Raw genomic sequence first — 115343 nt, 5'->3', positions numbered from 1 at the left:
TCGCCGAGTTCGAGCGGGCCTCCCATTCGGCCCTGCATCCGGGCCGTTCCGCACGTGTGCTGCTCGATGGCAGCGAAATCGGTTTCATCGGCGAACTGCACCCGATCTGGGTTCAGCGCTATGAACTAGGTACGGCGCCGGTGGCCTTCGAGATCGAACTCGACGCTCTGCTCGGTACGGTGACGCCGGCCTACAAGGAACTCTCCCGCTTCCCGGCGGTGACCCGTGACCTGGCCCTGGTCGTCGAGCAGAGCGTGGCGGCGGCAAGTTTGTTGAAGGGCCTTCAGCAGGTGGCGCCGGCCATTGTGCAGCGCATCGAACTGTTCGACCAGTACCAGGGCAAGGGTATCGAGCCGAACCGGAAAAGCCTTGCTTTCCGCGTAGTTATGCAAGAAACTCAGCGGACTCTGGAGGACGCTGAAGTGGATGCCGCGATGACTGCCCTGACCCGCCATGCCGAAGAAAATCTCGGCGCGAAGTTGAGGGCCTGAGTCAACATGGGTATGACACTTACCAAGGCGGAACTCGCCGATATGCTGTTTGAGCAGGTGGGACTCAACAAGCGCGAAGCCAAGGATATGGTCGAGTGCTTCTTCGAGGAGATTCGCCTGGCGCTGGAGCGCGGGGATTGCGTCAAGCTCTCCGGCTTCGGCAACTTCCAGCTTCGTGAGAAACCGCAGCGTCCAGGTCGAAACCCCAAGACTGGCGAAGAGATCCCCATCACCGCCCGGCGTGTGGTGACTTTCCACGCCAGCCAAAAGCTCAAGGCCAATGTGGAGCAACTGAGCGATGTCGCAAAGTGAAGTTCCGGCGATAGCCGAATTGCCGCCGATTCCCGCCAAGCGTTACTTCACCATCGGTGAGGTCAGCGATCTGTGCGGGGTCAAGCCTCATGTGCTGCGTTACTGGGAGCAGGAGTTCACCCAGTTGCGGCCGGTCAAGCGGGGCGGCAATCGGCGCTATTATCAGCATCATGAAGTGCTGCTGATTCGCCGGATTCGCGAACTGTTGTACCGGGACGGCTTCACCATTTCCGGCGCACGCAATCAACTTGGCGAGTTGGGGGTGCGCAAGCTTGAGGATGTGGAAGAGGCCGCCGGTTTGCGCGGGCAGTTGAGCGACATCCGCGCCGAGATCAAGTCCATTCTCGACGATCTGCGTCGCTGACGCGACGGCGCGTTACACAGCTTCCAAAACAGCTTCCAAACTCTCCCGGCGGTCCGTCATCCGGACCGCCTTTTTCTTGGGACTTTCCCCATGACTTATTGTGTCAGCATGCTGCTCGATGCGGGTATGGTTTTCCTGTCGGATTCCCGTACCAACGCGGGCGTCGACCACATCAATACCTTCCGCAAAATGTCCATCTTTCAGCGCCCCGGTGAGCGGGTGATGGTCCTGATGAGCTCGGGCAACCTGGCGATCACCCAGCAGCTGGTGTCGATGCTGCGCGAAGCGATGGCGGCCCAGGACGGGCGGGAAAACCTGTGGTCGATGCCGAACATGTTCGAGGCGGCCCGGCACGTGGGCGACACGCTGCGCGAGGTGCATCGGCGCGATGCGGACGCGCTGCAGAGCTTCGGCATCGATTTCACCGCGGCGCTGATTCTTGGCGGGCAGATCGGCAATGAAGCGCCGCGCCTGTTCCACATCTACGCGGCCGGCAACTTCATCGAAGCCACGCCGGATACGCCGTACTTCCAGATCGGCGAGTCCAAGTACGGCAAGCCGATCATCGACCGAGTCGTGAAGAGCCAGACCAGCCTGGACGAGGCAGCCAAACTGGCATTGATCTCCATGGATTCGACGATCCGCTCGAACCTGTCGGTGGGCGTGCCCTTGGATCTGGCCATTCTCAAGACCGATGAGCTCAAGATTTCGTCCCACGTCAGCATCGACGCGAAGAACGAATACTTCGCGATGATTCGCAACCGCTGGAGCGAAGCCCTCGGTCACGCCTTCGACGAGTTGCCCAACCCGGATTGGCTCAGTGGCGAAGCGGCCCCGAAAGGCAACGCTTAAGCTCGGTTCTCACCATCCCTGGGCCATGCGCCGGCCCTGTTCGCACTCGGTGCGGAACTGCAGGAACTGGCGCAGGCGGCGGGGATCGATCTTGCCGTTGTCCGCGGCCTCGCGTAGCGCGCAGCCCGGCTCGGCGTCGTGGCGGCAGTCGCGGAAGCGGCATTCGCCGCGGTAGGGGCGAAACTCGCGGAAACTGTCTTCGAGCTCTTCGGCGCTGAGATGCACCAGGCCGAAAGTCTGCATGCCCGGGCTGTCGATGATGCCGCCGCCTTCCGGCAGCGTATAAAGACGGGCGAAGGTGGTGGTGTGCTTGCCGGTATCCAGCACTTCGGAGATCTCGCGAGTCTCGGCCCGTGCCTCGGGGATCAGGGCATTGGTCAATGTGGATTTGCCCATGCCGGATTGCCCCACCAGCAGGCTCGTCTCGCCGATCAGGCGGGCGCGCAGCAACTCCACATCACTCAATGCGGATAGTTCCAGCACCGGGTAGCCCAGGGTGACGAAGGGCGCCAGCTGGGCGCGGGCCGCTTCAAGGTTGGCGCTCAGATCGGTCTTGTTCAGTACGATCAGTACCTTGAGATGCTGGCTTTCCGCCGCGCAGAGGCAGCGTGAGAGGAACTCGTCCGAGAAGCTGGGCTCCGTCGCCACCACCAGTGCGACCTGGGTCGCGTTGGCGGCGATCAGCTTCTGGCGCCAGGCGTCCGAACGATAGAGCAGGCTGCTGCGCTCGATGAGCTTCTCGATGACGCCCTGGCCGGGGCCGGTAGTCGCGTAATGGACCCGGTCGCCGCAAGCGAACAGGCTCTTCTTGCCTCGCGGTACGCACAGCAGGATCTCGCCCGATTCGGAGCGGACTTCGTACTGCCGCCCGAAAGCGGCCACCAGGGTGCCGACGGCCTTCATCGCGCAGCCCCTTGCAGACGGGCGATGCGGATTGCCGCCGGCGGGTGGGAGTCATAGACGCTGGAGTAGAGCGGGTCCGGCGTGAGGGTCGAGGCATTGTCCCGGTACAGTTTGACCAAGGCGCTGACCAGTTCGGTGGCCGGTGCCTGGCTGGCCGCGTAGGCGTCGGCTTGGAATTCATGGTGCCGCGACCACATGCTCATCAGCGGAGTCAGCGGGAAGGTGAAGATCGGCAGCACCAGCGCGAACAGCACCAGCGTCGTTGCAGTGCCGCTTTCCTGCACGCCCAGCCCGTTGAAGAACCAGTCCTGGCCGGCGAGATGGCCCAGCAGTCCAAAGAACATCAGGCTGCCGGCGCCGATGACGGCCAAGCGTTTCCACAGATGGTGGTGGTGATAATGGCCGAGCTCGTGGGCCAGTACCGCTTCCACTTCGGTGGGGGCGAGTTTTTCCAGCAGCGTGTCGAAGAAGACGATGCGCTTGGCGGCGCCAAAGCCGGTGAAGTAAGCGTTGCCATGGGCCGAGCGCTTGGAGCCGTCCATCACGAACAGCCCGGACAGGCGGAAGCCGCAGCGTTCCATCAGGCCTTCGATCCGGGCCTTCAGTGGGCCGTCTTCCAGGGGCTGGAACTTGTTGAACAGGGGGGCGATGAAGGTCGGGTAGACCAGCAGCACGAGCAGGTTGAAGCCCAGCCAGAAGGCCCACACGTACAGCCACCACAGCGGGCCCATGGCCGCCATCAACCACAGCACGAAGCTGATCAGCGGCAGGCCGATGACGGCGGACAGCACGATGCCCTTCAGCGTGTCGGCCACGAACAGCGCAGGGGGCAACCGGTTGAAGCCGAAGCGGGCTTCCAGCCCGAAGCTGCGATAGACGGTGAGCGGCAGGTCTACCAGCCAGGAGACCGATGCCACCAACGCGATGAAGGCGACACCGTGCTGCAGCGTACCGGGTGTGAATACGGCGGCGCTCAGTGCGAACAGCGCCTGCAGGCCGCCGCCGACGGTCAGGCCCAGCAGCAGGGCGGCAGAGATCAGCAGGTCGATGATGCCCAGCCTGACCCGGGCCACCGTGTAGTCCGCTGCTTTCTGATGGGCGTCGAGGGCGATGCTCGCCGCGAAGGCGATCGGTACCGCGGCCCGATGGCCGGCCACGTGGCGGATCTGCCGCTGGGCCAGCCACAGACGGGTGAGCAGGCCGGCGCCAAGGGCGACGAGGAACAGGGCGGTGAAGCTGCTGGAGGTCATCGGTCGGGAAAAGACACCGGGGGAAAGCGCTGGAAGGCGTGACGGGAATCGGCAAGCGCGTAAAATCGCGCCTTTACCGAAAAGCGAGCCGATTATGGCACAGGACCAGAATCACCTCATCTGGCTGGATATGGAAATGACCGGCCTGAATCCCGACAGCGACCGCATCATCGAGATGGCGATGGTCGTCACCAACAGCAATCTCGACGTGGTGGCGGAAGGCCCAGTCATCGCAGTTCATCAGCCGGACGCCGTGCTCGACGGCATGGACGAGTGGAACAAGAACACCCACGGCCGTTCCGGCCTGATTGACCGGGTTAAGGCATCCACTGTCGGCGAAGCGGAAGCCGAGGCGATCTACCTGGAGTTCATGAAGCAGTACATCCCGTCGCGCACCTCGCCGATGTGTGGCAACTCCATCGGCCAGGATCGCCGCTTCATGGCGCGCTACATGCCCAAGCTGGAAGACTGGTTCCATTACCGCAACCTGGACGTGTCCACCCTCAAGGAGCTGGTCCGCCGTTGGCGTCCGGATGTCTACAAGGGTCTAGAGAAGAAGGGCGCCCACCAGGCCCTGGCCGACATCCACGAGTCGATCGCCGAACTGCGCTACTACCGGGAACACTTCCTGAAAGTGTGAGCGCCATGCTCCGAGCTCTCGCCGACTGGTGGCACCGCAACAGGCGGCGTGTCCTCGGGTTGCTGCTGCTGTGCGCGTTCTTCTTTGCGCTCGGCTATTTCACTCCGCGGGTGGCCTCGCCGCTGATGTGCAAGGTTTACGGCTGACGGAATACCCGCGGTCGTGGCCGCGGGAAATTCCATTCATCCCATTTGCTGCAGGCCCTTGCCGATCAAGGCCAGGCCGGAGGCGATCAGGAACAGGTTAAGCAGCCTGGCAAAACCCGCTCCGCTCAGGCGCTGGTCCACATGCCGACCCAGCGCCAGGCCCAGATAGGCGGCTGGAAGCAGCACCAGTGCGGTGAGGAGCAGGCGTCCGTCGATGAGGCCGGCGGCCACGCACAAGGCGATCCGCCAGCCGGTGGACAGGGCGATCATGACCGCCTGGGTGGCTCGATAGGCTTCCCGTTCGGGCAGATGGGCCTGCAGGTAAGTGGCATAGACGAAGCCGCCGCTGCCGAACAGCCCGCCCAATACTCCTCCGAACCCTCCGTACAGCCAGGCGGCTGCTTGTCCAGGCGCCGCAGATCCGCGACGCCCGCGCAGTTCCCGCAGGCCGTAGCCGGCCACGAAGACACCGAGCAGCATCGCCAGGATGCCCAGCGGCAGATGGGCCAGCAGGCTCACGCCGACCAACTGGCCGCCCAGCATGCCGGGCACCAGGCGCCCCAGGCTGCTCCGGTCTATGAGGTGGCGGGCCTGGTAGCCCCGCTGCAGCGAGCCCGCTGCGTCGAGCAGGGCCAACAGGGGCACGATGCGGCTGACTGGCATCACCCAGGCCAGCGGAGTGCTGGCGATGAGCGCGGAGCCGAAGCCGAGCAGCGCGAAGATGGCGTAGGCGACGACCAGAATCGCAAAGGCTGCTGCCAGGGCGGAAATATCGGTGGTGCTGAAGAGCAGGGTGGGCATCCAGTTTTCCATGATCGGTGTGTGCGGAGTCGACGTGCATGGAATTCTGGAATTGGCCGAGGTATAACGCCAATATCAGTTTTTTACTCAAGCCATGACTTTCTGGAATGCTTAGCCTGCGTCAGATCCGCTACTTCCTGGCCGTTGCCGAAACCGGCAATCTGTCCCAGGCCGCCGCCGGGCTCTTCGTCGCGCAACCGGCGCTCAGCCGGCAGATCGCGCTTATGGAGGAAGAGCTGGGTTTCCCGCTGTTCGTCCGCGAGGCACGTGGTGTAAGCCTCACGCCGGCTGGCACGCTGTTCCGCGAGCGTATCGGGGAGATCGCCCAGGCCATCGACGAAGCCGCGGAGGATGCGCGCTGCCTGGCCCGCGGGGAGTCGGGCGTGCTGCGGCTGCTGCATTCGAGCTCGATCCCCATCGGCGGTCCGCTGCTGGCCAGCCTGCAGGCGTTTGCGGAGGCGGCGCCGGCGGCGCGGGTGGATCTGGACAGGGTGTCGTCGGAGGTGCAGGTGGCCGAGATCGCCGCCGGCCGGGCCGACCTGGGGGTGGCGCGGATGCCGGTGCTGCGCAGGGATCCGGCCGTGCAGTTCGTTCCGCTGGCGAGGGAGCGGTTGGTCGTTGCGATCCCGGCCGTGCATCCCCTTGCAGATCGGCAGAGCCTTCGGCTCGCCGATCTGGCCGAAGTGCCCTTTGTGTCGGCGGTGCACCGGGAGCGCGGGGGGCTGGCCCGGCGAATGACGGACCTGTGCCTGCAGCGGGGCTTCGTGCCGCGGATGGGAAATGTCATTTCCCGCAAGACCTCGATGCTGAGCCTGGTGGCGGCCGGCTTCGGCATCGCGGTGATCCCGGAGTGCATGGCCGCCCTGGCGCCCGCCGGAGCCCGGGTGCGGCCGCTCGACGACAGCGATGCGACCGCCGATGCGGCGATCCTGCTGCCGCAGGTGCCGTCACCGCTCGCCCGGCGCTTTGCGGCCTTGTGCGAGGAGCGCTGGCGGTGGGCCCTGGCCTCGCCGGGATAGCTGCTCAGCTACCGCGCAGCCATTTGCGGCTGGTCTGGCTTTCGAGCAGGTCCTGCGGTGCGTTGAGTCCCTGGGCCTTGGCGCGGGCCAGCGCCACCTGGTGGAGCTGGGCCACGGCGAGAGCCTCCAGCACCGCGTCGTGGCGGTCCAGCCGTTCGATGCCGAAGGCGCCGAGCCAGGCATCCATGCTGGCCTGGCCGGCGATCCGTTCGGGGTACAGGCTGGGCATGATCACCATCAGGTCCAGCCATTCCATTGCCGGTACGTTGCCCAGGTTCTGTTCGAAACCTCGCTCGAGAATGCCCTGGTTGAATGGCGCGTTGTAGACCACCAGCGGTGCCTTCGCGATGAAGTGCAGCAGCCCCAGCAGGGCGTCGGCCGGTGCGCTGGCCAGTTCGGCCCGGAAGCTCTCGGCCGGGTGCAGCAGCCCGCGGTTGATCGCCACTGCGCCGACGCCGATGAGGCGCTGGCCGCCGCCATCCATCGGCCGGCTTTCCGCATTGACGATCACGTAGCGCGTCTCGAAATGGCTGCGGCCCAGATCGGGGCCGGGGTGACGTGTGATCGCCGCTAGACTGGCCTGCTGTTCGGGACTGAGGTCCGGTCCGCTGCCGGGCAGGAGTCGTGAGAGCCAGCTCATATCTGATAGTCCAGCTTGAGTCGCAGTTGGATCTTGCGGGCCTGGCGAAAGGCTTCTTTGAGGATGCGCCGATCCAGTTCGTTGAGGTCGTCCGGCTTCACCCGATTGTCGCCCGGTGCACCGTGGTCGGTGTCGAGGTGCTGGTGGCGCAGGCGCAGCAACTGGATGAAATGGAAGCCGTCGGCCATCGCGGCGAGCTCTTCTGCCGGCATGCCGATCCGGCCGCCGCCCTGGCGCAGGCGCTGCACGGTGCTGGTGGCCTCGACGCCGGTGCGCAGGGCCAGCACGCGGGCGGCGTCGACGAACAGGCGGGCGCCGAACTTCTTCAGGTCGATGGTGCCCGGGTACTTGGGGTCATCGTCGATGACGAAGTCGCGGATCTTGCCCAGCGGCGGCGACACGTCCAGCGCGTTGGTGGCCATCGCCTTCAGGAAGGCCGGGTTGCCACCGGTCATCGACAGCAGCCAGTGGCGCAGCTTGTAGGCCAGCTTCTCGTCGCCGAACAGCACGCGGAAGTCGAAGAAAATGGTGGCGTTGAGCAAGGCTTCGGGGTGGGGTTCGCGGATCCAGGTGCCGAAGCGCTCCCGCCATTCGTCGATGGTCAGGCACAGGTCCGGGTTGCTGGCCATGATGTTGCCGGTGCACAGCGGGAAGCCGCAGCTCGCCAGGTCGTTATTGACGTCGCGGGCGAACTCCAGCAGGCGCAGCTTGAGGGGTTCCTTGTCGGCCCATTCGGGCAGCACGTAGATGATCCCGTTGTCCTGGTCTGTCGATAGGGTTTGCTCATGACGGCCTTCGGATCCAAAGGCCAGCCACGCGTACTCCACGCCGTAAAGGTCGTGGCGGTCCAGGTTGAGTTCGATGATGCGGCGTGTCAGCGCATCGTTGAGGGCCGAGATGAACTGGGTCAGCTGCTCGGCGCCGATGCCCTGGGCCAGCAGGTTGAGGGCCAGCTGACGGATGTCCTGGCTGGCCCGCTGCAAGGCCTGTACATCAGCTGCGCTCTCTATGCTGGAACGGATCTGGCGCAGGCCGATGCGTTGCAGCGCGAACAGGTCGCGCTCGGAGATGACGCCCTTCAGCTTGTCTTCCGCATCCACAACCAGGATGTGGCGCACGCCGTGGGTGGCCATTTCGAGGGCGGCGTCGTAGGCGCTGGCATTGCTGCCCAGGGTGTGGGGCGGGGCGGTCATCACGTCGGCGATCGGCCGGGCCAGGTCGAAGCCGGGCAGCACGATGCGCTTCAGGATGTCGCTCTGGGTCAGCACGCCGACGGGCTTGTCGTCGTCTCCGGCGACGGCCATGCAGCCGACGCCGGCTTCCACCATTTTCTCCAGCGCGGTGCGCGTACTGAGCCCCGGCGGTACGAAGACCGGAGCCTTCTTGACCAGGCTGGACAGCGACGTGGTCATCGTCTGCTGCTCGGCGGCCCGCTGGGAGAACTGGATTTGCAGCTGCTCCCGCGACTGGTTGAGCAGGCTGGCGATGTAGCGCGTGCAGAACAGCTGGAAACTCGGGCTGATCTCCTGTAGGTGCAGGAAGTCGGCGGCCGGCAGCTGGAAACAGTAAGTGTCTTCCACCGCGAGGTAGCCGTTGGTGGATGGCCGTCCGGCGGAAATGGCGCCGATCGGGAAGCCTTCGCCGGGCCCCAGGGTCAGCGTGGCATATTCGGTGACCGCAACGCCCCCGACCTGACGGGCCTGCACCTTGCCGCGATACACGATGTAGAAGAAGCTCGGCGGGCCGTCTTCCGGCATCAGGATTTCCGAATCCGCCGGGTAGAAGGCGGTGGCTAGGCGTTCCCCCAGAAAATGCAGGGCTTCGGCCTCCATCCGGTCAAAGGGCGGATGGCGGCGCAGGAAGTCGAGATTGGTGCGGATCAGGGTATCGGGAGCGGTAGTGACCATAAGCGGGACGCAAGGCACGGATCAAGCCCGTGAATCTACCTTGCCCTTGCCCCCCGGTGATGATCTTGCGCAATAAATCGTTACTTTTGCACAGGTGGCGGCACCGGGCCGCCGGACGGCGGGCTGGGTGCCGGCCCGGCTACAATCGAGCCCGATTCGAGCCCGACTCCAAGGAGATGCCATGACTGTTCCGCTCTTGCCCGCCGTCGAGATCACGACGGCTCCCGAACCGACCCACGCGGTGATCTGGCTGCATGGCCTCGGTGCCGACGGCCACGACTTCGAGCCGGTGGTGGACGAGCTCGACGCCGACCGCCTGCCGCCGACCCGCTTCGTCTTCCCGCACGCACCGGAGCGCGCGGTGACGATCAACGCCGGCTACATCATGCGGGCCTGGTACGACATCGTGTCGATGGACTTTTCCGAGCGACGGGAAGATCCGGCCGGCGTGCTGGAGTCCGCCGCCCAGGTGGAGGCCTTGATCGCCCGCGAGAACGCCCGCGGCATCCCCGACGAGCGCATCGTGCTGGCTGGCTTCTCCCAGGGCGGCGCCATCGCGCTGCATACCGGCTTGCGCCATCCGCGGCGTCTGGCAGGCATCCTGGCGCTGTCTACGTATGTGCCGCTGGCCGATACGCTGACGGCGGAGGTGGCCGAAGCCAACCGGGACGTGCCGATCTTCATGGCCCATGGGCAGCATGATCCAGTGATTCCCTATGCTTTCGGCAAGAAGTCCGGCGACCTGCTGATGGCGGCTGGTTATCCGCTCGATTGGCATGGCTACCGCATGGAGCACAGCCTGTGCCTCGACGAGATCAGGGATATCGAAAGCTGGCTCGCCACCGTGCTGATGGGCTGACGGGCCTACCGCGCGCAAGGGCTCAGGGCGGCGGCGCCCAGGCGATTTTCGTGGTGTCTGTGATCCTGCCTGAGGGCGTCGATGGCACCAGCACTTCCTCGCAGACTGCCAGCCACGCGCGCGCGGCGTGGGACAGGTAGCGGCGGGGCTTCCAGATCAGCGCCACGTCCCAGTCGATGCCGGGGGCGGCGAGGGGGCGCACCGCCAGTTCGTCACCCACATTGAGGCGGGCCAGCAGCGGGGCGGGCAGGAAGGTGGTGCCGAGGCCGGCCGCGGCCATCGCGACGAGAAAATCCCATTGCCCGCTCTGGGCAGCAATGCGCGGCGTCAGGCGGGCCTCGTCGAAGGCGGCGCGCAGGCGGCGGGTCAGCGAGAAATCGTCGGGCAGCAGCACCAGCGGCTCGTCCTGCAACGCCGCGATGCGAACTTCAGCGCTCTGCGCCCAGCGGGCATGGCGCGGCCCGACGACCAGGATTGGGTAGCGCCCGTAATGGCGGCTGTCCAGCTCCAGCCCCGGGTCGGCCGGCAGGATGGTGACGCCGACTTCCAGCTCGCCGCTCGCCACCTGCTGTTCGATTACCTGGCCGCCGTTTTCCTGCAGGGTCAGGCGCAGGCCGGGATAGCGCTCGCAAAACGCTTTCACCACCGGCGAGAACAGCAGGTTGATCATCGGCGGCATGCCGACGGTAAGTTCGCCGCGGGTGAGGGCGGTCAGGTCGGCCACTTCCCGTGACAGTTCCTGCATCACGCCAAGGGCTTCCTGGCCGCGGGCGAACAGGATGCGTCCTACATCGGTGAGGCGCAACTGCCGCCCTTCGCGGCTGAGCAGCGGCTGGCCGATCTCGTCTTCCAACTGGCGGATCATCTTGCTGACCGTCGATTGGGTGACGTGGAGCTTTTCGGCGGCCAGCGTGAAGCTGTTCTGGCGGACGGTTTCGATGAAATAGCGGAGCGCGCGCAGGTCCATGAATCATGAAAAAAGCGACTTGTTTCAAGTAGTTTAAGTCATCCAGTGACTTATTTCCGACTTCTATACTTCCACGCGAACTTGCCCGTCGAGGCGAGCCCAACAAGATTAGAAGGATCGGAGAAATAAGTATGTCCATGGACCGTATTCGCCTGCAGCGCCTGCGAGAGCGCATCATGTCGCCGGAAGAGGCCGCCCTGTTGTTCAAGGACGGCATGACCGTCGGCATGAGCGGCTTCACCCGCGCCGGTGACTGCAAGGCGGTGCCCTTTGCGCTGGCCGAGCGGGCCACCCGTGAGCCGCTGAAAATCACCCTGATGACCGGTGCGTCCCTGGGCAACGATATCGACAAGGTGCTGACCGAGACCAATGTCATCGCCCGCCGCATCCCCTTCCAGTCCGATCCGACCTTGCGCCGCAAGATCAACGCCGGCGAGGTCGCCTTCATCGACCAGCACCTGTCCGAGACTGTCGAGCAACTGCGCTCCGGCCAGATCGCGCCGGTGGACATCGCCGTCGTCGAAGCGACCGCGATCACCGAGAACGGCGGCATCGTGCCGACCACCTCGGTAGGCAATTCCGCCAGCTTCGCAGTGCTGGCCAAGAAGATCATCGTCGAGATCAATGTGAAGATGCCGGAGGGCCTCGAGGGCCTGCACGACATCTACATCCCGACTTACCGTCCGCACCGCCTGCCGATCCCGCTGATCTCGCCGGAGCAGCGCATCGGCCTGCCGTACATCCCGGTCGACCCTGAGAAGATCGTCGCCATCGTGCTGACCGAGAAGGCCGACAGCCCGTCCAACGTGCTGCCGCCTGATAACGAGACCAACGCCATCGCCGGCCATCTGAACGAGTTCCTGTACCACGAGGTGAAGGCCGGCCGCCTGTCGCCGTCCCTGCAGCCGCTGCAGGCTGGTATCGGCACCATCGCCAACGCGGTGCTGCACGGCATGCTGGATTCCCCGTTCCGCGACCTCAAGATGTACTCCGAAGTGCTGCAGGACAGCACCGTCGAACTCCTTGACGACGGCCGCCTGACCTTCGCGTCGGCGTCCAGCATCACCTTGTCGAAGAGTGCCTACGAGCGCGTGCTGGGCGACATCGAGCGCTACAAGCAGCGCCTGGTGCTGCGTCCGCAGGAGATCAGCAACCATCCGGAAGTCATCCGCCGCCTGGGCCTGATCACCATCAACACGGCGCTGGAGTGTGACATCTACGGCAACGTGAACTCCACCCACGTGGGCGGCACGCACATGATGAACGGCATCGGCGGCTCCGGCGACTTTGCCCGCAACGCGCACCTGTCGGTGTTCGTCACCAAATCCATCGCTAAGGACGGCAAGATCTCCAGCATCGTGCCGATGGTGTCCCACGTGGATCACACCGAGCACGACACCGACATCATCGTCACCGAGCACGGTCTGGCCGACCTGCGTGGCCTGGCGCCCCGCGAGCGGGCCCGCCAGGTGATCGACAACTGCACCGATCCTCTGTACCGGGACGCGCTGCGCGACTATTTCCTGCGTGCCACCAAGCGCGGCGGCCACACTCCGCACCTGCTGCAGGAAGCCTTCGCCTGGCACCTTCGCTACGAGCAGAGCGGTTCTATGCTCGACAAGCAGCCGGAACCGGCTTTCGCCTGATCGTCTTACCCCAAACCGGAGCGCGCGCAGGCCGCGCTCCCGGCTCCTTCGGCCGTCGATAATGCCCTTCGATCCGAAGTCCAGGTAGTAACGCCTGCATCTCCCCCAAGGCCAGCCCGCATTCCGCGTCCCTCTCCCCGCGGAATGCGGTGTTGGTTTTTTTATGTCCACTCGGTTGTCTTGATCATAAGGATCCTTGGTGGCGTGATCCGAGAGTGGCTTCCGTGAAATTCTGCGCAGTCGGGCACGTGCAAATCGCTGCCGGGCGGAATTTGTTTCTTAAGAATTTTTTAGGGTGGTCGTTATACACAGGGAAGAAGCACTGGAGCTTTAAAAAGGTGAGGGGGCAGCGATGCTGCACTCAGCCATTCGCAAGCCAATGTGCGCATGACAAACAACCCTAAGGGGAACGATCGTGGTTTCAACCGTAACGGGCATGACGACTGCGCAGATTGGTGCGCTGACGACCATTCAAATTGTGGCGTTGACGACGGCCGACATACAGGCCTTGACGACCACTCAGGTCGCAGCGTTTACGACTGTTCAGATTCCTGCGTTTGAAACGCGGGACATCGCCGTATTGTCCACGACCCAGATCTCACAGGGGATGACGACGGATCAGGTTGTAGCCCTGACGACTTCGCAGGTGCAGGCGCTGACGACGGCGGGTGTGGCGTCGCTGACGACGACGCAGGTCGCGGCGATGGAAACTACAGATGTCGCCGCCCTCAAGACCAGCCAGATGGCAGCCCTGACGACGGCCCAAGTGCAGAGCGGCCTGACGACGGCGCAAGTGGCGGTGCTGACCTCGGCCCAAGTGGCGGCGCTGACGACGGCGCAGGTGCAGAGCGGCCTGACGACGGCGCAAGTGGTGGCGCTGACGACTTCGCAGGTGCAGGCGCTGACGACGGCGGGCGTGGCGGCGCTGACGACCACGCAGGTTGCGGCGATGGAAACCACGGACGTGGCCGCCCTTAAGACCAACCAAGTGGCGGCGCTGACGACGGCGCAGGTGCAGAGTGGTCTGACGACAGCGCAAGTAGTGGCGCTGACGACGGCGCAGGTGCAGGCACTGACGACGGCGGGTGTGGCGGCGCTGACGACCACGCAGGTTGCGGCGATGGAAACCACGGATGTGGCGGCCCTCAAGACCAGCCAGGTGGCAGTCCTGACGACGGCCCAAGTCCAAAGTGGTCTGACGACCGCTCAAGTGGCGGCCCTGACCTCGGTCCAAGTGGCGGCCCTGACGACGGCCCAGGTGCAAAGCGGCCTGACGACGGCGCAAGTGGTAGCGCTGACCACGGCGCAGGTGCAGGCGCTGACGACGGCCGGCGTGGCGGCGCTGACGACCACGCAGGTCGCGGCGATGGAGACCACAGATGTCGCCGCCCTCAAGACCAGCCAGGTGGCGGCCCTGACGACAGCGCAAGTGCAGAGCGGTCTGACGACGGCGCAAGTAGTGGCGCTGACGACCGCGCAGGTGCAGGCGCTGACGACAGCGGGCGTGGTCGCACTGACGACCACGCAGGTCGCGGCGATGGAAACCACGGACGTGGCAGCGCTCAGGACCAGCCAGGTGGCAGCCCTGACGACGGCCCAGGTGCAGAGCGGTCTGACGACGGCGCAAGTGGCGGTGCTGACCTCGGCTCAAGTGGCGGCCCTGACGACGGCCCAAGTGCAGAGCGGCCTGACGACGGCGCAAGTGGTGGCACTGACGACTTCGCAGGTACAGGCGCTGACGACGGCGGGTGTGGCGGCACTGACGACGACGCAGGTCGCGGCGATGGAAACCACGGACGTCGCCGCCCTCAAGACCAACCAAGTGGCAGCCCTGACGACGGCGCAGGTGCAGAGCGGCCTGACGACCGCGCAAGTGGCGGTGCTGACCTCGGCCCAAGTGGCGGCCCTGACGACGGCGCAGGTGCAGAGCGGCCTGACGACGGCCCAAGTGGTGGCCCTGACGACGGCGCAGGTGCAGGCGCTGACGACGGCGGGTGTGGCGGCGCTGACGACGACGCAGGTCGCGGCGATGGAAACCACGGACGTGGCGGCGCTCAAGACCAACCAAGTGGCGGCGCTGACGACGGCCCAGGTGCAGAGCGGTCTGACGACGGCTGAAGTGGTGGCCCTGACCACGGCGCAGGTGCAGGCGTTGACGACCGCGGGCGTGGTGGCGCTGACGACCACGCAGGTCGCGGCGATGGAAACCACGGACGTCGCCGCCCTCAGGACCAGCCAGGTGGCAGCCCTGACGACGGCCCAGGTGCAGAGCGGCCTGACGACGGCCCAAGTGGCGGTGCTGACCTCGGCTCAAGTGGCGGCGCTGACGACGGCGCAGGTGCAGAGCGGCCTGACGACGGCGCAAGTGGTGGCCCTGACGACGGCGCAGGTGCAGGCGTTGACGACGGCGGGTGTGGCGGCGCTGACGACGACGCAGGTCGCGGCGATGGAAACCACGGATGTGGCGGCCCTCAAGACCAGCCAGGTGGCCGCCCTGACGACGGCCCAGGTGCAGAGCGGCCTGACGACAGCTGAAGTGGTGGCCCTGACGACTGCGCAGGTGCAGGCGCTGACGACGGCGGGCGTGGCGGCGCTGACGACGACGCAGGTCGCGGCGATGGAAACCACGGACGTCGCCGCCCTCAGGACCAGCCAGGTGGCAGCCCTGACGACCGCCCAGGTGCAGAGCGGCCTGACGACGGCGCAAGTGGCGGCCCTGACTTCGGTCCAAGTGGCGGCGCTGACGACCGCCCAAGTGCAAAGTGGCCTGACGACGGCCCAAGTAGTGGCACTGACGACGGCGCAGGTGCAGGCGCTGACGACGGCGGGCGTGGCGGCGCTGACGACGACGCAGGTCGCGGCGATGGAAACCACGGATGTGGCGGCCCTCAGGACCAGCCAGGTGGCGGCCCTGACGACGGCCCAGGTGCAAAGCGGCCTGACGACGGCCCAAGTGGTGGCCCTGACCACGGCGCAGGTGCAGGCGCTGACGACGGCCGGCGTGGTGGCGCTGACGACGACGCAGGTCGCGGCGATGGAAACCACGGACGTGGCGGCCCTCAGGACCAGCCAGGTGGCGGCCCTGACGACGGCCCAGGTGCAGAGCGGTTTGACGACGGCGCAAGTGGCTGCCCTGACCTCGGTTCAAGTGGCGGCGCTGACGACGGCCCAAGTGCAGAGCGGCCTGACGACGGCTCAAGTGGTGGCCCTGACGACTTCGCAGGTGCAGGCGCTGACGACGGCCGCTGTGGTGGCGCTGACGACCACGCAGGTTGCGGCAATGGAAACCACGGATGTCGCGGCTCTCAGGACCAGCCAGGTGGCAGCCCTGACGACGGCGCAGGTGCAGAGCGGCCTGACGACGGCGCAAGTGGCGGTGCTGACCTCGGCCCAAGTGGCGGCCCTGACGACGGCGCAGGTGCAGAGCGGCCTGACGACGGCCCAAGTGGTGGCGCTGACGACTTTGCAGGTGCAGGCGCTGACGACGGCGGCTGTGGCGGCGCTGACGACCACGCAGGTTGCGGCGATGGAAACCACGGACGTCGCGGCCCTCAGGACCAGCCAGGTGGCAGCCCTGACGACAGCCCAAGTGCAGAGTGGCCTGACGACGGCTGAAGTGGTGGCCTTGACGACCGCGCAGGTGCAGGCGCTGACGACAGCGGGCGTGGTCGCACTGACGACCACGCAGGTCGCGGCGATGGAAACCACGGACGTGGCGGCGCTCAGGACCAGCCAGGTGGCAGCCCTGACGACCGCCCAGGTGCAGAGCGGTCTGACGACGGCGCAAGTGGCGGTGCTGACCTCGGCTCAAGTGGCGGCCCTGACGACGGCCCAAGTGCAGAGCGGCCTGACGACGGCCCAAGTGGTGGCACTGACGACTTCGCAGGTACAGGCGCTGACGACGGCGGGTGTGGCGGCGCTGACGACGACGCAGGTCGCGGCGATGGAAACCACGGACGTCGCCGCCCTCAAGACCAACCAAGTGGCAGCCCTGACGACGGCGCAGGTGCAGAGCGGCCTGACGACCGCGCAAGTGGCGGTGCTGACCTCGGCCCAAGTGGCGGCGCTGACGACGGCGCAGGTGCAGAGCGGCCTGACGACGGCCCAAGTGGTGGCCCTGACGACTGCGCAGGTGCAGGCGCTGACGACGGCGGCTGTGGCGGCGCTGACGACCACGCAGGTTGCGGCGATGGAAACCACGGACGTCGCGGCCCTCAGGACCAGCCAGGTGGCAGCCCTGACGACAGCCCAGGTGCAGAGTGGCCTGACGACGGCTGAAGTGGTGGCCTTGACGACCGCGCAGGTACAGGCGTTGACGACAGCGGGCGTGGTGGCGCTGACGACCACGCAGGTCGCGGCGATGGAAACCACGGACGTCGCCGCCCTCAGGACCAGCCAGGTGGCAGCCCTGACGACGGCGCAGGTGCAGAGCGGCCTGACGACGGCGCAAGTGGCGGTGCTGACCTCGGCTCAAGTGGCGGCGCTGACGACGGCGCAGGTGCAGAGCGGCCTGACGACGGCGCAAGTGGTGGCCCTGACGACGGCGCAGGTGCAGGCGCTGACGACGGCGGGTGTGGCGGCGCTGACGACGACGCAGGTCGCGGCGATGGAAACCACGGACGTCGCGGCCCTCAAGACCAGCCAGGTGGCAGCCCTGACGACGGCCCAGGTGCAGAGCGGCCTGACGACAGCTGAAGTGGTGGCGCTGACGACTGCGCAGGTGCAGGCGCTGACGACAGCGGGCGTGGCGGCGCTGACGACCACGCAGGTTGCGGCGATGGAAACCACGGACGTCGCCGCCCTCAGGACCAGCCAGGTGGCAGCCCTGACGACTTCGCAGGTGCAGAGCGGTCTGACGACCGCCCAAGTGGCGGCCCTGACCTCGGTCCAAGTGGCGGCCCTGACGACCGCCCAAGTGCAAAGCGGCCTGACGACGGCGCAAGTAGTGGCACTGACGACGGCGCAGGTGCAGGCGCTGACGACGGCGGGTGTGGCGTCGCTGACGACGACGCAGGTCGCGGCGATGGAGACCACGGATGTGGCGGCCCTCAAGACCAGCCAGGTGGCAGCCCTGACGACGGCCCAAGTGCAGAGCGGCCTGACGACGGCGCAAGTGGCGGTGCTGACTTCGGCCCAAGTGGCGGCCCTGACGACGGCGCAGGTGCAGAGCGGCCTGACGACGGCCCAAGTGGTGGCGCTGACGACGGCGCAGGTGCAGGCGCTGACGACGGCGGGTGTGGCGGCGCTGACGACCACGCAGGTCGCGGCGATGGAAACCACGGACGTGGCCGCCCTCAAGACCAACCAAGTGGCGGCCCTGACGACCGCCCAAGTGCAGAGCGGCCTGACGACGGCCCAAGTGGTGGCGCTGACGACGGCGCAGGTGCAGGCGCTGACGACGGCAGGCGTGGTGGCACTGACGACCACGCAGGTCGCGGCGATGGAAACCACGGACGTCGCCGCCCTCAAGACCAGCCAGGTGGCAGCCCTGACGACGGCCCAGGTGCAGAGTGGTCTGACGACCGCCCAAGTGGCGGTGCTGACCTCGGTCCAAGTGGCGGCGCTGACGACCACCCAGGTGCAGAGCGGCCTGACGACGGCGCAAGTGGTGGCCCTGACGACTGCGCAAGTGCAGGCGCTGACGACGGCGGGGCTGGCGGCGCTGACGACGACGCAGGTCGCGGCGATGGAAACCACAGATGTGGCTGCCCTCAAGACCAGCCAAGTGGCGGCGCTGACGACGGCCCAGGTGCAGAGCGGCCTGACGACGGCCCAAGTGGTGGCGCTGACGACCGCGCAGGTGCAGGCGCTGACGACGGCAGGGCTGGCGGCGCTGACGACCAGTCAGGTCGCGGCAATGGAGACCACGGACGTCGCCGCCCTCAAGACCAGCCAGGTGGCTGCCCTGACGACGGCGCAAGTGCAGAGTGGCCTGACGACCGCCCAAGTGGTGGCACTGACGACTTCGCAGGTACAGGCGCTGACGACCGCAAGTGTGGCGGCATTCACCACTGCTCAGCTTGTCGTCCTGGAAACGACGGATCTGGTTGCGCTGAAAACCAGCCAGATTGTCGCCCTGACGACGGCGCAGGTGCAGGGTGGTCTGACGACGACCCAGGTCGCTGCACTGACGACCACGCAGGTTGAAGCGCTGACAAGTACTCAGGTCGCGGCCTTGACCACGACTCAGATCTCCCATTTGAAGCTGGGAACGCCCTTGGTCCTTGACTTGAATGGTGATGGCGTCACGACGCAGAGCATTTCGTCCGGTGTTTCTTTCGATCTCTTCGCGACCGGCCAAAAGGTCCAGACCGGTTGGGTTGCAGGTGAAGATGGTCTGCTCGTTCTCGATCGCAATCATGACAACGTTGTCAATGATGGCAGTGAGCTTTTCGGTAGTGCGACGAAACTGGCGGACGGCAGTACTGCGGCAAACGGCTATGCAGCACTTGCGGCTCTGGATACGAATGGCGACGGATCGATCTCCAGTGCCGATACCGGCTTCTCGGATCTGAAGGTATGGGTCGATGGGAATTCGGACGGCATCAGTCAGGCGGATGAACTGCACAGTCTGGATTCGCTCGGTATCGTCAAGTTGAATCTGGATGCGACGGCCTCCTCCGACAAGAACAACGGGAACATCGTTGGTTTGATCTCCAGCTATGAAACGTCTGCCGGCGTCACTCGCGAGATGGCTGACGTCTGGTTTGTCGCTGACAAGAACGGGGTCGCTTCCAGTTCCGGAACGACCGCAGAACCTTCAACGGGCAACGATCTGCAGTCGAAGGTGGGTGGTCTGGTTGGTGCGATTGCGTCCTTCAATGCCGCGCAGGCTGGTGGGCAAAATGCCGAGTCGGGTGGTTTGGGCTTCGCGTCTGGCACGACAGCAAGTTCTGTGAGTGGAGTCGTGACCGTCTTGAACCAGTTCGATGCAAATGGGCGGCCGCTGGCCGGTCAGCCGGGAGTCCAGGGCGTGGCAACAAAGCTCGGCACTTCCGAGTTGGTTGGCGCCGGCCAGAATTCGAATGGAATTCTGACGAACGGCAAGTGATTTAACTCAAGCCAATCCGGGGCGACAAGGTCGGAAGGCCGTGTCGCCCCTTTTTTCTGTTTGGAAAATATTTCGCCGATAGCTCGGCGTGGATACCATTACAGATCAAGTCTAATTTGATGGTGAGACCCATGGTGTCAGAGTCCGGCATTCACGACGAACTGCTAAGCTTGATTTCCACTGCGCTTGAGCTTCAAAGGCAGGGCGTGCTCGACAAGGCTGAGGCTGCTTTCAGAGAGGTCTTGCGAGTCAAGCCGGATGAACCCGTTTCCCTCTATTCCCTGGGGGTGATTCTGTACGGCAGGGGGGAGTTGAAGGGAGCTCTCGAGCTGTTCGGCCGTTGCGCCAGCACTTCTCCCGGATTTGCTGACGGCTGGTTCGGCTATGCCAATGCCTTGCAATCGTCCGGTGAGCGCGAACAGGCGCTGGCCGCATATGACAAAGCAATCGAGGTGCGGCCTGAATATATCGGGGCGTTGATCAATAGCGGCGTGCTGCTGCGTGACATGCACAGGCACCGTGATGCCCTGAGCCGCTTCAACCGGGCACTGGAAATTGAGCCTGACAACCCGAGTGCTCTGGGTAACAGTGCTATTTTATTGACCGAATTTCGGGAGAGTGCTCGAGCCATTTCCCAACTCGAGCGTCTGGTGGCACACCATCCGGACTACGATTATGCTTTCGGGCTGCTCGCCTACGAACGGCTGCATATCGGTGACTGGACTGATTTCGAGAGCCTGCGCCAGCGCATTCTCGTGGGTGTCCGGGAAGGAAAGCGGGTCTGCAAATCCCTGGCCTTCATGGCTCTCTCCGATTCGGCCAAGGATCAATTCGACTGTACGAAGATCTTTGCCAGTCACTTCTGCCAGCCAGCACAACAGCCGTTATGGAACGGAGAGGACTACAAGCACAAGAAATTGCGCATTGCTTATGTGTCCCCTGACCTCCGTGAGCATCCCGTCGGGCATTTGATGTGCGGGATTTTCGAATGCCATGACAAGACACGGGTCGAGACCATCGCCATTTCCTTGGGGGTGGATGACGGGAGCAGCCTGCGTGCGCGAATGCTGAATGCGTTCGATCATTTCATCGATGCACGGGCAATGTCCTCTCGAAAGATCGCAGAGAAGATGCGCGAGATGGAGGTCGATATCGCCATCGACCTGGCGGGCTATACGTCGGATTCGCGCATCGATATTTTCTCGTGGAGACCGGCGCCGGTTCATATCAATTTCCTCGGCTATCCGGGGACCCTGGCCGTCGACTACATGGACTACATCTTGGCGGATCGGCATGTGATCCCACAGGAGAATCAACAGTTCTTCAGCGAAAAGGTACTTTATCTCCCCGACTCTTATCTGCCGACCGACCGCAACCTGAAAGTCGCCGAGGCAACGCCCAGTCGTGAATCCTGTGGCCTGCCGCCCGAGGGCGTTGTCTATTGCTCCTTCAGTCATGATTACAAGATCTCGCCGCCCTTGTGGAAGGTCTGGATGTCCTTGCTGCAGAAGACGCCGGGAAGTGTCTTGTGGCTTGTCGCCCGTAATGAACTGACTCGAGCCAATTTCCGCCGTTCTGCCCAGGAGTTCGGGATTGAACCGGAGCGCTTGGTGTTCGCCGAGCGTGTGCCGCGTATCGAAGACCATCTTGCGCGTTATCGGCTTGCAGACCTGTTCCTCGATACATGGCCTTATAACGCACACACGACCGCGGCGGATGCTTTGTATGCCGGCCTGCCTGTGATCACCTATATGGGAGATGCGTTCCCGTCGCGGGTTGCTGGCAGCCTGTTGCATGCCATCGGTCTGCCCGAACTGGTGACGGAGTCGTGGGAAGACTATGAAGCCCTGGCGCTGAAACTCGTTTCGGACCGCGAATTGCTCTCCGGGTTGAAGGTGCGCCTGCTCGCCAACAAGGCGACTCATCCACTTTTCGATACTGAAGGCTTTTGCCGAAATCTTGAATCAACCCTGTTTTCCGTCGCACGCACCAGCATCCTCAGCGAACAGGACGAAGCTGCGCATGATGCCTGCGCCTCGTATTCCGAGCATTCCGTCAGCCGTCTGCTGCAGGACTTTGCCGGGCAGCATGTCGCCCCGCTGGAGGCCCGACTGGCCCGCAGGGAGCGCACGCTGGAGGAAATTGCACGTGTGCTTTGTGCCGACAATGTTGCGGACGACGGTCCCGCGGGCCGTGTCGCACAGCTGTTGCGCAGAGAAGGGCTCCTGCCGGGCAAGGATGCGGCTCCGACGGCCGTCGAGCGCTTGTATACGGCGCACGTGGACTTCGATCGCGTGAACACGCAAAACGAGAAGGAGTTTGAACTCTTCCAGCGCACCGATATCGTCGGGTGGTGGAGAATGAAGCGCTTTCTCGAGCCCGTATTCAAGTGTCTTTCCCATACCAAGAAGGATCGTTGGATGACGGTTGGCGATCCTTTCGGAGCAGATGCGTACCATATGACTCGAGAAGGGTTCGAGTCTGTGCTGCCGACGAGCATCGGCGATCATTTGCTGAAGCAGGCCAAGCAACGGGGGCTCATTGCCGACTACCGGGTCGAAAACGCCGAGGCCTTGACGCTTGCTGACAATTCTGTCGATTACGTGCTCTGCAAAGAGGCATACCATCACTTCCCGCGTCCAATGTTGGCTTTATATGAAATGCTGCGGGTGGCGCGTAAGGGGGTGGTGCTGATCGAGCCGCAGGATCCCGTAATCGACAGTCCGATTCATGTGGGCGATCTGCCGGCTGGCTATGAGGCTTCGGGCAATTACGTGTATACCCTGTCTCGCCGGGAACTGCACAAGGTCGCCTTGGGGCTGGATTTGCCGGCCGTCGCAACGCGAGGCCTGTACGACATGTGGTATGAAGGTGTCAGTGAAATCGCGGCCCAGGAAGACAATCCTGGTTTCGTCGAGTACCGACGGCAGGTCGAGGATGCCGAACTCCTTTGCTCCCGGCAGCAGCAGAAATATAATTATCTGCTCGCGATCGTCTATAAAGAGCGGCCGGATATCGATCTGGCGCAATTCCCGGAAGGCTGGTCGATCACTTCCTTTCCCGGCAATCCGTATATTTCAAGAAAATGATCATGAGCATACAGTCTTTTTTTCATGCTCGGAGGGGCGCGCATGACACGGTCGCTTGATCTGGGGTGTGGTCCTCAGCCGAAGAATCCATTCAATGCCGACGAGCTGTATGGGATCGACGTACTCGAGGACCTCGAATCCAACATCCGTTGTGCAGATCTCGTCGTCGAGCCAATCCCGTTCGAGGACGAGTTCTTCGAGTATGTGACTGCTCATGACTTCATCGAGCATGTGCCGCGCTTGATCTATGCGCCGGCGCGCAGAAACTCCTTCATCGAGCTGATGAATGAGGTCTATCGTGTCTTGAAGGTCGGTGGGATGTTCCTTTCGCTAACCCCTGCCTACCCGAATGGCGTGGCCTTCAGGGACCCGACTCACGTGAATATCATCACGGACGAGACTTTCCCTCTTTATTTCGACGACGTGAACCGTTGGGCTGCGACCTACGGCTTCAAGGGGGCGTTCAACATCCGTATCCAGGAGTGGAGAGGTCCGCATTTGCTGACGGTCATGCAGAAAGTGCCTCTTCCGCCTGCAGCCTGAATTTCCAGCGCATAGGCGGAGCGGACATGCTCAATTTCCGGGAGGGCGATCATGGTGAACGATGACTCATTCGTAATTCGCAAGGCCCTGAGGGTCATAGGCAAGAGCCTTGCCTTTCGGAATGCTGCCGTTGGAGATGCGGAGTTCATCCTTTCTCTGCGTACCGATGAGGACAGATCCCGGTACTTGAGCTATACGTCCCCGGATCTGCGCGCTCAGCAGGACTGGCTGGCAAAGTATGCGGAGGCGTCCGATCAGGCGTATTTCATCATCGAGAGCCTGGAAGGCGAGCCCTTTGGGACCGTAAGACTGTACGATCCCAAAGGCGACAGCTTTTGCTGGGGGAGCTGGATTCTCAAGCGTGATCGGCCTTCATGGGCGGCCATGGAGTCGGCCTTGATGGTGTACTCATATGCTGTCGATCATCTCGGCTTCCATCGTTCCCACTTCGATGTCCGCAAGGGAAACGAGAAGGTCTGGACGTTCCATGAACGCTTTGGCGCGGTTCGGGTTGCCGAGAACGAATTGGACTACTTTTACGAGCTGGGCCTGGATGCCATCCGGACTTCGCTGGCGAAGTATCGCAAGTATCTGCCTGAGTCGGTGAGCGTGGAGTGGCTGAATACCGTTTCAAATTGAGAGATTCCTCTCGCCGAAGATGGAGTTCATATGCCTTTGAATGACTGCCGGATCCTGGAGTTGCCCAAGATCCACGACCCGCGGGGTAACCTCACTTTCATCGAGGGAGATATCCACGTTCCCTTCGGTATTCAGCGGGTTTACTATCTGTACGACGTTCCGGGTGGTGCCGATCGGGGGGCACATGCTCATCGGAATCTTCATCAGTTCATCGTGGCCATGTCGGGTAGCTTCGACGTCGTGCTTGACGACGGGGTGGATCAGCGCCGCTTTCACTTGAATCGTTCGTATTTTGGACTTTATGTTTGCCCGATGATGTGGAGGTATCTGGATAATTTCTCATCCGGCGCCGTTTGCATGGTGCTTGCCTCGTCGAGGTACAGCGAGGCTGATTACATCCGGGATTACGATGAATTCATGGCTGCGGCGAAGGTGCTGCGTTCATGATTCCGTTTCTGGATCTGCAGGGACTCAACGAGTCCCTGTCAGCCGAGTTCCAGGCCGGCCTGGCGCGGGTACTGAGTTCCGGTCAGTTCATTCTCGGCCCGGAAGTGGAGGCTTTCGAATCCGAGTTCGCTACCTATTGCCAGGCCAGGTATTGTGTCGGCGTCGCGAATGGCCTGGATGCATTGCATCTGATCCTGAGGGCTTACGATATCGGGCCTGGTGACGAGGTCATCATTCCGGCCAACACCTTCATTGCGACTTGGTTGGCGGTTTCCTATTCAGGTGCGCGTCTGGTGCCGGTGGATGTCGTGGCCACGACCGGCAATATCGATCCCGCTGCCGTGGAGGCTGCAATAACCCCCCGCACGCGTGCCATCATGCCGGTCCATTTGTATGGGCAAACGGCCGAGATGGATCGGCTGATGGCCATTGCGGAGCGCCAGGGGCTGAAAGTCATCGAGGATGCGGCGCAGGCGCATGGTGCTGTCCATCATGGACGCAGGGCAGGGGCCTTGGGGCACGCCGCGGGCTTCAGCTTTTATCCCGGAAAGAATCTCGGGGCGCTGGGGGACGGTGGTGCCATTACGACGTCTGATCCCGCATTGGCGGAGCGTTTGCGTGTGCTGCGCAATTACGGGGCGCAGCGTAAGTACCACAATGAGCTCCAGGGGTTCAATTCCCGTCTGGATGAGTTGCAGGCCGCCTTCCTGCGCGTGAAGCTGGCTCGCTTGGACGAGTGGAATGCGTCGCGGGCGCATGTGGCTGAACGATATTCGGCCGGGCTTGGGGATGCGGACGTCGTGCTACCCACGGTCTTGTCCGGCAATGTGTCCAGCTGGCATCTCTTTGTTGTACGTAGTGAGCGCCGGGATCTCCTTCAGTCCAGCCTTGCCGAGGCGGGGGTGCAGACGGGCATTCATTACCCGGTTCCGCCCCATTTGCAACCGGCTTATGCTGAATTGGGATATGCCGCCGGCAGTTTTCCCGTGACCGAGATGTTGCATCGACAGGTATTGAGTCTGCCCATGGGGCCGAACCTCGGCGATGAGCAGGTGAATCGGGTCATTTCGGCGGTGTGTGCTGTCCACAATTGATGCGTTGATCCGATGACTACGTCCAAGAATCCCCACGAGCTGATCGCTGAACTGGCGGCGCTGAACAAAAGCATCCATGAAATCCTTCAGGATTCTTACTTTGACTCTTTTGCATTGCTCAAGCGTGGTCAGGTCGAGGAGAAGATTGCCGGTGGCCTGTTCGGTGATTTGAAGCGCATTTATCTCGGCGGGCATTTGAAGAAATGTCAGCCATTGGTGGCGGGGCGCGAGTACATTCCGCTGCCTCAAGACTTTCTCTCCAGCCCAGACCTGAAGTTTCCGGCCGGCAGCCTGCTGTTCCTGACGAACAATGATGTCGGGACCGACCTTGCCCGCTACATGGATTTCTATAATCGCAATCCGGACGTGCTGACAGTGATCTGGGATTGGGATTCCCAGCACTGGATCCAGATGAGTGCGATGCTGGCGATGAGTTGCGACTTTTACATACCGGCTTCGTCCGAGAATGTGTTCCTGTTGTCGCATTTCAATCCGTGCTCGATCGGGCCGGTTTTCGTCGGCGTTCACCAGTGGTCCAGGCGGTTTCTCGTCGACAACTTCGACACGCTGCTCGCTCCACGCAGTGATGAGCCTTTCGGACCTCACGCTTTCTATGGCAGCTATGAACGGCGGAACCGTGCTGTGGTCACGGTGGGCAATACATTCCCGACCGTCGGTTTCGTCACCAACGATTACAAGGGGCGTTCCGACCTGGATAACCTGCGGGAATGGTCCGCGCACAAGACGCACTGGATTGCGCCTGTGCTCGGGGGCGTTCCGATCCGTGTTTACAACGCGCTGATGGCAGGGGGCATCCCCATCGTGCCGTCTTTCTATCGCAGCCTTCCCGAGGTCGCGCTGCTTGGGGACGTTCCTCTTTTTTACGAGGTGTCGGATCTGATCAGCCCGCGCGAGGTGAACGCGCAGGCGGTCGCGAAATTCGATGCTGCGGGAGAGAGCGGCCTCATTCAACGGATTGCGTCGGCACTGGATCGGCACCATGTGGACAGCCGGTGTGAACAGATCCTGGCGACGCTGGAGCGTTTCATTGCCGCCATTGCGAGCGGTGACCGCAACTTCGAGGCGGGCTATCTTGGCCTTAAGGTTTGACGGATTCCGGTCGCTGTTCCGATGGCAATGCAAAAGACGGTCATTCTAGTCCCGATATATAAGGCTCAACTCGATCGCTTCGAGAGCTACTCCCTGGACGTCTCTCTGGCGACGCTGGGAGGACGCCACCCTGTCCTTTTCATTGGGCCGGAGGGGCTGGATATTTCTGCTTATCAGGTGCGCTATCCTGGAATGCAGTATCTGCCATTTCCTGAGGAGTCCTTTGCGTCGATTCCCGGATATAACCGCCTGTTGCTCAGTCCCGATTTCTATCGGCGCTTCCTCAACTACGAGTTCATGCTGATCCTGCAGACCGATGCGATCCTGCTGCGGGATGAACTGGACTTGTGGGCGGCCCGGCCGTTCGATTACGTTGGTGCTCCCTGGCCGGAAGGTGTCGAGCTTTGGGTGAATGCAGGTGTCTTCGAGGGGGATCGAGGCAAGCGCACCCGGGCCCATGTGGGGAATGGGGGGTTATCCTTGCGGCGGGTCAGGTCCTGTCTGGCCCTGTTGGAAGAGTTTCAGGATGTGGTCGGGGTCTTTGATCGCACGGGGTCCAGCGAGGATCTGTTTTTCTCCATCATGGGAGGATTGTCTACGGACTTCATCCTGCCCAACGAGATCATGGCTTCGCACTTCTCGCTCGAGCTGAGTCCTTCTTTTTATTACGCCGTGAATGGCGGCAAGGTGCCGATGGGGGGGCATGCGTGGTGGAAGTACGAGCCCGCGTTCTGGCATCGCTTCCTGCCGGATGCCCCGCGGTAAGCGGGTGAATGCGGTTTTAGCGCCCAATGTCTGGAGTGATTGTGATGTTTGAGCCCGTACTGTGCGCGGTTCGGGCTCCTTTTGGGCAGGTCCCGACTATATGAACGCTCCTTTTGGGCCCAGGGTCTATGTTGCGGGTCACCGCGGCATGGTGGGAGGCGCCATCGTGCGCGAATTGTTGGCTCAGGGGTGGGCGCCTGAGCAGATCGTGACCCGGACTCATGCCGAGTTGGATCTGACCGATCAGGCCGCGGTGCGTGCCTTTTTCGAGTCGGAAAGACCGGAAATGGTCTATCTGGCTGCGGCCAGGGTGGGGGGCATCCATGCCAACAATACGTATCCGGCGGAGTTCATCTACCAGAATCTCATGATCGAAGCGAACGTGATCGATTCCGCCTTCCGGAGCGGTACGAAGCGCTTGTTGTTTCTCGGGTCGAGTTGTATTTATCCCAAGCATGCATCCCAGCCGATGGCGGAGGATGCATTGCTGACGGGGACGCTGGAGCCGACCAATGAGCCTTATGCGGTTGCCAAGATCGCGGGGATCAAGTTGTGTGAGAGCTATAACCGTCAGTACGGTGTCAGCCACGGCGTGGATTACCGAAGCGTGATGCCGACCAACCTGTATGGGCCGGGCGACAATTACCACCCCGAGAACTCCCATGTGATTCCTGCGCTCATCCGCCGTTTTCATGAAGCGAAGATCGAGGGGCTTCCGGCCGTGCTCATCTGGGGAACCGGGACGCCCAGGCGTGAGTTCCTTTACGTGGACGATCTGGCCACCGCCTGCGTCCACGTCATGGAGACTTCTCCCGAGAACTATGCGCAGCATGTCCAGCCGATGTGCAGCCACCTCAACGTGGGAAGCGGTGACGAAGTGAGCATTCGCGATCTGGCTCTCACGATCGCCCGCGTTGTCGGTTACCACGGTGAAATCCGTTTTGATGCGGAGAAGCCGGATGGGGCCCCTCGCAAGCTGATGGACAGCGGCCGCTTGCAGATGCTTGGGTGGCAACCGAAGGTGGATCTGCTGTCCGGGCTTGAACTTGCCTATGAAGATTTTTTGAAGAGTTGCACATGACAAACAAGGTGGCGCTGATCTCCGGCATAACGGGGCAGGACGGTTCTTATCTGGCGGAGTTTCTCCTCGATAAGGGCTATACGGTGCATGGCATCAAGCGGCGGGCCAGCCTGTTCCACACGCAGCGGGTGGATCATATCTATCAGGATCCCCACGTCAGCAATGCCCGTTTCCGACTGCATTACGGTGACCTGAGCGATACCAGCAACCTGATCCGCATCATTCAGGAAACGCGTCCGGATGAAATCTACAACCTGGGCGCGATGAGCCATGTGGCGGTGAGCTTCGAAAGCCCGGAATACACGGCAGATGTGGATGCCATTGGCACATTGCGCATCCTTGAGGCCATTCGCATTCTGGGACTGGAAAAGAAGACCCGCTTCTATCAGGCGTCGACGAGTGAACTGTATGGCCTTGTCCAGGAGATGCCGCAGCGGGAGAGTACGCCGTTCTATCCCCGCAGCCCCTATGCGGTGGCCAAGCTTTACGCCTACTGGATTACGGTGAATTACCGGGAGGCTTACGGGATCTACGCCTGCAACGGAATCCTGTTCAACCATGAAAGCCCGCGTCGTGGCGAAACGTTCGTCACCCGGAAGATCACCCGCGGATTGGCCAACATCGCCCAAGGGCTTGAGCAATGCCTGTACATGGGCAACATGGATGCCCTTCGGGACTGGGGCCACGCCAAGGATTATGTGCGGATGCAGTGGCTGATGCTGCAGCAGGAGCAGCCAGAAGATTTCGTGATCGCGACGGGCAAGCAGTACAGCGTCCGCCAGTTCATTCAATGGAGCGCGGAGGAACTGGGGGTAAGGCTGCGTTTTGAAGGAAACGGCGTGGACGAGGTTGCCGTCGTGGAGAGTATCGAGGGTGACAAGGCGCCGGAAATGAAGCCCGGGCAGATCATTGTCAGGGTTGATCCCCGTTATTTCCGTCCGACCGAGGTGGAGACGCTGCTGGGGGATCCGACGAAAGCCAAGGAGAAACTCGGCTGGGAGCCCGAGATTACCGTGCAGGAGATGTGTGCCGAGATGGTGGCGGGAGATCTCGCCGATGCCCAGCGCAATGCCCTGTTGAAGAAGCATGGCTATCACGTGAATGTGAGTGTTGAATAAGGTGCATCGTTCGGCTGTAAGCCTGCTGATGGCGGCCGTGTTGAGTGCGTGTGCGGTCAAGCGTCCGCATTACGACCTGCCGGCGGTGCCCTTGCCGGCTGAATACCGCAATTCGATGCCGGTGACGGCGGGGGATGAGCTGCGGTCCGTGCCGGAGGCGGCTGCGCTACCGCTCGACGTGGTCAGCTGGTGGCATTCCTTCGGCAATCCGGAGCTCGATCACCTGGTGGATCGGGCGCTTGCGAACAACCCGGATATCCGCATCGCCACATTACGCATCGCGCAGGCCAAGGCCCGTGCGGATCAGGCCCGGGCTGGCCGGCTGCCGTCCGTGACGGCGCAGGCCTTGACCGCCAAGCAGGCGCCAGGAGGGACCGTGGGTTCGGTTCCGGTAGGCGGCGACGTGCATCAGTCGCAGCGCTCCTATCAGGCAGGCGTGCAGGGGCAATGGCGTGTCGACCTGTGGGGCGAGATGGGCGCCTTGGCCGATTCGGCGGAGTTTCAGCTGTGGCGTGCGGCATTCGAACGCGACAATGTGCAGCGGACGCTCGTCGCCAGTCTGGCGTCGAGCTACATCGAGTTTGTTTCGCTGAATGATCGACTGGGGCTGGCGCGGGAGACCGAGGCCGCATTGAAGTCGACGCTGGCGACGGTGGAAAAGCGCGTTGCCGTGGGGGATGCGACTCTCGGCGAACTGGAACAGCAACGCGCGGCGATCTTTTCGCTGCGGGCCACGATCCCGGCATTGGAGCAGCAGCGTGAAGAGGCGCTCAACTCGGTGGCCTTCCTGGTCGGAACGGTCCCGGCGACCCTTGCGCTGTCGTCCGGGGGGCTGGATTCGCTGGCGGTGCCCACGATCAATGCCGGTCTGCCGTCGGCGCTGCTGTTGCGGCGCCCCGATGTGAGGGTGGTGGAGGCCCGCCTGCTGTCCGCAGATGCGGATATCGATGTGGCACGCGCGCGTCTGTTCCCTACGCTCGATTTGTCGGCACAGATCGGCTATAGCAGTTTGTTCCTGTCCCAGATGTTTCAGCCGCAGACCTTGTTCTGGAACATGGTGGCCAGTACGTCCGCGAGTATTTTCGATGGGGGGCGTCGCGCCAAGGAAGAGGACTTTTCGCAGGCCATTCACGAAGAATTGGTCGAAACGTATATTCGAACGATTCACCAGGCATTGCGTGAAGTGGAAAGCGGGCTGGCGGGCATTCGATTGCTGGAGAGGCGCGTGCTTGCCCAGCGCGAGGCGGCGGAGGCAGCGCGCCGGGCATGGGAGATCAGTCTCAAGGTCTATGCCGCCGGCGGCCTGGACTATCTCGGTCTGCTGGACGCGGAACGAACCTACCACCGGCACCTGGATGAGCTCTTGCGGATGCGCATGGAGCGCTACCGGGCCTACATCAATTTGTTCCAGGCCCTGGGTGGAGGAGGTGTGTCTGAGCCGACGCCCCCGGGCAATGAGGGGGCGCTTGCGGCTCAGGCGCCACAGCAAGGGCGTTCCGCTGCAGGCCCGTCGAGCGCCCCTGCAGGAATCGTGTGGGAGAATGCCGCCGGCCGTTCCGTGGCGGCGGCGTGGCGGGTGGAGTTGCCGGCGCTCTATCTCCAGTCGACGGTCCCTGCCGTGTGGCGGGATCTGCGTTCACGTTATTCCGCGCAGCTCGAAAACCGCGAGCTGCGTCCGGTGCAGGTCGGTCGCGTCGAAATGTCGAAGGATGTCCAGGAGGCTTGGTACCGTCTGTATGTCGCACCGTTTGCGCTTGCCTCCGACGCCGAGGCATTTTGCCGTACCTTGCAGGCGGACCAGCAGCGTTGTCGCGTGCTTCCGCTCCGGACGCCGTGAGCCTTCTTCCGGCATGAGCCGCTATTCCCGATAGAACTATGTTTCCTTGTTTCCTCGAAGAGTAATGGACGCCAAATTCCCTCATGCGGCGATTCAGTGCCTGACCGCGATCGCCCAGCACCATGGCATCCAGATCCATCCTGAGCGGGTGATCCACGAGTACGCGCTGGCCGATGAAGAACCGGCTGACAGCCTGCTTCTCCATATCGCATCCGAGATCGGCCTGAAGGCGAGGTCCGACCGGCTCTCCTGGGACGGCTTGTGTGCCCAGCAGGGGGTTTTCCCGTTGCTGGCGCGTTTCCAGGATGGGGTCTCGGTCATCGTTGTCGGGGTCCAGCCGGGTGAGGGCGGGGCTCGAGTGGCGGTGGTCGATCCACTGGCGGCGACCGCCGGTGTGCAACTCTATGAGCGTGAGGCATTCTGTGCCCGCTGGCAGGGGGCCGTTGTCTTTCTCAAGCGCAGTTATGCGTTGAGTGATCCGCACCAGCCCTTCGGGCTCCGCTGGTTCATTCCCGAGATCCTCAAGCAGAAGACGGCTTTCCGGGACATGGCGCTGGCCGCCGTTGCGATGCATGTCCTTGCCTTGGCGGCCCCGATGTTCTTCCAGCTGGTCATCGACAAGGTCTTGGTGCACCGGACCATGTCCACGCTGTCGGTGCTCGCGGCCGGGGTCGTCATCGCGCTCGTCTTCGATGCCGTGTTCGGCTATGTGCGCCAACTGTTGATGTTGGCGGCGACCAACAAGATCGACATGCGTCTGACCCGACGGACTTTCGGACACTTGTTGTCGCTTCCGATCGATTATTTCGAGACGACGACGGCCGGCGTCATTACGCGGCATATGCAGCAGCTCGAGAGCATCCGGCACTTCCTGACGGGCCGCTTGTTCTTCACGGCGCTCGATACGACGGCGCTGCTGATCTTCCTGCCCCTGCTGTTTGCGTACTCGTTCAAACTGGCCTTGATCGTGCTCGGCTTTACGCTCGTGCTGGCCGGCATTATCGCGGCGCTGCTGCCGACCTATCGGCGGCGTCTGGACGCGTTGTACAGCGCGGAGGGCAAACGCCAGGCCTTGCTCGTGGAGACGATTCACGGCATGCGTACCGTGAAGGCGCTGGCCATCGAGCCGATGCAGCGCCGCATGTGGGATCAGTTGTCGGCGGAGGCCATCACGACCCATTTCAGGGTCGGCCAGATCTCCATTTCCGGCGGCACGATCACCGACTTTCTCGGCAAGTTGCTGCCGGTCACGATCATCGTCGTCGGGGCGCAGGACGTATTCGACCAGACCATCACCGCCGGTGTGTTGATCGCCTTCCAGATGCTCTCCGGGCGCGTGGTGCAGCCCTTGATCCAGATCGTCGGGCTGATCAACGAATACCAGCAGACGGCGCTGTCCGTCCGGATGCTGGGCGAGGTGATGAACCGCCCATCGGAGGGGCGGCTGGGGGCTGGCGGTGTGCGTCCGCAACTGAAGGGTGACATCGCCTTCGAAGATGTGACCTTTCGCTATCCGGGGGCCAGCATCAATGCGCTCGACCGTGCCCGCTTCCGTATTCCGGCCGGGGCCGTGGTCGGGGTGGTGGGGCGCAGCGGATCGGGCAAGACGACGCTCACCAAGCTGATCCAGGGGCTGTATCCGGTGCAGGAAGGGCTTGTGCGCTTTGATGGCCTGGATGCCCGGGAGATCGATCTGGCGCACCTTCGTGGTCAGATCGGCGTCGTGCTGCAGGAGAATTTCCTGTTCCGCGGTACGGTGCGCGACAACATTGCCATGACCAAGCCCGATGCCCCCTTCGAGGAGATCGTCGCGGCGGCCGTTGCGGCCGGTGCCGACGAGTTCATCGAACGCCTGCCGCAAGGGTATGACACGATGCTCGAGGAGAACGCCTCCAACCTCAGCGGTGGTCAGAAGCAGCGCCTCTCCATTGCCCGTTCCCTGCTGCCCAAGCCGCGCATCCTCATTCTCGACGAGGCGGCCAGCGCCCTCGATCCCGAGAGCGAGGCCATCTTCATCCGCAATCTTTCCCAGATTGTCGTCGGACGTACGGTGATCATGATCTCTCACCGTCTCTCTACCCTGGTGAACGCCGATGCCATCCTGGTGATGCACCAGGGGCGTCTGACGGATTGCGGGCGCCACGAGGAACTGCTGACGCGCTGCACGACCTATCAGCAACTTTGGAATCAACAGACAAGCCACCTATGAGCTGGATGCGCAAGAAACAGGCTGGCTCGGAAGAGGCCGCCGTCGATTTTCTGCCCGATGCGGACGAGGTCGAGCAGCGGCCGCTTCCCAGAAGCGCCCGTATCACGCTGCACGCGCTGCTCGCCGCGCTGTTGTGCTTCGTCGTGTGGGCGGTGGTTTCCGACGTCGATCTGGTGGTGGTCGCCCGCGGTCGCCTCGTGACGCCGTTGCCCAACATCGTGGTGCAACCCCTGGAGACGTCGATCATCCAGCAAATCAACGTGCGCCAAGGACAGATCGTCAGGAAGGGCGAGCCGCTGGCGACCCTGGATCCGACCTTCACCGCCGCGGACGAAGCCGAATTGCGGACCCGTCTGCACAGCCTGAACAATCAGCTGGAGCAACTGGAGGGCAGCCTCGCCGGCCGCAAGGTCGGAAAGCCCGAAGGCGCTGATGCGGACAGCCGGCTTCAGGTCGACCTCTCGGGCGAGCGGCAGGCGAGTTATGGCGCGCAGGTTCGCAAGCTGCGCGAAACGATCGAACAGACCCGCGCGGCAATGGAGACGAATCGCCGTGACCAACAGGTCCTGGCATCGCGGGTCAAGGTGCTGAAGGACATGGCCGCGATGCAGGAGCAACTCGTCGCGGAGAAGTACGCGGTGCGCTCGCGTCTGCTCGACGCTCAGGACAGGTTGCTGGAGGCGGAGCGGAGCCTCCAGCTCGCCACCAACAAAGATGCCGAGCTGAGGAGAGAGCTGGCGGCCCAGGAGGCGGAGAAGGCCTCCTTCGAAACGGGCTGGCGTCAGAAACTGATGGAGGAGGTTCTGGCCGTCTCGCGCGAGCGGGATGCCGTCGCCGAGCAGTTGCAGAAGGCCGGGAAACGCCACCGGATGGTCGTGTTGTCGTCCCCGTCGGATGCGGTGGTGCTGGAGATCGCCAAGCTGTCTCAGGGATCAGTCGCCAAGGAGGCCGAGCCGCTGTTCACCCTGGTGCCCCTAGGCGCTGCGCTGGAGGCCGAGGTGGAGGTGGACTCCATGGATGTGGGTTATCTGAAGGTGGGCGATACGGCGCATCTGAAGTTCGACGCTTATCCGTTCCAGCGCCATGGAACGGTGCCGGCGCAGTTGCGGACCATCAGCGAAGATGCCTTCCGTAAGGAAGCGGCGGGCTCTGCCACGGCGTTTTATACCAGTCGGCTGCGTCTCGACGGCGGGCAACTCAAGAGGATGCCCGAGCATGCCCGACTCCTGCCGGGCATGACGCTGAGCGCCGAAATCGTGGTCGGCAAGCGCAGCGTCATGTCCTATCTGGTGTGGCCGCTGGTCAAGGCACTCGACGAGTCGATTCGCGAACCCTGACCATGCGCCGGTTGTACATCAGGGGCGCACCGTAACCTGAGCAGCCCCTGAATGAACCTGCCCGATGATGGCGGCTTCCGTGAAGCCGCCATCACGGAAGGTCGCAAGCACCGTATCGACGGTCTCGGGCGAGCAGGCCACCAGCAGGCCGCCGCTGGTCTGCGCGTCGGCCATCACGCTACGCTGCCACTCCGCTACGCCATCGGCAAACAGCACGTCGTCGCCACAGCTCGCCAGGTTGCGGGCGATGGCGCCGGGGCCGATGCCTTGCTTCGCGAACGGGATTGCCGCCGGCATGATGGGCAGGGCGCCGGCTTCTACCGTCGCACCCAGGCCGGCGCCGCGGCACACCTCCAGCAGGTGGCCGAGCAGGCCGAAGCCGGTGACATCGGTCAACGCATGTACGCCCGGCAGCTTGGCCAGCGCCGGACCCACCTTGTTGAGGCGGGTGGTGGTGGCAACCATCTGCGCGTAGCCGTCGGTATCCAGTACGCCTTTCTTCATCGCTGAGCCGAGGATGCCGACGCCAAGGGGCTTGCCGAGGATCAGCACGTCGCCCTCGCGGGCGTCCCGGTTGCGCTTGATCACGTCCGGATGGGCGATGCCGAGGGCAACGAGGCCGTAGATCGGCTCCGGCGAGTCGATGCTGTGGCCGCCCGCTACCGGAATGCCGGCGTCCGCGCAGACCGCTGCGCCGCCTTCGAGGATACGCCCGATGGCGGCCAGCGGCAGTTTGTTCACTGGCATGCCGACGATGGCCAGCGCCATGATCGGTGTGCCGCCCATCGCGTAGACGTCCGACAGCGCGTTGGTGGCGGCGATGCGCCCGAAGTCGTAAGGATCGTCCACGATCGGCATGAAGAAGTCGGTGGTGGCGATCAAGGCCTGCTCGTCGTTGAGGCGCCACACCGCGGCGTCGTCGGCCGTTTCGGTGCCCACCAGCAGGTTGGCGAAGGGCTGGGCGGCCGGCATGTGGTCGAGCATTTCGCTCAGTACGGCGGGGGCGATTTTGCAGCCGCATCCGCCGCCGTGAGACAATTCGGTGAGTCGCAGGGGGGCTTCGGTCATCTCTGTTTCCTGTCTTTTCCAGTCGTTTCCAACGTGTCCCATCCCGCCCCATTTTCCGCCAGCCTCGACCGGCTCGAAGAGTTCGACGAGATCATCGACGTCCGTTCGCCGGCCGAATACGCCGAAGACCATATTCCGGGGGCGATCAATTGCCCGGTGCTGGATGACGAGGAGCGGGTCCGTGTCGGCACACTCTACAAGCAGGTCTCGCCCTTCGAGGCGCGGAAGGTGGGGGCGGCACTGGTGTCGCGCAATATCGCGCAGCACATCGAGACCCATTTTCTCAATAAGCCGAAGGGCTGGAAACCTCTGATTTACTGCTGGCGGGGGGGCCAGCGCAGCGGCGCGATGACGCTGGTGCTCGGGCAGGTCGGCTGGGGCGCGCGGCGCCTCGACGGTGGCTACAAGAGTTTCCGTCTGCGCGTGCTGGAAGACCTGGCAAGTCTTCCCGAAAAGTTGGGGTTCCGCATTCTGTGCGGCCCGACGGGCAGCGGCAAGACGGCGCTGCTGGAGGCGCTGGCGGCGACGGGGGAGCAGGTCATCGATCTGGAGGCGCTGGCCAACCACAAGGGTTCGGTGCTCGGTGCCGAGCCGAACAGCGAGCAGCCCGGCCAGAAGGCATTCGAAACGGCCCTGTGGACGCAGCTACGGACTTTCGATCCGGCCCGCCCGGTGTGGGCGGAGTCGGAAAGCCGGCGCGTCGGCCGGCTGCATGTTCCGCCTGAACTCTTCGAACGTCTGCGTGACGGCGATTGCGTGCGCATCGAAGCCGCGCTGCCGGCGCGGGTGGATCATCTGCTCGAGCGTTACACCAGCCTGATCGCCGATCCCGTCGATTTCAACGCCAAGCTGGAGCGCCTGGTGGGTCAGCACGGGCACAAGCAGGTCGGCGAATGGCAGGCGCTGGTGATGGCCGGTGAATGGCGGCAGCTGGCCGAAAAGCTGATCGTCGATCACTATGATCCGGCCTACCGGCGTGGTGGTGAGGGGCTGTACCGGCGGGCCGATCAGGCCCGCGTGCAACCTGTGAACAAGCTGGATCGGGCCACGCTGGCCAGCGTGGCCCGCAGTCTGAGGGACGGGGCAGTTCAGGCGGATGCCTGAACTGCGGATTCACGAGTCCAGGCGGACGGCGATTTCGGCCAATGTCGCCTCGAGGGCCGTGGCAAGCTCTTCGGCGAGCGTCAGCGCCTCGGGCTGGGACTGACGGGAGGCCTGTTCGGCGCGTAGTGCCAGGGCCATCAGCGCATTGGCCATGATGTTGCCGGACGAGCTCTTGAGCGGATGGGCAATGGGCGCGATCGCGCTGATATCACCGCTGGCTGCGGCTGCGCGCAGCGTCGCCACCGTCGGGGTCTGGCTCTGGATGAACACACCGAGCAGGCGGCGGATGAAGTCGGCCTTGCCCGGAAAGCGCGCCTCCAGCGCCTGCCAGTCTATGGTGCCGGCCGAGCGCTCCAGGGTGTGCCGGCGGATCAATGTGACCAGGGCTTCCGGGTCGATGGGTTTGCTGATCTGGGCACTCATCCCGGCGGCACGGCAGCGCGCCTGTTCTTCGGCGCCCGAATTGGCCGTCTGGCCGATGATGGGCAAGTCCGGTGAATGGGCATGGATGCGCCGGGCCGCTTCATAGCCGTCCATTTCGGGCATCTGGATGTCCATCAGCACCAACTGGAAGGTCTTGGGGCCGGCTTCGGTGACGCGGTCCACTGCGGCGCGCCCGGTGCCGACGATCTCCACCTGGGCACCCTCGTAGCGCAGGACATCGTCCAATACGATCTGGTTGATCTCGTCGTCCTCCGCGGCGAGAACCGTGATGCCCGTCAGGCGGGGCGTGGCGGAAATGTCTTGTGTTGTCTCGTTCATCGGATTTTTCTCCCCGTAGCCGGATCCGCGTTATTTTTGTGAAAACCCCGGATGGGGCATGGCGGGACGAACCGGAGCAAGCAGTCCGTCCCGCGTACAGCGTACTACTTATAGGACTTCCGCCGCGTGGTCCGCAAGCCGCGAGCGTTCCCCGCGCTGCAGCGTGATATGGCCGGAGTGCGGCCAGCCCTTGAAACGGTCCACCACATAGGTCAGGCCCGACGAACCCTCGGTGAGGTAGGGCGTGTCGATCTGCGCGATGTTGCCCAGGCACACCACCTTGGTGCCGGGGCCGGCACGGGTGATCAGCGTCTTCATCTGTTTCGGCGTCAGGTTCTGCGCCTCGTCGATGATCAGGAACTTGTTGATGAAGGTGCGCCCGCGCATGAAGTTCAGCGACTTGATCTTGATACGGCTGCGGATCAGGTCGCGGGTCGCTGCGCGGCCCCATTCGCCGCCCTCGCCGGTGGTGCCGTTGAGCACGTCCAGGTTGTCTTCCAGCGCGCCCATCCACGGGGCCATCTTCTCTTCTTCCGTGCCCGGCAGGAAGCCGATGTCCTCGCCCACCGGCACGGTGACGCGGGTCATGATGATCTCGGAGTAGCGCTTGGTCTCCAGCACCTGGGTCAGGCTGGCGGCCAGCGTCAGCAGCGTCTTGCCGGTGCCGGCCTGGCCGAGCAGGGTGACGAAATCGATCTCCGGGTTCATCAACAGGTTGAGGGCGAAGTTCTGCTCCCGGTTGCGGGCGGTGATGCCCCACACGTTGTTCTTCTGGTGGGAGTAATCGATGAGCGTCTCGAGGGTGACGGTCTTGCCGGCCTTGTCCTTGACCCAGGCCTGCAGCGGCTGCTCGCCCTCCTGGTAGACGAACTCGTTGACCAGCATGTCCGGTGCGTCCGGGCCCTTGATCTTGTAATAGGTCCGGCTTTCCTGCTTCCACGACTCCATGTCCTTGCCGTTGGCGTCCCAGAAGGCGGTATCGATCTCCTTGGTGCCGGTGTACAGCAGGTCGGTGTCTTCGAGGACCTTGTCGTTGAAGTAGTCCTGCGCCTCCAGGCCCAGCGCACGGGCCTTGATGCGCATGTTGATGTCCTTCGAGACGAGGATCACCGAACGCTTCCGGTCGAACTTCTCGAACAGGTACATCACCACCGCGAGGATCTGGTTGTCGCCCTTGGAGGTGGGCAGCGCTGCCGGCAGCTGGCTGTTGATAGCCTCGGTCTGCAGGAACAGGCGGCCGCTGGCGAGCTCGCTGGAAGGGCCGAGCAGGCTGATGCCGGCTTCGATTCCCTCCGGGCAGCTCTGCACGATCTCATCGAGGGTGCGGCTGGCCTGGCGTGCGTTGCGGGCAACCTCGGACATGCCCTTCTTGTTGGAGTCGAGCTCCTCGAGGGTCATCATCGGCACGAAGATGTCGTGCTCTTCGAAGCGATAAAGGCTCGTCGGGTCGTGCATCAGCACGTTGGTATCGAGGACGAAAAGCTTGGTAGCGGGGGTCTTGGACTTCGCAGGGCGTCGGGTAGCCATGATGTCGGTCTTCTCGTCGGTCGTGGAAGGGGATGGAGCAGTTCCTGCCTTACAAGGTTTTCACGTAGTCGAGCACCTCCTGGGCATGGCCGGGGACCTTGACGCCGCGCCATTCGCGGCGCAGCACGCCGTCGGCGTCAATGACGAAAGTGCTGCGTTCAATCCCGCGCACCTGTTTCCCATACATGTTTTTCAGCTTCATGACGCCGAACAGCGTACAGGCGGTCTCGTCCGGGTCGGAGACGAGGTCGAAGGGCAGGGCCTGCTTGGTGCGGAAGTTTTCGTGGGATTTGAGGCCGTCCCGCGACAGGCCCAGCACGATGGTGCCGGCGGCCAGGAACTCGGGGTGCAGGTCGCGGAACTGCTGGCTCTCGGTGGTGCAGCCCGGGGTGCTGTCCTTCGGGTAGAAATACAGCACCACCTTGCTGCCCTTCAGCGCGGAAAGGGTGAGCGTCTGCCCGCCGGTGGCGGGCAGGCTGAAATCGGGTGCGGCCTGGTCAAGCATGGTTTCTCCGGAAATTGACTATTCCGGCGTCAGCCTAATCCCAAGATGCAGGCCTGGCAATGCATCCAGGCATATGAAGGGTATTCACTCCGGATCGAACAGAAGTGCTGCGGCCACGTTACGATGTTCCGCTACCAGGATGTTGTAGGTCCGGCAGGCGGAGCCCAGATCCATCACCTCCAGCCCGATGCGGGCCTCGATCAGCGCGCGCATCAGGCGCGGCTGTGGAAAGCGCTGCTTCATGCCGGTGCCGAGGATCAGGATCTCGCAGCCCAGCGTGGCCAGGCGCTGGAAGGCGGCTTCGTCGAGCGCATCGAAACCGCCGGCGTGCCAGTCGGTTTCGATGCGCTCGGGCATCACGATCACGCTGGCTTCGTAACGGGTATCGGAAACCATCACGTGGCGGGCGTCGTAGCGGGCGATGGTGTTGTATTGCTCGCTCTTGTCGAGGTGGAGTTTCATGGGCGGCTTCTCTGCAGTGGGCACTCTTACTGATTGATTGGACGCGGATTTGCCCGGTCCGGGTGGCTTGGGTAACATTATAGCTTTGCGTCGCCGGGCACCCGACCGGGTTTCATCACCGATCGTCCCTGACGGGGCCATGACCATGAGCCGCCAAGCCAAATTGCGGGTTGTCAACGAGCAGCCCGCGCTCACCAGTAAGGAAACGGAAACCGCCGTGCAACCTATCCGCAAGTCCGACAAGCTCGCCAACGTCTGTTACGACATCCGCGGCCCCGTGCTGCAAAAGGCGAAGCAGATGGAGGACGAGGGCCACAAGATCATCAAGCTGAACATCGGCAACCTGGCCGCGTTCGGCTTCGACTCCCCCGAAGAAATCCAGCTCGACATGATCCGCAACCTGCCCAACGCAGCAGGCTACTCGGACTCCAAGGGGATCTTCTCGGCCCGCAAGGCGATCATGCATTACACCCAGCAGAAGCGCATCAAGGGTGTGACGCTGGAAGACATCTACGTCGGCAACGGCGTTTCCGAACTGATCGTGATGGCCATGAACGCGCTGCTCAACAGCGGCGACGAAGTGCTCGTCCCAGCCCCCGACTACCCGCTGTGGACCGCCGCGGTGAGCCTCTCCGGCGGCACCCCCGTGCACTACATCTGCGACGAGGCCAACGAGTGGCTGCCCGACCTGGCCGATATCCGCGCCAAGATCAGCCCGCACACCCGCGCCATCGTCCTGATCAATCCGAACAACCCGACCGGTGCCGTCTATCCGGACGAAACCCTCAAGGCCATCGTCCAGATCGCCCGTGAGCACGGCCTGATCATCTACGCCGACGAGGTCTACGACAAGGTGCTGTACGACGGCGTCGAGCACACCTCCATTGCCTCCCTGTCGGAAGACGTGCTGACCGTCACCTTCAACGGCCTGTCCAAGAACTATCGCTCCTGCGGCTACCGCGCCGGCTGGCTGGTGGTGTCCGGCGACAAGCGTCCGGCGGCCGACTACATCGAAGGCCTCAACATGCTGGCCTCGATGCGCCTGTGTGCCAACGTGCCCGGCCAGCATGCGATCCAGACCGCCCTCGGCGGCTACCAGAGCATCGAAGATCTGGTTTCCCCCGGCGGCCGCATGCGTCGCCAGCGCGACCTGGCCCACGAGCTGATCACCGCCATCCCGGGTGTCAGCTGCGTCAAGCCGAAGGCCACGCTGTACATGTTCCCGCGCCTCGATCCCAAGATCTATCCGATCGAGGACGACCAGCAGTTCATCGCCGAACTGCTGGAGGCCGAGCGCGTGCTGCTGGTTCAGGGCACCGGCTTCAACTGGCCGAGCCCGGACCACTTCCGTCTGGTCTTCCTGCCCCACGAGGAAGACCTCAAACTCGCCATCGCCCGCATCGCCCGCTTCCTCGAAAGCTACCGCAAACGGCACGGCACCTGATTTCACCCCTAGACCCTTACCTTCACCAGACACATGAAACCCATCAATGTTGGCCTCCTGGGCATCGGCACCGTAGGCGGTGGCACCTTTACCGTTCTCAAGCGCAACGAAGAAGAAATTACCCGCCGTGCCGGCCGGCCGATCCGAATTACTGCGGTGGCCGACAAGAACCTGGAACTGGCGAAGAGCGTGGCGGGCGCCGACGTGCGCATCACCGACGACGCCTTCTCGGTGGTCACCGACCCCGAGATCGACATCGTCGTCGAGCTGATCGGCGGTTACGGCGTCGCCAAGGAACTGGTGCTGAAGGCCATCGAGAACGGCAAGCACGTGGTCACCGCCAACAAGGCGCTGCTGGCCGTGCATGGCAACGAGATCTTTGCCGCCGCCCAGAAGAAGGGCGTGATGGTTGCGTTCGAAGCTGCCGTCGCCGGTGGCATCCCCATCATCAAGGCGCTGCGTGAAGGCCTCTCGGCCAACCGCATCCAGTGGCTGGCCGGCATCATCAACGGCACCACCAACTTCATCCTGTCCGAGATGCGCGACAAGGGCCTGCCCTTCGCCGACGTGCTCAAGGAAGCCCAGCGCCTCGGCTACGCCGAAGCCGACCCCACCTTCGACATCGAAGGCGTGGACGCTGCCCACAAGGCAACCCTGATGGCCTCCATCGCCTTCGGCGTGCCGGTCCAGTTCGACAAGGCCTACGTGGAAGGCATCACCAAGCTCGAAGCGGCCGACATCAAGTACGCCGAGCAACTGGGTTACCGCATCAAGCTGCTGGGCATCGCCCGCCGCCGTCCGCAGGGCATCGAGCTGCGCGTGCACCCCACGCTGATCCCCGAAAAGCGCCTGATCGCCAACGTGGAAGGCGCGATGAACGCCGTGCTGGTGCAGGGTGACGCCGTCGGCGCCACGCTGTATTACGGCAAGGGCGCCGGTGCCGAGCCGACCGCCAGCGCCGTGATCGCCGACCTCGTCGACGTCACCCGCCTGCACACCGCCGATCCGGAACACCGCGTGCCGCACCTGGCCTTCCAGCCGGACCAGATCACCGATGTGCCGGTGCTGCCGATCGACGAAGTCGAGACCAGCTACTACCTGCGCCTGCGCGTGCTCGACAAGCCGGGCGTGCTGGCCGACATCACCCGCATCCTGGCCGATCAGGGCATCTCCATCGACGCCATGCTGCAGCGTGAGCCGGAAGAGGGCGAGTCCCAGACCGACATCATCATCCTGACCCACCTGACCATCGAGAAGAACGTGGATACCGCCATCGCCAAGATCGAGAGCCTCGACTCCGTGGCCGGCAAGGTGATTCGTCTGCGTCTCGAGAACCTCTGATCGGGTTTCGCGTCTCACCAGAAAAAGCCACGCACTGTCGTGGCTTTTTTTTCGCCTGCACAGGGCCCCGGCACGGTGCCGATGGGTGACAGCCTTGTCGGGCAGGCTATGCTGAGTACTCGGATGGTGGCGTGGGCACTCTGCGTGCCGCCGGACGGACCAGGAGGAAAGCCGTATGGATATCAGTGCATCGGTCGGGGCGTGGGAGCGGGGCGCCCAGAACCACAAGGACGATGTGATCGTCGTCCAGACCCTGCTGACCGGAGCCGCCGGCCGGCTGGCCCAGCCGGCCATCGACCCCAGGGGCATCGACGGCGGCATTGCCCGGCCACCGAAGGACTCCGCCACGGTCGCAGCGATCAAGGCCTTCCAGCGCTTGTCCGGTCTGGCACCGACGGGGCTGATTGCTGTGCAGAGCCAGGACTGGCAGCGCCTGCTGATGGCCGCCGGCCGCGTCGATGGCGGCGGCGGTGCATCCGATGAAGCGTATTTTCCGCTGCCGATCCTGCCCAGGGCAGACTGGATCCAGCCGCCGCGTGCCTATGGCTCGAACCGCAGCAGCGGCGCCCGCGCCCACGCTGGCTGCGATCTGTATGCCCCCATTGGCACCACCGTCCATGCGGTCTGTGCCGGCGTGGTGGTGCGCGACCCCTACGCCTTCTATGCGGAAACCGACGCGCTGGAGATCGACCATGGGGATTTCCTGATCCGCTACGGCGAGATCCAGCCCGGCTCGCCGCTGCGCAAGGGCGAGCGGGTGACTGCCGGCCAGTTCATCGCCAAGGTCGGGCACCTGGTCGGCGTCAGCGTACCGAGCGCCATGCTGCACCTGGAAATGTACGCGGGTACCGCCAGCGGCCGCCTGACCGTGGGGGAGGACGAGTCCGCCCGACGCGCGGATGGCATCCCCTTCCTGCGTAGAGCCGACCTCATCGACCCGACGCCCTATCTGGACAAATGGAAGCTGCACCTGCCCAAGGCATGACATATCGAACGCTGCTGTGCGGCGGCCTGGCCGCCCTGTTGACGATCTCTGTTCCCACCCATGCCGCCACGCCGTGCAAGGCAGGTCCGCCGGACGGCACCAGCGTATTGACCGGCGACTTCGACGGCGACGGCACGCCCGACCGCCTGTGGGTGCGCCGCCAGTCCCGCGCGGCCATCCCTGCGCTGGCCTGGGACCCGTGGAATGCCCGCCTGCGCCGCAATGCCGGCGTGGCCTTCATGCTGGTGGTGGATCGCCACGCCGGCTGTACGCTGATCCAGAACCGCCGCTTCTTCTCCACCCCGATCTGGCAAGAGAGCCCCGCGCCGCTGCAGGTGCTGCCCCAGGATGCGCCGCAGGCCGAGGCGTGGCGTGCCTTTGCGCCGCGTTGGCGGGGCGACGGCATCCTGCTCGGCAGCGAGGCCGGCATCGACATGCTGCTGTACTGGGACGGGCGGCGCTTCCGCGTCGTCCATTCCAAGGACACCCCATAGCAAAACAACGCGCATATTTCTTGGCACTTCGATGCGTCTCGTCTAATTTTGGATGACGCCGGCCTAGCGTGCCGGTACCAACCGGACGAGGGCGAGATGGCGACACGATTCAAGTACGAGAACGATTTCCTGGTGGGCGGCCCGGCGGCGGGCAGCGTGACGCCGAGTTTTCAGCTGCGCGAGTACGCCCGGCCGGACGGTAGCGTGCACATCCACCGGGAGCTGGTCGGCTCCGTGCAGGTGCTGCGCGACGCCATCGGCATGCCGCTGAAGATCGCCTCGGTGCTGCCGGTGGACGGCCATGGCGAGGGGCTGGAAGGGCGCTTCGTGTGGGTCACCTGCGCCAAGCCGGAAGAACTCGCCAAGTCCGCCTCCCGCCTCGCGCAGGAAGGGCATTTCCAGCGCGTCGAGCAGGAAGGCAAGCTGGTTTACCTGGAAATGCCCGATCCCGCCGCGCTGCCGGCGGTGCGCCCGGAACTCGCCATCGCCAACGCGCTGCGCGTCACCGCCGCCTTCGAGACCAGCGGCGATCCCTTCCAGCAGGTCACCGGCAATTTCGACGGTGCCGGCCTGTCCTTCGGGCCGCTGCAGGTCAACCTCAAGACCGGCACGCTGCAGGAACTCTTCAAACGCTTCGCGGTGCGCGACGAGGCGGCGCTCAAGGCCTGTTTCGGAAAGCTGTGGCCCGAGTGGCAGGCCATGCTCAAGCTGCCCAGCCTGGCCAAGCAGGTCGCCTGGGCCGACGCCCTGTCCCGTGGTGGGCGCAAGACCGATTTCGACCCGGCCTGGAAGGCCGCGCTGCAGGCGGTGGGCCGTGTCCCGGCCTTCTACACCGAGACCCTGCAGTACGCCTATGACGTGTATGGCCGCAAGCTGATCGCCGCGCTGTCGTGGCTGCATGGCCTCAACCCGATCCGCATCGACAACGTGCGCTGCCTGGCGGCGCTGTACGACCTGTGCGTGCAGCAAGGCAGCCTCGACAAGGCGCGTGACGCCATCCGCGCCCGCGTGGACAAGGAGAAGCCCGCCGACCAGTTCCATCTCACCCGCATCGCGGTGGAGGAGCGTGGCAAGACCGCGCTGCCCCCGTGGCGGGCCGACTGCGTCAGCCGCCGCCTGTGCATCCTCGACCGGGAGCCGGTGCCGATCACCCTCAACGGCAAATCGGCGGAGCGCGTCAATCCGCAGCTCTACCTGCTGCGCAACGCGCCGGTGAGCCGCATCGAGCAATACCTGTTGTAAGCCGCCCGCGGCGGGCGGCGCCTAGTGGTGGTGCCCGCCGCTGTTCAGGCTCTTGATCACGTCCCGCGTCACCTCGCCGAAGGCCAGCACCTTGCCGCCCTGGGCCTTGGCAAAGGCTTCCGCCGCCTCGCGGGTAGCGAATGCCGGCAGGTTGGGATCGTTCATCGGCCCGGTGGCCTTCGAGCCGAGCACGAAGAAAGCTTTCTTCGCATCCACTGGCGTCTTGCGCTCGTAGTCCGCCACATAGATCGCGCCGATGTCCGCCGGCTTGTGCTGCTTGTCGAACAACACCATGTTGTTGAGGAAGCGGAACAGGTCCACCGGCGAATCGAAATGGCTGGCGCTCTGGTCATTGAAGACGATCTGCGCCGCCCACTGGGGCGTGCGTGCCGGATACATGCCGCACACCGGGCAGCGCGCCGCGCGCGGGATCGCCTGGGCGGCGAGATCGACGGCGAAGGCCGGCATCGACAGGGCCAGCGCCAGCAGCGGTGCGGCGAGGCGGGCAGGGGACAAGCGAGAAAGCATGACGAAGCTCCTTGGGGCTTAAGGGGCGGACTTGCGTTCGAGCAGCGGGTCGGCAAGCACCGCATCGAGCACCGCGCGCAGGTTGTCCCACGGGGCCGCGCCGCACACCGTCAGCGGATCGTGCTGCAGATTGCCGTCGGCGGCGTGCAGGTGGTTGGGCCAGGTGGCCAGATCCTTGTGCACCGGCGCGGTGTCGATGCGCAGCTCCGCCTCGCCCCAGGCCCACGCGATGGCATAGGCGTCGGGGGCGGCGATGCGGGCCTCCATCACCACGCCGTTGTCCAGGCGCAGGATCAGCGCATCCAGCTTGATCTCCGGCGCCGATTCCAGATGGGCGCCAAGGTCTTCTTCCACGCGGGCGGCGAGTTCCAGATGCAGGTTCATTGTTCCTGGGCCTCCTTGACGAGGGCGGCCAGCTCGGCGCGCACCTGGTTGTGCAGCCCGTTGAGGATGCGCACCGACAGATAGTGTTCGTAGCCCGGATGCTCGGGTAGCTGGCCGTCGACGATGCAAGCCAGCGCCTGCTCGGCATCCGCCGCGCCGAGGCGGGCCAGCATGTCGTCGCGGGCGGCGCGCACTTCGTACATCAGGCGCGACACGCGCTGGATCTCCAATGCGTGCTCGGCGGGAACCTTGTCGTAGAAATTGTCCATCGGGCTTACATCCTTTGATCGTGCAACGCGCCGCCGTCCAGGCGGGCCATGTCGGGGGTGACTTCGGAGAACGCGACGACCTTGCCGCCTTCGGCGGCGGCAAACTTCTGCGCCCCCTCGCGGGTGCCGAAGGAGGGCAGCGTCGGGCCCATCGCGGCGCGCTTCTTCGAACCCACCACGTAGAAGGCCGTCTTGGCGTCGATCCACGCGCCCTTCGGCTCCTCCCAGGTCGTCTTGTCGAGGTCCTGCACGTAGATCGCGGCCACCTTGCGGGCTTGCTCCGGCTTCAGGTAGATCGAGAACATCTCCATCGTGTCGCAGAAGAACTCCGGCTCCGGCTGGCCGGCGAAGTGGATCTGCGCCTTGGGACCGGGATAGTCGCCGAGCAGCATGCCGTCGAGGGCGCAGAAGGTGTCCTTGCCGATCTCCGTCGGGGCGACCTTGCTATCGACGCTCTGGCCGCAGGCCGTCAGCAGGCCGCAGGCCAGCAGCACGGCGGCCAGGCGTGGCAGGGCGCGGAAGGGGGAGGGGCGTTTCATCGTTCGAATCTCCAGATGGCCACCATCAGCGGGCCGGCGATCCACGCCAGCATCACGCCGCCCAGGGTGGCCGGATGGCTGAGGGCTTCGGGGAACACGGTGGCGAGGCCGTACAGCGTACGCACCTCGTCCAGGCTGAACACGTTGAGCACGCGGAACACGTCCGCCGGGTTGAGCAGCAGCAGATAGGGGAAGACCGTGCCGCCGTAGTCGCCGGCGGTGACCACCAGCGCACCGAGGATCAGCAGGTCGAACACCAGCACGAAGAAGAACCACGTGCCGATGGCCATGCCCGAGGCCCGCGTGCGGTCGCTGGCGAACACTGAAAGCATTACCGCCAGGCTCAGGAAGGCGAAGCCGAGCAGGATCGCCGAGGCCATGAAGCCGGCGTAGTGGAACAGCGCGTTGAGGTCCAGCTGTGGCGACAGGATCACCCCCACCGCGCCGAAGCCGGCGATGGTCGAGAAGGCCAGCGCGCCGGCCAACCCGGCGTACTTGCCGAGGATCAGCTCCTTGCGGGTGATCGGCAGCGTCAGCAGCAGGTCCAGCGAGCCCCGTTCCCGCTCGCCGACGATGGCGTCGAAACCGAGGATCAAGGCGATCAGCGGGATCAGGTAGATCACCAGGCTGACCAGCGAGGCGATGGTCACGTCGATGGAGTGGAAACCCACCGTGCCCTGCTGGGCTGCGCCGAAATAGGCGATGACCAGCGCGAACACCGTGAACACCACGGCCACGGCCAGCACCCAGCGGTTGCGGATGCGGTCCCAGAATTCCTTGCCGGCGACGATGCCGATCTGTCTGAAGTCGATGGAGAACATGGTTCAGGTCCGGTAGCCGAAGAACACGTCCTCGAGGGACGGCTCACGCACATGGAGGTCGCGCAGCGTCTCGCCCAGGGTGGCGAGGCGGGCGAGGGCGGGCATCTTGGCTTCGCGGGGCAGGCGGATGTGCAGGCTGTGGCCTGAATCGTCGATGCCGTCGATGGCGAGGCCTTCGAGCACCCGCGCCACCTGCTCGCGCAGGCCTGCGCCGCCGGCAATCTCCAGCGTCAGCGGCAGGTTCATCGCCTCGCGCAGGGACTGCACCGTGCCGGTCGCGCGGATCACGCCGCCTTCCATGATCGCCAGCCGATCCACGCGCTCCTGGATCTCGGCGAGGATGTGGGAGGTGAGCACCATCGTCACCCCCTCGTCGCGCAGCTCCCGCAGGATGCGGTAGAAGTCGCGGATCGCCCCCGGATCGAGGCCGGTGGTCGGCTCGTCGAGGAAGAGCAGGCGCGGCTTGCCGAGCAGGGCCTGGGCAAAGCCGAGGCGCTGGCGCATGCCCTTCGAGTATTCCCGCACGCGCCGGCCGGCGGCGTGGGCGAGGCCCACTTTTTCCAGCAGCGCGGCACAGCTGCTGCGCGGCACTGCCTTCAGGTCGGCGAAGAAATACAGGGTCTCGATGCCGGTCAGGTTGTCGTAGAGGACGACGTTTTCCGGCAGGTAGCCGATCTTGCGGCGCGTATCCCGAAAGCGCGGTCCGGTCACGGACTCCCCGTCCAGGCGGATCTCGCCGCGGGTGGCGGGGATCAGCCCGAGCATCATCTTGAACAACGTGCTCTTGCCGGCGCCGTTATGGCCGATCAGGCCGAACAGCTCGCCGGCGGCAATGGAAAGGTCGACCCCCTTCACCGCCTGTACGGAGCCGAAGTCCTTGGTCACACCGCGGGCTTCAACGATAGTGCTTGCCAAGCCAGTTTCTCCAGTCGGAATGTTCGGGGCGCATGCGTGGATTCTTGTCCACGATGCTGGGGGCGCGCAGCAGCGGAAACTGCTGGGCGATCAGGCGCAAAGTTTGAATAGCCGGGCTGGCGAGCAGCAGCTTGACCATCGGATGGCGCCACGACAGGCGGTCCACCATGTCGTTGGCCTCATAAGGTACGTCGCCGTGACCATCGCCGTTGCGGTCCCAGCCCACGTAGTTGCTCCAGTGGTTGCCCACCTTGCCACCCCAGGGCTCGTCCTTGGTGGCCACGTACTTGATCTGCTCCCGGTTGGAGATGAAATCGTTTCCCTCCACCGTGTTGCGCACCGAGCCCGCCCACAGGTGCACGCCCACCTGGTTATCCACCACCAGGTTGTTGCGCAGGGTGTTGTACTCGGCGTCGTAGATGAAGAAGCCGCGCGCATTGCCGGCCACCACGTTGTTCTCCACCACCGAATCCTGAATCGTCCGCAGCATGATGCCGTGGTCCGAGTTGCCCCAGGCCTTGTTGTTGCGCACAGTGAGGTTGCGCACCTCCATCAGCGCCAGGCCGCCGCGGTTCAAATAGCTCTCGTTGTCCTCCCACAGGTTGTAGTGGGAGTTCATGTAGTGGGTGCCGTAGCGGCTGTGGTGCATCTTGTTGCCACGAAAGACCGCGTGGTTGGTGATGTCCACGTAGATCGCGTCGCGCACGAAGCTGATGTGGTTGCCGATGATCTGCGCGCCGGCGCTGTTGTAGAGCTCGATGCCGTTGCCGCGCTGGGCCGAATCCACGTCCCGCTTGCCGGTGATGATGTTGTATTCCACCCGCACGTCGCGGGCCTTCTCGATCCACAGCCCGAACAGCGTGTAGCTGAAATCGCAATGCGCCACGCGGGCGCGGTCGGCGCCCGGCTGGATGTACACGCCGGCGTTCTGGGCGCCCAGGTCGGCGCCGGAATTGGAAATGATGAAGCCCTCGATATTCACATCGGTGGCCACCACGCGGATCGTGTCGCCGTGGCCTTGACCATCGAGGGTCGGGCGGCTGTCGCCGACCAGTTTCACCGGCTTGTCGATACGCAGGTTCTCCGCGTAAGTGCCGCGGGCCACGTGCACTGTGTCGCCGGCAGCTGCGCGGTTGAGCGCGGCCTGGATCGACTCGCCCGGCTTCACCAGCCAGTCGGCCCCATGGGCCGCCAGCGCTGGCACGGCCAGCAGGGTGGCAAGGCCACTGCGGACGACAGAACGAAGGGTGAAACGAGAAAGCAGCATGGATGGAATGGAAGCAGCTGACGGGAAGTGACTCTGGGCGCCAGTCTGCGGCGGAATGTCGCAGCTGGCCTTGATGTAGGTGAAGTTGGCGCCCGCGTAGTGCACGGCAGGGGCCGTCGCCGGCCTCTCCGAAGCAGGATTCCGTCGATTACGGCTTTGCCGGAGGTGCGCTATCCGCCGTGCCGGAGGTTGCTGCGTTCGTTGAGGCAACCACCACGTTGCGGGGCGCGGCCGGCGGGGCGGGGCAGCGATTGCTCGCCCCGGGTTCCAGCATCGGCAGCAGCAGCGGCCCCATCGACTTCAGGATCTGCACCGGCAGCGCCGACGTGAAGCGGTAGCGTGCAGCGTCCGGACCGATCACGTAGGCGGTCAGCGTGCCGAAATGGCGGGGGCCAAGATAGAACACGAAAGTCGCCGTCCGGTTCAGCGCAACGCCACGGGCCGCGCCGCGGCCGAGCACGATGCGGTTGTCACCCGTGCCGGTCTTGCCGCCGACCGCCAGTGTGCTGCCGTCGGCGAGCTTGAAGGCGCCGGCCAGGCGCCGCGCCGTACCGCCTTCCACCACCTCCGACAGCGCGCTGCGCAGCGCGGCGGCCACTTCCGGCGCCATCACCCGTTCGCCCTGTTCGCCACCGCTGGCGAAGCGGCTTTCGTAGGGGGTGCCGGTGGCGAAGTTCAGGCTGTCGATGCGCAGCGTGGGCTGGCGGATACCGTCGTTCTCGATGATGCCCATCAGCTCGGCCAGCGCCGCCGGGCGGTCGCCCGAGCTGCCGAGGGCGGTGGCCAGCGAGGGCACGAGATGGCCGAAGGGATAGCCGAGGCGCGCCCAGCGGCGGTGGATGTCGAGGAAGGCCTCGACCTCCAGCAGCGTGAAGATGCGCGAATCCTGGGCGCCCTTGAAGCGGGTGCGGAACAGCCAGCGATAGACGGCCTGGCGCTCGGCGGTGCTGGCCTCGACCAGCTCGCTCCAGCTGGCGTCGGGCTTGGCCATCAGATAGCCGACCAGCCACAGTTCGAGCGGGTGCACGCGGGCCACGTAGGCGCGGTCGGTCAGGTCGTAGGCTTCCGGCGCATTGCGGGTGTACAGCCGGGCGATGCGCTCGGCGTTGAGCTTTTCGCCCTCCAGGCGCTGCTGCAGGAAGGCTCCGAGGGCTTCCGGTGAAGCCTGCGGCGACAGATAGCGGAAGACGGCGGTCAGGCGGTCGGCGCCGGGGCGCAGGCCGTCGAGGAACTCGTCCTGGATGTCGGCCGCCTTCATGCCCTGGTACTTGTGCCAGAAGCGGCGCAGGAAGACCTGCCCCTCCTTGTCGGCGAAGCGGGCCAGATAGGTGGCGCGGCGCGGATCGTCGGCCTGCTGCAGCAACTGCGCCGTGCTGCCCGACACCTGGTACATGGAATAGCGGACCACGTCGCGCATCAGGCGGACGAAGGGCAGGTTGATCGAACCCTGCAGGGCCTCACGCACAGTGGGCATGCGGCCGTTGTCTTCCTTGCGGAAATTGTTGAAGGTATGCACGCCGCCGCCAGTGAAGAAGCTCTCGCCCGGGCTGGCCGAGTAGTTGCGTGCCAGGGCCGCCTGCAGCATGGCCGGCAGGTTGCGGTCGCTGGTGCGGGCCAGGTAGTCGATGGCCCACTGGCTGATGTGGTCGTGAGGGTCGATCTGCAGCTTGCGCAGCTCGGCCGGCGTCTTGTCCACGTAGCGCTGGCGCAACTCGGCGACGATCTCGAGATAGGTGGTCAGCACGCGCAGCTTGGCGGTGGAGCCGAGTTCGAGCTTGCTGCCTTCGTTGATGTCGAGGGGCTGGTCGGTGGTGTCGGTCTGCACGCGCACGCGGTTGCTGCCCGGCGTGCCCTCGACCAGATTGAAGCTGTAGCGCACCTTCCCCCAGTTGGCGGTCTCGAGCATGTGTTCACCGATCAGGCCCTGCTGGCGGGCGAACTCCTGCTCGTCGAGCCGCCCGAGGAAGGTGCTCACACGCTGCTGCAGCGTGCCGTCGAGGGTGGTGGACACGTCCGCATCGTAGCGGTCGAGCTCGTACAGCGACGCGTCGAGGAGGCCCGCCAGGCGGTTGCGGATCGCCGTTGCCCCCTTGCCCGCATCGGCCGGCAGCAGGGCCGGGTTGGCCACCATGTCGCGGAACTTCAACGGTTCGGCCAGGGCCGCATCGCGCAGCGCAGCCCCGATCATGCCGTTGTCGGCAAACAACCGGATGTAGCTCGCCGACAACTGGCCGAGGTTGTCGCGGCCCTTGGGGGCGAGATAGTAGGACGGCCGGCGGTGGGCGATCATCAACGCCACCACCTGGCGCAGCGCACGGCCCTGGGCAGCGAGGCGCGGGCCGCTATCCTCGGGCGCAGCGAGCAGTGCATTGACCTCGTTGAAATCGGCGGCGAACCACACCCACAAGCCATCACCGAGGCCGTTGACCTCGCCGAAGCCGGGCGCCGCCGACAGCGGCACCGTGTTGAGGTAGTCCACCAGCAGGTCGCGGCGCTGGGGCAGGGTCTGCTCGCCGTCCCGGTAGGCGCGCACGCTTGCCGACACCATCTGGCGCAGCTTTTCGCTGCTGTTGGGCGTCACGCCGTCCGGCGAGTGGCGGAACTTCTCGATCTGCGTGGCCAGCGTGCTGCCGCCCGGCGCATCGAAATCCTCATTGACCAGGCGGCCGACCCGGCCGAGCACGGCGCGGCCGAAGCGCACCCAGTCCACCGCCGGGTTCATCAAGGGGCGGGCGTCATCGAGCAGATCGCGGTTCTCGATGAAGGTCAGGGCCTGGGCGATGCGCGGCGGCACCGCCGCGAAGTCCGTATAGGCCCGGAAGGGATAGCGGAAACGGTACAGCGTCTCGTTGCGGCAATCGGTGACGGTGAGGCCGGCCGAGGTCTTCTCCCGGTAGGGCGGAAAGTAACCGCGGTTGGTGTAATCGAGCAGCGCGTTGGAGAAGTGCGCCTGCCGCGTCAGCCGGAAGCCGTGCGCCGCGAGGCGGGCGCCGATCTTGGGCAGTTCGCTATAGCCCATGCGCTCGTCGAAGGGGCCGTGCGCCGGTGTGCGGATGGCGTCGCTGCTGCCATCGACCACCGCATAGCTGAGGTCGGCGGCGTAGCGCGCCAGGTAATGCGCCTGCAAGCGCGACGTCTTCACCTCGTCGGCGACGAACACGCCGCCACCGACAACAATGACCACCAGTAACCCGCCGAGGGGCCAACGCAGGCGGTGCAGCAAGCTTTTGGGCTGGTCTTCTTGCACTTGGGATCCGTTGTCTGACCTCACGGCGCCAGTATAGGGGGATCGCTCCGCGCGCGGCCAGATCGATTGAATTTGAACATCATCGATCTTCCTGGGCTTGTGTTGCGGAACGACGGTGGTGCCGGCTTAAACTTCCAGGCGGAAGTCCGGCAGCCCCACGGGCCAGTTCTAGCCCGGCAGCACGTCCGCAATGGCTGCCGGCAAATCGGCCATGCGCTCCACCAACGGATGCCGGCAATACTTCTGGAACTCCGCCGCCCGCGTAAAACCCCAGGCCACGCCCAGGAAGGCCATGCCCACCGCCGCCGCGGCTTCCGCATCGCGGATCTCGTCACCCACGTACACCACCTGCTGCGGCTTCAGCCGGCTCGACCACAACAACTCCTGCAGCTTGAAACGCTTGCCGAACAGGGACGCACCGCAATGCACCTGGGCAAACAGCGCCAGGGTCTCGGCCCCCAGCACCGCATGTACCGCCTCGCGGGAATTGGACGTCACCAGCGCCAGCGCCGTGCCCTGGCCTGCAATTGCCTGCAAGGCCTCCGCCGTGCCCGGATAGGGCCGCACCATGTCGATATGCGCCAGCACCCGCTGCCGCATGTCCACCGCAATCGCCGGCACCTTCCAGAACGGAATCCCCAGGTGATCCATCAACTGCCGCCCCGACATCTTGCGCGGCTCTTCCGTTGCATCCGGCGCAATACCCCGAAAACCATGCCGCTTGGCCGCCTCGTTGAGGCACACAAGAAAAGCATCGAAGGAATCGGCAAGCGTGCCGTCGAAATCGAAAACCGCGAGGTGCTGCGACATGATGGAGAAGGCCGGAACAGACGAAAGTGAAAGGCGCTCGGTCGATGTCGACCGAGTATGCCGAAAGGATTGGCCGCGCAGACTACGCCAAGCTGCGTGCACGGTAAAGAGTGCGGCGTGCACAAACGATGTGGCGGCCCGCTCGTAGAGCAAGGCCAGCGCAACATCTTATGTGCCCAGCGCCTTGATCGATGCGCCTGCCGCCACATTCGATACCAGCCTGCTCAAGGTGCCATGTTCACCTGACAACAAAGCATGTTCACACCGCCACATCGAATGCGACGCGGTGAACATGGAATGTGGACGCGACAACATCGACCGTGCACCGCGCAACATAAAATATGCTATTGAGTTATAAGAAATAGGTATTTAACATAAATGCAACAAGCCTCGCATTCCCTTCCAAACCACACGCAGGAGGACTCATGGCAAACCCGCTCTCGAAACGGCTCCCCAGTCAGGTGACCCTGGCTGACCTCGAAACCTACCGCGCCTTCAAGGCCATCCCCGACTACAAGCCGGCCAACACCGACTACAGCTTCGACGTCGTCTCAGCCCTGTTCAACAAACTGCAGGCCGCCCTCGACGCCGAACTGCACACCCAGAACACCTACGCCGCTGCCCGCGACGCGGCCGTCGCCATTCAGCACGAATTCCACGCCGCCATCCTCGGCGTAAAGAACCAGTTCAAGGCGCAATACGGCGTGGACTCGGACCAGGTCGCGGCGCTAGGCTTGAAGAAGAAGTCGGAGCGGAAATCGCGGGCGAGGGCAGGGAAGGCGGAGGAGGCGACAGCAACCTAGGTACGCACACTGAAGTCAGAAGTACAGGTTTGACGCCCAACTTGGCAGGCCCGGCAATCCGCCGGGCCTTGTCACATCAAGGAGGTATGGCTGTCAAAAATGAAGTTCCGCACTGCCCAACATGGACAATCCTCATAGCTTTCATGTGTTATTCCGTGGGAGCCTCAAGAGATCACGATTCAAGGGTTTAGCAGATGGGGCTACTTGGAAAGATTGCGGACCTGGGGGCTGGGTTGAAGGAGTCCATTGCGTTGACCACTGAAAAAGCGATCGGGGCTGCCAGTGAGGCACACCTGGGCGCCAAGCTTTCGGGCCTCAAGGATGGCGTGTTGGAGCGGGGAGGGGACTATCTCACTGCGGGCAAGGACAGAGCCTCCGAACTGGTAAGAGCTGCCAACAAGAAGCTTGCCGAGGTCGATGTAGAAGCGCTGAAGCGCTCCGAGACCTACGCTCACACATTCGGTAAGTACAAGGACCTCGGCGCAGAAAAGGTCACGAGCTACTTCAAGTCCACATTTGAGGTGGACAAGACCACCGCCGAGATGGTGGAAGGGATTCGCAACCGGCTTCCCTCGCGACCGCAAGACATCGACGACATCTTCGAGCAGTGCAAGCGCGAGGCTTTCCAGCGCGCCATCTCCGCATTTTGTCTGGCTCCTGTAATGGCCGGACTCGACAACAAGCTCGAAGCCCGCTACGCCAATCTGTCGGATAGCTACACGACGTTCAAATCCGAAAACAACCTGCATGACGATCCCAACTTCGCGCGCATGAACAACGAACGGGCTGCTGCTCGCGCGAACGGGATGGAGCCCCTGGAAAATGGCTACAACAGGGATTCCCCGCTTAATCCCTACGATACGGATATCGAGCACATCATCCCGAAGCAGCAGTATTACGACGACTGGCTGCTCCGCGTTGCCACAAACGACGATGAAATCATCGAACTGCTGAACAACGGGGACAACCTGACGTTTGCGGATGAGCATGTTAATGGCTCGAAGAATTCAAAAGATCTGCTCGACTACCTGGCGTACAAGAAGGAAAAAGGCGAGCTTCGTGCCGACGCAGACAACCCGGATCTGCTGCATCTCACCATCGGCGATGACGAGTATTCCATTCGCGAGTCGGACGCCATGGCACGCTACGAAAAAGCCCAGGAGCGCCTGCACCAACAGCATCGGGATGCACTGAAAGAGGTCGGTTTGACTTGCGCCAGCGCAGGCATGCGCATGGCCGCACAACAGGTCGTAGGCCTCATCGTCATTGAGACCATCGACATTTTTGTCGACGAGATCAAGGACATCGTGAAGAACGGGCGATTCTTCGACGAGAACGGCCTGCTCGCCAATATACAGGCGCGCAAGCAAAACATTTCCGACAAGCTGGCCCGCCGCTTCGATGAGCGGAAAATCTGGGCGCGAGCCAAAGAGGCGGGCATCGACGGAGGCGTGGCCGGAGCCCTCAGCGCCATCCCGCAAATACTCATCTCCCTCATCGTGAAGATGCCCGCATTCATGCTCTCGATCATTCGGGAATGCACATTGTCAGTGGTGCGCTCGGTGCGAGTGATCCTGAGCGACGACGAGAACAAATTCGAAAGCATCAAAGTCGTCATGCTCGGAACCGCATCCGCGGTGCTGGGCGTCTATGTGGCCAACGTCATCTCCAAGGCAATTCGACCCGTCCCGATGCTCAATGTCTTCAATAGCCAAGTAACTGCCGTGCTGAGCGGAATGGTAGTGACGGCAGTGCCCTTGGGCGCTATCTACATGTTTGACCGGAATAAAGCGAAGCTGACGTTTTCGTTGTTGGAGGCGAGTGATCTGTTGCATAGGGGGGATGAAGCGCGCATGCGATGATCGAAAAAACCGGTGCGTTTGTCCGAGGGGGCCGAGATTCGAAGGAGCAGGGATTTGGCCAGAGCGTCTTCGGGCGACGGCCTGCCAGGCAATCCAGTCATGCCGGCGTTCATGACTTTCTGATGGCCTCTTTCTCCACGCTTAAGTACACGATTCAGAGAGAACCGCGCATGAACGAAGAAGTGGGTCAGCTGCAAGAGGTAGCTCCAATCATCGAAACATCCTCGACCCCAGTCTCGCCGGCGCCAGGAGTTCACCTAAAGGTCGCTGTTGTTGACAAGTTAAATCTTGCCGACTTCCAAAATTCGGTCCCCGCGCTGCATGAGCTGGCAATTGTCAATGAGACACTGGCTCCTATCAGTGAATTGACTATCACCATAACCTCCGAGCCTGCATTCCTGAAGCCTCGGACTTGGAGTATTGATACGATCGGTGCCGGCGAGACCTTTCACATCGCTGATTTGGACGTTCAACTGGATGGCTCCCTGCTGTCTCGCCTTACTGAGGCTGAACCCGCAACACTGTGTTTCGAGCTTAGAAGCCGTAAGGAACCCGAGACGATTATTGCCCAGCACGATCGTGTGGTCGAACTGTTGGCCCGTAATCAGTGGGGCGGTATTGGCTATGTCCCGGAGATGGTGGCTGCCTTTGTGCAGCCCAATGATCCTGCCGTCGATCACGTACTCAAAGCTGCGGCTCAGGCTTTGCAGGCTGGTGGCAAGTCTGGTTCCATTGATGGTTATACCCACGGCGCCAAACGCGCTTGGGAATTGGCCTCCGGGATATGGACTGCCGTTCTGCAACGAAAGCTTCACTATGCTCTGCCGCCAGCCAGTTTTGAGCACCGGGGGCAGAAGGTGCGAAGCCCGGGACAGATCCTTGATGCTGGCTTGGCTACGTGTCTGGACCTTACGCTGCTGTTTGCATCGTGCTTGGAACAGGCAAACCTCAATCCGCTCTTGATCCTCACACATGGTCATGCTTTTGTGGGGCTGTGGTTGCGGGATGAAACGTTCTCTACTGTAGTCGTTGACGACATCACGGCGGTCCGCAAGCGCCTCCAGCTTCAGGAGATGCTTGTTTTTGAGACAACCTTGGCGGCTCAAGGCCACCCTGTCAGCTTCAGCCAAGCCATATCTCAAGGTGATCGTCAGCTATCCGAGGGTGAGGACGACAAGTTTGAATTGGTAGTGGATGTGAAGCGTGCCCGCATGTCGCGCATCAAGCCGCTGGCCTTGGGGCAGGTAGTGGCTGAACAAGCCCAGCCTATTCATGAAGCCGAAGCAGTAGTCACGTTCGAGGATGCTCCCGACCTGCCCGACGAGGTGGTGCAGGAAGTCCCTAGTACAGAATTGGATCCGAAGGATCGGCTGGCCCGTTGGCAGCGCAAACTACTAGACCTGTCGTTGCGTAATGCTCTGCTCAATTTCAAGGGCGGCAAGAATGCGCTACAACTCGATGCGGCGGCGCCGGCCCTTGAAGATGCGGTAGCCGAGGGGCAAACACTCAAATTACTGCCCAGTCCTGATTTGATGCAGGGCCGCGATCCACGAAGCCTCCAATTGCACGAAGCCCGTAGCTTGGAGGACTTGCGCAAGGCGCATGCGGCCGACGCTTTGAAGCGTCGCGAGGTTTTCATTCGCCTCGAAGAGCAGGAGCTTGAGAATCGCCTTGTCGATCTCTATCGTGGTGCCCGCAATGCTCTACAGGAAGGGGGGGCCAATACGCTCTTCCTTGCATTGGGTTTCCTAGTCTGGACACGGCCCGACAAGCCAGACCACCGGGTCAAGGCCCCGTTGATCCTGCTGCCCGTGACGCTGGATCGCAAGAGTGCTCGATCTGGATTTTCGTTGCATGCGCACGATGACGAGCCGCGTTTCAACCCCACGCTCGTCGAAATGCTGCGCCAGGACTTCCAGCTCGAACTTGGCGTGCCGCAGGGCGATCTCCCGCGTGATGATTCCGGGCTGGACATCGCTGACATCTGGAAGCGTGTGCGTGCCGCTATCAAGGATATTCGAGGATGGGAGGTCAGCGAGGACGTTGTGCTGTCAATGTTCTCCTTCGCCAAGTACCTGATGTGGAAGGATCTGGCAGAGCGCTCTGAAGACCTGCGCAAGTCCCCCGTGGTGGCTCACTTGATCGATACGCCACGCGAGCCCTACCAGTTGACCGTGCCCTTTCCGGATGCACACCGACTTGATGTTGACTATACGCCCCAGCAGGTATTCAGCCCTCTGCCAGCCGATTCCTCTCAGCTCTCGGCCGTGATGGCTGCAGCCAGAGGCAAAGATTTCGTGCTCATCGGCCCACCGGGTACCGGCAAGAGCCAGACCATCGCCAATCTCATCGCCCAATGCTTGGCCGAAGACAAACGCGTGCTTTTCGTGGCCGAAAAGATTGCTGCACTGGATGTTGTCTACCGCCGTCTTCGTGAAGTCGGCCTGGGTGAGTTCTGCCTCGAACTGCACTCCAACAAGACTCGCAAGCTTGATGTATTGGCTCAGTTGCAAAAATCCTGGGACTCTCGCAGCGAGGATGCAGCTGACTGGGCGGCTAAAGCCCACCAACTCAGTCGTGTGCGTGAACACCTGTTGACTTACGTCGAACGCCTGCACCACAGACACGGCAATGGCCTGACTGTGTACCGGGCCATTGGTAGTGTGGTCGGTGGTGAAGCTATTCCCGATCTCCGTTTCTCTTGGCCTTCGCCACGGGAGCACGACGAAGAGGCTCTGGCTGCATTGCGCGAGTTAGCGGGCAGATTGCAGGCCAACGCCATGGCAGTTGGGGCTCAGACACTCCATGCAGGACCACTGACCCCAGTACATTTGAGCGAATGGTCTGCGCGCTGGCAGCAGGAGATGGTGCGCGCTGCACAGATTCTGAGTGAATCCTGCGACCGTCTCATCGTTGCCTCTCGTCAGTTGTGCGAGCAACTGGGGTTTGATACTCCGGTTCTGCACCGCAACGTCCGTTCATCGCTCGGTGTCATCGCCAAGGCCTTACCGCAAGCGGCTGGTAAAGCTTGGAGTTTCAGTGTCTTGCCGCAGAGTGCCGAACTCTGCTCGGAGCTGAAGGCTGGAGCCGAGATACTCGGCCAACATCGCGAAAGCTCGAGCCGGATGCCCTCCGTCTGGCCCCCCGAGCAACAGGCCCAACTGCGTCATGCGCTGGATCTGCTGGACCAGCATCGCCGTGTGCATGCTGAGCTGGGTACGGCATGGCCCACTGCCGTGAGCGATGAGCTACAGCATGGTATTCAGCGCATCGAGGAGATCGCGCAACTGCGAGACGGTCTGTCTGTGAAGTATGGCTCGGGCGTCGCGCAACTCAATATCACGCTGCTTCAGCGCGACTGGGCCAAGGCAGAAAAGGCTCTCTGGCCGCTGGCTTGGTTAGGGAAACGTAAAGTTCGTAGCACGCTGGAGTCCGTCATTGAAAGCACTGACGAACCCCGCATCGCCGAGGATCTGGCGGCGCTGGTGCGGATCAAGAGTTTACGTGACGAAGTGGGCGAGGTGAATCCGGGGGCGGCTGTCGAGGGCCTGTGGGCGGGAGAGAAGACCCGCACCGACTATGCCCGTAGCGCTCTGCTGGCCAACGCTAGCCTGCAAGCCGCACGTGCTCAACGCCCTTACTCGCTGGATGGACTGACTCCAGCTGCCGAGGGCTACTGTGGGGAGCGTTGGGTTGCTGAGGTGCGCCGGCTAAAAGCCTTACAGGATCTAGATAGGCAGATTGCCGATTGCGCGCCGCTGATGGAAGCCAGCGACGGTCTCTGGCAGGGGCATGAAACCGATATTGAGCTACTCCGTGCTGCGCTGGCCTTCGAGCAGGAGCGCCTGTGCCTGAAGGTGCGCGGTGCCCTTCAAGCTGCTCATCCGGCTGTCGCCGAAGGCCACTGTGGTTCTCGCTTGCTCCAGGCGTATACCCAGTTGCAAGAGCGTGCCGCACTAGAGACCAGGCTAGCTGGTCTTACCGCTGTCGATATCCATTGCGCTGGTGTATGGGCAGGTCTGGATTCCGACACCGATGCCATCACCGATGCCTTGCGCTTCCATTCGTTACTGCATGCTGCGCTCTCCGGGCTTTGCCTACCCGCAATGTCACTCGATGCCATTCGCCAGGCGCTGCACCGCGTGCTGGCTGAACACGCAACTGAGCTGAGCGAAGGAGGCGCTATCAGTAATGCCTGCCAACAGATGCTTGCGAGACTTGCGGAATTGAACGCTGCCGTCACCGCTTTCAGTAGCTACGCAGGCCAGCCTGAGGAGGTGAAGCGCGCATTTGCTGACCTTACTCCTGATGAGATGGGCGGTGTCGCCCTCCAACTGGACAGCGCACACGCTGGTTTGCATGCTTGGTGTGCTTGGCGCAATGCTCAAACTGCGGCTCGTGGTGCTGGATTGGCGGCATTGGTCGATTCTATCGTTGCTGGTGATATTGAACCTGCCCGCGTACCCGCAGCTTTCGAGGTGAACTACGCTCGCTGGTGGCTGGCGGAGGCCGTCGATGAAGACGACGTACTCAAGCGCTTCGTTTCGGCTGAACACGAACGCCGCATCATCGAATTCCGGGCTCTTGACGAGGAGTTCACAAAGGTGACTCGTCAATGGATCCGCGCCAAGCTCTGCGCGGGGCTCCCGTCATCGGAAAACCTGCAGCGCAACAGCGAGTGGGGCGTGCTGCGCCACGAGATCACCAAGAAAAAACAGCACAAACCTCTACGCCAATTGCTTGAGGATATTCCCTCCGTGGTGTTGCGGCTCACACCTTGCCTGTTGATGAGCCCGCTTTCCATTGCACAATACCTCTCGGCAAATGCCAGCAGCTTCGACATCGTCATCTTCGACGAGGCCTCACAGATTCCGGTGTGGGACGCTATCGGAGCCATGGCGCGCGGCAAGCAAGTGGTGATGGTTGGTGACCCCAAGCAACTGCCTCCCACCAACTTCTTCGATCGAGCCGAAGCTCTGGACTCGGAAGACGTGGAAGGCGATCTTGAGAGCATCCTCGACGAATGCTTGGGAGCGAGCCTGCCCACACGTAACCTCTCTTGGCACTACCGCTCCCGTCACGAAAGCTTGATCGCTTTCAGTAACCATCGCTATTACAACGGTAGTCTGGTTACTTTCCCATCACCGGTCACCGAAGATCGTGCAGTGAGCTTCCATCTTGTCAATGGACAATATGAAAAGGGTGGTGCCCGCATCAACCAGCTCGAAGCACGTGCTTTGGTTGCCGACCTTGTGGCGCGCCTCAAGTCGCCGGGCTTCCGGCAGTCAGGCCTTACCATCGGCGTGGTTACCTTCAACTCTGAACAGCAAGGTCTGATCGAAGATCTTCTCGATGCGGAGCGCCGTAAGGATCCAGGCCTGGAACCCTTCTTTTCCGAGGTAGAACTCGAACCCGTGTTCGTCAAGAACCTGGAAAGCGTGCAGGGCGACGAGCGCGACATCATGTATTTCTCCATCACTTACGGGCCCGACATCAGTGGCGCGCTGTCGATGAACTTCGGCCCGCTGAATCGCGATGGTGGTGAACGCCGACTCAATGTCGCGGTGACACGCGCGCGCCATGAACTGCGCGTGTTCTCCAGCCTACAAGGGGAGCAAATGGACCTCTCCCGCACCAAGGCAATCGGTGTGCGCGATCTTAAGCACTTCCTCGAATTCGCCGAACGCGGTGCCCGTGCCCTGGCCGAAGCACATCACGGCAGTCAAGGTGATTTCGACAGCCCCTTTGAAGGCGCTGTCGCCGCGGCGCTGGGGCGCAAGGGTTGGCAAGTGCATACCCAGATCGGTGCATCTTCATTCCGCATCGACTTGGGCGTGGTTCATCCCGATCACGCTGGGCGTTACTTGGCTGGCATCGAGTGCGATGGCGCCACCTACCACCGGTCAGCCACTGCACGTGACCGCGACAAACTGCGCGAACAAGTGCTGCGTGGCTTGGGTTGGGAGATTGAACGGATCTGGTCCACCGACTGGTGGGTTAACCCAGGCGGCACGCTGGAGCGCGTGCATGCGCGCTTGAATGACTTGCTTACCCAGGACCGTGAGCGCCGGGCACTCGAAGCCAGTACGCAGGCAGCAAGTGCCGAAGCTCAAACTGTCGACGAGGGCGTGCCGGATACTGACAAGGCATTGGGGGAGGCTGCGCTGACCATCGCCAGTGCGGCGGTAAAGCCGCTGGTGTCATCGCAGGAGGCCGTGAACGAATCCCCTGAGGCGCTTGAGGTCCGTGCCGCAACTACGTCTGCTATGACTGCGTTCAGCGTCACCAACAACGCGGATCGTCAGTTCCGTGCATCGCTGCCAGAAGACGCTGTAGAGGCAGGAGTTATCTCGGTCGAACAGTTCTACGAGCCAGCTTATGACGAAGTTTTAAGACTGATGGTTGAATGGGTTGTCCGGCATGAAGGCCCTGTGCTCGACGCAGTACTCGCTCGCCGCATTGCTCGTGCGCACGGTTTTCAGCGCACCGGCAGCCGCATTCAGGAACGTGTCGCACAAATTGCTCGGCAATGCGTCGGCGCCACGGAAGAAGCCGCTGGAGTCTTTTACTGGCCCGATGGCGTTATACCCGGTACCGAAGTTGCCTTCAGATGGCCTTTTGATGAGGACAGCGCACGCGGAGTGGATGAGATCTGCGAGCAGGAATTGCTGTCGCTCGCGTTGGGGGTTGTCGATTCTGGAAAGTCAGGTGAGGAGGCGCTGATTGCGATGGCGCGGGAAATTGGTTTGATGAAGTTGAGAGCTGCAAGCAGGGGACGGTTGGAGGCGGTGCTGGCGCAGGCTTCGAGCTGAGGGTGTCGCGTATCGAAGAGGCGCTTTAGGGCTGGCAGCGAGGAGGACTTAGCTCCTTTGCCGTCAGCGCTCAGGCCGTCTTTGATTCACTCTGGTGGTGATCATGGCTATCTTGAAGGAAAAAATCCATGAGTTCGAAAAGCGATGAAGGCGCTGTCTCACGGGGCGGAAGCCTTCTTCTCCGGCATGGAGAAGAAGGCTCCTGGAAGGTGCCCCTGGGGGAGGAGTGTATTGAGGAGATTTCGAATCACATCGAGGCTCATCTAGGGCCGGTCGAGACTGTTTTTCACGAGATTGCTTCTGATACCGTACACATTGACGTTCATTTCGTGAAACCCACAGAGCACTTTCCGTTTGCTCGGCTGGTTACCTCCGGAATGAGCGATCTGCCGATGCCTGTTCCTGAGGGGGCAGACGTCCCTCGTTATACCGAGTTGCTTGTCACCCTCCCCAAGAGCTGGAGGCTTGATCAAGCCTCCTTCAAAGATGAAAGCTGGTACTGGCCAGTTCGTCTCATCAAGACTCTGGCAAGGTTTCCCCACAAACATGCCACGTGGCTTGGATGGGGGCATACCATTCCCAATGGTGATCCACCTGCGCCCTATGCGCCAGGTACGTCGTTGTGCGGAGCAATCATCTTGCCGTCGATTACTGTGCCCGACGGATTCCACGAACTGCAAATCGACAAAGACAAGAAAATAACCTTTTACTCGGTACTGCCCCTGTATGAGGAAGAGATGCAGTTAAAACTCAACGCTGGTACAGAGAAGCTACTCGACCGCCTCGATCGAGTAGGTATAAATGACATCATTGATCCAAAGCGCCGTAACGTTGCGAAGAGGCGATTTGGTTTTTTCTGACTAAATAACGTGAGGTGCCGTCCCAATGGAGCGCCCTGAATACGCGCGGTCTAATGTAACGGACCGAGGCCGATGTCGCGCATCAAGTCAATCTCCCGAAAGACTTTAGGGTGTATGAAGAATATCCAAGTTATCGATGGAGCCAATAATTCCGTTTACGACATCTTCGCGGCAACCGAAGAGGAATTCGCTCTAATTTATCCCAAAGGCGAGGATGTTGCCTTTATTAGGGAAGTCATGGCTCGCGGACCGGAAAAGGAGCTTCGCGAGGCGTTCGTTTGTATATGGAAGCGACGTATCCCCAAACGCGATGCGATGGGGATCCACGGCATATTGTTTTATGAACTGGACCACAAAATGAAGTACTACCCAACACGTCGAGATGAAGAGGCGGTCAATCCTGACGGTACTCGGCTTCGATAACATAAGCTCTAAACATGCAAGTCGATAAGGACGCCTCACGGCCGAGCCACTCATGCCCTCGGCTCCAAAATTGAGCGACTGCCTAGCTCATTCGTCACTGGCAGGATTGGGGGCCAGCCGCTGATTCGAGGGGCTCTTCCGCTGCCTGAGCCGCCGGTGAGAGTACGATCGATGTCAGGCGGCTATGCGCTGCTTTCCCGCCTATCGGAATGGCATGCAATTGGTTGAAAGATAGTCGCGGCGGATGGCAAAATCCAGCAATGCTAGGAATTAGATTTTTTGGCGCTTGGCTGCTTGACTATTTGTTGCTGCTACCCGTTGCGTAACAAAGCAGACAGCCTAGCCTAGGCTAGATTGCAGCAAAACTCAGGGAGTGCCATGGAGTTTACGAATTGCCGATGGGCAGCCACCCATAGCCAACTGGACTTGGGGCAGCGTCCATGACAGCCTTAGTCAAACATAGCGCACCTGGCCCCTATCTGGGCTTCTCGTTGCAGCCAGTCCGGCTCTGTTACCATCTTCTCAGTAGTCCGTCGGATTCGAGTGTTTCCTTAGAGCTTCTGGATGATGTCGCTATCCACTACGCCAACGGAAATGTCCTATTGGAGCAATGCAAGAGCGCTCTGTCACATAATGCACTCTCGGATTGGTCCGAGGACCTTTGGAAGACCATTGCGAACTGGCTTGTTGCTGTCGAGTCCAAAAAAGTTGATGGGAGAACAACGACATTTCGCCTGTACGTGACGCCTCCGAAATCTGGCAAGGTGAGTTCGGCCATTCATGACGCAACGTCTGTGGACGCTGTAGACCTGCTGCTCCGACAAATCGAGGGCAAGCTCAGCAAGAAGGCCGAACCGCCCAAGTGCATGCCGCACGTACAGAGATTTCTTGATGTGACGGCTGCTCTTCGCAACCAAGTCATTTGCAAGACGTCGATTCTGAGCCGCGATGTCGATCCGATACAACCGCTGCGGGATTTGCTGGCACCCACTGTTCCAGACGGCTCAATTGACATCATCTGCGAAGCCGCTGTTGGGATGGCACAGGCGAGGGCAGACCGCCTCATCCGCGACGGCATGCCAGCTCTGATAAGCGTTGCAGAGTTTCGGAAGAGTTTTCATGCATTCGTTCAGCAGAACAACATGCCTGGCTATCTAGCTTCGCTAACAGCGGCTCCAACGACGGCGGACGCCAAAGCGGTACTCACAAGCCGACCTATGTTCGTGCGGCAACTGCAGTTGATCGAAGCTACGGAGGCACTGCAACTTCGGGCAGCAAGTGATCTCATGAGAACGTCTGGCGACAAGGTGAAGTGGGCCGAAGCAGGATTCATCTACGACGACACCTTCAAGGACTGGGAGGACTCGCTATTGCGTCGGCACGAAGCGTTCGCTGGTGAGGTCAATGACCTCCATTCAGACAAGCCGAACGTCGTGCGAGGGCGCCTCATCTACGGCCGATGTTCCGTCTTGGAGGTGCCTATAGATAGCCGCACGGTACCGAGCTACTTCACCCATGGAGCATTTAACGATCTGGCAGACAGGCAAGAACTTGGCTGGCATCCGGAATACCAAGTCCTTCTTGATGAGGAGGACAAAGCATGAGTGAGGTCGTTCAGTCACGCCATCTTAGCGAGGCGGCGCTCGTTCAGAACGAGGCGCTGGGTGCCTACGCGCTGTGGAAGTTCGGCCTTGGATACCAAGATCGTGATGGCCACGCAGCGGTGCTTCCCCTCGCGTTCCTTGTCCTCCCGCTGATCCTGCACGGCCCAACTTTGACGATGGTACTGAGCACCCATAAAGCATCGGGGCTGCACCTGTTCGCCGGCAAACTCGGGAATAAGCGCGAAGACCTTCTAGCGATTCACGGTCGGGCGTTGGCGCTAAGGCGATTGACCCTGGAATCGCTCGTCCGCGCGGAGCAGTCCGGTCTCATTCGAATCGAGCCAACGATGGCCACCATCTGGTCAATTAGTCCGTACGAGGAGTTGGGCATGCCAGCGTTGCCCGAGCGAATTCGACAATTTGGACCAGCTTGCGAAAGGATCGGCTATTGGTTTGCGGGGCTCACCGATCAGCAGGTGGTGCACACGCTCAGAGTGGAGTTCTAATGTACTTTCAACTACGGCAAGTTATCTTATGGCCACGACGCGGCGGAGAGCCGCGGGTCGTGAAGTTTGAGCCCGGTTTGGTCAACGTTATTAGCGGGGCATCGAAGACTGGCAAGTCGTCAGTCATACCAATCGTTGACTACTGCTTGGGATCAGAGAAGTGCGCTATTCCAGTGGGCGTGATTCGCGATAGTTGTTCCTGGTTTGGTGTGCTACTCGATACACTTGAGGGACAGAAGCTAATTGCTCGCCGGGAGCCAGGTAACTTGAAGGCCTCTGGCGACATGCTGCTCTTGGAAGGGCCGGAAATCGAGCCGCCTCCCGTGATCCAGGAGAAGAATCAAACGGTTGACTACGTCAAGGCGGTCCTGAATCGACTTTCCGGTCTCTCGAACTTGCAGTTCGAGCCGGGGAGTGAGGACAGGTTCAAGTCTCGGCCAAGCTTTCGCGATCTGATGGCCTTCCTTTTTCAGCCTCAGAACATCGTTGCAAATCCTGACGTGATGTTTTTCAAGGCTGACACAACGGAGCATCGCGAAAAACTCAAGACCATCTTCCCTTACGTGCTTGGTGCCATCAGCCCAGAGCTTCTGCAAGCGCGTCACGAATTAGATCGCATCTCACGGCTGCTGCGCCGTAAGGAAGGCGAACTGAAGGCCCGTCAGGCCTCTGGAGCCTCCTGGCAGCGAGAAGGCTTTGCTTGGGTGCGCCTGGCGATTGAGTATGGGCTGCTGCCGGCCGATACCGTGGTACCGAACGACTGGCCATCGATCGTGGACCTACTTCGAACTGCAATGCAAAGCGATGCTCGCGCTGCCACACCGACGCTTGCGTCTATGGACGTCATCATGGCAAGGCTCACAGAACTTCGGGCAGCAGAGTCCAAGCTTGGGATGGACCTCAACCAGTCCCGCAATCGGCTGCATGAACTGCGGCGCCTAGATGAGAGCAGCAGCACCTTCCGGGACGGCCTCCACGTCCAACGTGATCGGTTGGGCTTGTCGCGATGGATTCGAGATCTGGCCATTAAACGTCCATCGGTTGTGCTTGAACCCAGTGATACCGGACGAGCACGGATTGATCAGCTCTGTGAGGCGCTTGAGGGCATAGAACTTCGACTGCGAACGCACCCGGGAGTTACTGAATCCCTAGGAAGAGAAACGCTTCGTCAACGCGAGGCAGTGGAAACCATACTTGCTGATCTCGCGGCGGTACGTCAAGAAATACGAACACTAGAAGGTCAATCGGAAGAAGCGCGCAAAGCAACCACTCGAGGCGAATACATTTCGCGCTTTCTTGGCCGACTGCAGGAAGCCCTGAGATTGTATGAAGCGGCTGATACTTCTTCAGCGCTGAACGAAGAAATTTCAGCATTGAGGGCACAAGTTGTGGATTTGAATAAGCTGATATCTGAACACGAGATAAGCCGAAAAACGGAAAATGCCCTTGACACGATCCAGTCCATTTCTTCGCGCATAGTTCCAGAGCTTGATGGAGAGTGGCCGGATGCACCCATTCGTCTGAATATCCAAGACCTCACGGTGAAAGTTATTCGTGGTACGCGCGATGATTTCCTTTGGGAGATTGGTAGCGGTGCGAATTGGCTTGCATATCACGTGGCCCTCACCCTTGCGCTGCAGGGGTACTTTCTTAGCAAGCCGAATCATCCAGTGCCGGGATTGCTAATCTACGACCAGCCAAGCCAAGTTTACTTTCCAGCTCGGAGAGCAGGAAAGCCATTGGAAGAGGATCTAGATCCGGAGTGGAGCAATGAAGACGTGTTTGCGGTGCGAAAGGTATTCGCACTTTTCGATCACATCATCTCACGGACTAGGGGCAGGCTGCAGATCATCGTGCTGGACCACGCTGATGAAGAGGTCTGGGGCGGACTGGCTAACGTCCATCGCGTTGAAGAGTGGCGTGGGAAAGGCCTCGTGCCGGCTGAATGGAACTAGGCTCCTGGGCTCATAGCAAAGCCAACATGCGTCCCCCTCCCTTGTCTACTGTGATGATTAGTTTCCATGGCAAAGCTTATACGCCGCCGACGAAAACGTTCGTTGGTCGATCTTGGGGGCTGAACGGCTGGTAAGCGGCGCTATGCGGCACGTTTTAAGCCGTCAGGCTAACGACCGCTAAGGCCGAGGAAGAGCCCCTCGGATCAGCGGCTGAACCTCGGCCATTGCGTAAGCCCCCGGCCATCCCATCTTCCCCAAGCCCCTTAGCTCGCTAAACATAGTGTCCACTAGCCAAATAGAAGTGGACACTTTGATGAGCATCACGAAGCCCCACTGTGTTTGGGGACGATTTAAGGGCTTGTGACGATGATGCACAGATCTTTGAGTCAGAGGGCGAGCGTGGCTTTGCGAATGAGGTGCTTCAGCAGATCGGCAGAGAGCTATGTCCCAGTGCTCCTTTGGGCCATGGAGACATGGGTACCTTGGTGATTTTTCATAACGCTGCTCCGAACAATACGCTCCCTATATTTTGGAGTGGAGGTTCGGTTGGCGAGCGCCCTTGGAAACCATTGTTCCCACGTGCTTAGATAAGGCGCTCAAGTTGAACGGCCATTCCTCTCAAAGTGAGTGATCAACGACACGTCTATGGATGCAACGGACTTTCGTCCACTGCTCGCCGAAATACAGCGTGTATCTATTTCACATCCAGAGCTGACGTTCATGGCTGCCAGAGCGACTGGCCGCAATCAGCCTTAACCGGCCGGATAGGTTTGACCGACGAATGATTTTTGATGGTCGATAGTACCCTCTCTGCATCCTTGCCGATAGCAGTCCTTCGCCATGAGTTCAAAAATCAGGCTCCGATCAACAGCAAGGAGTCTGTCATGAAAAACCGCGAACATTGGGAGGCTTGGAACAAGGGGAAGCTGGTTGGCCAGAAGGCACCGCTCAAACCCAAAGACATCTGGGCTATCCGCATTCACCTGCAGAACACACACGAGGTGCGAGACCTCGCCATGTTTTGGCGATCGACAGCAAACTCCGAGGCTGTGACCTCGTCAGCCTGCGGGTTCGCGATGTGACGCACGGAGGTCAGATTCTCTCGCGTGCAATGGTGGTTCAACGGAAGACGCAGCGGCCCGTCCAGTTTGAGCTGACGGAGCCGACGCGTACGGCAGTGGCAGCCTGGATCCGCGAAGGCCGGCTTGAAGCCGGAAAACTTTCTCTTCCTAGGCCGACTGCACAACTCCCCGCACGTCTCCATCTGTCAGTATGCGAGGATCGTCGAGCTCCGGGTCGTAGCGGCTGGTCTCGATCCTACCGCCTACGGCACGCACTCGATGCGGCGTGCGAAGGCGACTTTGATCTATAAGCGCACGAAGAACCTGCGGGCTGTCCAACTCCTGCTAGGCCACTCCGAGCCTGAGTCCACCGTCCGCTACCTTGGCATCGAGGTCGATGATGCCTTGGAGATCTCAGCGCAGACCGAGATCTGACCTTAAAGCGGTCTCTCGCAGAGCATCCGAGATGCGACGGGGGGCGCTTACAGTCTCGATGCCGAGAGAGTACTGTCGGCCAGAAGCTGCCGGTGACCCTTACATTTTTCTTGTAGATCGTTGGTGTTCGTCTATGCTGATCCAATGACACAGCAGTAGGCCCGTTCGGCCACATATAAGTCTGTAGACCAAATCTTTAGAACACAAATGGGAGACTGCATGGATCTCTTTCGCATTGAGCTTGATTTTGGGGGGCATCCTTTAGGCATGGTCCTATCTTCAGGGCTTGTCGGAACAGTTGAAACCGGTAGTTCTGTAGATGGCGTTGACGGAGCACGACGAAGAATTACCGCGATTATCAGCGGCAGCCCGAATGGACCGGCAGGTTGGATACAACTGGCGAAGGCCGAAGGATCCGACAAGCTCGTTCTTTCGCACGAAGGCTGGGTTCAGCTAGGTAAGCCTTCCGCTATAAGTGCGCTGAATGGATCAGAGACGATGCTCTTAGCGAAGCTTGAAGTAGTCGAAAATCCAACCGAGGAAATGTTGAAGTGCCAAGCTACAGTCCAGTTCGGCGCCACGAGTTGCTGCACTTCGTATGGGTCTGGATGCTATGTCACATGCTGCAACAGTTGCTGTTCAGACCCGGTGGGTTGCCCAGGGGCAGGCTGTTGCGGATAGTGAGTCCACGTACGGGATGGACGTTAGTGGCGGATTCGTGACCGGCAGGAGAACACATGTCGCAGACTTTCCCCTGTAAGGAGCAGGGCTGTCCCCTCATGGTGATGTACCAGCGACTCACCGCGCCGGGCGGCATAGGGTTTCAGACGCGGGAAACGCCTCTGGCGGAGGTCGTTGTGTACCTTACTTGCGAAAATCAGCACACGCACCCCTACAAAGTGTCCACTTCCAAAACGGGGGATGAACCGTGATTGGCGCCAATACGCAAGATCTTTCCGACGTTGTTGTGGGTGACCGATTTTGGCTCTCTTATGCTCAAGACGCCATTCAAGGAGCGATTGCAGGGCCCGAAGCGCGTGCAACTCAACTCGTCGGAGCAATTGCTTGGTTTTGGACTGTCTACTCTTCCGTCGGAATACTCGTTGCCGTCTTTGCGGCGGAAAATATCAGTTCATTAGCGTCAATTTTTGTCGGGGCTCCGAGCTTCATCCTGATTATCGCGTACTGGTATGCCGTACGCGTTGGACGTCCAATGTTGTTTACATTTGACCCACGGGTCCCAGTCGAGATTGCCAATGCCTATGCGCAAGCCGCGAAGGAAAAGCATGCGGCGCTGAAGAAGGCAGAGCGATGGACCGCCTCCGCCGGAGCCTGCGTGACGATCGGCTTTGGAATCGCTCTCCTATCGAACGACGGACATTCAACTTCTCTTGCGGCGCGCTTTGACCCAGTTGACTCTACCCGCATCCTGGTCAATGCAAGCGTGCCGAGGAATGTCACTGTCACTTTCGTTGCACAAGCGGCGTCCGGCGCGGCAGGGCAACCCCTTGCGGTGAGCGCTATTGAACGCGCATCCCCGGACGGCACCGCTCGTTCGACCCTACGTGTGGCTTCACGATCGGCTTACCGAGTCAGCGCTTCTTGGACCGATAAGACCGGAAATCTAGTCCATTCTGTTGCCGCTAACGTTTCAGCAGAGTGAAGGTCACGTATTTGGCGGCCAAGTCAGAACCGCAAATATATAGGAACGACAGCGTTCCAACCTGTCAGGGCTGCTGTTTAATAAGGAGTGTACCTTGAATAGTAAGATAAAGGTCGGGCCCGTTGATCCTACAAAGCACACTTCCGAGATCGCAGGGGAGTTGGCGCATGAAGATTCACCGACGGCAACCCCAACCGAGGTGGGTTGTCTTTATAACGGCATCCGCTATTCAAACAGATCGCGCATCTGCGCAGATGGAACTTATCTCTTCTGCAACGCTGATGGGACATGGTCTCCCGGAGGGTCGTGCTAACGACTTCACAATTGGCTTCGATGGCTGAGCGGCTCTTACGGGCAACCTCGTCGAGGAATACGATATGCGCGAAAGACACATTGTTCTAAAGTCATCGATGGCGTTGAGCCGCAACGCGATGCAGCCAATGGCTTTGCCCTTGGTTGCAACCCTGCCTACGGAAGTCTATCTACATGTTGAATATTTATCGAGGCCGGACGTACCGATACTTGCTCGACAGAATGATGTTCTTGCCATCGCGCCGGCGATGCCAATGAACCTGTTTGAACCCACAGATTCCCGTGAGCCGTCTGGCAGTGAGGCTTCAACGACAGCGTGGGGTGTCCGAGCCATTGGAGCGGATACATCCCCCTTCACGGGTTCCGGTATATGCGTAGCTGTACTCGATACGGGAATTGACAAATCGCATCCCGCGTTCGAAGGTATGGACCTCGTATTGAAAAACTTCACGGAGGAATCGGACGAGGATGTTCGGGGGCACGGGACCCACTGTGCAGGAACAATTTTCGGTCGGCCGGTCAATGGAACTCGTATAGGAGTGGCGCCTGGCGTTACGCGCGCGCTGGTTGGAAAGGTTCTTGGTTCAGGTGGCGGATCGAGTGAGCAGATTGCGTCAGCGATTCAATGGGCTGCTGAGAACGGCGCCACCGTTATCTCGATGTCTTTGGGAATTGATTTTCCAGCCTATGCCGCTTCGCTAGAGAAGCAAGGCTTTCCATCTCGGATGGCTGTTTCGAGAGCTTTGGAGGGATACCGTGCGAATGTTCTGCTCTTCGAAAAGCTCGCCCAATTCATAAAGGCGCGTGCACAGACATCGCTTATTGTAGCGGCAGCTGGGAATGAAAGTGATCGATACGGCAGCCCGAGCCTTGAGATAGGTGTTTCTCCTCCCGCCGTTTCCGATGGAATCGTCTCAGTTGCCGCTCTTGAAGATTCTCCGGCCGGTTTACAGGTTGCTGGATTCTCAAACACTGGAGCGAACGTGGCCGCTCCCGGCGTAAGCATTATGTCTGCCGCGCTCAAGGGCGGTCTGAGAGTAATGAGTGGTACCAGTATGGCGACGCCACACGTTGCCGGCGCAGCAGCGCTGTGGGCTGAGAGAACACTGAAATTTGGGGCGTTAAGCACCGTTGGACTTACCGCGCGGGTAATAGGAACGGCTAGTCTGAAAGGGCTCGCAACCGGATTTGATCCGTTTGATATTGGTGCTGGGCTAGTGACCGCACCACAGGAGTAGTTTGTACGCTGCAGAATCAACTTGACAGCGTCCTGGATGTGTGCTGATAGTAAGGAGGTGACGAACCCAATTGTGAAGAATAGAAGTTTGGTGCCCTTCCGTTAACTCTGCTACTAGGAGTATTGCAATGGCTAACAAGGTTCCGGTTACAGTCTTCGTCGACCCCAGCGTAGAATCAACGATAACCATCAAACCATTCGCAGGCGCGCTCGCAACGCGGATCCAACCCTTGGCGGGGGCTGCGGCCGCCGGCCCGTCAGCGCAGCCCGAGGGTTGGAGTGGAACAGGGACCGTGACCGGCGTGGGGACCCCGAACCCAGATGGCGATGCCGACGTCGACTACAACGGCTAACATGTCCCGATGCGGGTGAACGGTGAATTCGCCCGCCATAAAGGTCGGTCAAAATTTCCAAGCGTCGATTGACTATTGATGCCTACAGAACTGCAGGACACCGCAATTGACTACTGAAGACCTCTTCAGGCGGCTCTATGACACATTCTCACGGACTTCATATGGTGTGTACGAGCAGACAATCGCCAATCGACTACCCTATCACCTTCTCGTGCATGCCGGCCGAGTAAATGCATCTATTGCTGAGTTGCCACAGTACGATGCGATTCGCCACCACTTAGCCGAAGGATGTAAAGCGGCATGGCGAAACGCCGAAGTTTATCCATACCTAAACTATCTTTGCCGGCCAGACAATCTGGCGCCCGAGGTTAGTCTAAAATGTCTTCAAATTCATCTCGGACTAGAAGGGTTTGAAGGAGACTACCCTATCGATGTCGCCTTCCTACGGCTTCGCCATAAATCGCCACTTGTATATCGCAGGAATGAAAGAGGTTACGAAGTTGTAGAAGGATTAGTTAGCTCGTCTCCCGATACTCTTCCACTTATATACCGGCCGTATCCCCATCTCTTTGACGATGTTTCTGCATCACTCTATCGTGGTAATGAAGAATGGACCGTCGATAGCATGGCGCACCTTACGTCGCAAGCGCTGTCACTAATCGATTTGTTTTGCCCTGACCTCTCTGGCAGATTGCGTTCGCGAATTTCATGCGTCGCTTTTATTCCGAAACAACGATATTCATCGAAAAGCTATAGCTTTCGAAATCATTTTATCGGTGGTGTATTTGTCTCCATTGCAAGCCCGCCGGAGATTGCTGAGCAACTCATTCATGAATATTACCATCAACAGATATGGCCCTGGTGGCTATTTGAGCGCCCGGCCGACTTGCCAAGCGACGCCACCACCTTGACATCGCCTGTGACGGGCGCCACTCGCGCAGTGCCAGTTCTGTTCCAAGCATTTCTGATCTATGCAAGCGTCTGCAGATTTTATGCATACTTGTTAAAGACGCAAGAATCTCTTTCAGATGAGGAATATTCGCAGGCTTCCGGTCGCCTAGGCGTTGTCGCTCCTGCGTTGCGGAAACTTGGGGAGGCACTCTGCTGGGCATTGAGGGACGCCCCTCGAACGCGGGAGCAGTTGGAGTTCATTTCAGCGATTGACCCGTTAGAGGTTGCCTCGAGATGATTCTGCTCATTGGGGCAAAGGCGGACCCTCATATTCAGGCGGTTTCGGCCGAGATCGATCGACTCGGGGCGCAGTGCACAATTTTTGACTTATTCGACAACGCGGGCATAGGTGTTCAATCGCAGATATCGCGGCGAGCCCGATTTGCAATCGGTGACGCACAGCTCGATTTATCTTCCGTGGAGGCAGTTTGGTGGCGCCTCAAGCCCATTGGGGCCGTTCCAACAGACAGCTTACTGGCATATTACGACTGTCAGTTTAGGCATAGGGAATGGAATTATTTGTGCAATTTCCTGGCCAGCGAAACTGCGCAAGCGTTCTCAATAAATGACCGTAGGTGCGCGGCGATAGCAGATGATAAATTGCTGCAATTGCGCCTTGCAGAAGACGTCGGATTTGCAGTTCCGAGAACTCTCATCTCAAACATGCCGGACCAAATTCTTGATTTCATGAGTGAGTTAAAGGACGGTCCGTGCATCTTCAAAACACTCACCCCTTACATGCCTCCGACTGGGCAAATCGCGTTCACGAGCGTTGTTACCCGAGACGACATTCAGGGCAATGCGAGCGGTATTGCAGTCGCGCCTGGCATCTATCAGGAACTTGTCCAGCGGCAATTTGAATTGCGCATCACGGTTGTCGGTGAGGAAGTGTTTGTCGCCCGAATAACTCTGCCGCCCGATTCTGACGTTGATTGGCGTAGGCAAATATTCAATGATGAAATCTACGATGAGTACGAGATCTCAAGTGAATTCAGGCGGAGATTGCTACAATTGAACGCGAAATTGGGCCTTTTTTTCTCAGCTTATGACTTCATCGTCGACAGCCAAGGCACGCCCATTTTTTTGGAAGCAAATCCCGCTGGGCAATGGCTATGGCTGGAGCGAATACTCAAGTATCCCGTTTCAGCAAGCATTGCTTCCGCACTTGTTGCGGCTGTCGAGCCTGGACTAGCTCGCGAGCGTGCATCAGGATGCTGACGCGCAGCGTTGTTGCCACCACACATGACGTGGATGCAGACCAAAAACAGCATCGCTCTGCCAATTCAAATTGCGGCGAAGTATTTAGCATGTCGCTGAGCTGCTGTGTACGTACGATTGGACGAAAGGGCAATGGCTGCTTTTGCTCAGAGCTAGGCGACTGTTAGGTTGGCGCTTGAGAATGTCGCGCAGGTGTAAGTTGGGATCGTAGTCATTGAGGCTCAGAAAAATGGAAGAGAGATTCGGCGACGTGGCAGGACCGCAGGCCCATCGCGGCAGCACTGCGCGCCTGAATGGCGGCTTCAAAGAGGTCCGGATGGCCGGTTGGGGTCGAAAAAGCCGTCGTCAGTTCTCCACGCCACCACCGGCCGCTTTGGCCGATTATGCAAAGCCAGCGATTATGGAAAGTAGCCGGGGTGGCTGTGGCTAAGAAGCAGGCAGGAAGGGGCTTTGCAGCGACTGCCATCCCAAACCTCTACACCCGTTCCCTTCCTCCTCGATCATCCACCCCCGCGAGCCCGCGCCCCTCAATCCTCCCCATCAATTCCCTGGCTTCGTCCGCAATCATTCCGCAGGCCCACAAGTAGTGTTCCTGGTTTTCCGCATTCATGCGCCGGAACATGTCGCCGGCGTTGCCACGGGTCATGGCGAGCAGGGCTTGGAGTTGGGCGAGGCGGGCGCTGAGTTGGTCGACGAGAGCGAGCGTGTCCACGCTGTCCGCGAGCACATAGAGGGGCGCCGAGGGGGCAGGGAAGTTCATCGGGGTGTTCATGCTGCGGCCCTCCGTGCGCAGTGTGTCGTGTTCGCGGGGCGGGCTGCGGGGTGTTGCGGGGCGATGTATGTGCGTGCTTGTGCGCACGGCCGAGCGTGACGAGTCATGGCGTGTTGCTCCTTGATTGCGGTCTGAATCTCCGTCATCCACTTCTCACGGTGGGCGGCGGAACCGTGCGGGGGTGAGAAACCGGAATCAAGGAACCGGCCAGCCTTGCGGCTGCCCCGCACGGCCCGCCATTGGACAGACGCGACCATGCTCCGACAAGAAAAAGCCGCGTCAAACGCGGCCTTCATCGGCCTTGATTCAATCGGGTTCTCACGCCCGATCACCACTGTTTAGGTGACGTGGTGAGTATCGGCGCGGGCAGGGGAGGGCGTCAAGGGAATGACGTCGTATTTGGATGCAGGGCTTGCGACGGCAGCCTTTTCCGGATCTTAAGGCACCAATCCGGCGTCTCGTAGCAAAGGCTCCTCATACACGGAATCTTCTGCTGGATAGCGCAGGCCCGGAAGATTGCGCGCTTTGGCGTGCGCCCAAATGATGCTCTCTCCGGCAGGAAGGGTGTCTGGTGCTTGTGCGTACAGCGGATCTTGAAATGCGGTGTTCGCAGGGATGATGGTCCAGCCGTGAGCCGTCAGCGCCGCAACCACCTCCGGCAAGGCTTCGGCATTGATCTGGTTGGTGTGGAGGAGCATGACATGGGCCGGGCTTCTGCCGAGGACTTCGCGGGCGAGACCGTCGTAATAGGCTGCTCGGTCGAGCAGATGGCGGATATAGCGCTGTTTCACGCGTTCCGCCTTGTCGGCATCGCCCGCCTTCAGATGCGCGGCATAAACGAGGTTGTAGTACCAGTCGCTTGCGTCGATGGATACTGGGGCGCTTTTGTAGCCATTCCGGGCCATCCAGGCCCTCAAACCATCACGTTTGGTCAGGGTGTCGCCTTCCTTCAGATAGGGAAACCGCAGCATCGGAACGAAGCTGGGTAAGTCTCTGACCGTCGCGTCCGCGGCCTGGACGTCGGCAATAAACCATTCCAGCGACACTTTCGGATCAGCCAGGCTGCGGTGACTGGCTGTATGGTTCCCGACCAGATGCCCTGCCTGTGCCCAAGCCGCCACCAACTCAAGCCCTTCAACACCGCCCATGCGCGCCAGTGAAGGGAACAAGGCGGATTGGATTTTGTGTTCATGCAAGGCGCCCAGCATCTGCGCATTCCACTGCGTCGCCCTGGGCTGCGCAGTGGGATTGAAACCATCATCGAAGGTCAGCGCGAGCGTCTGCGCGGAGCCCCACGGGGCCCATAGGGAGAGAACAAAAACAAGGATTGATCGGAAGGAGGAAAAACGGGAAACCATGTTGGGAAGCAAGGCGCGTGATATACCGGGGAGCGACGGGGAGTTCGATCTGGGTTTCAGGTCCATGGAAGAAACGCTGGAGGCCGACTTACAGGGCACTGCTCTCAAGAAACGATGCCTGTGGGCTACGACTCAATGAGATGCAACGATACTTGCAAGTTTCGCGCACGCGGCATCTATGTTGTCGAGGCGCAGGTTCGTCGCGCTGAGTAGCAAACCGCGTTGCACATGAGTGCGGCGAAGATGCCAGGCCGAGAGGGCAGAAGGCGCTAGGCCGTGTGCGCGGGCAATTTCGACAATGGCGCTGTCGTCGGCAAGTTGTGGAAGCGGTGCGATCACGCCTAGGCCCGCCGCCAGCGAGCCCGGCAGAAACTCGCCGACATGCGCTAGCGCGAGGTTGCGGCGCTCGGCATAGAGAGCCTTCATCTGGCGCAGGTGCCGCAGGAAGTGCCCATCCGCCAGAAACTCTGTAACAGCCATTTGAGTGGTCCGGTTCGGGGCCGGGGCCAACACGGCGGCGACTTCGACCAGACGCTCCGCCAGCGAGCGTGGGGCGACGACGAAACCGAGGCCCAGCGCTGGGCTGAGCGTTTTGCTGAACGAGCCGATGTGAATCACGCGGTCGGCGCCTTCGCCTGCGGCAAGGGCCGGTGCCGCCCGACCGTCGAGCTGCAGTTCTCCGAGATAGTCGTCTTCGATGATCCAGGCCTCCCTTGCCGCCGCCCAGTCGAGCAGGGCGTGTCTTCGTACCGGCGACAAGGTCACGCCCAGCGGTGCGTGTTGGCCCGGGGTGACCAGCGCCAGGAAGGCGTCTGGGGCGCGGGCGATGCCATCCTTTACGCTCAGCCCCTCGGCATCGACAGGCACGGGTTCGAGCGCGGCTCCGATCAGTTCCAGCGCGCGTCTTCCCAGCGGATAACCCGGCTCCTCGATCCACGCCTTGCGCCCGTGCGCGCGCAGTGCCGTCAGCGCAAGCATCAGGCCCTGCCGGTATCCGCTCGTAACGAGGATCTGATCGGGATGACATTGAATTTGTCGGCTGACGGCTAGGTGGCTCGCGATCTGGGCCCGCAGCGCAGGTTCGCCGCGCGGGTCAGCGTAGGCCGTGTAAGTGATGGCGTTGGCGCGTACTGCACGCGCCCGCATGCGGGCCCAAAGCTTGGTGGGAAACGCGTCGTGAGCCGGTACGCCCATCTGGAACGGCAGCGGCATGCTCGAATATGGGCGCGTAAAAGCCGCCAAAGGCCCGTCGAGTGGCGCCTCGTCGTCCGCTCGGCCGACGGGCGGCCGAGCGCATACGCGTGTGCCTGCGGGGCCGGCACCGAACACCAGGTTCTCGGCGATCAGCCGATCGTAGGCCACGCGGACGGTGCCGCGTGCGACACCAAGCTGCGCGGCGAGGTCCCGGCCGGAAGGCAAGCGCTGTCCCGGCGCAAGCCGGCCGTCGAGAATCGCCTGTCGAAGGCTCGCATGGATCTGGTCGCCGATAGGCGCGTCGGTGGCACGGTCCACCTGGATGGAAAGCACATTGGGCGTATTTGGGTCAGTCATTTCGGCAGTTTTTGGGCCTGTCTCTCCAATATCCAGTGGAGTAACGTGGCGTTATGACATGGACCGCGGCTGAAGTCGATAGGCAGCCACGGGGCGCACCGACCGTGACACTACTTACCATCAACGACAGGAAGGGACTGAGATGACACGCTTGAACTGGCAAGAAATCGCACCTGACGGCGCGAAGGCTCTTTTTGGTATCCACCACTACGTCACAAAGAAGACGAACCTCCCCGAGGAGCTCGTGCACCTCGTGTTCCTCCGTGTTTCGCAAATCAACGGCTGCGCCCACTGCATTGACATGCACAGCCGCGATCTCAGGAAAACCATGTCGATCGACAAGATCACGTTGGTACCGGTGTGGGATGAGGTACACCACCTATTCTCTGACCAGGAGCGTGCCGCGCTGGCCTGGGCTGAGGAGGTGACTCGTGTCAGCGAAACGCATGCTTCGGATGAGGCGTACGCCGCTGCCTCGGCACAATTCACGCCCAAAGACCTGGTCGACCTCACGATCACGATCGCCGCAATGAACGCGTTTAATCGACTGGGCGCGCCATTTCGGCTTCCTGTCGCAGCCAAGTCGTGATCTGGCTCGAACACGCACATAGCAAGTGATGTTTCGTGGCCGCCCGACGTTTTTTCGGCCCTAGCGCCGGATCGCGCCTAATCCAGACAACGATTTCAAGCGGGGCGTCTCGGTCGAGCGAGGTAGTTCCGCGAGACGGCGCGTGGATTGATCCTGACCATCAGTAGTCTCTTTCCACCTTGCAAATCCGGATCTTGGATTCACGAAACCAGAGTTGCTCTTTCTGCTGCAGCAGTCTGTGTTCCGGATGCTCCTTCCAGGCCCGGATGGCTTCAAGGGAATCCCAGTAGGACACGGAAATCCCCATGCCCGCTCTGACTCCTTCGTATCCGAGGAAGCCCGGCTGTTTCATGGCCAAAGACAAGGCGTATTGTGCTGCTTCGGCGTACCCATCGGCTTCTTCGTGCAGAAACGACGTGAAAATTACCGCGTAGTAGGGGGGCTTTGGCGTGGAAGCAATTTGGTTCATGGGGTCTGTTCCTTTCATTGGTAATGGTCATTAACGTGTCTGACAAAGGCTCATCAGGATCGCCCAGCGCCAGACATTCATCGGGTTCAGGTAGGCGCTGAACGCCAACCCGACGCCGACTGTCAGCAAGCTGATCAAGATGAGCCGATATTTCATGCATTCGCCCCCGCCAGCGCGGGGCGCTGAATTTCGGCATCCTTGATCGGGTAATGCAGCGCGGCAGACAGCAGGCCAATGGCGATGCTCAGTTGCCAGACCAGGTCATAGGAGCGAGTTGTGTCGAAGACGTACCCGCCCAGCCAGACGCCGAGAAACGATCCGAGCTGGTGGCCGAAGAAGACAAAGCCGAACAGTGTCGTGAGATATCGGATGCCAAATATCTGGGAAAGCAGGCCGTTGGTCAGTGGCACCGTACCCAACCAGATGAAGCCCATCACGGCACAAAACGCGTACAGGGTGAATTGGCTGAGCGGCAAGAGGTAGAACGCTGCAATGGCCAGGGACCGCAGCACGTAAATCCAGAAAAGCACATATTTCCGGCGGAATCGGTTGCCCATCAATCCGCACACGTAGGTGCCGGTGACGTTGGCCAAGGCGATCACGGCGAGACCGATTACCGCCGCGGATTGGCTCATGCCCTTGTCGCGCAGATAGGATGGCAGGTGGTTGGCGATAAAGGCCAGGTGAAAGCCACAGGCAAAGAAGCCGATGATCAGCAGCCAGAACCCCTGATGGGAAAATGCTTCGCCAAGCGCGCTACGCAGGCTTTGCTGTTGCCCGCCGGTTTGGGTCGGAGCGTCGGCAAGCGGTAAGGCCAGTGGCACAACAACCAGACAGGCGATTGCCAGTGCGATGAAGGATCCACTCCAGGTAAAGGTGTCGATGAATATCTGTGAGACCGGAACCAGAAAAAACTGCCCCAGTCCGCCAGCGGCGCCGGCGAGCCCCAGCGCCCAGCCGCGGCGCTCCGGCGAGACCAGGCGACTCAAGGCGCCGTAGATGACGCCGAATGACGTGCAGGCGAGAGCAATACCGACGAGGACGCCGGCGCAGAGGGTGAAGGCCAGTGGCGTCGAGCCATACGCCATGCCGACCAGTCCGCAGGCGTAGCAAAGCATTCCGACCATGACGACACGACGCGAGCCGAAACGGTCGGCAACCATGCCGACGAACGGCTGCATGATGCCCCAGACAAGATTCTGCAACGCGATCGCAAAGCTGAACGTTTCGCGGTTCCAGCCATGATCCATGGTGATCGGCACCATGAAAATCCCGAAAGCGTGACGTATCCCCAAGGACAAGCCCATCACGATGCCGCCGGCCAGCACGAACGCCAAGGGTTCCTGCCACCAATGCCTATCCGGTTCAGTGTTGATGTGCATCACCATCCCCCATCCACAGTTCTTCTGTTCCCAAATACATGATTTATAAAGCTGCTTGGGCAGGATTAGAATCCGTCACAGTTTGGCTCTCAAGCGATATTCGGGAATTCGTTACATTCCAAAAGGGAATGAATTATGGTTACCAGCACGCAGGCACGTATTCCATCTCTTGACCTGTTAAAGGGCTTCGTAGCGGTGGGGCGGCATCTGAGCATCACGGTTGCGGCCAATGAACTGCACCTTACTCAGTCCGCCGTCAGCCGGCAGATTCTTGCCCTCGAGGACGCGCTCGAGTGCAAACTCTTCCTGCGCAGTCATCGTTCTCTCAGCTTTACGCCGGAAGGCGAGCGTCTGTTCCGGAAAGTCGATCCATCGCTCCGGCGATTGCAGGAGGCTTTCGAAACCCTAAGGCCAGCGGAGCGCCCCGTTACGGTGACAGCGAGCATTGGCGTGGCAACGCTGTGGCTGCTGCCCCGCATAGGAAGGTTTCAGGAGCGTTATCCCGACATCGATCTGCGCGTGCTGGCATTGAATCGGGTGGCGGACCTGAAGCGGGAAGGCATTGATCTGGGGATTCGCTACTGCCGTCCTGAAGATGCGCCGCCTGGGGCAACACTGCTCTTCGAAGAGTCCATCGACGTCGTAGCGAATCCTGTGCTCGAGATTCAGCGACTCAATTCAGCGGATGATTTCCAGAGGCTGGTATTGCTGGAATATGAAGATCCCCAGCGCCCCTGGCTTACCTGGAAGTCGTGGCTGGGTGAGCGTGGCTGGCTGGATGCCCGCCCTCGCAGCGTGGTGCGTTTCAATCAATACGACCAGGTAATTCTGGCAGCCATGAGCGGTCAGGGCATCGCGTTGGGGCGAGTCCCGCTCATCAGTGATCAAATCGAAAAAAATCTGCTCAGATATGTCGAAATGCCGGCGTTGTCCCACCCATGTCGATATGGCTACTGGCTGATCCAACCCGAAACGACGCCTCGCCCGGTTGTTGAGGTTGCGACCCGTTGGATAAAGGAAGAGGCCGGCCGTCGAACGGCGGTGGTGTCGTAACGGCGATAGCCATGGCGTCCTTCCTGGCCGCGCTTCGGCTTGATGAGGCCCAGGCGCTCATAGAAGCGGATGGCATCGGCAGCGATTGGCTGAATCGTCCTCGCTGTCCTGAGTAGCGCGCGAGACTCGCGCTGAGGCTCAACAGGACGGCCTTACTTCCGTCCGAACTTTTCCGCCAGTGTCGCTAATTTGCGCATGCGTTGCTGCTCGGCTTCAACAGCCTCTGCTGCAGCTTTTTCCGCTCTGCGCTTCTCGGCGCCAAGCTTGAAGTGCTCGCGCAATTGTTGTGCGGCGAGTTCCTGTTGTGCCGGAGTGACCGGGGCCGCAGACGTTCCGTCGATATTGAAGCGATGAGTGGCGTTTTGCAGGGTCTTCAGATATGAGATTGACCGCGTATGCAAGCCTATCGCAGATTTGAAGAGCTTCTTGTCAAAGTCGGGGCGAATGGCCATTGCTTGCTTGTCTATGCCAATGGCCAGCGGTTTGTACTCCGCGAACACGGGGAATGTTTCGCGCAGTGCTCTAAGCATTTCTTTTACGGTAAGGGGCTCGGTGGACGCTTTCGGCGCGGGGGACGGTGTGTGGTCTTCCATGGATCAGAGGTGCTTGGCTTTCAACGGGATGCGATGGTAGCACTGCGATGCGCCCTGGCTTCAGTTCCCAATCATCCCCATCTCCTTCAACACCTCCTGAGCCGAGTAGGTGACGCAGTGAGTGTCGGTGCGGGCGGGGGAGAGGGGGTCAAGGGAATGACGGCATGCACACGGGCCTACCCGCGAGGAGCGTGTAGTTTTGTCTTGCCCCATCGCTTCTCCAGCGCGCCTGTTGCGGCCGCCTTCAATAACTTCTGAAAGCTCGGGCACTCAGCATGGCTCGGTGCCGGGCAAGCTGCTGCGTGCCGGAGACCATTGCTCACGGCCTTCAAGCGTTTGATCAGCGTATCGATTTCTTCGGCCTTTGCGACCAGCAATTGCCTGTCGATATTTGGCTGTCCGTAAGGCGTAAGCATTGAACGGATTTCATCGAGGCTTAGCCCCGCGGCCTGGCCAAGGGCGATCAAGGCCAGTTGGTCGAGTACGGAGGGGGCGTAACGGCGTCGTTCACCTTTTTCACGAACCGAGGTGAGGAGTCCCTTTTGTTCGTAATAGCGCAATGCCGACGAGGGTATCCCGGTCTGTTTGCTGACTTCAGAAATATCCATCGAAACACCCTTGACTTGAAGTTGACTTCAACTTCTAGAGTGCACTCCAGAGTCTTCTTCGTCAACGTTCAAAGGAGTGCGTCATGGCATCAATTGCAGAAGCAACGAGGATCATCCTCATTGGGTGCGGAGCCACTTTGCTCATGGATATCTGGCTCGTGTTCCTGAAGCGGATCGGGGTACAGACCCTGAATCTTGCCTTCATAGGGCGTTGGGTCGGGCATTTGCTTCATGGCCGGTTTGCGCATCAATCAATCGGCAAGGCTTCGCCGATTGTCCATGAAACTCCGTTGGGCTGGGTCACCCATTACGTCGTGGGCATTGCCTTCGCGTTTCTATTGACCCGTATTTCGGGTGTCGCGTGGACTAGAGCGCCTTCACCCGGCATAGCGCTTCTGGTTGGCGTATGCACGGTAGTGTTTCCTCTTCTGGTCATGCAACCCGCGATGGGGCTGGGGTTTGCTGCCTCGAAGACACCCACCCCAATCAAGAACTGCGTCAGAAGCCTGATCAACCACAGCATTTTTGGCTTTGGCCTTTTTCTGTCGGCTTGCGTCATCGAATGGATCGCTCGATGAAAGCCTATTCCCCAACGAAGAAATCCAATCCTCCCGGAGTCCGTCAAATGAAAAAACTAGCCGTCATCTACCACAGCAGCCATGGCCATACCGAACATATTGCCCGGCATATTGCAGAAGGGGCGCGGAGCATCCCCGATACGGACGTTCGTCTCGTCAGGGCCGAGGAAGTGACATCGGAGCCTAACAATCTTCTCGAGTTCGATGGCTTTCTGCTGGGTTCGCCCACTTATTTGGGGGGTGTTTCAGGGACCTTCAAGAATTTCATGGATTCGACCGGCGGGCTGTGGCGCGCGCAGCAGCTCAAGGGAAAACTGGCTGCCGGCTTTACGGTGTCTTCGCTTCCTGCCGGTGACAAGCAGACGACATTGATCTCCCTGTTCACCTTCTGCATGCAGCACGGGATGCTGTGGCTCGGCAATCCCATCCTCCCGGAGCAGCATCGCGGCGTTCCATACGACGAAGCGGCCAACCGCCTGGGCTCGTGGTCCGGGTTGATGGCTCAGGCGGGACATTCGGCCGCTGCCGACGCCTTTGTCGTTGGCGATATCAAGACGGCCCGGATGTTTGGACGCAACTTTGCCGAGACCGCGCACCGCATTTCAAACGAAACGCAGCATTGATCGGGAGAGCACCCCATGATTCCCAAAAAATACGGGCCGGTGTTATTCAGCCTGCTTCTTTCCGGAACGATGTCTCTTCTGGTTTCCGGAATAGCCACGCTGCGTGCTGCCGGCTTGGCTGACGGCGTGCTCACGATCTGGATGTCAGCCTGGATTACCGCGTGGTTGATCGCATTTCCAACAGTCATGCTGGTCGCACCACTTACGCAGAAGATCGTCGGCGGACTGATAACCAAAGCTTGAGCATTGGCGTAACTTTTTTCAGTCCCCAAGCATCCCCATCTCCTTCAATACCTCCTGCGCCGAGCGGAAGGCGTCGATGGCGAGGGGGAAGCCGCAGTAAACGGTGGCGTGCAGCAGGGTCTCCTGGATTTCTTTCATGCTGGCGCCGTTATTGACTGCGCCGCGGACGTGGCCTTTGAGTTCGGTGCTCCGGCCGAGGGCGGTCAGCATGGACAGGGTGAGCAGGCTGCGGGTCTTCATGTCGAGTCCGTCGCGGCACCAGGTGCTACCCCATGCATTGCGGGTGACGAGTTCCTGGAGGGGCGCGGTGAAGGCGTCCGCATTGGCAAAGGCCTTGTCGACGAAGGCTTCGCCCATCACTTGCTTGCGTTTTTGCAGTCCCTGTTCGAATTGTGCGTCGCGGGGCATGGTGGACACTCCTGATGGAAATGGCGGTGAGCTTATCTGCTGCAATTCCAGATTGGCAATATCGGCGATGCCATGCGTGCCAATGGGTTGCAACCTTGTGATCGGATAACTGTCGAACAGCTCCAGCATCCTCATAAACCGGATCATCCTGGAGGCTGTGTGTTTCTCTCCACTAACATGCAGATACTTTGAGAGGTGGGAGCATGCCAGATCAACTCAATCTACTGGGCAAGCGGGTACTGATCACCCACTCCGATACCTTCATGGGACCGACGCTATGCGAAGTGTTCGCAGAACATGGTGCCTCGGTAATACCAAGTACAGCTACTTTGATCGGTGAGGATGAGCCTGCCGCAATCTTCGCTGCTGCTGGCCATGTCGATATTCTTGTAGCCAATTTATCGATTCCGGCGCCAAACACCCCGGCCATTGAAGCCTCCGAGGAGGAGTGGAGGGCGACGTTTGCCGCGTTGGTGGATCCGCTTCCCCGACTCTTTCGCGTTGCCCTGCCACCCATGATCGAGCGGCAAGCAGGAAAAATACTGGTCATGGGAAGCGCATCTGCTCTGCGGGGTATGAGGCGTGCATCCACCTATAGTGCTGCCAGAGGTGCGCAGCTTGCCTATGTGCAGTCAGTAGGCGCCGAGATGGCCGTACACAACATCCAGATCAACGCCATTGCCCAAAACTTCGTAGACAACCCAACCTATTTTCCTGCTGACGTGCAATCCAACCCGCGTTTTCAGGAACGACTCAAGAGAGAGGTTCCGCTCGGCCGTCTGGTCTCCGCAAGGGAGGATGCAGAGTTCGCCGCCTATCTTTGCAGCGCACAGGCCAATTGTTTCGTGGGGCAGGTATTCCCCGTCTGTGGTGGTTGGGTACAACGATAATCTCATTTCCGCTTCCATGCGCCGGAACACGTTGGCGGCGTCGCCGTTGTCTGGGCAATTTGCCCGATAAAGAAGGAGGGATTTCCACGCTCCCCGGTTTGGGCCTGGCGGACAGCTATTGACTCTCTAGAATCGAGTTCGAGCGATGTTGAGCTCATTCAAATAACCTGGAGTCACAGCATGTCTGCTTCCTTGTACTTCGGCCGCCTCCTGAGGATGTGGGCGGTAATTCCGGAATGGCTGGAGACTCCGCTCCCATGAGCCGGAAATCCACGCGTGGTGTCCTGCCCGTAAATGGCTTTCGGGTACTGCAGGCACTTTGCCTCGCGGTGCTCTGTGCCGCGTCCCCTTTGTTGCGGGCGCAAACCAGCGAGGAACTGCTCGGCGCTGCGGGTAAGGACGCCGACTGGCTCACCTATGGCCACGGGTACGCAAATCAACGCTATTCGGGATTGACCCAGATCCATCGTGGCAACGTATCTCGTCTGGTGCCGAAATGGATATACCAGACCGGCGTCGACGGCACATTTCAAACCAACCCCATCGTACTCGACGGGATGGTGTATCTGACGACGCCCCGCAATCACATCGTGGCGCTGGATGGCAGCACGGGTGAGGTGCGTTGGAAATACACGCACAAGATGGCGACCGACGTTCTGTGCTGCGGCGCCCACAACCGTGGCCTGGCGGCAGGCTACGGGCGGCTTTACGAGATCACCGCCGACGGGCGGTTGATTGCGGTCGACCGCCATAGCGGCAAGCTGGTTTGGGATGTGCCGGTGGTGGATCCCGCGACCGGTGCCCCGGATGCCCCACGGCAAGTCCGGAACATCGGCGATCTGCCCAAAGAAGAAACGTCGCAGTGGTCGCGCTTTGCGGGGAACATGGCGCCTCTTGTTTACGACGGGCTGGTCATCGTTGGCACCACCGGGGCCGGGTACTCCAATGTTTTTAGGGATGAGGATGACACGGCGAGAGCGGCCTTTGGCCGGTCCGGCCCACGCAGCGGAATGCGCGCTTTCATCTCGGCTTACGACGCAGACTCGGGGCGTCTCGTCTGGCGCTGGTATTCGACCAAGGACCATGGCTGGGAGGGGGGTTTTGTCAGTCAGACGTCGATGGGCGATGCGCTGGATCGGGATCTGGATGCCGAACGTGCGAATGCGGAGAAGTTTCGCGACGCCTGGAAACGGGGAGGCGGCTCCATCAGTTCCTCGCCCGCACTCGATCCGGCGCTGGGCTTGCTCTACTTCGGCACCGGTAACGCCGCGCCCTACGCCGACTTGTACCGACCCGGCGACAATCTCTATACCTCATCGCTGGTTGCACTGGATGTGCGGACTGGCCAACTGCGCTGGTTCCATCAGGTGACGCCGCACGATGTGTGGGGCTACGACCTGGCTTCGTCGCCGATGCTGATTGATGTCCCGACAAAGGAAGGGAAAGTACCGGGTGTGGCCTTGGTGACCAAATCGGGCTGGATGTATTTTTTCAATCGGATCACGGGTGAGGTCATCCGGCGTTCGGACGGGTTTGTGCCACAGACCAGCCTCTTCAAGCGTGCAAAGGATGCCCAGGGGGTGCTTGCCGTGCCGGGTGAGGCGGGCGGTGCGAACTGGCCTCCGATTGCTTTCAGCGGCGAGACGGGGTGGGCGTATGTCGGCGGCAGCCATTATCCAAGTCGCTTCACGCTGGAGCTCGACGAGAAGGGCAATAAGGTCAACGTGCTGAGCTTTCCAAAGGACGTGGAAGCCTACGGGACGCTCAGTGCAATCGATCCGGCGACTGGCAAGCTCGCATGGCAGGAACGCATCAGCCGGCCATTCTCCGGCGGCGTGACGACCAGCGCCGGCGGATTGGTGTTCATGGGGGAAGCGGATGGGCACTTCACTGCGCGCGATTCCCGGACCGGCAAACTGTTGTGGCGCTTCCAGACAGGCGCCGGCGTCAATGCACCGCCCGTCGTCTATGAACGCAATGGAAGGGAATATCTCGTCGTTGCGGCTGGCGGGAACAAGCTGTTCAACATCGCGTCGGGTAATGCAGTGATCGCGTTCGGACTGCCCGAAGAGCGTTGCGAGTGACGTTCTAAACGCGGTCGTGGGGTGAAGGTCGGGTACTCGGGACTTATAGTTCCCGATCAATTGGCAGCAAGGACAGGAATGTAGCCTTGATGCGCTGCCACGCATTTCTGGCGGGTTCGACGGTGTAGTCGACGCTCATCTTGTTTTCCTCCGTGTGCCAGACGAGGCTTGGGTTTCCATTGTCGTAAGGAGGCGGGCGCAAGCTCACCGTATAGGCATTGGCAGGTTGCGTCATTGCTTCGAAGCGGGCCACAACCTGTTGGGCCAGGGCGGGGCTGTCGATGATCAGGCCAATTTCAGTATTGAGATGCATGGACCGTTGATCAAAGTTCATCGAGCCAATGAACAAGCGTTGTCGGTCGAAAACGAACAATTTTGCGTGCAGGGAGTAATTGCCATTTGGTGGCGTGGCTGTCTGGCCAGTGCCTTTTGCGTTGCCGGGACGCGCGCGTATTTCGTAAAGTTGGACACCACTTGCCAGCAACGGCACCCGATAGGCCATGTAGCCAGCCTGCGCCAGCAGTACGGATGACGATTCCAATGAGTTGGTGAGGATGCGAATGTTCACGCCGCGTTTGCGCAGTGTGTTGAACAAGCGCATGCCCTCGTGTCCCGGTATCAGGTACGGCGTGACCATCAGAAGTTCCGAATCCACTGCCGCCACTTCATTGGCAACGGCTCGCTGCATCAGGCGGCCGACCATGGCTCCGCTTTCCACGCGCTTCTTGTCGGGGCTGTCGTAGACCACCCGGGCGGGCGCCCATATCAATGGCAGGCGCCCGGAAAGGATTCCGCCAAAGGGCTCGCCGGTGGCGACGCGATTTGCGTAGCCCGTGCTGGCGGATGACGGCGGGCGACGGTGTTCCCGCATGGCCTGACGCCGCTCATGCAGGCGGCGCTCGGATGCTGCTTCCGGGGACAGGGCTGCCAGCGGGATTGCGAGGGGACTATTCCAGAACTCGTCGAAGGTGGCGGAGAGTTTGCTGGAGATCGGGCCGGCGACAAATACATCGTCGTCGGCAAACTGGGTGTCTGGATCGATCTGAAAATACTGATCACCAATATTGCGCCCGCCGAGCAGGGCAATGGCGTTGTCGACGACCAGCAGCTTGTTGTGCATCCGATAGTCGAGCCGGGAGGCGTTGAACATGAATTCGAGCCCACGCAAGGACTTCATGTTTCCGCGGTAGGCGAATGGATTGAAGAGCCGGATCTGGATGGCAGGATGTTCTTCCAGTGCGGCAATCTGCTCGTCGCCGGCCTCCGTTTCGCCATCGTCAATCAGGATGCGCACCCGTACGCCGCGATCTGCCGCGCGAAGGACCGCATCGGTCAGTAATCGCCCGGTCTCATCACCCCGGAAAATGAAGTACTGCAGATCAAGCGTGCGTTCCGCCGCGTTGATCATCTGCATTCGGACCAGAAAGCCATCGGCGCCAACCGGGATGATGCGGAACCCGGAGTCTCCGTCATGTTGGTGTGCGGCAACGGAAAACTGCCTTCCCAGGTGGGTTTCCTCCGGATGAGGCAGGGCCGATGAAACGTCGCGCGGGAAGTCCGAACCCGGTGGCAGTGTCGTACACCCCGCCAGCAGAACGATGATGACGGTAAGCAGGGATTGAAAAAGGCGTGCTGCCCGGCAAGCACTCTTCATGACTGGATGGAGATCGGCCGTGATGGTTTAAGCGCGGGATCTGACCCTGTTCCGACATCCGTTGAACTGTAGCAATACACCGCACACGCATCGGTCTGCCGTCGAACAAGCGCACTGTCGTTGCTGTCGCCCGTGCCGTCGGCCGATGGCTAGATGCCTGTTCTCGTTATAGCTGAAGGAAACGTATCCGCAGGCAGCGCGTCCGGGTACAGGGCTGCCGATTGCAGCCGCTTGGCGAGGACCCGCATGACGAACGCTGCGAACTCCGGGGTGTCCCGGATGATTGCGTAAAAAGCCTGCTCGGTGATCTCGATGAACTCGCAACTGGTCCGGGCCGTCACCGTCACCGGGCGCGGTCCGGGGGTAAGGAGGCTGGCTTCGCCGATGAGGGTGCCGGGAAGAAGCACTTCGACGAGATGTTCGTGGGCGCTCACTTCTGCCCGCCCGTCGATCAGCAGGTACATCGAATTGCCCCATGCCCCTTCGCGGAAGAGGCTTTGTCCGTTGGCGATGCGGAACGAGGGGTAGGCCCTGGAAAAGCGCATGAGCTCGATGGGGCTGAGGCACACGCTGTCCCGCGAGTAGGGAACGCTGGCGGGCAGCAGATCTTCGGCCTGCTCATTTGCATGAGTGGGCGCCTGGCTGTCGGGTTTCAATAGGCTCAGGATCCACATGGCTCGAGCCTAGAACTTTTGTGTGACAGTTTTGCGTCAGGCGGTGTTGCGGGCGCCCTGAACATGTTGCCGCCTCGATCCGGGTGGCTGCCGTGCTGGTCGGTGACGTTGTCACGTGTAAACGTTGCTGGCGGTGTGCAGGCCGATGGCAGGGTTCCGTATCGGCGACTATTTGAACGTTGATCTAAATCAATCTGCTCGGTCGTATGTGCGTAGATGCTAATACATGAATTTGCTAACTTACTCAGCAATGCCGCTCATCCAGGAAAGGATAAGGCCATGGAACGACGATTCGCGCAAAGATCACTTGCATATATGAGGCAAAAGGAAAGTGGCCTCGTTGCGAGGGCCATGATACTGGCCCTGCTGACATCCATCAGCGCGGTCGAGGCCGCCGCCGATGCCGCGGTAGACCGACCGGTCGTCGACCTGCGCACCTGGCCGACACCCAACACAGACCTCTCGAAGCTGCCGGATAACGAGCAGAACCGCATGATCAAGATGGGGCAAGCCCTGTTCACTCACACCTCGGAATATCTTGGCCCCGAGGTGCCTGACCGTTCGAAGCGCTATGCCGGTACGAACATGGCATGCGGCAGCTGCCATCGTGCAGCAGCGACGATACCTTACGCCGCCCCGTTGATTGGTACATACAGCGTGTATCCCCAATTCCAGCCGCGATTTGGAAAAATGGTCTCACTCGAAAACCGGGTCAATCTCTGCTTTACCCATAGCCTGTCCGGGCGTGAGATTCCGGAAGATTCGAAAGAGATGAAGGCGATCATTGCCTATATCGAATACCTCTCGCGCGGTGTGCCCAGGGGCGCCAAGATCATTGGCGAGAAGGAAATGGTCGTTGAAGAGCCGAAAAGGGCCGCCAACCTCGTACGCGGGGAGGAGGTCTACAAGAACCAGTGCGCCGTCTGCCATGGCGCCGATGGCCGTGGTCAACGTGTCGGCAAGGTGGGTGATACGAAGGGCTACACCTTCCCGCCGCTCTGGGGGGCGGATGCAACCAGCGAATCGGCCTCGATGTTCCGCATCCTGTCGACCTACCAATATGTCTATGTGAATATGCCGCTGGGTCAGGCGACATGGGATCGCCCCGCGCTGTCGAAGGACGATGCCTATGACGTCGCCGGCTTCGTTATTTCGCACCCACGCCAGCCAAGAGAAGGCGAGGTCGCCAAGGACTTCTCGAACCCCCTCGACAAGCCTGAAGATTTTCCGTGGGGGCCTTACGTCGATTCGTTCTCCGAGATGCAGCACAAGTACGGTCCCTTCGACGCCATCCGCGCCGAAACTGCCTCGGCAAGGGAAAAGGCGAAGAGGGAGAAGGACGCGAAGGGGAACCCAGGGGCCTTATCCGCACCCAAGTGAGGCCAGGCGTTCTGGCGCCGTGGCGCGACGGGGCGTTGTCATCAACGATGCCAAATTGGCTTTTGTGGCGACGCCCTGCGGATCTGCACTACTTCAGGCCGGTGGCCGTGTTTGTTGCCGTGGATCGTTCCTGTCGCGATGCAGCGTGCTGCCGCCATCAAGCCGTCGCATGTGCATCCTCACGGATGTTGTATCAGGAGCCGCAGGACAACCACTTCAGCAAGATGGCATACAGCTTCTCCGGGACCATCGGTTTGGTGATGAAGTCATTCATGCCCGCCGCAAAACAGGCGCGACGGTCTTCAACGAAGGCATTGGCGGTCATTGAGAGGATGGGCGTGTGTGCCCTGTCAGGCAATGCGCGGATGACCTGGGTCGCTTCAAGGCCGTCCATCTCGGGCATTTGTACGTCCATCAGAATCAGGGCGTAATCCATTTGCTGTACGAGGCGCACCGCTTCCCGTCCATTGGAGGCTACATCCAGGACCAAGCCTGTATTGCGCAACAACTCCAAGGCCACCTCTTGGTTGATGGGGTCGTCCTCTACCAGCAGAAGCAGGGTTCCCGCATGTTTGCTCCGCAGAACATCTTCTGCCGTTTCCTGTCCCTCCGGAACAGCGATGGCATGGTCAGTGTGCGCTTTTTCGAGTCTGGCGGTCAGCCAGAACGTGCTTCCTTGCCCCGGCGTGCTTTCCACGCCTACTTCGCCGTCCATGAGTTCGGCGATGTGGCGTGTGATGGTAAGGCCGAGCCCGGTTCCACCGAATTTGCGTGTCATCGAGCCGTCGGCCTGCTGGAAGGGCATGAAAAGCTTGGCGCTTTGCTCCTTCGTCATACCCAAGCCTGTATCGCTGACTTCAAAGCGTAGCAGGTAGCCATGGTCCGTTGACTCCACCATGTGGGCCTTTAACGAAATGCTGCCGTGTTGCGTAAACTTGACGGCATTACCCAGGTAATTGACCAAGGCCTGACTGAGGCGGGTAGGGTCTCCGCGCAATGCCCGAGGCACATTGGTCATGTCGATATGCAAGGACAGGCCTTTGGCATTAATGGGGTTTTCCACGACGGCAATGACATCGTGCATCAGGTTGTCCAGGCTGAAGTCCGTATGCTCAATGAGCAGCTTGCCGGATTCAATTTTGGACAGGTCGAGGATGTCATTGATGATGCTCAACAGGTGCTCGCCCGAGGTCGCAATTTTGTCGAGTTGCCTTGCCTGCACTTCAGTGACGCCGCTGCGGCGCAGGACATGGGCCATACCCAGAATGCTATTCATGGGCGTCCGGATTTCATGGCTCATGTTGGCCAGGAAGGTGCTCTTGGCGCGATTGGCGGCCTCTGCGGTATCGCGTGCCGCTGCCAACTGTTCAAGGTTTCGGCGATTTTCGAGAAGTGTGGCAATGGCCTGGATGAAATTGTCGAGAAATGGCTCATATGCCTCATAAATCCGCGGGTCGGACAGGACCAAATGGACGTGTCCAAAGGAGGCACGCGGCGTGCGAATTGAAAGACTGGCATCCATCCTTCCATCCACACGGGCAAGGTCGGCACTCTTCCCTTCGGTGACGCCAGGGGTATCTGGAAAGTGGACCAGGCAATCGGCGATTCCGGGGACATCCAGGAGCGCAAGACGCAAGAAGTCCGCGATCTGCCGATCAGGTAGCATTTCCACGATTGGCTGGATGACAAGCAGGCGGCCCAGAGCTTGTGCTGTCGGATGCGGGGACGTCATGAACAGGCCACCGTCAGCATCGGGGATCGCTTTCTGCCACGATGTAGTATGGATTTTTGACGACCCGCCCATCCACGATCATCATCGGATGGACCTTGAGAAGTCGGTAGAGCGTCTCTCCGTCAAACAGGCGGGCGTCGTACTGACAGATGGCGGTTACCGGCACTTTCCTGAGGAGTTGATTGACGCGGGATTCATACTCAATCAGCAATTCTGATCCAGGATGTCCCCGAAGCGCCCAGTTCATTTCGCCTGTGACGCGTAATCCCTTGAAACCGTCATGACGGCTTCGCACCCATGCCGACTCCAAGGTACCCAGCATGCGGTCAGGGCTGAAGGTGCCGTCCGGACAGTAGGTTTCTTCGGCTGTCCGTAATATGCACTGGCGATCGTCGTGGTCAGGAAGCGCAACGCCCAGTTTCCGTAGTTGTGCCCGCAGTTCGTCCGGAGTCATCGTGTCCACGAAGTAGGCAACCTGTTCGTCGCTGTCCAGACCGCTCTGGATGTACTTGGCGAGAACTTGGCGCCGTTCATTGTCATCGTTGAAGATGAAGCACATGTGGGTGCCTTCGAGGAAGGGCCGGGGGTCGAAGCCCAGTGAGGTCATACGCCGAGCGGCACTGGAGGTTGTTGGCATCAAGGACTCCGCCCCAGTTGGGGCAATGATTGGACAAGCGCCAAACGCTATCGGGAAAACGTTGAAGGGGATGTGGAAGCGCCTGTCCTGCTGGCGAACACTATCACTATAGTAATAGATCCCCGGGGGGCTCCGAGTACGGAATCCCGGTTTTTGTGCTGGCGAATTGGCCGGTGTACCGATGGCAGGCTGCGATACGTCCCGCTATTGCGTCACCAGCATCTCATGAACCTTTTTTGACAAAGCCAAGGCACAGGGGCATTCCTCGATCCGCCGCATCGATGCCGTGGCCAGTTGGCCATCGACTTCATGGTGGCCTGAGGTTGGATGTGTGGAGAGATGGTACAGATCTGTGGGATTGTCGCTCCCTGGGGGGCGTAGTGGCCTGATAACATCCGTGGCGAGCGCGATCACACGGGAGACGGTATCCCGGTGTTTGATGGGCTCGCGTAGATTCATCGCCCACGTCCATTATTGTCTTTGCAAGGATGTCAGACGGTCTGAAAGGATGTTCATTCATTGTTGCCGATGCCAATTCGCTGATGCGATCGGTATTGACGACGATGCTGGCCCACGAGGGCGGGCGCGTCCTGGCGACCTTGCGCACGCCGACGGAGGCCCTCGCGGCGGTTGGGCGTCTCAAGCCCGACATTGCGATATTCGACCTGCTCCTGCTGGCGCCGTCGATGCCTGAAGCCCTTCGTTCCGTGATCGCCGACAACCCGGAAACGGCCATCGTGATGATGGGCATGGACGATCAAAAGGCGGCGGCAAGAGAAGCGATGGACTGTGGGGTTCTCGGTTACATGCGCAAGCCGTTGAACGAAGCCAACCTACTGACTTCGCTCCTCCAAGTAAAGACCATCATGGCGTGCCGGAAGGACCTGCGGGCGCCCGCGACGGGGGAAGGGCCGCAGCACCGGGCGGTCATCATCGACCACGATGCGCTGGCGCGGGGCCTCTTGCGTGTGATCCTCGAAGACAACGGCTTCGAGGTGGTGGCCGAGGCGGGGTCCGGCTTCGAAGGGCTGATGGCCGTCGAGCGCCACGAGGCCGATTTCGTCTGTCTGGCCGTCGATCTGCCGGAGATCGATGGCTTGAATACCGTTGCGTGCCTGCGCGCGGTTCACCCCGATCTACCCGTTCTCATGGTTACCGCCCGGGCAGACCGGGAAACGGTCAGTGCGGCCATCCGCAGCGGCGTTCAGGACTACGTCCTCAAGCCGTTCGATGCAGAGCGGGTGATTGCCTCGATCAGGAAGCTTGTGGCCTGACTGGGTTGCTTTACTCCTGTGGCACCAGACCGGCACCATCCTCCTTCGTTTTTTTGAACACAACGAAGCAGCCTTTGCCGGCCTCTTTGGCCTGATACATTGCGTCGTCGGCGCTCTTGACCAACTCAGCAGCATGCACCCCCGCCTCTGGAAAATTTGCGATTCCCACGGAGGCCCCGATTTTTACGGCACAACCGCGGATATCGTTCAGTCCAGCGATATCGGAGACGATCTGCTCCGCCAGCAGGGGAACGCTGTTCAAGGAACGGACATCCTCCAGCAGGACGAGAAATTCGTCGCCGCCGAGCCGGGCCAATGTGTCGCTTCCCCGGCGGACGCGTTTCCCGACACATCGGGCCACCTCCTGCAGGAGCAGGTCTCCGACCTCATGGCCGAACCGATCGTTCACTGCCTTGAAACCATCCAGGTCGAACAACATGACCGCTAAGGACGTTCCACTTCGTTTGGAGCGTTCCAGTGCATGCTCCAGGCGGTCCATGATCAGCGCCCGGTTCGCAAGCCCGGTGAGGGCGTCGTGAAAGGCCAGATGGCGTAGGCGCTTCTCGTTCTGGTAGCGATCCGTGACGTTCGTGAATATGCCTACGTAGCGCGTTCCCATCCCTTCGCCGGAGATAGCATTGATGGTCAGGCGCTCCAGATAGACATCGCCATTCTTATGCCGATTCCACAACTCTCCACTCCAGTGTCCGTTGTTGAGCAGGTTCTGCCATAGGCGCCGATAGAATTGGGGGCCTTGGCGATCCGACTTCAGCATGTGTGGTGTGTTGCCGATGACTTCCTTCGCGGTATAGCCCGTAATGGCTTCAAAGGCGGGATTGACTGCCAGGATCACGCAGCGGCTGTCGGTGACTATCGCCCCTTCGCTGGTATTCTCGACAATGCTCGCGGCGAGCCGTATCTTTTCGGTGCGCTCTTCGACTTGCCGCTCCAGGCTCGATGTCAACTGGTGCATCTCGTTCTGGCTCGTCTTGAGTTGCGTGGCAAGTCGCTCTATTTCCCGCCTGTCGCGTTTGCGACGCGCCCGGCTCTCCAGGGTGAGATGAACGGCAAGAAGCAGCGAACTCAGCGGGATGAGAAGCAGGAAGCCGTTATTCAGTGACCGTTCGAGCAATGTGTCGGGGGGGCCGTCGGACGACACGTCCGCGATGATGAGGAAGGGGAGTTGGTCCAGTTTGCGGGCAAGAGTCAGGCGCATGGGGCCTTCCTTGCTTAAAGGCGCGAAGAATACCTTCTGGCTCACCGACGATTCGATGAACTCGCGCAGTTCCGGCGAGATGTGCGCGTCGCCCACCTGCCCAATAGGGAGGCCGCTGGCCGGATGGCGTGCAATGAGGGCACCCGAGGATTTGTCTCTGAGGACCGCAGAGCCACGTTCGCCCAAGTTCTGGTTTGAAAGGAGCTTTTCGAGATGGCTCAGAGGAATTCCGATGGACACCACGCCTCCAAAGTTGCCGTCGGGGCGATCATATCTGCGAAGAAACGCGAGTACCCATCTCTTGGAAATCTGGTCCATATAAGGAGATGTGATCACCGTGGCACCACCACCTGTCTGCGAACGCACGCTCGAGAAGATGGGAGCGGCGATGTAAGCAGGACTTGCCTGAAATCCTGTCCCGCTGCCCCAGCGGATCATGCCTTCTGCGTCGGTGATGTGAATACTGTCCAGTTCGGGCTGGCGCTCCAAGTAAGCTTGGATAAGGGGCGACAGCGTCTCGGCGTTCAGACCCGGGGATGTGCCCATCAGCACAAGCCGCGCGACGATTGAATCCAGACTCAGGTCAACCATCCGTGCGGCGGACGAAATGCTTGCATCGATGGCGCGCACGGCGTTATCGGCTATTTGTTCACTGTGGGCCCAATGGCGCCTGGTGCTTTCCTCTGCAATATCCTTGGAAAGAAAGAGGGTGCCGGGCAAGAGCGGTAGCAGAATGAGAGCAAGGAGCAGCCCGAACGGCCCCATTTTGTGCCGTAGCATCGAGAGATTCTGCGCGGTCAAGCGACGACTTTCGGCGATTTGGATTCCGCCACTGAATCCAAATCGCCAGGCGTGAAATCAGTGCCGGAGGTCATGGCCGCTGAATTGGCAACAAGGGTTCATGGCGCGCACCTTGATACACTATTGGCATTAAGAATGTCTTTTGATGAACCAATCAATTCGGATATTGCCGAGGAGAGCTCGCCGAAATCGAGAGGCCACGCCATAGTCCTATCTATGATGTCTGCACGGTGTGATCTGCTGTCGGTATCGCCCGTCGCAAATAGAATCTTGCAGGACCATATGTCTTTCAATTCAAGGATCTGCTCGAGCAGATCGTCGGCTCCCCGTATGGCTTCAGCGCTGACGATCATGATGTCTGCCGGCCCGTCTTTGCGTATGGCCTGGATGCCTTGCAGACTATCCACGCCATATGCCCGATAGCCGAGTACTTCGAGACCCGCCACGATCGCCTCCCGTGCCAATGTCACCGGCTCGATAACAAGGAGGCGGGGCGAACGGTTTTTCGGAGAGTTCCTGCTCTGCCGATGGGTGACGGCAGTGCCATTGGCATCTGATGAAGCGCAATTTCGGGTCAAGTCTACGCAGCGCGCCAGATCCAGTACCGATGAGACGTTCATCTTCCTGAAGATCTGAGTCCGATGGGTCTTGACCGTATTAATGGTTGTACCAAGTTGCTCGGCTATCTGCTTGTTCTTGTTCCCGAGCACGATCAAATGGCAGACGTCTTTTTGGCGGGGCGTCAGTGTATTCAGGCGCGCATGTATATCGGCTATATCCACATCGGCCTTAAGGATGTTGGAGCCTGAAAAATTGAGTTTTGTCGGTCTGTGGTGAAATACGAATTCGTCCAATATCTGGACAAGTTCTCCATCGAACACGATTTCGGCCTTTTCCGCTTCCCGCAATTCCTCTGTCAGGGGAAGGTCATATTCCGTGGAATGGCCACCGAGCCACTCCGACACCACGCGTCTCAGCTGCGAGGCAGTGGCAATCGGGTCGGTACTGTCCCCTTCTTTTGTGATATGGCTCAGCCTTCTCAGAATATCGCTATGGGCCTGTTTATGGAGCTCGATATGGCGCTGACAGACCGGTGTCATCGGGAGCAGCGTCATCAAGCTCTCCTCGTAGATGGCGTGGCCAACCAGAAACGCCATCAACTCGCCTGCCATACCGGCAAGTATACTGACGCAGGGCTGGCAGGATTGTTGTGACCAGCACTCTGAGTGGCAAGGGCCTCCTTCTTTAGGACAGAAGGAGTTCAATCTATCGGCAAGGACCATAAGCAATGAGTGCTGGTGATCGATCTCGAAGTGCCCGGTAAGGAAAACAGTCATCTAATACCCGCGTGCAATGCCTTTGTCCGCATTCGAAATGAAAGAATCGATATATTGTCGCAGATAAGATCCATCCGCTCACTCACCCCAAGGGGTGAGGCCTGCGGAGTAAATGCACCTTCTCGAGTCCGTTTGAGACAAAGAAGTGCGATTGGAAAATCCTGCAAATAGAGGGGGTTTTTGAGGGCGAAAAGGTGGCCTTGGGCCACTTCCGTGCGCATCGCCCTCCTTGCAAGCCGTCACACACGCATCACGGCCGCGTACTACGCTGATAGCTCGATCCCATTATCGAGGAGTTGAGCATGAGCCTTTTTGACAAAGCCAAGGAGTTGGCCCAGAACCTGACCGACAAGGTGTCGGACGCCGGAACCGCCATCGTCCACGGCGCGGAGGAACTGGCCTCGACCGTGAACACCGAAGCGAAGGAGGTTGCCGAGGCTGCTTCGAAGCGCATCGAGTCCCTTTCAGATGCTGCCAAGGAACTGGCCGACGACGCTCTGGAAGCCGGTAAATCCGCCGTATCGTCCGCCGCTGAGCTCGCCGGCTCCGTTGCCGACCGCGCCAAGGCCGCGGGTCAGCAAGTTGTCGATGCGTCGAGCGAACTGGTGAGCAACGCGCGGCAGCGGGTGCTGGGGGCGGATGAGGACAAGGCTGAGCCGCAGTCGGGGTCGGAGTCCGCCGAGGACAAGGAGCCGGGGCAGAAGGATTCTTCGGTCTGAGTGGTTGTGGGGGCTGGCCGCGCTGCTGCGGCGGCAGCGCGGTCGGCACACAGTCATCCCTCGGTCTCGCTTCTCTCTATCCGTCCGGCGGTGTCCGGGACGGCGCTATTCTCTTTACCCGCCCACAACATCTACTGCAGCCACACCAATCAGCTCGACACCAGGCGTGACCGTCGGGCCTGCTAAAGCCAGATCGGCGGTGATGCTGCCCTGAATGTCGTGGATGACCGCTGGGAGGACCTTGGCGAGGGCGTCCACGGTGGCCGAGGCGGTGGAGTCGACGGCGGAGAGGTAGCTACGGGCGTTGCTGGCCGCGGTATTGCCGGCGTACAGCGCGCTGGCTTGGGTGTCGGCGGAGAGGATGGACGTGAACAGCGTTGCGGTGACGAGTTTGTCGGTGAGCAGGGTTTTGTCCTGGCCGGTTGCGCCCTGGAGAATGCTCAAGGCGGCGCCGGCGGGGGACACTGCGCCGGCGTTGATGAGGCCAACCCAGTAGTCGCGGCCGGGGATATCGGGTGTGCGGCCGAACAGCTGCTCGTAGATCTGCGTGACGACTTGCGTGGTGTCGCCGTTGCCGTACAGCGCCAGGGATTCGGCCGAGTTGCCGAAGGCGTTGATGATGCTGCTCAGGTTGCCGCCGCTGAGGGCCAGCTGTCCGATCCAGTAGCCTTCGCCGGCGGCATCGGCCGGGCGGCCGTAGTAGGCGAGGTAGGCTTCCTGCACGAGGTTGGCCAGCGGGTTTTCAGAGGCAATGGTGCTGGGGCCAGCATTGCCGGCGTTGCCGGTGGCTTGCGTCTTGAGGTTGAGCGCGACGGTGCCGAGTGCGGCACTGGAGGTATTCAGGTAATCGCCGGGATTGGTGATGGCCGATGCGCCTGCTCCGATGAGTTCGGCATTGAGGTGCGAGGCTTCGAGGGTGGGGGCGTTGGAGGCCCGGCTGTCGTAGAGGGCTTGAACGAAGGATTCGGTGATGGCGTTGCCCTGCTGGTCAAGGGTGTTGGCGCCGTTGGGAATCTCTGAAACCTGGACATTGTATTTTTCGGCCCAGCTGATCAGTGCGCTGGGCGTAAAGAGTCCTTCCTTGACGCCCAGGCTCCCCATGATGAGGGACATGGTGCCCAGCTTGCGGGCCGGATCGACGCCGGTTCCGCCGTTGGTCAGGCCCATGATGTTCGCCCACTGGGTCACGTCGCTGAGCACACTCGTGGCGTCGCTCGTTTCCACTTGCCAGAGCGAGCTGTTGTCCGGGAAATAGTAGTCGGTCAAGGAGCCGTCGTTATTGAGGGTGGCGCCGGTCGTGAAGGTAGTCATGGAAACCCTGGATGGATAGCAGATGTTTGGACGTCTGCCTCTATTTCAGAGGATTCTCGGTATGGCGGGTACTACAAGAACTTATAGCTTGTGAAACTTTCCGCAGGCTTAGGGGGTGATGATCCCCAAGGCCAGGGCACGCGCGACGGTCTGGCTGCGGGTGTTGGTCTGGAGTTTCTTGCCGGCGTTGCTGATATGAAAAACGACGGTGTTCTCCGACACGCCGAGGATCCGGGATATTTCCCAGGAGGTCTTCCCGGACGAAACCCAGGTCAGGCATTCCTTTTCTCGCCGGGTCAGGGCCGGACGGTCGTTCGAGGGGATCTGCGGCAGACCCAGCCGGGTGACCGCCTCGTGGATGTGGGCGAGGAGCATGTAGCCCTGGCCCAATTGCGCGACGATGTTCCTTTGATCCGCTTCGCCCTGGCTCTGGGTGGTGATGCTGAAGATGGCGAGTTCGCCGCCCTTGCCGATGACCGAGAAGGTTGCGCCGGATACGAGCCCGTGTTCGTGCGCTTCGTCGAACATCCTGCTTATATTCTTGTCGTCCGTCTTTTCCTGTTGGTGCCAGACGACGGGGAGAATGGAGCGTGAGCAGTGCTGCACCAGCGGATCGATCTCGATGTAGTTCTGTGACTGGTAGCGCTCGAACCATGATTCCGGATAGCTGGAGATCACGCCGCCGTGCTTTTGCTCGGTGCCGTCAAAGGTGAAGCGGGCACGCTCGCCGTTGGGCTTGATGGGCGCGTGGGCGCCGTAGTGAAACGATGAGAAGCCAAGGCTGTACACCGTGTCGTTGATCGCGCCGCCGAGTGCTGCGACAGATCCTGCGTTCAGGATTTGTTCAAAGGGATACAGCAGATGGCTCATCCAGGCGCGCTCCAGGTTCCGTGGCGCGCAGCATTCTAATTTATGTAGCTTTCGGCAGTTTGTCGTATGTCATGGCTTTCGCCGTGGGCAGGCCGTGGGTGAGAGGGCGCTGTTGACCGGCAAAGACCCTATCGCGGTAGCAGTTTTTTAAACGGGTGCATGGACATATCCTTGCAATGTGTCGATAGCGCTTCGGCGATTATCCGTTTTTGCTTTTTTGCCTCCTTCCAACGAGTCCGCCATGGGTTCCTTGATTTCTCCGCAAGACTTGCCGACCTGGGTGCCGGGGCGGGTGTTGTCGGCCAGCGATGGGCTGGGGTGGAAGGACGTCGGCCATCGGTCCTACCTGTATACCGGGCTCGATGTGGCGATTCCGCCGATGGATCATTTCATGGTGGTCCGTTATCGCACCGGGCAGACGCCGATGGACCGGCGGGTGGAGGGGCGGTGGACGCGGCGGCAGTGTGCGCCGGGGGAGTTCTCCTTGCTGACCCGTTCGGAGCCGTCCCATTGGCATTGGACGGAGTGCATCGAGGTGTCCCACACCTATCTGTCGGATGTGTTGATGCAGCGGGTGGCGGGGGACATCACGGAGCGGGCGGTGGCGGACATCCGGCTGCACGATGTGCTGCAGGCGCGGGACCCGGTGGTGATGGGCATCGTCGATGCGATCGCCGCGGAGGCGGAGCGAAAGGGCTTGGGCGGCAGCCTGTACGTGGAGGCGCTGTCGATCCAGTTGGCGGTGCATCTATTCCGCCATTACGCGTGCATCCAGTTTCGTGACGAGGTGCCGGCGGGGCCGTTGTCGCCGGCGCGCATGCGGCGTCTGAACGAGTTTCTGGATTCCCACCTGCAGGACGGCATTTCCATCGAGCAGATGGCGGCGACGCTGGGCCTGGGGGTGTGGACCTTCTCGAAGCACTTCCGCGCGACGACGGGCGCTTCGCCTTATGACTACGTGACGCGGCGGCGTCTGGAACGGGCGGTGCGCCTGCTCACGGCGGGGGAACTGGCGATCAAGGAGGTGGCCGTGGATTGCGGTTTCTCCGACCAGGCCCACCTGACGCGGGTGATGCGGGCACGGATGGGAACGACGCCGGCGCGCATGCGCAAAGAGGGCGGCGGCGCATAAAAAGGGGCGCAACGGCAATGCCGATGCGCCCGAAAGGCGCGTCCTGAAGAGAGGGGCGCCTGCACTTGCAGCCGGTCAGGGCCGCCTGGGCATCACCTTCCGGAGGTGATCGGTTGCGCCAGCAGTTCCTTCAGGTGGCTATCCACTTCGGCAATGCCGTTGGCGTCGGTGCCGAAGAGGGCAAGGTGGCCGTCGATGCTGTTGATCGGCCGGAACTCGCTATTGGGGATGAGCTGCTGCTCGGCCAGACAGTCGGTGGGCGGGAAGAACATGTCGTGGCTGATCGGCATCACGAAGGTTTTGGCCGTGATGCGGCCGAGGGCTTCGGTGAGATTGCCGCCGGTGTGGCGGCTCACGTCGCCGCGCTGCCATTTCCAGGCCATGCACAGCAGGTTGTTCGGGTCCATCGGGCCGAAGTAGCCGTTCATGAACTGCTCGACAAAGCTCTGCATGGAATCGAAGCCGAGTACCCGGTGGCGGCCGCAGCGGAAGAACTCGGTGCTCCAGCCCATTACCGTCCATAGCTTGGCGTGCCGCTGCAGGCCGGCAGCCACGTCGGCAGGTGATGCGTAGCTGCCGTCGCGAAAGCCGGGATCGGTGGTGATGGCGTCCATCAGTGTGTCGGCAAACACGAAGTCATGCTCGGTGTTGCGGGCAGTGCCGGCAATCGGCGCGGCACGTTCGACCATCTCGGGGTAGCGCACGGCCCATTCGTAGGTTTGCTGGGCGCCCATCGAGCCACCGACCACGAGCGCCAGCCGCTCGATGCCGAAATGCTGGACGAGCAGCCGGTGCTGGGCGCGCACGTCGTCGCCGATGCGCACGCGGGGGAAGCGCGGCCCGGCGATGTCTGCCGGCGCATTGCTGGGCGACAGGGACAGGCCGCTACCGATCTGATTGACGACGATGATGAAGTAGCGCTCGGGGTCGAGAGCGTGGCCAGGGCCGATGTAGACCTGCTCCATGATCTTGCTGGTGCCGGAGTACCAGGTCGGCACCAGGATGGCGTTGTCCCGCGCTTCGTTGAGTCGGCCGTGGGTGGCCACGGCCAGCGTGCACTCTTCGAGCACGCCGCCTTCTTCGAGTTCGAGGCGGCCGATGTCGATGAGCTTGAAGGGGCCGTGGTTTTCCTGGGTGTAGTAGGTGTTCATGGTCTTGTCTCCTCCTGGGGGTCGGTAGCTTGGCTCAGCGCATTTCGAAGCCGGGGTAGCCCTGGCTGGCGAGCTCATCGCACTGGCGGTTGTAGTGGCCGACACCGCCAATGTAGGAGATCAACCGGCGCGGCTTGCCTTCGACGTTGGAGCCCATGTACCAGGAGTCGGTCTTGACGACGAGCGTTGCAGCGGCCGTCTCGTCGTGGTGCTGCACCCAGGCGTCCTCGAAGTCCTGAGTGGCTTCGATGACCTGCTTGCCGTTCTTGCGGGCGTAGGCGATGCAATCGGTGATCCAGTCCACCTGTTGCTGCAGGCAGGTGGTCATGTTGCACAGGGCGGCGGAGGGGGCGAGGGGCGCGCCGGTGGTGAACAGGTTGGGGTAGCCGTGTACCTGCAGGCCCATGGAGGTGCGGATTTCCTGGCTCCATTGTTCCTTGAGGGCGCGCCCGCCGCGGCCGCGGATGTCGATGCGGCTAAGGGCGCCGGAGCCGGCGTCGAAACCGAGGGCCAGGATGATCACGTCCACTTCGTGCACCTTGCCGTCGGCGGTCTGGATGCCTTCCGGAACGATCCGCTCGATGGGCGCCTTGCGGCAGTCCACGCCTTCCACGTTGGGCTGCAGGAACACTTCCAGGTACTTGTTCTCAAGCGGCACGCGGTGGGTGCCGAAGCCGTAGTCCTGCGGGATCAGCAGGTCGCACAGGTCGGCCCGGTGCTGCAGGCGGTCGCGCATCTTGGCGCGCACGAATTTAGATACTTCCTCGCTGACGGCCTCGTCGAAGAACATTTCGGGGAAGGAGGCCAGCCACAGGGCGAGGGAGCCGTCGTTCCAGTTGCGTTCGAGGATGGCGGTGCGTTCTTCGGGTGTCTTCTCGTCCCATGGGCCGGCGTCGAAGTCGTAGTCGAAGCCAGCGAAAGTGGTGCGCACGCGCTGCTTGGTTTCATGGAAGCGCTCGCCCCATTTCTGCCAGTCCTGCTCGGAGTATTTGGGGTTCTGCATCGGGATGATGTACTGCGGCGTGCGCACAAAGACCTTCATCGAGCCGACTTCCGGCGCGATGGTCTGGATCACCTGGATGCCGGTGGCGCCGGTGCCGACCACGGCGACGCGCTTGCCCTTCAGATCCACCGGCTCCTTCGGCCACAGGCCGGTGATGAGCACCTCGCCCTTGAAGCTGGATTGCCCCGGGAAGCGGTCGACGATGGGGGCCGACAGCATGCCGCAGCAGGCGAGCAGGTACTGGGCAGTGATCGTTTCGCCGGCGGCGGTGGTGATGCGCCACAGGTCCTCGGCCTCGTCGAAATGGGCCGAGGCGATGCGGGTGTTGAACTGGATGTCTTTCTTCAGATCGAGCGTGTCGGCCACGTGGTTCAGCCAGCGCTCGGTCTCCGGTTGGGCGGGGAAGCGCTCGGACGGCTGCCAGGATTTGTACAGCTCTTCGGAGAACCAGTACTGGTAGATCTCGGCCTGGGAGTCGAAACGGGCTCCGGGGTAGCGATTCCAGTACCAGGTGCCGCCGACGCCGCTGCCGGTTTCATAGGCGCGCACCTTCAGACCCATCTCGCGCAGGCGATGCAGTTGGTACAGGCCGGCGACGCCGGCGCCGATCACCAGGGCGTCGAGATGTTCGGGTTTGGCCTGCTGGGTGGCAGGGCTCTGCGGGGTGTATTGCGTGCTCATTTCTTGTCTCCGTTGCCTCGTTGTTGTGTGAATGGCCACCGGCCGGTTTCCGGCGCAGTTGGCGACACGAGCTGCCTTGCCTGGGGCGTGGCTGTTGTCGTGTCGGAGACAATCTATGACCGATGGGCCAGGGTTTTCTTGTCGATCCTTGGCGAAATTTTGAATAAAACGGGAAAGGCGCTAATCGTCGGTGGGCGGGCCTGGCCTGCGGCGGGGGGATCGGGTCTTGGCGGCGTCCGAACGCAGTGCGGCCTCGAAGGCATGGCGGGCCCACTGGGCGGCTTCGTGGATGTCCTCAAGCACTGATTCAGGTGCCTGGTAGTAGGAGAGGCCGACGGTCTTGCCGTTGCGAACGTACTGGAACTGGCCCAGGCCGAGAGCTTCGAAGTCCGCTGCGCTTTGCGCATCGGCCTTGAGGTACAAGACTTCGTCATGAACGAGGCCGAACATGAGTCCGTCGTGGAAAACGCCGTAGCCTGAGAACATCCGTTTGAGATTGACCGGCCCGAAGAGCCTGAAGACGTCCGACAGGTGTTGTGCGAATTCTTTGCTCATGGTCTGGCCTGTATGGGGATAGCGGATGTTCTCATCATTCCGCCGCCTCGCCCATTCCAGAATGGTTGTGGATCTGTTTGATTTTCAAATAAAAGTTTGAAATTGATTTGTTTTTCTTTTAATCCTATTCCTCTTTTGAATGCACCAGTGTTGAGAATTTGCGCCTATTCTTGAACCAAGTTGGTGCGAATTTTCGCGTATATGGCGTTATTCATTATGTACGGTTGAGTCTATATAGCGCTATTTCCTATCATTCCCTCGTGATGTGCATTTTTCATGCACGCCTGATATGCACTGGGCACTACCTGTCGAAAGAGGTTCCGCCTGTTTCAGTCTGCTCACGCAGGGAAATTGCGGTTTCGATACGGGTGCGGCAGTGGATCGATACGATGAAAGGACTTACATGACCAACACGACGGCGGAGCTCGAAGAGCTCCTCATGCAGCGTTCGCTGACCGACGCGCAGCTTCTGGCGGCGGCGGACCAGGCGCCGGAATTCCGTATCCTGCCGGATGCCACAGTGATCAAGATCGGCGGCCAGAGCGTCATCGACCGCGGTCGTTCCGCGGTCTATCCGCTGGTGGAAGAGATCGTGGCGGCGCGCAAGGCGCACAAGCTGCTGATCGGCACTGGCGCGGGGACCCGTGCGCGGCATCTGTACTCGATCGCCGCGGGCCTCAACCTGCCGGCTGGCGTGCTGGCGCAGCTCGGCGCGTCGGTAGCCGACCAGAACGCCGCGATGCTGGGCCAGTTGCTGGCCCAGCACGGTATTTCCATGGTCGATAGCGCCGGCATGTCGGCGGTGCCGCTGTTCCTGGCCGAGGTGCATGGCGTCGTCTTCAGCGGCATGCCGCCGTACAAGCTGTGGATCCGTCCGGGGGCCGAGGGCGTGATTCCGCCTTACCGTACCGATGCGGGCTGTTTCCTGGTGGCCGAGCAGTTCGGTTGCAAGTCGATGATCTACGTGAAGGATGAGGACGGCCTGTACACCGCCAATCCGAAGACGTCGAAGGACGCCAAGTTCATTCCGAAGATCTCGGTCGATGAGATGAAGGCGGCCGGGCTGCATGATTCGATCCTCGAGTTCCCGGTGCTCGACCTGCTGAAGGACGCCCGCTACGTCCGCCAGGTGCAGGTTGTGAACGGCCTCGTCCCCGGCAATCTGACCCGCGCGCTCGCAGGCGAGCACGTCGGCACCCTCATCACCGCGAGCTGAGAACCACTGCCATGGCTGAAACTACCAATACCATCAAGCACGTTGCCTCGCCGCTGGCGCGTCAGACCCTTCTCGACGGCGATCTCGTCCGTCCCGTCGCGGGTGTTCGCCCGATCCGCCTGCTGCCCTGGCTGCAGGTCGTCAAGATCGGCGGCCGCGCGATCATGGACCGCGGCGCCGAGGCGATCCTGCCGATCGTCGACGAGCTGCGCAAGGTGCTGCCCGAACATCGCCTGCTGATCCTCACCGGCGCCGGCATCCGCGCCCGCCACCTGTACGGCGTGGGCCTCGATCTGGGTCTGCCTGTCGGTTCCCTGGCGCCGCTGGCGGCCAGCGAGGCGGGCCAGAACGGCCATATCCTGGCGTCGCTGTTGGCGCCGGAAGGGGTGTCCTACGTGGAGCATCCGACCATCGCGAGCCAGCTGGCGATCCACCTTGCCGCCGCCCGCGCGGTGGTGGGCAGCGCGTTCCCTCCGTATCACCACCACGAGTTCCCGGGTTCGCGCATTCCGGTGCACCGCGCCGACACCGGCGCCTTCCTGCTGGCCGACGCGCTCGGCGCGGCGGGGCTGACCATCGTGGAGGACGTGGATGGCGTCTACACCGCAGACCCGAACGGCGCCGCCGGAGCAAAGGCCGAACTGCTGCGCGAGACGAACGCTACCGAACTTGCCAAGCAGGAAACCCTGCCTTTCGACCGTGCGCTGCTCGACGTGATGGCCAACGCCCGCCATCTGGAGCGCGTGCAGGTCGTCAATGGCCTGGTGCCGGGCCGCATCACCGCCGCGCTGCGCGGCGAGCACGTGGGGACCATCGTCCACACCGGCCTGCGTCCGCTGTGAGCGCAGCCCTGTAGAGGTATTAAGGCGCCCCCTCCAGCCTGGTGCTGGAGGGGGCGCCTTTGTTTTCAGCGGTCGATCGGCACGAGGATGACCGGTACGTCGGCCTTCATCGTCACCTTGTGGGCGACGGAGCCGAGGATGAGCTCGCCGATGGCGCTGTGGCCGCGGGAACCCATGACGATCATGTCGGCCAGCACGTGCTTGGCCATGTCGAGGATGCAGCGGGCCGGATCGCCCTCGACGGCGCGGATGCTGGTCAGTACGTTGGCCACGTCCATTTCCGGATGGGCTTCGGTGAAGACCTCGATGCGCTGGCGCAGCAAGTCCTCGTCCTTGCTCTGGCCGGCGGCGCGCATGGCGTCGAATTTCTCTTCGGACATGAATTCCATATAGGGCAGGCCGGTGGCCGGCAGCGACACGGTCATCGCGTGCAGCCTGGCGTCGAATTTGGCCGCCAGCCCGACCGCGTGGCGGAAGACGGCCGGGGAGCGCGGGGTCAGGTCCGATGCGTAGAGGATCGATTTGATCTGGTAAGCCATGTCTGCCTCCTGGATGTTTGTTGTGTGCGCCCGAGTCTAGGGGCTTGGCGGCGCGGCGGTGTCGTCGGAAGCTGATGTGCACTATTAGCGTTGGGATATGTCCGGATATGGACTTGCGCTGGGCGGGGCACTGCGCGTCATCGAATGGCATCGAATCTGCTTGATGGCGACATGCAGGGGGCAAAGCCTCTGTTTTTGTCGCAAATCTTCCATGGAGACCCGCATCGTGCCCACATTGGCCGAGAACACGACACACATCGATCTGGCGATTGCCAAGCCCAAGGGCCTGAGCCTGACGCAACTGGGGGTGCCGCTGCTGGAGGGCACGGTGATCAAGAAGGGCAAGCTGCCCGAGTTTCTGCAGTTGTTCGAGGACGGCACCGCCGGGCGCCGTTACCAGAACATCCGCATCACGGCCGCCAAGGCACTGGAAGGGGCGGTCGAGACGGCTCGTGTGATCGTGCAGTTCGAAGTCTTCGGTGACGAGAACGTGCCGGTGGCCGACAACAGCGGCTTCGGCGTCACCCTGTGTGCCGCCGGCGAGACGGTGCTTGAGCTGCCGCAGACGGCGGCCTTCCTGCCCTACGCGGCGTGCTGGTACGAGAACCAGTTTTTCTACGAGGTGCCGCCGGCCTTGTTCGACAGCGTGGACGGGCTGCGTTTCACGCTTAAGGCGGATCAGGTCCGGCCGCTCTGAGCGACGCGGGGGCGGGCCGGTAGTGACGCGGCCCGACCGTGATTTACTGGCGTGGGCCGATACGCACGGCCAGTGCGTCGGCACTGGCGCCGATGTCCTGCACGCGCTGGCGCATCAGCGCCAGCATCTCCCACAGCAGCTGTTCCGGCGCCGCCTCGACGACGCCTTCGCCGATCAGCCAGCAGGCCAGCGTGCCTTCGTCGCGCCCCAGGGCCCGGGCGGTTTCCCGCTGCCAGTCGCTGCCGTAGAGCTTGCGGGCGCAGTCGCGGAACAGTTTGCGGGCCTGCTCGTCGGTGAGCTGGCCAGGGGCTCCGTCGGGGTCGGCTTCTGGTGCGCAGGGCGTGTCCTGCATGGCTTCGGCCAGGCGGCTGAGTTCGGGCAGTACCGAGCGGACCAGCTCCAGCCCGCTCAGCGGCACGATCCAGCAGCGTTGCCGGGCGCTCCAGCGGGCCTTGGGCACCCAGCGCAGCAGGCGCTCTATCGTGTCGGTGTATTCCGCCTTGACGATGATGGCCTCGTCCGTGGCATAGACCCAGGGGTTCGCTGGCAGGGGATGGCTGGTCAGGCGGGCGAGGGCTTCGTCCTTGCTTAACATTGTTGTTGCTCCGTTCTCTTGTTCGGGGATGAATCGATCAGAAGCGGATAGCAACGAGAATGCCAGCGCGGCCGAGAAGCCCGTCGCGCCTAGTCCGGCGAAGGTACCAGGCTCGCCTGCGGCCGCGCTTGCCGCCATTTCTGCAGGACCTGGTAGAAGTCGGCGGGGTTGAAGGGCTTGCTGAGGTAGTCGTCCATGCCGGCGTCCAGGCAGCGCTGCCGGTCTTCGGCGAAGGCATTGGCGGTGAGCGCCACGATGGGCGTACGCCGGTGCAGGGCGGATTTGCGCAGTGCCCGTGCGGTGCTCGGCCCGTCCATATTGGGCATCTGCATGTCCATCAGGATCAGGTCGTAGCGGGTGTCGCGGGCCATATCCAAGGCGATGAGGCCGTCGTCGGCGACGTCCACATGGATGCCTACATCGAGCAGCAGCTCGCGAGTGATCTCCTGGTTCACGAGGTCGTCTTCGACCAGCAGGACGCGTGCCCCGTCGAGGGGGTTGGTGGCCGGTGTTTCCTGGACATGCGGATGTTGCTGTGCGTGGCGCTGCGGGGTGGGGCCGCTGCTGGCCTGCGCGCGGGCCAGGTTCAGGGAGAAGGAGAAGCAGCTGCCCGCGCCCACCTTGCTGCTGACTTGCAATTGCCCGCCCATCAGCTGGATCAGCTGCTGGGTGATCGACAGGCCGAGGCCAGAGCCGCCGTATTTGCGCGTGGTCGACCCATCGGCCTGCTCGAAGGGAGAGAACAGGCGGGGAAGCTGGTCGGCGGCGATGCCGATGCCGCTGTCCACAACCTTGAAGCCCACCTGCACGTCCGCTGGCGTCTGCGCCTCGACCGCGATGGACAGGTGCACGGCGCCGTGTTCGGTGAATTTGATCCCATTGCCGATCAGGTTGATCAGCACCTGTTGCAGGCGCAGTGGGTCGAAGATCAAGATCAGCCCGTCGAGCTCCGGCGCGATGGACAGCTCGAAATGCAGGTCCTTTTCCGCGGCCTTGTCGGTGAGCACGTTTTCGACGGTGTGCAGGACGCTGGCCAGGTCGCCGGGCGTGGTGTCGAGAGTCAGGCGTTCGGCCTCGATCCGGGACAGGTCGAGGATGTCATTGAGCAGGCCGAGCAGATGCTTGGCGGCGCTGGAGATCCGATCGACCCGGTGACGCTGCACCGGGCTGAGATTGCTGTGCGCGAGCATGTGGGAAAAGCCGATGATGGCGTTCATCGGTGTGCGGATTTCGTGGCTCATGTTGCTCAGGAAGGTGCTCTTGGCACGGCTGGCTGTTTCGGCGGCTTCTTTGGCGATGGACAGTGCCGTGGTGCGCTCGGCGACGAGCTCTTCCAGGTGTTCGCGGTGGCGGGCCAGTTCGGCATCGCGCTGCACCTCCTCTGCGATGTCCTCGACCAGCGACCAGATGTAGCGGGCGCCATCGGCGCTCTTGATGGTGACGCCGTTGAGCCGGATGGCGGCCAGGCTGCCGTCTTTGCGCCGGTATTCCTTTTCGTAGGGGCCGTAATGGCCGGTACGTTCGAGGGATTCCAGCTGTTGCATTTCTGCCGCCTGATACTTGGTGGGCGTCAGCTCCCAGTAATCGATGGTCTTCAGCTCGGATTCCGAATAGCCGCAGATTCTCCGGAAGGATTCGTTGAACTCGATGAAGTGGCCTTCCATGTCGGTCAAGGCGATGCCGACCGGTGACATGGTGAACAAGCCGCGCAGCTTTTCGTCGGTTTCCGCCACGCGCTCCTGGGCTTGATGCCGTTCGATGGCTGCGCCGATCCAGCGGCTGAGGAGCAGCATGAACTCCTCGTCCCGCCCATCGAATTCCCGCGAGTAGGGCGATGGGGCGCTGAAATTCACCGTTCCGTAGAGGCGGCCGGCCACGTAGACGGGCGAGCCGATGTAGGCCTCAAGCTTGAAGCGCTGGTAACAGGGATGTTTGGCGTAGGCCGAGTTGCCCATGTGGGTGATGGTCAGAACGCCTTCGCCGCGGGCCAGGGTGATCGCGCAGTAGGTGTCGGCGTAGGGGAACTCTTGACCATCTTGCAGCGTATCGGGCGGGGAGACCTGGGAGACCACCTTGTAGGTTTCACCGCTGATCCGGCTGATGATGCCGATGTCGAGCCCGAACTGGGTGACGCCGATGCGCAGCACGGCCCGTAGTTCGTCCTCGAGGGCGTCGTAGTGAAGGACGCCGAGTTCGTTGAGGGCCCTCAGGCCGGCCAGCTGGCGCTGCCGTGCCTGGTCGTTGGCACGTTGCTCGTTGATGTCTTCCAGGATCCAGATGCTGTCGTGTTCGGAAGGGGCGCCCACCAGCGGCCGGCCGGACAGCCGGATCCACAGCGGCGCACCGCTCCGGTGCCGCATGCGGAGTTCCAGCGTGTGCTGCAGCCCATTGGCCAGGGCGAGGTAGGACGCGTCGCCGAGCGTGGCATGGTCGTCGTCGTTCAGGTAGAAGCGCCGCGTCGGCTGGTTTTCCATCTCGCTGCGCGTATAGCCGAAGATCTCGCCCATCTTCCGGTTGGCCCACAGGACCTTGCGATCCTTGATCAGGGAAATGCCGACGCCGGCGTTGTCGAGGATGTCGGCCAGCTCTTCGTGGCGGACAGTGGCGTTGAGCAGATCGATGTTCATGCGCTGTTCGCGCCGCTCCACCTCGATCAGGCTGGTGTGCATGTCATGGAGCTCGCGTACGAACGTCCTGGGGGCAGGAACGGCCTCGCCGCGCTGGAGCGCACGCGGAGCCTCGGCGAGCGCCGCGATCTGCCGGGTCAGCGCGCGGGCCAGCCACAAGGCGCCAAGGCCGGCCACGGCAGCGCAGCCGAGGCCGGCCAGCAGAAGGTTGCGCAGGGGGGTATAGAACGTGGCGTTGAAAGCGTCCACCGGGGCGCCGACGATGACGCGCCAGCCCCAGTCCGACACGTAGGTGAGCGAGGTGTTGACCCGTACGCCGTCGAGGGTGGAGCTCTGGAAAATGCCCCGCTTGCCCTGGTTCAAGGCTTCTTGCACGGTTGTGGAGATCTTCTTGCCGATGAACTCGTCCGGCGCCCGCGAGCGGGCCAGCACGAGGCCTTGCTCGTCGACGATGACGCCGGTCCAGTCGCCGGGAAAACGCTGGTCGAACAGGAGCCTGTTGAAGGACTCGGCTGAGAGATTCATGCGCAGGGCGTAAGCCGGCTGGCCCTGCAGTATGACCGGTACGCTGAGCGCGGTCTCGAAGCGGCCGGAGGCCGGGTTGCGTAGCGCG

Annotated in this window: 99 protein-coding genes (2 of these 99 only partly in view); 57 read left to right on the top strand and 42 right to left on the bottom strand. The window is 61.4% G+C overall.

Going from position 1 to position 115343, the window contains the following annotated elements:
* The 4 genes from pheT to AC1PQG_RS15720 form a co-directional block, all read left to right on the top strand.
* Positions 1 to 491, top strand: partial view of a phenylalanine--tRNA ligase subunit beta gene (pheT, locus tag AC1PQG_RS15735; protein ID WP_481118762.1) — the end only. Its footprint begins 1888 nt before the window's first position; the window shows 491 of its 2379 coding nt (coding positions 1889-2379); its start codon lies beyond the left edge, outside the window; the stop codon is at positions 489 to 491.
* A 6-nt stretch (positions 492 to 497) separates the two neighbouring features.
* Positions 498 to 803, top strand: a complete 306-nt coding sequence (locus AC1PQG_RS15730; protein ID WP_173862649.1) for an integration host factor subunit alpha — start codon at positions 498 to 500, stop codon at positions 801 to 803.
* Positions 790 to 1167, top strand: coding sequence for a MerR family transcriptional regulator (locus AC1PQG_RS15725; RefSeq protein ID WP_481118761.1), 378 nt, complete (start codon positions 790 to 792; stop codon positions 1165 to 1167). Before AC1PQG_RS15730 ends, AC1PQG_RS15725 begins: the two co-directional genes overlap by 14 nt.
* 90 nt (positions 1168 to 1257) lie before the next feature.
* The gene (locus AC1PQG_RS15720) at positions 1258 to 2019 is read left to right on the top strand and encodes a proteasome-type protease (RefSeq protein WP_481118760.1); all 762 of its coding nucleotides are present in this window, start codon (positions 1258 to 1260) and stop codon (positions 2017 to 2019) included.
* A 9-nt stretch (positions 2020 to 2028) separates the two neighbouring features.
* Here the strand turns inward: AC1PQG_RS15720 and rsgA are convergent, their stop codons facing one another.
* On the bottom strand, positions 2029 to 2922 hold the full coding sequence (gene rsgA / locus AC1PQG_RS15715) for a ribosome small subunit-dependent GTPase A (protein WP_481118759.1): 894 nt from the start codon (positions 2920 to 2922) through the stop codon (positions 2029 to 2031).
* Positions 2919 to 4172 carry a M48 family metallopeptidase gene (locus AC1PQG_RS15710; RefSeq protein WP_481118758.1) on the bottom strand — a complete coding sequence of 418 codons (1254 nt, stop codon included), beginning with the start codon at positions 4170 to 4172 and terminating at the stop codon, positions 2919 to 2921. Before AC1PQG_RS15710 ends, rsgA begins: the two co-directional genes overlap by 4 nt.
* A gap of 94 nt (positions 4173 to 4266) precedes the next feature.
* Here AC1PQG_RS15710 and orn point away from each other — a divergent pair, with 94 nt between their 5' ends.
* Both orn and AC1PQG_RS15700 read left to right on the top strand, forming a co-directional pair.
* Positions 4267 to 4812, top strand: coding sequence for an oligoribonuclease (gene orn, locus AC1PQG_RS15705; protein WP_481118757.1), 546 nt, complete (start codon positions 4267 to 4269; stop codon positions 4810 to 4812).
* A 5-nt stretch (positions 4813 to 4817) separates the two neighbouring features.
* Entirely contained in the window at positions 4818 to 4958 is a 141-nt protein-coding gene (locus AC1PQG_RS15700) for a hypothetical protein (protein ID WP_481118756.1), read from the top strand.
* A gap of 36 nt (positions 4959 to 4994) precedes the next feature.
* Here AC1PQG_RS15700 and AC1PQG_RS15695 read toward each other — a convergent pair whose 3' ends face one another.
* The gene (locus tag AC1PQG_RS15695) at positions 4995 to 5759 is read right to left on the bottom strand and encodes a sulfite exporter TauE/SafE family protein (protein ID WP_481118755.1); all 765 of its coding nucleotides are present in this window, start codon (positions 5757 to 5759) and stop codon (positions 4995 to 4997) included.
* Between the two features lie 107 nt (positions 5760 to 5866).
* On the opposite strand from AC1PQG_RS15695, the gene AC1PQG_RS15690 reads away from it, so the two are divergent.
* A complete protein-coding gene (locus AC1PQG_RS15690; protein ID WP_481118754.1) occupies positions 5867 to 6778 on the top strand; it encodes a LysR family transcriptional regulator in 912 nt (303 codons plus the stop codon).
* A 4-nt stretch (positions 6779 to 6782) separates the two neighbouring features.
* Here AC1PQG_RS15690 and AC1PQG_RS15685 read toward each other — a convergent pair whose 3' ends face one another.
* Both AC1PQG_RS15685 and AC1PQG_RS15680 read right to left on the bottom strand, forming a co-directional pair.
* Positions 6783 to 7418 carry a 3'-5' exonuclease gene (locus tag AC1PQG_RS15685; protein ID WP_481118753.1) on the bottom strand — a complete coding sequence of 212 codons (636 nt, stop codon included), beginning with the start codon at positions 7416 to 7418 and terminating at the stop codon, positions 6783 to 6785.
* A complete protein-coding gene (locus AC1PQG_RS15680; protein WP_481118752.1) occupies positions 7415 to 9325 on the bottom strand; it encodes a DUF294 nucleotidyltransferase-like domain-containing protein in 1911 nt (636 codons plus the stop codon). Before AC1PQG_RS15680 ends, AC1PQG_RS15685 begins: the two co-directional genes overlap by 4 nt.
* 181 nt (positions 9326 to 9506) lie before the next feature.
* On the opposite strand from AC1PQG_RS15680, the gene AC1PQG_RS15675 reads away from it, so the two are divergent.
* The gene (locus tag AC1PQG_RS15675) at positions 9507 to 10184 is read left to right on the top strand and encodes an alpha/beta hydrolase (protein WP_481118751.1); all 678 of its coding nucleotides are present in this window, start codon (positions 9507 to 9509) and stop codon (positions 10182 to 10184) included.
* A gap of 22 nt (positions 10185 to 10206) precedes the next feature.
* Here AC1PQG_RS15675 and AC1PQG_RS15670 read toward each other — a convergent pair whose 3' ends face one another.
* The gene (locus tag AC1PQG_RS15670) at positions 10207 to 11151 is read right to left on the bottom strand and encodes a LysR substrate-binding domain-containing protein (protein ID WP_481118750.1); all 945 of its coding nucleotides are present in this window, start codon (positions 11149 to 11151) and stop codon (positions 10207 to 10209) included.
* Between the two features lie 137 nt (positions 11152 to 11288).
* Here AC1PQG_RS15670 and AC1PQG_RS15665 point away from each other — a divergent pair, with 137 nt between their 5' ends.
* The 14 genes from AC1PQG_RS15665 to AC1PQG_RS15600 all read left to right on the top strand — a co-directional run bounded on the left by AC1PQG_RS15665 (position 11289) and on the right by AC1PQG_RS15600 (position 35117).
* On the top strand, positions 11289 to 12797 hold the full coding sequence (locus AC1PQG_RS15665) for an acetyl-CoA hydrolase/transferase family protein (protein ID WP_481118749.1): 1509 nt from the start codon (positions 11289 to 11291) through the stop codon (positions 12795 to 12797).
* Positions 12798 to 13212: 415 nt separating this feature from the next.
* The gene (locus AC1PQG_RS15660) at positions 13213 to 19848 is read left to right on the top strand and encodes a hypothetical protein (protein WP_481118748.1); all 6636 of its coding nucleotides are present in this window, start codon (positions 13213 to 13215) and stop codon (positions 19846 to 19848) included.
* A 131-nt stretch (positions 19849 to 19979) separates the two neighbouring features.
* On the top strand, positions 19980 to 22937 hold the full coding sequence (locus AC1PQG_RS15655; protein WP_481118747.1) for an O-linked N-acetylglucosamine transferase family protein: 2958 nt from the start codon (positions 19980 to 19982) through the stop codon (positions 22935 to 22937).
* Positions 22938 to 22979: 42 nt separating this feature from the next.
* Positions 22980 to 23480 carry a methyltransferase domain-containing protein gene (locus AC1PQG_RS15650; protein WP_481118746.1) on the top strand — a complete coding sequence of 167 codons (501 nt, stop codon included), beginning with the start codon at positions 22980 to 22982 and terminating at the stop codon, positions 23478 to 23480.
* Between the two features lie 51 nt (positions 23481 to 23531).
* Positions 23532 to 24119, top strand: a complete 588-nt coding sequence (locus tag AC1PQG_RS15645; protein WP_481118745.1) for a GNAT family N-acetyltransferase — start codon at positions 23532 to 23534, stop codon at positions 24117 to 24119.
* 30 nt (positions 24120 to 24149) lie between these two features.
* A complete protein-coding gene (locus AC1PQG_RS15640; protein ID WP_481118744.1) occupies positions 24150 to 24566 on the top strand; it encodes a sugar 3,4-ketoisomerase in 417 nt (138 codons plus the stop codon).
* Positions 24563 to 25660, top strand: a complete 1098-nt coding sequence (locus tag AC1PQG_RS15635; protein ID WP_481118743.1) for a DegT/DnrJ/EryC1/StrS family aminotransferase — start codon at positions 24563 to 24565, stop codon at positions 25658 to 25660. Before AC1PQG_RS15640 ends, AC1PQG_RS15635 begins: the two co-directional genes overlap by 4 nt.
* Before the next feature lie 12 nt (positions 25661 to 25672).
* A complete protein-coding gene (locus AC1PQG_RS15630; protein ID WP_481118742.1) occupies positions 25673 to 26770 on the top strand; it encodes a hypothetical protein in 1098 nt (365 codons plus the stop codon).
* A gap of 21 nt (positions 26771 to 26791) precedes the next feature.
* Positions 26792 to 27535, top strand: a complete 744-nt coding sequence (locus AC1PQG_RS15625) for a DUF5672 family protein (RefSeq protein WP_481118741.1) — start codon at positions 26792 to 26794, stop codon at positions 27533 to 27535.
* A gap of 100 nt (positions 27536 to 27635) precedes the next feature.
* On the top strand, positions 27636 to 28616 hold the full coding sequence (gene fcl / locus AC1PQG_RS15620) for a GDP-L-fucose synthase (RefSeq protein ID WP_481118740.1): 981 nt from the start codon (positions 27636 to 27638) through the stop codon (positions 28614 to 28616).
* Entirely contained in the window at positions 28613 to 29734 is a 1122-nt protein-coding gene (gene gmd, locus AC1PQG_RS15615) for a GDP-mannose 4,6-dehydratase (RefSeq protein ID WP_481118739.1), read from the top strand. The genes fcl and gmd overlap by 4 nt, the downstream gene beginning before the upstream one ends.
* Positions 29724 to 31571, top strand: a complete 1848-nt coding sequence (locus tag AC1PQG_RS15610; protein ID WP_481118738.1) for an efflux transporter outer membrane subunit — start codon at positions 29724 to 29726, stop codon at positions 31569 to 31571. Before gmd ends, AC1PQG_RS15610 begins: the two co-directional genes overlap by 11 nt.
* Before the next feature lie 64 nt (positions 31572 to 31635).
* Entirely contained in the window at positions 31636 to 33780 is a 2145-nt protein-coding gene (locus AC1PQG_RS15605; protein ID WP_481118737.1) for a peptidase domain-containing ABC transporter, read from the top strand.
* Between the two features lie 5 nt (positions 33781 to 33785).
* Positions 33786 to 35117 (top strand): HlyD family type I secretion periplasmic adaptor subunit, encoded by a 1332-nt coding sequence (locus AC1PQG_RS15600; protein ID WP_481118736.1) that lies wholly within the window; start codon positions 33786 to 33788, stop codon positions 35115 to 35117.
* An 18-nt stretch (positions 35118 to 35135) separates the two neighbouring features.
* Here the strand turns inward: AC1PQG_RS15600 and selD are convergent, their stop codons facing one another.
* The gene (gene selD, locus AC1PQG_RS15595; RefSeq protein ID WP_481118735.1) at positions 35136 to 36185 is read right to left on the bottom strand and encodes a selenide, water dikinase SelD; all 1050 of its coding nucleotides are present in this window, start codon (positions 36183 to 36185) and stop codon (positions 35136 to 35138) included.
* Positions 36186 to 36218: 33 nt separating this feature from the next.
* Between selD and mnmH the strand changes: the two genes are divergently transcribed.
* Positions 36219 to 37289 (top strand): tRNA 2-selenouridine(34) synthase MnmH, encoded by a 1071-nt coding sequence (gene mnmH, locus AC1PQG_RS15590; protein ID WP_481118734.1) that lies wholly within the window; start codon positions 36219 to 36221, stop codon positions 37287 to 37289.
* Positions 37290 to 37298: 9 nt separating this feature from the next.
* Here the strand turns inward: mnmH and AC1PQG_RS15585 are convergent, their stop codons facing one another.
* The 4 genes from AC1PQG_RS15585 to AC1PQG_RS15570 all read right to left on the bottom strand — a co-directional run bounded on the left by AC1PQG_RS15585 (position 37299) and on the right by AC1PQG_RS15570 (position 40545).
* Positions 37299 to 38051 (bottom strand): response regulator, encoded by a 753-nt coding sequence (locus AC1PQG_RS15585; RefSeq protein ID WP_481118733.1) that lies wholly within the window; start codon positions 38049 to 38051, stop codon positions 37299 to 37301.
* 108 nt (positions 38052 to 38159) lie between these two features.
* A complete protein-coding gene (locus tag AC1PQG_RS15580) occupies positions 38160 to 39578 on the bottom strand; it encodes a PhoH family protein (RefSeq protein ID WP_481118732.1) in 1419 nt (472 codons plus the stop codon).
* Between the two features lie 49 nt (positions 39579 to 39627).
* Entirely contained in the window at positions 39628 to 40083 is a 456-nt protein-coding gene (locus tag AC1PQG_RS15575; protein WP_481118731.1) for a peroxiredoxin, read from the bottom strand.
* 84 nt (positions 40084 to 40167) lie between these two features.
* Positions 40168 to 40545 carry an Mth938-like domain-containing protein gene (locus tag AC1PQG_RS15570; protein ID WP_481118730.1) on the bottom strand — a complete coding sequence of 126 codons (378 nt, stop codon included), beginning with the start codon at positions 40543 to 40545 and terminating at the stop codon, positions 40168 to 40170.
* A 145-nt stretch (positions 40546 to 40690) separates the two neighbouring features.
* On the opposite strand from AC1PQG_RS15570, the gene AC1PQG_RS15565 reads away from it, so the two are divergent.
* The 5 genes from AC1PQG_RS15565 (at position 40691) to AC1PQG_RS15545 (ending at position 46051) form a co-directional block, all read left to right on the top strand.
* Positions 40691 to 41989 (top strand): pyridoxal phosphate-dependent aminotransferase, encoded by a 1299-nt coding sequence (locus AC1PQG_RS15565; RefSeq protein WP_481118729.1) that lies wholly within the window; start codon positions 40691 to 40693, stop codon positions 41987 to 41989.
* A gap of 33 nt (positions 41990 to 42022) precedes the next feature.
* The gene (locus tag AC1PQG_RS15560) at positions 42023 to 43330 is read left to right on the top strand and encodes a homoserine dehydrogenase (protein ID WP_481118728.1); all 1308 of its coding nucleotides are present in this window, start codon (positions 42023 to 42025) and stop codon (positions 43328 to 43330) included.
* Between the two features lie 175 nt (positions 43331 to 43505).
* Positions 43506 to 44315, top strand: a complete 810-nt coding sequence (locus AC1PQG_RS15555; RefSeq protein ID WP_481118727.1) for a M23 family metallopeptidase — start codon at positions 43506 to 43508, stop codon at positions 44313 to 44315.
* Positions 44312 to 44809 (top strand): hypothetical protein, encoded by a 498-nt coding sequence (locus tag AC1PQG_RS15550; RefSeq protein ID WP_481118726.1) that lies wholly within the window; start codon positions 44312 to 44314, stop codon positions 44807 to 44809. Before AC1PQG_RS15555 ends, AC1PQG_RS15550 begins: the two co-directional genes overlap by 4 nt.
* A 96-nt stretch (positions 44810 to 44905) precedes the next feature.
* Positions 44906 to 46051: a hypothetical protein gene (locus tag AC1PQG_RS15545; protein ID WP_481118725.1), complete on the top strand. Its 1146-nt coding sequence runs from the start codon at positions 44906 to 44908 to the stop codon at positions 46049 to 46051.
* Positions 46052 to 46072: 21 nt separating this feature from the next.
* On the opposite strand, the gene AC1PQG_RS15540 is transcribed toward AC1PQG_RS15545, so the two are convergent.
* The 9 genes from AC1PQG_RS15540 to AC1PQG_RS15500 form a co-directional block, all read right to left on the bottom strand.
* Positions 46073 to 46579 (bottom strand): nitrous oxide reductase accessory protein NosL, encoded by a 507-nt coding sequence (locus tag AC1PQG_RS15540; protein ID WP_481118724.1) that lies wholly within the window; start codon positions 46577 to 46579, stop codon positions 46073 to 46075.
* 18 nt (positions 46580 to 46597) lie between these two features.
* On the bottom strand, positions 46598 to 46963 hold the full coding sequence (locus AC1PQG_RS15535) for a hypothetical protein (RefSeq protein WP_481118723.1): 366 nt from the start codon (positions 46961 to 46963) through the stop codon (positions 46598 to 46600).
* The gene (locus AC1PQG_RS15530; protein WP_481118722.1) at positions 46960 to 47232 is read right to left on the bottom strand and encodes a hypothetical protein; all 273 of its coding nucleotides are present in this window, start codon (positions 47230 to 47232) and stop codon (positions 46960 to 46962) included. The genes AC1PQG_RS15535 and AC1PQG_RS15530 overlap by 4 nt, the downstream gene beginning before the upstream one ends.
* Before the next feature lie 5 nt (positions 47233 to 47237).
* Positions 47238 to 47771: a nitrous oxide reductase accessory protein NosL gene (locus AC1PQG_RS15525; RefSeq protein ID WP_481118721.1), complete on the bottom strand. Its 534-nt coding sequence runs from the start codon at positions 47769 to 47771 to the stop codon at positions 47238 to 47240.
* Complete coding sequence (locus AC1PQG_RS15520; protein ID WP_374479901.1) at positions 47768 to 48583, bottom strand: ABC transporter permease; 816 nt, start codon at positions 48581 to 48583, stop codon at positions 47768 to 47770. The genes AC1PQG_RS15525 and AC1PQG_RS15520 overlap by 4 nt, the downstream gene beginning before the upstream one ends.
* Positions 48584 to 48595: 12 nt before the next feature.
* Positions 48596 to 49507 carry an ABC transporter ATP-binding protein gene (locus AC1PQG_RS15515; RefSeq protein WP_481118720.1) on the bottom strand — a complete coding sequence of 304 codons (912 nt, stop codon included), beginning with the start codon at positions 49505 to 49507 and terminating at the stop codon, positions 48596 to 48598.
* Positions 49488 to 50774 (bottom strand): nitrous oxide reductase family maturation protein NosD, encoded by a 1287-nt coding sequence (locus AC1PQG_RS15510; RefSeq protein WP_481123021.1) that lies wholly within the window; start codon positions 50772 to 50774, stop codon positions 49488 to 49490. Before AC1PQG_RS15510 ends, AC1PQG_RS15515 begins: the two co-directional genes overlap by 20 nt.
* A 148-nt stretch (positions 50775 to 50922) precedes the next feature.
* Positions 50923 to 54021, bottom strand: a complete 3099-nt coding sequence (locus AC1PQG_RS15505) for a transglycosylase domain-containing protein (protein ID WP_481118719.1) — start codon at positions 54019 to 54021, stop codon at positions 50923 to 50925.
* Between the two features lie 168 nt (positions 54022 to 54189).
* Positions 54190 to 54831: an HAD hydrolase-like protein gene (locus tag AC1PQG_RS15500; RefSeq protein ID WP_481118718.1), complete on the bottom strand. Its 642-nt coding sequence runs from the start codon at positions 54829 to 54831 to the stop codon at positions 54190 to 54192.
* Between the two features lie 425 nt (positions 54832 to 55256).
* Between AC1PQG_RS15500 and AC1PQG_RS15495 the strand changes: the two genes are divergently transcribed.
* The 15 genes from AC1PQG_RS15495 (at position 55257) to AC1PQG_RS15425 (ending at position 76886) form a co-directional block, all read left to right on the top strand.
* Entirely contained in the window at positions 55257 to 55634 is a 378-nt protein-coding gene (locus AC1PQG_RS15495) for a hypothetical protein (protein WP_481118717.1), read from the top strand.
* A 251-nt stretch (positions 55635 to 55885) separates the two neighbouring features.
* Complete coding sequence (locus AC1PQG_RS15490) at positions 55886 to 57496, top strand: hypothetical protein (RefSeq protein ID WP_481118716.1); 1611 nt, start codon at positions 55886 to 55888, stop codon at positions 57494 to 57496.
* A gap of 170 nt (positions 57497 to 57666) precedes the next feature.
* Positions 57667 to 64308 carry a DUF3320 domain-containing protein gene (locus AC1PQG_RS15485; RefSeq protein WP_481118715.1) on the top strand — a complete coding sequence of 2214 codons (6642 nt, stop codon included), beginning with the start codon at positions 57667 to 57669 and terminating at the stop codon, positions 64306 to 64308.
* 128 nt (positions 64309 to 64436) lie between these two features.
* Positions 64437 to 65168, top strand: coding sequence for a suppressor of fused domain protein (locus AC1PQG_RS15480; protein WP_481118714.1), 732 nt, complete (start codon positions 64437 to 64439; stop codon positions 65166 to 65168).
* A 72-nt stretch (positions 65169 to 65240) separates the two neighbouring features.
* A complete protein-coding gene (locus AC1PQG_RS15475) occupies positions 65241 to 65591 on the top strand; it encodes a hypothetical protein (protein WP_481118713.1) in 351 nt (116 codons plus the stop codon).
* Positions 65592 to 66031: 440 nt separating this feature from the next.
* Positions 66032 to 67195, top strand: coding sequence for an ABC-three component system protein (locus tag AC1PQG_RS15470; protein WP_481118712.1), 1164 nt, complete (start codon positions 66032 to 66034; stop codon positions 67193 to 67195).
* Complete coding sequence (locus tag AC1PQG_RS15465; RefSeq protein ID WP_481118711.1) at positions 67192 to 67701, top strand: three component ABC system middle component; 510 nt, start codon at positions 67192 to 67194, stop codon at positions 67699 to 67701. The genes AC1PQG_RS15470 and AC1PQG_RS15465 overlap by 4 nt, the downstream gene beginning before the upstream one ends.
* Positions 67702 to 67760: 59 nt before the next feature.
* Positions 67761 to 69656 (top strand): DUF3732 domain-containing protein, encoded by a 1896-nt coding sequence (locus tag AC1PQG_RS15460; RefSeq protein WP_481118710.1) that lies wholly within the window; start codon positions 67761 to 67763, stop codon positions 69654 to 69656.
* Positions 69657 to 69991: 335 nt separating this feature from the next.
* Positions 69992 to 70243 carry a phosphoribosyltransferase-like protein gene (locus AC1PQG_RS15455; RefSeq protein WP_481118709.1) on the top strand — a complete coding sequence of 84 codons (252 nt, stop codon included), beginning with the start codon at positions 69992 to 69994 and terminating at the stop codon, positions 70241 to 70243.
* Positions 70244 to 70540: 297 nt separating this feature from the next.
* Positions 70541 to 70738: an integrase gene (locus AC1PQG_RS15450; protein WP_481118708.1), complete on the top strand. Its 198-nt coding sequence runs from the start codon at positions 70541 to 70543 to the stop codon at positions 70736 to 70738.
* Positions 70739 to 70861: 123 nt separating this feature from the next.
* Positions 70862 to 71152 (top strand): tyrosine-type recombinase/integrase, encoded by a 291-nt coding sequence (locus AC1PQG_RS15445; protein ID WP_481118707.1) that lies wholly within the window; start codon positions 70862 to 70864, stop codon positions 71150 to 71152.
* A gap of 928 nt (positions 71153 to 72080) precedes the next feature.
* Positions 72081 to 72815, top strand: coding sequence for a hypothetical protein (locus AC1PQG_RS15440; protein WP_481118706.1), 735 nt, complete (start codon positions 72081 to 72083; stop codon positions 72813 to 72815).
* A gap of 377 nt (positions 72816 to 73192) precedes the next feature.
* The gene (locus AC1PQG_RS15435; protein WP_481118705.1) at positions 73193 to 74365 is read left to right on the top strand and encodes a S8 family peptidase; all 1173 of its coding nucleotides are present in this window, start codon (positions 73193 to 73195) and stop codon (positions 74363 to 74365) included.
* A gap of 458 nt (positions 74366 to 74823) precedes the next feature.
* Positions 74824 to 75906, top strand: a complete 1083-nt coding sequence (locus AC1PQG_RS15430) for a hypothetical protein (RefSeq protein ID WP_481118704.1) — start codon at positions 74824 to 74826, stop codon at positions 75904 to 75906.
* Positions 75903 to 76886 carry an MvdC/MvdD family ATP grasp protein gene (locus AC1PQG_RS15425; RefSeq protein ID WP_481118703.1) on the top strand — a complete coding sequence of 328 codons (984 nt, stop codon included), beginning with the start codon at positions 75903 to 75905 and terminating at the stop codon, positions 76884 to 76886. Before AC1PQG_RS15430 ends, AC1PQG_RS15425 begins: the two co-directional genes overlap by 4 nt.
* 475 nt (positions 76887 to 77361) lie before the next feature.
* On the opposite strand, the gene AC1PQG_RS15420 is transcribed toward AC1PQG_RS15425, so the two are convergent.
* From AC1PQG_RS15420 to pdxR, 3 genes are all read right to left on the bottom strand, one after another.
* Positions 77362 to 77658 carry a hypothetical protein gene (locus AC1PQG_RS15420; RefSeq protein WP_481118702.1) on the bottom strand — a complete coding sequence of 99 codons (297 nt, stop codon included), beginning with the start codon at positions 77656 to 77658 and terminating at the stop codon, positions 77362 to 77364.
* 437 nt (positions 77659 to 78095) lie between these two features.
* Entirely contained in the window at positions 78096 to 79082 is a 987-nt protein-coding gene (locus AC1PQG_RS15415; protein WP_481118701.1) for a polysaccharide deacetylase family protein, read from the bottom strand.
* Between the two features lie 66 nt (positions 79083 to 79148).
* Positions 79149 to 80567 carry a MocR-like pyridoxine biosynthesis transcription factor PdxR gene (gene pdxR, locus AC1PQG_RS15410; protein WP_481118700.1) on the bottom strand — a complete coding sequence of 473 codons (1419 nt, stop codon included), beginning with the start codon at positions 80565 to 80567 and terminating at the stop codon, positions 79149 to 79151.
* Positions 80568 to 80709: 142 nt separating this feature from the next.
* Here pdxR and AC1PQG_RS15405 point away from each other — a divergent pair, with 142 nt between their 5' ends.
* On the top strand, positions 80710 to 81156 hold the full coding sequence (locus AC1PQG_RS15405) for a carboxymuconolactone decarboxylase family protein (RefSeq protein WP_458215692.1): 447 nt from the start codon (positions 80710 to 80712) through the stop codon (positions 81154 to 81156).
* Positions 81157 to 81316: 160 nt separating this feature from the next.
* Here the strand turns inward: AC1PQG_RS15405 and AC1PQG_RS15400 are convergent, their stop codons facing one another.
* Positions 81317 to 81625, bottom strand: coding sequence for an antibiotic biosynthesis monooxygenase family protein (locus AC1PQG_RS15400; RefSeq protein ID WP_481118699.1), 309 nt, complete (start codon positions 81623 to 81625; stop codon positions 81317 to 81319).
* A 152-nt stretch (positions 81626 to 81777) separates the two neighbouring features.
* Positions 81778 to 83013, bottom strand: a complete 1236-nt coding sequence (locus tag AC1PQG_RS15395; RefSeq protein WP_481118698.1) for an MFS transporter — start codon at positions 83011 to 83013, stop codon at positions 81778 to 81780.
* A gap of 129 nt (positions 83014 to 83142) precedes the next feature.
* Here AC1PQG_RS15395 and AC1PQG_RS15390 point away from each other — a divergent pair, with 129 nt between their 5' ends.
* Positions 83143 to 84060 (top strand): LysR substrate-binding domain-containing protein, encoded by a 918-nt coding sequence (locus tag AC1PQG_RS15390; protein WP_481118697.1) that lies wholly within the window; start codon positions 83143 to 83145, stop codon positions 84058 to 84060.
* Between the two features lie 152 nt (positions 84061 to 84212).
* Here AC1PQG_RS15390 and AC1PQG_RS15385 read toward each other — a convergent pair whose 3' ends face one another.
* Complete coding sequence (locus tag AC1PQG_RS15385; RefSeq protein WP_481118696.1) at positions 84213 to 84653, bottom strand: ProQ/FINO family protein; 441 nt, start codon at positions 84651 to 84653, stop codon at positions 84213 to 84215.
* Positions 84654 to 84829: 176 nt separating this feature from the next.
* Positions 84830 to 85261: a helix-turn-helix domain-containing protein gene (locus AC1PQG_RS15380; protein ID WP_481118695.1), complete on the bottom strand. Its 432-nt coding sequence runs from the start codon at positions 85259 to 85261 to the stop codon at positions 84830 to 84832.
* An 83-nt stretch (positions 85262 to 85344) separates the two neighbouring features.
* On the opposite strand from AC1PQG_RS15380, the gene AC1PQG_RS15375 reads away from it, so the two are divergent.
* Genes AC1PQG_RS15375 through AC1PQG_RS15365 form a run of 3 tightly spaced genes read left to right on the top strand, consistent with a single transcriptional unit; the run spans position 85345 to position 86705 of the window.
* Entirely contained in the window at positions 85345 to 85839 is a 495-nt protein-coding gene (locus AC1PQG_RS15375; protein ID WP_481118694.1) for a DUF2938 domain-containing protein, read from the top strand.
* Positions 85840 to 85886: 47 nt separating this feature from the next.
* Positions 85887 to 86462 (top strand): flavodoxin family protein, encoded by a 576-nt coding sequence (locus tag AC1PQG_RS15370; RefSeq protein ID WP_481118693.1) that lies wholly within the window; start codon positions 85887 to 85889, stop codon positions 86460 to 86462.
* 15 nt (positions 86463 to 86477) lie between these two features.
* Positions 86478 to 86705 carry a DUF2798 domain-containing protein gene (locus AC1PQG_RS15365; protein ID WP_481118692.1) on the top strand — a complete coding sequence of 76 codons (228 nt, stop codon included), beginning with the start codon at positions 86478 to 86480 and terminating at the stop codon, positions 86703 to 86705.
* An 18-nt stretch (positions 86706 to 86723) separates the two neighbouring features.
* Here AC1PQG_RS15365 and AC1PQG_RS15360 read toward each other — a convergent pair whose 3' ends face one another.
* A complete protein-coding gene (locus AC1PQG_RS15360) occupies positions 86724 to 87113 on the bottom strand; it encodes a carboxymuconolactone decarboxylase family protein (RefSeq protein ID WP_481118691.1) in 390 nt (129 codons plus the stop codon).
* A 203-nt stretch (positions 87114 to 87316) separates the two neighbouring features.
* Between AC1PQG_RS15360 and AC1PQG_RS15355 the strand changes: the two genes are divergently transcribed.
* Together AC1PQG_RS15355 and AC1PQG_RS15350 are read left to right on the top strand one after the other, a co-directional pair.
* Positions 87317 to 88003: an SDR family oxidoreductase gene (locus tag AC1PQG_RS15355; RefSeq protein ID WP_481118690.1), complete on the top strand. Its 687-nt coding sequence runs from the start codon at positions 87317 to 87319 to the stop codon at positions 88001 to 88003.
* Positions 88004 to 88260: 257 nt separating this feature from the next.
* On the top strand, positions 88261 to 90087 hold the full coding sequence (locus tag AC1PQG_RS15350; protein ID WP_481118689.1) for an outer membrane protein assembly factor BamB family protein: 1827 nt from the start codon (positions 88261 to 88263) through the stop codon (positions 90085 to 90087).
* A 43-nt stretch (positions 90088 to 90130) separates the two neighbouring features.
* Here the strand turns inward: AC1PQG_RS15350 and AC1PQG_RS15345 are convergent, their stop codons facing one another.
* Together AC1PQG_RS15345 and AC1PQG_RS15340 are read right to left on the bottom strand one after the other, a co-directional pair.
* Positions 90131 to 91741: a phospholipase D-like domain-containing protein gene (locus AC1PQG_RS15345; RefSeq protein WP_481118688.1), complete on the bottom strand. Its 1611-nt coding sequence runs from the start codon at positions 91739 to 91741 to the stop codon at positions 90131 to 90133.
* Between the two features lie 149 nt (positions 91742 to 91890).
* The gene (locus AC1PQG_RS15340; protein ID WP_481118687.1) at positions 91891 to 92415 is read right to left on the bottom strand and encodes a Crp/Fnr family transcriptional regulator; all 525 of its coding nucleotides are present in this window, start codon (positions 92413 to 92415) and stop codon (positions 91891 to 91893) included.
* A 279-nt stretch (positions 92416 to 92694) separates the two neighbouring features.
* Between AC1PQG_RS15340 and AC1PQG_RS15335 the strand changes: the two genes are divergently transcribed.
* Positions 92695 to 93795 carry a c-type cytochrome gene (locus tag AC1PQG_RS15335; RefSeq protein ID WP_481118686.1) on the top strand — a complete coding sequence of 367 codons (1101 nt, stop codon included), beginning with the start codon at positions 92695 to 92697 and terminating at the stop codon, positions 93793 to 93795.
* A 193-nt stretch (positions 93796 to 93988) separates the two neighbouring features.
* On the opposite strand, the gene AC1PQG_RS15330 is transcribed toward AC1PQG_RS15335, so the two are convergent.
* Complete coding sequence (locus tag AC1PQG_RS15330) at positions 93989 to 95527, bottom strand: response regulator (protein ID WP_481118685.1); 1539 nt, start codon at positions 95525 to 95527, stop codon at positions 93989 to 93991.
* A gap of 13 nt (positions 95528 to 95540) precedes the next feature.
* Entirely contained in the window at positions 95541 to 96164 is a 624-nt protein-coding gene (locus tag AC1PQG_RS15325; RefSeq protein ID WP_481118684.1) for an MEDS domain-containing protein, read from the bottom strand.
* Positions 96165 to 96652: 488 nt separating this feature from the next.
* On the opposite strand from AC1PQG_RS15325, the gene AC1PQG_RS15320 reads away from it, so the two are divergent.
* Positions 96653 to 97438 (top strand): response regulator, encoded by a 786-nt coding sequence (locus AC1PQG_RS15320; RefSeq protein ID WP_481118683.1) that lies wholly within the window; start codon positions 96653 to 96655, stop codon positions 97436 to 97438.
* 10 nt (positions 97439 to 97448) lie between these two features.
* Here AC1PQG_RS15320 and AC1PQG_RS15315 read toward each other — a convergent pair whose 3' ends face one another.
* Both AC1PQG_RS15315 and AC1PQG_RS15310 read right to left on the bottom strand, forming a co-directional pair.
* Entirely contained in the window at positions 97449 to 99455 is a 2007-nt protein-coding gene (locus AC1PQG_RS15315) for a diguanylate cyclase domain-containing protein (RefSeq protein WP_481118682.1), read from the bottom strand.
* Between the two features lie 98 nt (positions 99456 to 99553).
* Positions 99554 to 100612, bottom strand: a complete 1059-nt coding sequence (locus AC1PQG_RS15310; protein WP_481118681.1) for a LuxR C-terminal-related transcriptional regulator — start codon at positions 100610 to 100612, stop codon at positions 99554 to 99556.
* A gap of 482 nt (positions 100613 to 101094) precedes the next feature.
* Here AC1PQG_RS15310 and AC1PQG_RS15305 point away from each other — a divergent pair, with 482 nt between their 5' ends.
* On the top strand, positions 101095 to 101511 hold the full coding sequence (locus AC1PQG_RS15305) for a hypothetical protein (protein WP_481118680.1): 417 nt from the start codon (positions 101095 to 101097) through the stop codon (positions 101509 to 101511).
* Positions 101512 to 101625: 114 nt separating this feature from the next.
* Here the strand turns inward: AC1PQG_RS15305 and AC1PQG_RS15300 are convergent, their stop codons facing one another.
* Both AC1PQG_RS15300 and AC1PQG_RS15295 read right to left on the bottom strand, forming a co-directional pair.
* Positions 101626 to 102822, bottom strand: coding sequence for a DUF4214 domain-containing protein (locus AC1PQG_RS15300; RefSeq protein WP_481118679.1), 1197 nt, complete (start codon positions 102820 to 102822; stop codon positions 101626 to 101628).
* 108 nt (positions 102823 to 102930) lie between these two features.
* Positions 102931 to 103692 (bottom strand): autoinducer binding domain-containing protein, encoded by a 762-nt coding sequence (locus AC1PQG_RS15295; RefSeq protein ID WP_481118678.1) that lies wholly within the window; start codon positions 103690 to 103692, stop codon positions 102931 to 102933.
* Between the two features lie 241 nt (positions 103693 to 103933).
* Here AC1PQG_RS15295 and AC1PQG_RS15290 point away from each other — a divergent pair, with 241 nt between their 5' ends.
* Positions 103934 to 104824: a helix-turn-helix domain-containing protein gene (locus AC1PQG_RS15290; RefSeq protein WP_481118677.1), complete on the top strand. Its 891-nt coding sequence runs from the start codon at positions 103934 to 103936 to the stop codon at positions 104822 to 104824.
* A gap of 92 nt (positions 104825 to 104916) precedes the next feature.
* On the opposite strand, the gene AC1PQG_RS15285 is transcribed toward AC1PQG_RS15290, so the two are convergent.
* The 3 genes from AC1PQG_RS15285 to AC1PQG_RS15275 form a co-directional block, all read right to left on the bottom strand.
* Positions 104917 to 105975 (bottom strand): alpha/beta fold hydrolase, encoded by a 1059-nt coding sequence (locus AC1PQG_RS15285; protein ID WP_481118676.1) that lies wholly within the window; start codon positions 105973 to 105975, stop codon positions 104917 to 104919.
* 34 nt (positions 105976 to 106009) lie between these two features.
* Entirely contained in the window at positions 106010 to 107659 is a 1650-nt protein-coding gene (locus AC1PQG_RS15280) for a flavin-containing monooxygenase (RefSeq protein ID WP_481118675.1), read from the bottom strand.
* Positions 107660 to 107839: 180 nt separating this feature from the next.
* Positions 107840 to 108214 (bottom strand): TfoX/Sxy family protein, encoded by a 375-nt coding sequence (locus AC1PQG_RS15275; RefSeq protein ID WP_481118674.1) that lies wholly within the window; start codon positions 108212 to 108214, stop codon positions 107840 to 107842.
* Positions 108215 to 108617: 403 nt separating this feature from the next.
* Here AC1PQG_RS15275 and AC1PQG_RS15270 point away from each other — a divergent pair, with 403 nt between their 5' ends.
* Together AC1PQG_RS15270 and AC1PQG_RS15265 are read left to right on the top strand one after the other, a co-directional pair.
* Positions 108618 to 109430, top strand: coding sequence for an amino acid kinase family protein (locus AC1PQG_RS15270; RefSeq protein ID WP_481118673.1), 813 nt, complete (start codon positions 108618 to 108620; stop codon positions 109428 to 109430).
* Positions 109431 to 109441: 11 nt separating this feature from the next.
* Complete coding sequence (locus AC1PQG_RS15265) at positions 109442 to 110272, top strand: amino acid kinase family protein (protein WP_481118672.1); 831 nt, start codon at positions 109442 to 109444, stop codon at positions 110270 to 110272.
* 65 nt (positions 110273 to 110337) lie between these two features.
* Here the strand turns inward: AC1PQG_RS15265 and AC1PQG_RS15260 are convergent, their stop codons facing one another.
* Complete coding sequence (locus AC1PQG_RS15260; RefSeq protein ID WP_481118671.1) at positions 110338 to 110811, bottom strand: universal stress protein; 474 nt, start codon at positions 110809 to 110811, stop codon at positions 110338 to 110340.
* Between the two features lie 211 nt (positions 110812 to 111022).
* On the opposite strand from AC1PQG_RS15260, the gene AC1PQG_RS15255 reads away from it, so the two are divergent.
* Positions 111023 to 111508: a hypothetical protein gene (locus tag AC1PQG_RS15255; protein WP_481118670.1), complete on the top strand. Its 486-nt coding sequence runs from the start codon at positions 111023 to 111025 to the stop codon at positions 111506 to 111508.
* A gap of 43 nt (positions 111509 to 111551) precedes the next feature.
* On the opposite strand, the gene AC1PQG_RS15250 is transcribed toward AC1PQG_RS15255, so the two are convergent.
* Both AC1PQG_RS15250 and AC1PQG_RS15245 read right to left on the bottom strand, forming a co-directional pair.
* Complete coding sequence (locus tag AC1PQG_RS15250; RefSeq protein WP_481118669.1) at positions 111552 to 112103, bottom strand: hypothetical protein; 552 nt, start codon at positions 112101 to 112103, stop codon at positions 111552 to 111554.
* A gap of 89 nt (positions 112104 to 112192) precedes the next feature.
* A protein-coding gene (locus AC1PQG_RS15245) for a PAS domain S-box protein (protein WP_481118668.1) crosses the window boundary here: on the bottom strand, positions 112193 to 115343 show its 3' portion. It continues 443 nt past the right edge of the window; 3151 of the gene's 3594 nt are visible here — the last part of the coding sequence; the start codon falls outside the window, past its right edge — the gene reads right to left on this strand; it ends in the stop codon at positions 112193 to 112195.

The organism is Zoogloea sp. GDB6 (genome assembly GCF_056724105.1).
The sequence above is the reverse complement of the archived record's forward strand: the minus strand, read 5'-3'. Positions and strand labels throughout refer to the sequence as shown.

Bases quoted from the DNA above. Each gene is read 5' to 3' on its own strand.
- AC1PQG_RS15730 (WP_173862649.1), top strand. From the start codon at position 498: ATGGGTATGACACTTACCAAGGCGGAACTCGCCGATATGCTGTTTGAG.
- AC1PQG_RS15725 (WP_481118761.1), top strand. From the start codon at position 790: ATGTCGCAAAGTGAAGTTCCGGCGATAGCCGAATTGCCGCCGATTCCC.
- AC1PQG_RS15720 (WP_481118760.1), top strand. From the start codon at position 1,258: ATGACTTATTGTGTCAGCATGCTGCTCGATGCGGGTATGGTTTTCCTG.
- rsgA (WP_481118759.1), bottom strand. From the start codon at position 2,922: ATGAAGGCCGTCGGCACCCTGGTGGCCGCTTTCGGGCGGCAGTACGAA.
- AC1PQG_RS15710 (WP_481118758.1), bottom strand. From the start codon at position 4,172: ATGACCTCCAGCAGCTTCACCGCCCTGTTCCTCGTCGCCCTTGGCGCC.
- orn (WP_481118757.1), top strand. From the start codon at position 4,267: ATGGCACAGGACCAGAATCACCTCATCTGGCTGGATATGGAAATGACC.
- AC1PQG_RS15700 (WP_481118756.1), top strand. From the start codon at position 4,818: ATGCTCCGAGCTCTCGCCGACTGGTGGCACCGCAACAGGCGGCGTGTC.
- AC1PQG_RS15695 (WP_481118755.1), bottom strand. From the start codon at position 5,759: ATGCCCACCCTGCTCTTCAGCACCACCGATATTTCCGCCCTGGCAGCA.
- AC1PQG_RS15690 (WP_481118754.1), top strand. From the start codon at position 5,867: ATGCTTAGCCTGCGTCAGATCCGCTACTTCCTGGCCGTTGCCGAAACC.
- AC1PQG_RS15685 (WP_481118753.1), bottom strand. From the start codon at position 7,418: ATGAGCTGGCTCTCACGACTCCTGCCCGGCAGCGGACCGGACCTCAGT.
- AC1PQG_RS15680 (WP_481118752.1), bottom strand. From the start codon at position 9,325: ATGGTCACTACCGCTCCCGATACCCTGATCCGCACCAATCTCGACTTC.
- AC1PQG_RS15675 (WP_481118751.1), top strand. From the start codon at position 9,507: ATGACTGTTCCGCTCTTGCCCGCCGTCGAGATCACGACGGCTCCCGAA.
- AC1PQG_RS15670 (WP_481118750.1), bottom strand. From the start codon at position 11,151: ATGGACCTGCGCGCGCTCCGCTATTTCATCGAAACCGTCCGCCAGAAC.
- AC1PQG_RS15665 (WP_481118749.1), top strand. From the start codon at position 11,289: ATGGACCGTATTCGCCTGCAGCGCCTGCGAGAGCGCATCATGTCGCCG.
- AC1PQG_RS15655 (WP_481118747.1), top strand. From the start codon at position 19,980: ATGGTGTCAGAGTCCGGCATTCACGACGAACTGCTAAGCTTGATTTCC.
- AC1PQG_RS15650 (WP_481118746.1), top strand. From the start codon at position 22,980: ATGACACGGTCGCTTGATCTGGGGTGTGGTCCTCAGCCGAAGAATCCA.
- AC1PQG_RS15645 (WP_481118745.1), top strand. From the start codon at position 23,532: ATGGTGAACGATGACTCATTCGTAATTCGCAAGGCCCTGAGGGTCATA.
- AC1PQG_RS15640 (WP_481118744.1), top strand. From the start codon at position 24,150: ATGCCTTTGAATGACTGCCGGATCCTGGAGTTGCCCAAGATCCACGAC.
- AC1PQG_RS15635 (WP_481118743.1), top strand. From the start codon at position 24,563: ATGATTCCGTTTCTGGATCTGCAGGGACTCAACGAGTCCCTGTCAGCC.
- AC1PQG_RS15630 (WP_481118742.1), top strand. From the start codon at position 25,673: ATGACTACGTCCAAGAATCCCCACGAGCTGATCGCTGAACTGGCGGCG.
- AC1PQG_RS15625 (WP_481118741.1), top strand. From the start codon at position 26,792: ATGGCAATGCAAAAGACGGTCATTCTAGTCCCGATATATAAGGCTCAA.
- fcl (WP_481118740.1), top strand. From the start codon at position 27,636: ATGAACGCTCCTTTTGGGCCCAGGGTCTATGTTGCGGGTCACCGCGGC.
- gmd (WP_481118739.1), top strand. From the start codon at position 28,613: ATGACAAACAAGGTGGCGCTGATCTCCGGCATAACGGGGCAGGACGGT.
- AC1PQG_RS15605 (WP_481118737.1), top strand. From the start codon at position 31,636: ATGGACGCCAAATTCCCTCATGCGGCGATTCAGTGCCTGACCGCGATC.
- AC1PQG_RS15600 (WP_481118736.1), top strand. From the start codon at position 33,786: ATGCGCAAGAAACAGGCTGGCTCGGAAGAGGCCGCCGTCGATTTTCTG.
- selD (WP_481118735.1), bottom strand. From the start codon at position 36,185: ATGACCGAAGCCCCCCTGCGACTCACCGAATTGTCTCACGGCGGCGGA.
- AC1PQG_RS15585 (WP_481118733.1), bottom strand. From the start codon at position 38,051: ATGAACGAGACAACACAAGACATTTCCGCCACGCCCCGCCTGACGGGC.
- AC1PQG_RS15580 (WP_481118732.1), bottom strand. From the start codon at position 39,578: ATGGCTACCCGACGCCCTGCGAAGTCCAAGACCCCCGCTACCAAGCTT.
- AC1PQG_RS15575 (WP_481118731.1), bottom strand. From the start codon at position 40,083: ATGCTTGACCAGGCCGCACCCGATTTCAGCCTGCCCGCCACCGGCGGG.
- AC1PQG_RS15570 (WP_481118730.1), bottom strand. From the start codon at position 40,545: ATGAAACTCCACCTCGACAAGAGCGAGCAATACAACACCATCGCCCGC.
- AC1PQG_RS15565 (WP_481118729.1), top strand. From the start codon at position 40,691: ATGAGCCGCCAAGCCAAATTGCGGGTTGTCAACGAGCAGCCCGCGCTC.
- AC1PQG_RS15560 (WP_481118728.1), top strand. From the start codon at position 42,023: ATGAAACCCATCAATGTTGGCCTCCTGGGCATCGGCACCGTAGGCGGT.
- AC1PQG_RS15555 (WP_481118727.1), top strand. From the start codon at position 43,506: ATGGATATCAGTGCATCGGTCGGGGCGTGGGAGCGGGGCGCCCAGAAC.
- AC1PQG_RS15550 (WP_481118726.1), top strand. From the start codon at position 44,312: ATGACATATCGAACGCTGCTGTGCGGCGGCCTGGCCGCCCTGTTGACG.
- AC1PQG_RS15545 (WP_481118725.1), top strand. From the start codon at position 44,906: ATGGCGACACGATTCAAGTACGAGAACGATTTCCTGGTGGGCGGCCCG.
- AC1PQG_RS15540 (WP_481118724.1), bottom strand. From the start codon at position 46,579: ATGCTTTCTCGCTTGTCCCCTGCCCGCCTCGCCGCACCGCTGCTGGCG.
- AC1PQG_RS15535 (WP_481118723.1), bottom strand. From the start codon at position 46,963: ATGAACCTGCATCTGGAACTCGCCGCCCGCGTGGAAGAAGACCTTGGC.
- AC1PQG_RS15530 (WP_481118722.1), bottom strand. From the start codon at position 47,232: ATGGACAATTTCTACGACAAGGTTCCCGCCGAGCACGCATTGGAGATC.
- AC1PQG_RS15525 (WP_481118721.1), bottom strand. From the start codon at position 47,771: ATGAAACGCCCCTCCCCCTTCCGCGCCCTGCCACGCCTGGCCGCCGTG.
- AC1PQG_RS15510 (WP_481123021.1), bottom strand. From the start codon at position 50,774: ATGCTGCTTTCTCGTTTCACCCTTCGTTCTGTCGTCCGCAGTGGCCTT.
- AC1PQG_RS15500 (WP_481118718.1), bottom strand. From the start codon at position 54,831: ATGTCGCAGCACCTCGCGGTTTTCGATTTCGACGGCACGCTTGCCGAT.
- AC1PQG_RS15495 (WP_481118717.1), top strand. From the start codon at position 55,257: ATGGCAAACCCGCTCTCGAAACGGCTCCCCAGTCAGGTGACCCTGGCT.
- AC1PQG_RS15485 (WP_481118715.1), top strand. From the start codon at position 57,667: ATGAACGAAGAAGTGGGTCAGCTGCAAGAGGTAGCTCCAATCATCGAA.
- AC1PQG_RS15480 (WP_481118714.1), top strand. From the start codon at position 64,437: ATGAGTTCGAAAAGCGATGAAGGCGCTGTCTCACGGGGCGGAAGCCTT.
- AC1PQG_RS15475 (WP_481118713.1), top strand. From the start codon at position 65,241: ATGTCGCGCATCAAGTCAATCTCCCGAAAGACTTTAGGGTGTATGAAG.
- AC1PQG_RS15470 (WP_481118712.1), top strand. From the start codon at position 66,032: ATGACAGCCTTAGTCAAACATAGCGCACCTGGCCCCTATCTGGGCTTC.
- AC1PQG_RS15465 (WP_481118711.1), top strand. From the start codon at position 67,192: ATGAGTGAGGTCGTTCAGTCACGCCATCTTAGCGAGGCGGCGCTCGTT.
- AC1PQG_RS15450 (WP_481118708.1), top strand. From the start codon at position 70,541: ATGAAAAACCGCGAACATTGGGAGGCTTGGAACAAGGGGAAGCTGGTT.
- AC1PQG_RS15435 (WP_481118705.1), top strand. From the start codon at position 73,193: ATGCGCGAAAGACACATTGTTCTAAAGTCATCGATGGCGTTGAGCCGC.
- AC1PQG_RS15425 (WP_481118703.1), top strand. From the start codon at position 75,903: ATGATTCTGCTCATTGGGGCAAAGGCGGACCCTCATATTCAGGCGGTT.
- AC1PQG_RS15420 (WP_481118702.1), bottom strand. From the start codon at position 77,658: ATGAACACCCCGATGAACTTCCCTGCCCCCTCGGCGCCCCTCTATGTG.
- AC1PQG_RS15415 (WP_481118701.1), bottom strand. From the start codon at position 79,082: ATGGACCTGAAACCCAGATCGAACTCCCCGTCGCTCCCCGGTATATCA.
- pdxR (WP_481118700.1), bottom strand. From the start codon at position 80,567: ATGACTGACCCAAATACGCCCAATGTGCTTTCCATCCAGGTGGACCGT.
- AC1PQG_RS15405 (WP_458215692.1), top strand. From the start codon at position 80,710: ATGACACGCTTGAACTGGCAAGAAATCGCACCTGACGGCGCGAAGGCT.
- AC1PQG_RS15400 (WP_481118699.1), bottom strand. From the start codon at position 81,625: ATGAACCAAATTGCTTCCACGCCAAAGCCCCCCTACTACGCGGTAATT.
- AC1PQG_RS15395 (WP_481118698.1), bottom strand. From the start codon at position 83,013: ATGGTGATGCACATCAACACTGAACCGGATAGGCATTGGTGGCAGGAA.
- AC1PQG_RS15390 (WP_481118697.1), top strand. From the start codon at position 83,143: ATGGTTACCAGCACGCAGGCACGTATTCCATCTCTTGACCTGTTAAAG.
- AC1PQG_RS15385 (WP_481118696.1), bottom strand. From the start codon at position 84,653: ATGGAAGACCACACACCGTCCCCCGCGCCGAAAGCGTCCACCGAGCCC.
- AC1PQG_RS15380 (WP_481118695.1), bottom strand. From the start codon at position 85,261: ATGGATATTTCTGAAGTCAGCAAACAGACCGGGATACCCTCGTCGGCA.
- AC1PQG_RS15375 (WP_481118694.1), top strand. From the start codon at position 85,345: ATGGCATCAATTGCAGAAGCAACGAGGATCATCCTCATTGGGTGCGGA.
- AC1PQG_RS15370 (WP_481118693.1), top strand. From the start codon at position 85,887: ATGAAAAAACTAGCCGTCATCTACCACAGCAGCCATGGCCATACCGAA.
- AC1PQG_RS15365 (WP_481118692.1), top strand. From the start codon at position 86,478: ATGATTCCCAAAAAATACGGGCCGGTGTTATTCAGCCTGCTTCTTTCC.
- AC1PQG_RS15360 (WP_481118691.1), bottom strand. From the start codon at position 87,113: ATGCCCCGCGACGCACAATTCGAACAGGGACTGCAAAAACGCAAGCAA.
- AC1PQG_RS15355 (WP_481118690.1), top strand. From the start codon at position 87,317: ATGCCAGATCAACTCAATCTACTGGGCAAGCGGGTACTGATCACCCAC.
- AC1PQG_RS15350 (WP_481118689.1), top strand. From the start codon at position 88,261: ATGAGCCGGAAATCCACGCGTGGTGTCCTGCCCGTAAATGGCTTTCGG.
- AC1PQG_RS15345 (WP_481118688.1), bottom strand. From the start codon at position 91,741: ATGAAGAGTGCTTGCCGGGCAGCACGCCTTTTTCAATCCCTGCTTACC.
- AC1PQG_RS15340 (WP_481118687.1), bottom strand. From the start codon at position 92,415: ATGTGGATCCTGAGCCTATTGAAACCCGACAGCCAGGCGCCCACTCAT.
- AC1PQG_RS15335 (WP_481118686.1), top strand. From the start codon at position 92,695: ATGGAACGACGATTCGCGCAAAGATCACTTGCATATATGAGGCAAAAG.
- AC1PQG_RS15330 (WP_481118685.1), bottom strand. From the start codon at position 95,527: ATGACGTCCCCGCATCCGACAGCACAAGCTCTGGGCCGCCTGCTTGTC.
- AC1PQG_RS15325 (WP_481118684.1), bottom strand. From the start codon at position 96,164: ATGCCAACAACCTCCAGTGCCGCTCGGCGTATGACCTCACTGGGCTTC.
- AC1PQG_RS15320 (WP_481118683.1), top strand. From the start codon at position 96,653: ATGTCAGACGGTCTGAAAGGATGTTCATTCATTGTTGCCGATGCCAAT.
- AC1PQG_RS15310 (WP_481118681.1), bottom strand. From the start codon at position 100,612: ATGGCGTTTCTGGTTGGCCACGCCATCTACGAGGAGAGCTTGATGACG.
- AC1PQG_RS15305 (WP_481118680.1), top strand. From the start codon at position 101,095: ATGAGCCTTTTTGACAAAGCCAAGGAGTTGGCCCAGAACCTGACCGAC.
- AC1PQG_RS15300 (WP_481118679.1), bottom strand. From the start codon at position 102,822: ATGACTACCTTCACGACCGGCGCCACCCTCAATAACGACGGCTCCTTG.
- AC1PQG_RS15295 (WP_481118678.1), bottom strand. From the start codon at position 103,692: ATGAGCCATCTGCTGTATCCCTTTGAACAAATCCTGAACGCAGGATCT.
- AC1PQG_RS15290 (WP_481118677.1), top strand. From the start codon at position 103,934: ATGGGTTCCTTGATTTCTCCGCAAGACTTGCCGACCTGGGTGCCGGGG.
- AC1PQG_RS15285 (WP_481118676.1), bottom strand. From the start codon at position 105,975: ATGAACACCTACTACACCCAGGAAAACCACGGCCCCTTCAAGCTCATC.
- AC1PQG_RS15280 (WP_481118675.1), bottom strand. From the start codon at position 107,659: ATGAGCACGCAATACACCCCGCAGAGCCCTGCCACCCAGCAGGCCAAA.
- AC1PQG_RS15275 (WP_481118674.1), bottom strand. From the start codon at position 108,214: ATGAGCAAAGAATTCGCACAACACCTGTCGGACGTCTTCAGGCTCTTC.
- AC1PQG_RS15270 (WP_481118673.1), top strand. From the start codon at position 108,618: ATGACCAACACGACGGCGGAGCTCGAAGAGCTCCTCATGCAGCGTTCG.
- AC1PQG_RS15265 (WP_481118672.1), top strand. From the start codon at position 109,442: ATGGCTGAAACTACCAATACCATCAAGCACGTTGCCTCGCCGCTGGCG.
- AC1PQG_RS15260 (WP_481118671.1), bottom strand. From the start codon at position 110,811: ATGGCTTACCAGATCAAATCGATCCTCTACGCATCGGACCTGACCCCG.
- AC1PQG_RS15255 (WP_481118670.1), top strand. From the start codon at position 111,023: ATGGAGACCCGCATCGTGCCCACATTGGCCGAGAACACGACACACATC.
- AC1PQG_RS15250 (WP_481118669.1), bottom strand. From the start codon at position 112,103: ATGTTAAGCAAGGACGAAGCCCTCGCCCGCCTGACCAGCCATCCCCTG.